This is a genomic window from Pseudomonas sp. KH_021 (assembly GCF_057838865.1).
On record NZ_CM174477.1, the window covers coordinates 4788530 to 4901013 of the forward strand.

Sequence of the window (112484 nt, forward strand, 5' to 3'; positions counted from 1 at the left end):
CAATGCGCGCAAGGACTTTCTGCAGTTTTTCGCCGGCTGGACGAACTGGCTGGCTGTCGGGTTGATCGTGTTCACTCATCTGGGCACCTCCCGGTGTGTCAATTCAGGCCCAAGGCCTGGGGGTATAGATAGCTTTTTGGGCGCCTGAGCGCCGAAAGGGTCGCAAATATACGCTCATGGCGAGCGATGCGCACCCAAGACTAGTTGAAAAGACAGGCCATGATGCCGCAGGCCGACCGACAGTGCTCAATCAGAGCGTTCTTGGCGCTGCGGCTCATCTTCCGGGCCCTCTTCGGTCGTGACGGGTGCCGGCTCGATCAGGTCGTCGAAATCGGTTTTCAGACCCTGCTCCATCGTATCCAGCTCTACCAGCAAACTACGGAAGCTGGTTTCATCACGCACCGGTGCTGGCTCATCTGTCTCGGCACTGGCGTCAGCCAAGGCTTGCAAGTGCGCCGGGACAGGAGCGTCATCCATGTCCTCATCCATTCGAGGCGCGGGTTCCAACTCGCGCACTTCGGCCAGCGGCGGGAGGCTGTCCAGGCTTTTGAGGTTGAAATGGTCCAGAAAAGCCTTGGTGGTCGCGAACATCGCCGGGCGGCCCGGTACTTCCCGATGGCCGACGACCCGAATCCACTCGCGCTCCAGAAGGGTCTTGGTGATGTTGCTGTTGACCGCCACGCCACGCACGTCTTCGATTTCACCGCGCGTGATGGGTTGGCGGTAGGCAATCAACGCAAGGGTTTCTAGCAGCGCACGGGAGTAGCGCTGGGGACGTTCCTCCCATAGCCGGCCAACCCAGGGGGCGAACTTTTCTCGAATCTGCAGGCGATAACCCGAGGCCACTTCCACCAGTTCAAAAGAGCGGCTGTCGCAAGACTTGCGCAGCAGATCGAGCGCCTTCTTGAACACCAACGGCTCAGGCCGTTCAGCTTCCTCAAACAATTCGTACAGCCGTTCCAGCGATTGCGGTTTACCAGAAGCCAGCAAAAAAGCCTCAAGCAAGGAGGCAAGCTCCCGCGGTTCATTCAAATTCATCGTTTATTCAGCCCGTGCCCGCACATGGATCGCCGCAAAAGGCTCATTTTGCACCAGCTCGACCAAGGATTCCTTGACCAGCTCAAGAATCGCCATAAAGGTGACCACCACTCCCAGCTTGCCTTCCTCCGCGGTGAACAGCTCCACGAATGGCACAAATCCCCCGCCCTTGAGGCGCTCGAGCACATCACTCATGCGCTCGCGGGTCGATAAGGTCTCGCGGGTGACCTGATGGCTTTCAAACATGTCGTTACGGCGCAAGACTTCCGACATGGACAGCAGCACCTCTTCCAGGTACACATCCGGCAACAATTTGCGTGCCCTAGCCTGGGGCGCTTCCAGGCGCGGGACATAAATGTCACGCCCCACCCGCTTCAAGCCATCGATACCCTCAGCGGCCACCTTGAAGCGCTCGTACTCCTGCAGGCGGCGGATCAATTCGGCGCGCGGGTCGTCTTCTTCGGCCTCAACCTCGGCAGATCGTGGCAGCAGCATGCGCGACTTGATCTCGGCCAGCATCGCGGCCATCACCAGGTATTCCGCCGCCAGCTCCAGGCGCACGGTTTTCATCAGTTCGACATAGCCCATGTACTGGCGGGTAATTTCCGCCACCGGGATATCGAGGATGTTGATGTTCTGTTTGCGAATCAGGTACAGCAGCAGGTCAAGCGGCCCCTCGAAAGCTTCCAAAAAGACTTCCAGTGCATCGGGAGGTATATAGAGATCGACCGGCATTTCGTTGAGCGCCTGGCCGTAGACCAGGGCAAAGGGCAGTTCTTGCTGGGCGCCTGCCTGGGCGTCGCTGACAACCTCGCTCACGCTTCAACCAGAAAGGGCGCCGGATCGCCGCACCCCACGCGCACCACTTCTGGCTCGCCATCGGCCAGGTTGATGACGGTAGAGGCTTCGACGCCGCCAAAGCCACCGTCGATGATCAGGTCGACCTGATGTTCGAGCAATTGGCGCATCTCGTAGGGATCGGTCATGGGCATGCTTTCGCCCGGCATGATCAGGCTCACGCTCATCAGCGGCTCCCCCAGTTGCTCCATCAGCGCCGAGGTAATCGGATGATCCGGCAAACGCAGGCCAATGGTCCGGCGCTTGTCGTGCAGCAACAGTCGCGGCACCTCGCGGGTGGCGTTGAGAATGAACGTGTAGGGCCCCGGCGTATGAGCCTTGAGAGTGCGGAAGGTGCCTGTATCGATCTTGGCGTACACCCCCAGTTGCGACAGATCGCAGCAGATCAGGGTGAAGTTATGTTTGTCGTCCAGCTGACGCAAGCGCCGCACCCGCTCAATCGCTTTTTTGTCGCCGATTTGGCAACCCATTGCGTAGGACGAGTCTGTTGGGAAGATCACCACACCACCGCTGCGGATAATTTCCACCGCCTGTTTGATCAGGCGTGCCTGTGGGTTTTCCGGATGAATCTGGAAAAATTGACTCACATTCTCTACCTGTTCAGACGGCGGCAATAGGTTGTGCATAGTTGAATCGACCCCACAAGGTTGGCAGATCCTCCGGTAGGGGCCGATAGATACCGATCTCCGACCAGGTGCCAGGGGCGTGAAAATCACTGCCGGCGCTGGCTAGCAGGCCGAACTCGCGGGTCAGGATGGACAAGGTGCCCACCTGCTCGGCCGGCTGCATGCCGTTGACCACTTCCAGCGCCTGACCGCCTGCTTGAATATAGTCGGCTATCAATTTTCGGCGCTTGCTGCGGGTGAAATCATAGTGCATTGGGTGGGCAAGGCTGACCCAGGCACGCGCTTCACGCAGGGTGCCCACGGTCTCTTCAAGGCTCGGCCAATGCTGCTTGACGTCGCCGAGCTTGCCGGCCCCCAACCACTTGCGAAAGGCCTCGGCGCGGTCTTTGACGTAGCCTTGCTGCACCAGGAAGTCGGCAAAGTGCGGCCGCGCTGGGGCATTTTCGCTGTCGCCCAGAGTCTGCTGGATGGCGCGAGCGCCTTCGAAGGCCCCCGGCATGCCCTTGAGTGCCAGCCGTCGGTCAATTTCTTCGGCGCGCAGCCAGCGGCCCTTGTGCAACTGTTCAAGCGCTGCGACCAACGGGGGCGCATCGAGGGCAAAACCATACCCCAGCACATGGATGGTGGCACCGCCCCAGGTACAGGACATTTCTACCCCGCTGATCCACTGCATACCCAGCTCAAGCGCGGCCGTGCGGGCCTCCACTTGGCCTTCAAGGGTGTCGTGATCAGTCAGAGCCATCGCCCGCACGCCGTTCTCAAAAGCACGGGCAACCACCAACGCGGGTGCCAGGGCGCCATCGGAGGCCGTGCTGTGGCAGTGCAAATCAACATTCATGGGCGGGTCTTTCGCAGTCTTTGATGTTTGTTATTATGCCGGGACATCCTGCTTCTGGCTGCCACTGTGAAACAATTCATCGATTTCATCCCGCTGCTCCTGTTTTTCATCGTTTACAAAATCGAACCTCGCCTCGTCGAAGTGGCCGGTCACGAGCTGACCGTGGGGGGTATTTTCAGTGCCACGGCGGTGCTGATCGCCGCCTCCATCGTGGTCTATGGCGCGCTGTTCATTCACCAGCGCAAGCTGGAAAAAAGCCAATGGCTGACGCTGGTCGCCTGTTTGGTGTTCGGCAGCCTGACGCTGGCGTTCCACAGCGAAACTTTCCTGAAATGGAAAGCACCGGTGGTCAACTGGCTGTTCGCCCTGGCCTTCATGGGCAGCCACTTCATTGGTGATCGTGTACTGATCAAGCGGATCATGGGCCATGCCCTGACCCTGCCGGACGCCATCTGGGCCAAACTGAACATCGCCTGGATCGGGTTTTTCCTGTTCTGCGGCGCTGCCAACCTGTTCGTCGCCTTCACCTTCCAGAGCATCTGGGTGGACTTCAAGGTGTTTGGCAGCCTGGGCATGACCGTTCTGTTCCTGGTTGCCCAGGGCATCTACCTGTCCCGCCACCTTCATGACAGCGACACCTCTACTCCAAAAATCGAGGACTAACATGCTCTACGCCATTATCGCCACCGACGTTGCCAACTCTCTGGAGGCACGTCTGGCCGCACGCCCTGCCCATCTGGAGCGTCTGCAACAACTGAAGGCCGAAGGCCGCATCGTGTTGGCTGGCCCACACCCGGCCGTTGACAGCAACGACCCAGGCGCTGCCGGTTTCAGCGGCAGCCTGATCGTGGCCGAGTTCGAGTCCCTGACCGCCGCCAAGGCCTGGGCCGATGCCGACCCCTACATCGCCGCGGGCGTTTATGCCGACGTTAAGGTCAAGCCGTTCAAGCAAGTCCTGCCGTAACGCCCTCGGGGGCAGGTGAAGCCTGCCCCCGACTCAATATTCCTATACTGCTGCCGACACCCTGCACACTACCCGATCGAATTCAGGAGTTGCGATGCGTCAAGGTTCGTTGTGCCTGCTGTTCTCCCTGGCCCTGCTGGCGCCCTGCGCGTCTGCCCAGGAAACCACTCCCACCACTGCCGAGTTTGTACAAAGGATCAAGGACAGCGATGGCCAGCGCGAAGCCCTGAACCAGCAATTACAGGTTGCCAATACCGAAGCGAGTCGACTTCGCCAGGAAAACCAGCGACTCAAGCAGCAGATCAAGCATCTGCAGGCCAACGTCACCGCCCCCCTGCTCAGCGAGCAACAAGAATGGTTCGTGTTGGGGGGAGCAGTGGCGCTGTTTGCCGCGCTATGCGGTATCTTTGCCAGTGGCGGCCACCGCAGGCGTCGACAATGGTTGAATTGAGCGAAAGATGAGCGAGCTGTTACTGATAGATGATGACCAGGAGCTTTGCGAGCTGCTGGGCAGTTGGCTGGGCCAGGAAGGTTTCCAGGTGCGCGCCTGCCACAATGGCCAGAGCGCCCGCAAGGCCTTGGCCGACCAGGCCCCTGATGCCGTGGTGCTGGATGTGATGCTGCCCGACGGCAGTGGTCTTGAACTGCTCAAGCAATTGCGCAGCGAGCACCCGGACCTGCCGGTACTGATGCTGTCGGCACGCGGAGAGCCACTGGACCGTATCCTGGGCCTGGAACTGGGCGCTGATGATTACCTGGCCAAGCCTTGCGATCCGCGCGAGTTGACTGCCCGCCTGCGCGCGGTGCTGCGCCGTAGCCACCCGGCCACCCCGACCAGCCAGCTGGAAATTGGCGACCTGTGTTTCAGCCCGGCTCGAGGCGTTGCCAGCATCGACGGTCACGACCTGAGCCTGACCATTTCCGAAAGCCGCCTGCTCGAAGCGCTGCTGCGCCAACCCGGCGAGCCGCTGGACAAGCAGGAACTGGCGCAGATCGCACTGGGCCGCAAGCTGACCTTGTACGATCGCAGCCTGGACATGCACGTCAGCAACCTGCGCAAAAAAATCGGCCCACACCCGGACGGTCGCCCGCGCATCGTTGCCCTGCGTAGCCGTGGTTACTACTACAGCCTCTGATCCAGGCATGTGTCAGCACGTGCGCCTCGCACCTTTACCCAAGCTTTACGCTTGGCTGACCGCCGCTGACCTTGATCTCCCTAAACTGAGCTCATCCGGTAAATGACCGGGAACGAGACAAGGAGATACACCATGCGCAAGACCCTCATCGCTTTGATGTTCGCCGCCGCCCTGCCAACCGTTGCCATGGCCATGCCCGAAGGCGGGCATCACATGATGGGTGGCGCGGAGCACGGCCGTCACCACTCCCCCTATAGCCAACTGGACCTGACCCAGGACCAGCGCCAGCAGATCGGCAAGCTGATGGGTGAGCAAAAGAAAGAGCGCCGCGACATCACCGAGCGCTACCTGAACAAGCTGCCAGCAGCCGATCAGAAAGCCATGAAAGACGAGATCAAGGCCAAGCAAGACAAGACCCAGGCCGACATCCGCAGCCTGCTCAAGCCCGATCAGCAAAAGCAATTCGACGAAATGAAGAAAAAACAGGATGAGCGTCGTGCCGAATGGGCCGAGTTCAAGGCCTGGAAAGAAGCCAAAGGCAACAAGGCTCAGTAATCTCCCATCACAAGGCCCGACCCGCTGACACCAGCGGTGTCGGGCTTCGGCATTTCGAGGTGTTACCTTGCGTTCATTGTTCTGGCGCATTCTTGCCAGCTTCTGGCTGGCCATCGCCCTGGTCGCGGGATTGTCGATTCTGCTGGGCCATATGCTCAATCAGGACGCTTGGATACTGAGCCGCCACCCTGGGCTCAACACCTTGGCTGGGAAATGGTCCGAGCTCTACGAAAATAACGGACCGGACAGAGCGCAAGCGTTTCTCGAACAGCGTAAACGGCGCTATCACATCGACGTACAGGTCCTTAACGACAGTGGTGAAGCGCTGGTACCCGGCACCTTTACCCGCCGCGCTGCCGCGTTTGAACAGCGCCGCCACAACGATGATCGTCAATTACCGTGGCGCCGCCTGACGGTTGAATACACAAGCCCTGGCACCGGCGACACGTACCTGCTGATTTACCGCATCCCACACCCGGAACTGGACGCCTGGCACCGTGACAGCCTGCTGTGGCCACTCAGCGCCCTGGGCATTGCCTTGGTAGTGCTGACCCTGTTCAGCCTGTTTGTCACCTTGTCCATTACCCGGCCACTGAACAGGCTGCGCAGCGCAGTACACGATCTTGGGCAAACCACGTACCAACAGAACAGCCTGGCCCAACTGGCCGGCCGTCGTGATGAGTTCGGGGTATTGGCCAATGACTTCAACCGAATGGGCGCTCGGCTGCAGAGCCTGATTGGCAGCCAGCGCCAACTGTTGCGCGACGTTTCCCATGAACTGCGCTCACCCCTGGCACGGCTGCGCATTGCCCTGGCCCTGGCAGAAAGAGCGGAACCTGCGCAGCGAGAAAAGCTCTGGCCGCGACTGGCTCGCGAGTGCGACAGGCTCGAAGACTTGATCAGTGAGATCCTGGCCCTGGCGCGTCTGGACGCTGAACACACCAGTGCCGAACGCATCGACGTCAATGACTTGCTTTCAAATGTGCAAAAAGATGCGCAGCTCAGCGCCCCCGATCAGCCGATCAACATCCAGGCACCGGCAGGCTTGAGTTTTGAGGGTTGGCCGACCATGGTCGAACGGGCACTGGACAACCTGTTGCGCAACGCCTTGCGCTTTAGTCCGCCAGGCAAGCCGATTGAAATTACGGCCCAGCCTATGGACGACCGCTTGTTGTTGAGTGTGCGAGACCATGGCCCTGGTGTTGCCAATGAACACTTGACGCAACTGGGCGAGCCGTTTTTCCGAGCACCGGGGCAAACTGCCGCTGGGCATGGCCTGGGGCTGGCCATTGCACGCCGTGCGGCGCAGCGTCACGGCGGTGACCTGCACCTGAGCAATCACCCCGAAGGCGGGTTTGTGGCCTGCCTGGACCTGCCCTGGGCGCCCGTCACCACCGCGTAAAAACTTTTAGGACCATCTCGGTGTGTCAGGAATGGCTTCTCGCGACGGTTCGGCGCTCCGACAAGCTCAGCTCCTACCTGATCAGCGGCATATGCGCCGGTAGGAGCAGAGCTTGCTCGCGATGAGCGCGCCACGGTGTCCGTTATTCACCCACAGGATGCGTCCAGGCGCTGACAAACGGCGCCACGTCCACCACCGGCGTGGCCCGCAGTTCTTTTTGCGGCGTGCCCAGGTACAGGAAGGCAATCACTTCCTCACCCTCGGCCAACCCCAGCCCCTTGGCCACATGGTCGGCGTAGGCCAAGTCGCCGGTTCGCCATACGGCGCCGATGCCTTGGGCATGGGCCGCGAGCAAGATACCGTGCGCGGCACAGCCGGCAGCCAACAATTGCTCGGATTTCGGTACCTTGAAGTGGTCCTGCAATCGCGCCACGACCACAATGACCAAAGGCGCACGCAACGGCATGCCACGTGCCTTTTCCAAGGCAGCCTCGGTGATGTCACCCCCCTTGAGCGTCACGGCTTCGGCCAGCAACTCACCCAACTCATCGCGCGCCACACCTTCGACAGTAATGAAGCGCCAAGGCTTGAGCCCACCATGGTCAGGGGCCCGAACAGCGGCCTGGAAAAGTATTTCACGTTGTTCCGGCGTGGGTGCAGGTTCCACCAGGCGCGGCACGGAAACACGGTTGAGCAAAGCGTCGAGCGCCTCCATCGGCTACTCCTCGTTAGGGAATGTGCGGCTATTCTAGCGTTTACATGCCCAGGCCCATAGGTAGAATGGCGCCCTTCCTCATTCGTGTCAGAGCTGACTACATGGCGTTGCCGACTCTTCGCATCATCGGTTTCATTATCGGCATCTTCCTGATCACCCTGGCGATCAGCATGGTCGTCCCGATGGCGACCCTGGTCATTTTCGACCGCACCGGCGACATGCCCTCGTTTCTCTGGGCCAGCCTGATCACCTTTATCGCGGGCCTGGCGCTGGTGATACCGGGGCGCCCGGAGCACGTCCACCTGCGCCCACGTGACATGTACCTGCTCACGGTCAGCAGTTGGGTGGTGGTATGCATTTTCGCGGCGCTGCCGTTTTTGCTCACCCAGCACATCAGCTATACCGACGCCTTCTTTGAAAGCATGTCCGGCATCACCGCCACCGGCTCCACCGTGCTCAGCGGCCTGGACAGCATGTCACCGGGCATTCTCATGTGGCGTTCATTGCTGCACTGGCTGGGCGGCATCGGCTTTATCGGCATGGCGGTAGCGATTCTGCCGCTGCTGCGCATCGGTGGCATGCGCCTGTTCCAGACCGAGTCCTCGGACCGCTCCGAAAAGGTCATGCCGCGCTCGCACATGGTGGCCAAGTACATCGTACTGGTCTACGTCGGCATCACAACATTGGGCGGATTGGCCTTCTGGCTGGCAGGTATGAGCCCCTTCGATGCGATCAACCATGCCATGTCGGCAATTTCCACCGGTGGGTTTTCCACATCCGATCAATCACTGGCCAAGTGGACCCAACCGGCGGTGCATTGGGTCGCAGTGCTGGTGATGATCACGGGCAGCCTGCCCTTCACCCTGTATGTGGCGACCCTGCGTGGCAATCGCCGGGCATTGATCAAGGACCAGCAGGTCCAGGGCCTGCTCGGCATGCTGTTGGTCACTTGGCTGGTGCTCGGCACTTGGTACTGGGCCACTACCAACCTGCATTGGCTCGACGCCCTGCGTCATGTTGCCCTGAACGTCACCTCGGTGGTCACCACCACAGGTTTTGCCTTGGGCGACTACAGCCTGTGGGGCAACTTTTCGTTGATGCTGTTTTTCTACCTGGCATTTATCGGCGGCTGCTCGGGATCTACAGCCGGCGGCATCAAGATCTTCCGCTTCCAGGTAGCGTATATCCTGCTCAAGGCCAGCCTTAACCAGTTGATTCACCCACGCGCGGTGATCAAGCAAAAATACAATGGTCACCGCCTCGATGAAGACATCGTAAGGTCGATCCTGACTTTCTCATTTTTCTTTGCCATCACCATCTGCGTTATCGCCCTGGCCCTGTCGCTGCTGGGCGTAGACTGGATGACTGCCCTGACCGGCGCGGCCAGCACCGTATCTGGCGTAGGCCCTGGGCTTGGCGAAACCATCGGCCCGGCCGGCAACTTCGCGACCCTGCCGGACGCTGCCAAATGGATCCTGTCCCTGGGCATGCTGTTGGGACGTCTGGAAATCATTACGGTGTTTGTGCTTTGCATGCCTGCATTCTGGCGTCACTGACTTCAGCGGCAGCGCCAGCGACGACATCGGCGTGCACACCTGCCAATGCGCGTTGCATCCGGTATTCATTCGGTGTGCTGTCGAACCAGCGGCGAAACGCCCGAAAGAAATTGCTCGGGTCAGCGAAACCCGCCTTTTGACGGCTGATCAGGCGGCCTGCCCGGCCGCCTGTTGCTTGATCGCTTGGTCATGAGCCTGGGCATCGGCCAGCCGATAAAGCTCGATGTTGCCATCCCAATGCTCGATCAGTGCGGTGCAAGACTCCACCCAATCGCCGCAATTCAAATATTCCACTTCGCCCACCCGGCGAATCTCGGCATGGTGGATATGCCCGCACACCACCCCATCGAAACCTCGCTTGGTGCATTCGTGGGCGATGGCCTTCTCGAAGTCACTGATAAAACTCACGGCCGTCTTGACCTTGTGCTTCAAGTAAGCCGACAACGACCAATAGCCATAGCCATAGCGCGCACGCCAGTGATTGAGCCAGCGATTGAGGGTCAGGGTAAATTCGTAGGCAGAATCGCCCAGAAAGGCCAGCCAGCGGTGATAGCGAGTGATGACGTCGAATTGGTCGCCATGCACGACCAACAACCGGCGGCCATCGGCGGTCAGGTGTTCGGCCTCATCGACCAGTTGGATATTGCCCAGCACCAACTGCGAGTAGCGACGCAGGAATTCATCATGGTTACCGGTGACATAAATCACTTCGGTGCCGCGTTTGCTCATGGTCAGCAAGCGACGAATCACATGGGTATGGGCCTGGGGCCAATACATGCCACCGCGCAGCTTCCAGCCATCAATAATATCGCCGACCAGATAGATGCGATCGGCGTGGTAGTTCTTGAGAAAGCGCGCCAGGTGCTCCGCCTGGCAATCGCGGGTGCCCAGGTGCACATCCGAAATCCACAGCGTGCGAACCCTTTGCTTGCGGCTCGGTTTAACGAGTTGGGCACTGGTCATGAGCAGCTCCTGCGCTTGGCTTTAGCCGAGCTTGCCCGCTCGCAATGAAGCACTTGTGACAACCTCAAGTCATCGCCATGACACGCACGCAGGCAACGATTTGCCGTGGCTTCAGGAGCGATCGTTGTGCCCCAGGTTTCGCTCCGGGTCGATCTGGTCACGCACTCGCTGCTTGAGCACCTTCGCTTCAGGAAAACCCCCGTCGGCCTTGCGCTCCCAGATCTGCACGCCGTTGCAGGTAATACGGAAGTTGCCGCCGGTGGCCGGCTCCAGCGCCACCCGCGCCAGGTCATCGCTGAACGTACTCAACAGCTCCTGTGCCAGCCAGGCAGCGCGCAGCAGCCACTGGCACTGCGTGCAATAGGTAATAACAATTTCCGGTTTACTGACGCTCATGACGGGCCGACTCCTCACGGGTTACTCAGAAAGAGCACTTATACTACCGGCCTTTAGCGCTTGCCCCCGAGAGTCATGATGACCCGCCTGCTCCTAGCCCTCCTTTTTGTCTTTGTACCCGCTATCCTGCAGGCCGCCGAGCCCCCTCGACCCAAGGTCGGCCTGGTGCTGTCGGGCGGTGCCGCACGGGGTCTGGCGCATATTGGCGTGCTCAAGGCGCTGGAAGAGCAAGGAATCAGGATCGATGCCGTTGCCGGCACCAGCATGGGGGCCGTCATCGGCGGCCTGTATGCCTCCGGCTACAAGGTCGACGAACTGGAAAAGCTGGCGCTGGCCATCGATTGGAAACAGGCCCTGTCCGACTCGCCGCCACGCAAGGACATCCCCTTCCGGCGTAAACAGGACGACTACGATTTTCTGGTCAAGCAGCGCTTGAGTTTTCGCGACGATGGCAGCCTGGGTTTGCCACTGGGTGTGATTCAGGGGCAGAACCTGGCATTGCTGCTGGAAAGTTTGCTGGCCAATACCAGCGACACCCGCGATTTTGACAAACTGCCGATCCCCTTCCGTGCAGTCGCTACCGATATCGCCAGCGGCGAAAAAGTGGTGTTCAGCCGTGGGCATTTGCCTCAGGTGATTCGTGCCAGCATGTCGATCCCGGCGGTATTTGCGCCGGTCGAACTGGACGGTCGGCTATTGGTGGATGGCGGCATGGTCGACAACATCCCACTGGATGTGGCGCGAGAAATGGGCGTTGATGTGGCGATCGTCGTCGATATCGGAACGCCGCTACAAACTCGAAAACAGCTGGCCACAGTTGTCGATGTGCTCAACCAGTCGATCACCTTGATGACACGGCGCAATTCCGAAGAGCAACTGGCCGCCCTGCACGACAACGACATCCTGATCCAGCCGCCGCTGGCAAGCTTTGGTGTGACCGATTTTGGCCGTGCCCAAGAGATGATCGATGCCGGCTATCGTGCTGCCCACATGCTTGATAGCCGCCTAGCGGCCCTGCGCCCTAAAGAAAAAATCGACGACGACCTGATCGCAGCGCGTTCGCCCAGCCAACGTACCCCGGTGATCACCGCGATCAAGGTGGAAAACGACTCGAAAGTCAGTGATGACGTGATCCGCTACTACATCCGCCAACACCTCGGCGAGCCACTGGACGTGGGCCGTCTGCAGACCGACATGGGGACACTCTATGGCCTGGACTACTTTGAGCGGGTGCAATACCGGGTCATCCACAAAGGCCAGGACAATACCCTGGTCATCAACGCTCGCGGCAGGCGCAGCGGTACTGATTACCTGCGCCTGGGGCTCAACCTGTCCGATGATTTGCGCGGTGACAGCGCGTTCAACCTCGGTGCCAGTTACCGGGTCAATGGCATCAACAGGCTCGGGGCCGAATGGCTGACCCGCGTGCAGATCGGTGACAAACAGGAGCTCTACAGCGAGTTCTATCAACCCCTGGATGCTGGCTCACGCTTTTTTGTCGCCCCCTACCTCAATGCACGATCACAAAACGTCGAAGCCACGCTGGATAACGACCCCGTGGCCGAATATCGCCTGGAGCGCTACGGTTTTGGCCTGAACCTGGGGCGGCAGATAGTCAATAATGGCGAGATTCGCTTCGGCATCGGTCAAGCCTGGGGACGGGCCGACGTGCGTATCGGCGATGCGGATCTACCAAGCCTGAGCTTCTCGGAGGGCTTCCTGGAGGCCAAATATTCCTTCGACACGCTGGATAACGTCTACTTTCCCCATGACGGCGAAGACATCGGTCTTACCATGCGCCTATATGAACCGGGCCTGGGCTCGGACCAGCGCTATCGCCAGTGGGAATTCAAACTCGACAAGGTGTTGAGCCACGGGCCCAACACCCTTGTGCTGGGCGGGCTCTATAACCGAACGCTGGATGATGCCGAGGTGGTCACCTCAAGCTTCCTGCTGGGCGGCGCGCGACAGCTGTCTGGCTTTCGGCAGGACTCGGTCAGCGGTCAGAACATCAGCCTGATGCGTGCCGTCTACTATCGCCGCCTGACCCCACGCTCCTACTTGCCCCTGGACTTCCCGTTGTACGGTGGTGGATCACTGGAACGTGGTCGGGCGTGGAACAACGACAATGAGTTCGACAGCGGCTATATCAATGCTGTCAGTATTTTCCTGGGCTTTGATACACCCTTGGGCCCGCTGAATTTTTCCTACGGAATCAACGATGCCAATGAGCGAGCCGTTTACTTGAACCTTGGCCAAACCTTCTAGAGCCTGGCCCGCAGAAACTGCGCAGCTTCACGGCTGGCTTCATCGCCTTCGCGCAGTACTTGTTCGATCAAGTCCTTGGCACTTTCCAAGTCCCCTTCAGCAATAGCTTGCCGAGCCTGCTCCAGATACTCGGCACTGACGCTTGGATCTTCTTCGTCCGCAAACTCCATCGTGAGGGTCGGGAGCGTGTCATCGGCGTAATCACTGAGAAACTGCTCGTCCGCAAGCTCCAGGACCTGCGGGAACTCTTTGGGATTCGAGGTGAAGGATGGCTCGACCTCATTGTCAGTCTGGACAGATTGCGGGGGATTTTGGGCTGGCGTATCGAAAGGGTTGATCAAGTCCCAATCGGCTTCCATGGAAAGCTGGTTGAGGTTGAGCTGGAAGTCTTCGGCTGGCTTGCTCTCGGGCGTTGGCTCCGATTCGACCGGCGTCTGTATCAAGGCTGCCGGTGCAGTGACCAACAGCGGGCTCAACTTGGCGAATCGGGCGCGGATTTCCTGCAGTTTCTGTGCACTGAACCCCTGATCGAGCAAGGCCGCCTCTTGCTGATCATATCCCTCGATATCGCCTTGATCGCCCAGAATCTCAAGCATCTTGACCCGCAGATCAGTGCGCTCCGGCTCCTTCTCCACGCCTTCACGCAGGATAATCAACGCCTCATTGAAACGACGATAGGCAAGATAGATGCTGGCGGCATCCATTGGATCACTGCTGGCGGCCACCTCCCGGCGTGTTTCGCCAAGAACCAACTCGTTGGCCATTGGAGCCACCAGAGGGGCTTGCGGCGCCACGGGGTTGTCATCGACAGCAGGCTCGATGGGCTCGGGCCGCTCGCGGGTACGATGACGCTGCACGTGCCAGGCCACCGTCAACAAGGCCAGCAGCAATAGCACCGCCCCCCATTGCCACCAGGCGAACCCTTCATCGGCCTGTTCGGCCACCGGCTCTATTGCAGGCTGCACAGCGGTCTGGACGGCTACGGCTGGCACTTGAGGCACTGAAGCCTGCGTAGCCTGGGCCGCCTTCAGCTCAGTCAGTTCAGTTTGCAGCGAAGAGATTTGCTTGACCTTATCGGCAACGTCGGCTTCCAAGTCATTGATTCGGGCCTGTGCCTGATCCAGCGAGGCCTGCAACTGCTGGTTAGCCAGAGTGCTGCTTGCCAGTTGTTCGGCCGATGCTTGCAGTGCGGTGGCATGCGCCGCGTTGGCAGGTTTTACAGATTGTTGCGCTGGCGCTGAGCTTGCGGAGGCAATGGATGACTCGGGAAGGGTCGCGACCGAAGTCGGCTCCGGCGGCAATATCACCAAGCCGGGTGGGTCCAGCAGTACGGTGTATTCACGCAGTTGCTGGCCATTGGCACGATTAAGCTGCACCAGAAAGCTCAGGTAGGGCTCAGTGACGGCTTTTTTCGAGGTGACATGAACGACCGGATGATTGCCGCGCATCACGGTGGTGAACCGCAGATCGTTGAAAAAGAACAGGCGATCGATGCCCGCACGGCTGAACTCTTCTGCGCTGGCAAGACTTGCGTTGAGCTCGTCGGCATTCAGTCCGACCGTATCGACCACCTCGATGTCGGCACTCAAAGGCTGGTTGAGGTAGGAATGAAGGGTGATATCCCCCAGCCCCAAGGCGCTGGCCAGGCCTGGATGCACCCCTGCAAACAGGGTGAAAAGGATGACCATCCCTTTCGCCCTACGCTTGCCCCGCGCCACTGCGTGCGTCCCTTTAGGCATCTACTTTCCTTACCCTTGGAGCCTGGAGACTCTTAACTACACATCCATCAATGGCGATGACTGCTTCAGGATTTCTCAAGATTAGCCAAGATTCGCGCATGGACACGCATGCACACACGCAACTCTTCTTCGTTAACGCCAACAAACAACTCGCTACGCAATGCATTGGCAATGGTCTCGATTTGCTCGATCAGCGGCTTGGCCGGTGGGCAGAGCTGGACTTTCTTGGCCCGACGGTCTTCGACCACCGCGATTCGGCGCACCAGCCCTTGGGACTCCAGGCTGTCGAGCAAGCGCGCCAAGGTAGGACCTTCGACGCCTACATTTTGCGCCAGCTCCCTCTGGGTCGGCGCTTCTTCGAATCGCGCCAAGTGCAATAGCACCAGCCAGCGCGCCTGGGACAATCCCATCCCTGCCAGGCGGCGGTCCAGCTCGGCACGCCAGCCTCGGGACATCTGGGCAATCTGCATCCCGAAACGGTGTTGATCGGTCAACGGCATAAAAGACTCATCATCATAAAAGGTCGTTACTAATTGTTAGGCAGCTAATCATGGCCCTTGGGTGGAAGCAAGGTTCCATGCGGCTGGATATTGTTCGACAATCGACCAGAATGATTACAAGAGATTAATCAGATTTCGAACTCCGACTGCAACGCGGCCCGAACGCAGTACAAAACGCCTTCGGGCACACGACCTGCAAACTGCTCGGCAATCGCCGAAACCGGGGGAAGCTCGCCTTCTCCATCGAGAAATGCGTCCTGGACTTCACCCAGCAAGTCTTCGGGCAAGTCCAGTGCCTGCTCCAGCGATAGTTCCTGCCGGCCAATGGCCTCGGCCAGCAGGCTGTAGACGTTTTTCTCGCTGCATTGCAACTGGCCAGCGATCTGCAGCGGCGTCATGCCAGCACGGGCCAGGCTGATCAATTCGTGACGCAGGTCGGCCACGACCTTCGGGGCCTCGCCTTCACCGCCCAGCACTTCCAGAAAGGCCTTGCCATAGCGCTCAAGCTTACGCGCGCCAACGCCGCTGACACGCCCCATCTCGGCCATGGAGGTGGGCTGGCTGCGCAGCATTTCCAGCAAGGTGGAATCGGGGAAGATCACGTACGGCGGTACGGCGTGCTCTTCTGCCAGCTTGCGGCGCAAGGCCCGCAGGGCTTCCCACTGCTCGCGCTCCTCGCCACGTACCAATTGGCTGGCCGGGCTTGCACCGCTGCTCTTGGTACTGGTTTGCGGTTTGAGATCGCGGCGCAACTCCAGGGTGACCTCGCCCCGGAGCAGAGACCGGCAGGTATCACTCAGGCGCAGCCCGCCGTAGCCTTCAAGGTCGATATCGACCAGGCCGCGGGCGACCAATTGGCGAAACAGTGAACGCCACTCGCCTTCGCTGCGGCTTTTGCCGACACCAAACACCGCCAGACGCTCATGGCCAAAGCTCTTGACCTTGTCGTTTGACTTGCCCAGCAACACATCCACCAGGTGGCCGACACCGTACCGTTGCCCGGTGCGGTAAATAGCCGACAGCGCCTGGCGAGCCGACTCGGTGGCATCCCAGGTTTGCACGCCATCGACACAGTTATCGCAATGGCCGCAGGGCTGGGGCATGTCTTCGTCGAAATAGGCCAGCAGGGTCTGGCGCCGGCAGCGGGTTTCTTCACAGAGTGCAAGCATGGCATCGAGCTTGTGATGCTCCAGGCGCTTGTGGCGCTCGTCGCCTTCGGAGTTCTGCAGCATCTGCTTGAGCATCACCATATCTTGCAGGCCGTAAGCCATCCAGGCATCGGCTGGCAAGCCATCACGACCGGCCCGACCAGTTTCCTGATAGTAGGCTTCCAGTGACTTGGGCAAATCCAGGTGAGCGACGAAGCGCACGTTGGGCTTGTCGATGCCCATGCCGAAAGCGATGGTCGCCACCATGATCAGGCCTTCTTCGTTGAGAAAGCGTTTCTGGTTACCAGCCCGGGTATCAGAGGCCAGGCCTGCATGGTAGGGCAACGCAGGGAACCCCTGCTCACACAGGAACGCGGCCACTTCGTCGACTTTTTTGCGCGACAGGCAATAAACGATGCCGGCGTCACTGCGCCGCTGGGCCAGGAACGCCAGCAATTGCTTACGTGGCTGCTCCTTGGGCACGATGCGGTAGAAGATGTTCGGCCGGTCGAAGCTCGATAGAAAACGCTCGGCGTTCTGCAGGTGCAGGCGCTCGACGATTTCTTCACGGGTACGCTTGTCGGCGGTCGCGGTCAGGGCAATACGCGGAACATTGGGAAACTGCTCGGCAAGCTGGCCCAGTTGCAGGTATTCGGGACGGAAGTCGTGGCCCCACTGGGAAACGCAGTGGGCTTCGTCGATGGCAAACAAGGCAATATCAAGGGTGCTCAGAAAATCCAGCATCCGCGGCTGCACCAAGCGCTCAGGTGCCAGATAGAGCATTTTGACTTCGCCACGGCGCAGGCGACCCGCCAGCTCGCGCTGCTGTTCGGCGCTCAGGGTGGAGTTCAGCGAGGCGGCGGCCACGCCCAACTCGTCCAGGGTCGCCACCTGGTCGTCCATCAGCGCGATCAGCGGTGAAACCACGACGGTCAGGCCTTCACGCAACAGCCCCGGCACCTGGAAGCACAAGGATTTGCCACCACCGGTGGGCATCAGCACCAGAGCATCGCCGCCATTGGCCACGCGTTCGATGATTGCACCCTGGCGACCACGGAAACTGTCGTAGCCGAAGATGTCTTTCAGAACGCGTTGAGCCTGTTCGAGCATAAAAACTCCAAAAATCGCTGAACCATCCGTGCCACAGGCTGGATGAAAATCTCGCCCGCTTCACGCCATATTGCGTAAGCGGTTTTTACCGAACTCACCGCCGCTGGGCGGTTTCGGTAACAAAAAGGCGGCATTATACCCGAGCGATCCACCGCGCAGGGCCTTGACGACGGAGCGTCGACAAATGCGTTACTTTGCCGGCCGGGTGGCGCATACCCCTCAACAAGGCCTAGAATTCACTATCGATTCTTCCCAAGGTAGCCCCGTAATGTCCTTCGCTGAGCAATTAAACCGCCTGCAAGCCTTTCTTGACGCCGATGAGCTGCACGAAGAGGCGCTGGACTACGTTGCCGCACACGGCTACTTGACCGCGCTGTCGATCAGCTCGGAAGAGGTACCGGAGCGCGAGTGGATCGACGCCCTGTTTGCCGAAGAGCCTCACTATACCGACGACGCCCAGCGCGCCGAGATCGAAGCCACGCTGGTTCATCTGAAAAAAGAAATCACCCGGCAACTGGCCAGCGACGAAGAATTCGAGCTGCCATGCGACCTGGACCTGGGCGACGAGCCGGATGATTCCGACCTGCGCGGCTGGTGCATTGGGTTCATGGAAGGGGTCTTCCTGCGGGAAGCGGCCTGGTTCGAAAACGATGAAGAGGAAGTCAGCGAGATGCTGCTGCCGATCATGGTCGGTTCCGGTCTGTTCGACGAAGAGCCCGAATTTTCGGATATCGCCGCTGATGCCAACCTGATGGACGACATGATCGTACAGATCCCAGAAGCACTGACTGCGCTGTTTCTGCTGTGCCATGCACCGGAAGAAAAGCCGGCCATCCTGAAACCTCGCCACCACTGAGGCAATGCCGGTGGCGTCACCTCCCGGCCTGCGGTCTGGCCCGCTGCGCTACACCCTGTTGGCCATTGGCTGGTTGAGTGTGGTGCTGGGGGTCATCGGGATTTTTTTGCCGGTCTTGCCGACCACACCGTTTCTGTTGCTGGCAGCGGCGTGCTTTGCCCGCAGTTCACCGCGCTTTTATCAATGGCTGGTCGGTCATCCGAGGCTCGGGCCCTGGATAACCGGGTATCTGAACGGTGAAGGTATCCCCCTCAAGGGCAAGGTGTACGCCATTGTGCTGATGTGGCTGGGGATCGGGTTTTCCTGTTACCTGGTGCCACTGCCATGGGCGCGAGGGTTTATGTTGACCAGCGCGGTGCTGGTGACGGTGTACATCGTACGGCAGAAAACCTTGCGCCAACTTGACTGAATGCCCTCCTGTAACAACCGTTACGGCCGCAGATCTTGATCTTGATCTTCAAACCCATGAAGTCCAAACACCGCGGATGTCCCTTCAGGAGGCCGAGTGGAGCGCCTGCGCAGTGGGGTAAGGGCCATGGATGGCCCGCAAGCGCCGATGGGCCAGGGACGGCCCGTCGGCGCGGCCCCACGGAGCAGGTGCGGAGGGAGGGAACCCGGAGCGCAGCGTAGGGCCGGATGCGGGGACCAGGGGTTTTGCCTACTTTTGCCCCAACAAAAGTAGGACGCCGTAAAGGCGGAAAGGTGACTAAGCGTCACCCTCGAAAACGGATAAGCGCCCGATTCGAGAACCTAAGTTTTGGTTCGACTAATACCGAACATATCCAGATTACATGCAGACGCGAACTCACCGTTCCGCCCTTACGGCCAGCCCTTTCAAGGTCTTCGTTTAAACTCTCTCCCATCTACGGTCCAGGATGACGAAACGATGTGGGAAGAAGTCTTAGCGCGGTTTGAAAAAAAAGCACCGGCCAGCGTCATGGCCAAGTTGGCGTTGGAGCAGGCCATCCCGGCCGAGTGGGTCGATCAGGTGTTCGAAAACCATCGCCAACGCCAGTACCCGCGTGAGCTTTTGTTTTCGACCATCGTTGAGCTGATGTCCCTTGTTTCATTGGGTTTACGACCTTCACTGCATGCCGCTGCACGTCAGATGGAGGACCTTCCGGTTACCTTGGCAGCGCTCTATGACAAGGTCAGCCGCACAGAACCCGCGTTGCTGCGGGCCCTGGTCACCGGCAGCGCAGAGCGGTTGACCCCGACCATAGAAGCGTTGGGCTGTTCAGCCATTTTGCCCGGCTGGCAACTGCGTATCGTCGACGGCAACCACCTGCCTTCTACCGAAAAACGTCTGGGGGCTTTGCGGCGTGAACGAGGCGCCGCGCGGCCTGGTTTTTCGGTCGTGGTCTATGACCCCGACCTGGATCAGGTCGTTGACCTTCAGCCCTGCGAAGATGCCTACGCCAGTGAACGCGTCAGCGTACTGCCGTTGCTGGCGAGTGCGAGGGCGGGACAGCTGTGGATGGCCGATCGGCTCTATTGCACGCTCCCCGTCATGGAAGCCTGCGAGGAGTCGGGCGCCTCGTTCATTATTCGTCAGCAGAGTCACCATCCACGCCTGATCCAGGAAAACGACTGGCAAGAACCCGTGTCTGTCGAGGCTGGAACGGTGCGTGAACAAACCATCGAATTGAAAGGCGGACGCTGCTGGCGGCGAATTGAACTGAGCTTGCGAACGCCCACTGAGTCGGGTGACTCCACGCTCTTATTCTGGAGCAATTTGCCCGACAGCATCAGTGCTCAGCAGATCGCTGATTTGTACCGTCGTCGCTGGAGTATCGAAGGGATGTTCCAACGCCTGGAATCGGTGCTGGACAGTGAAATCGCAAGCCTGGGCAACCCCCGAGCGGCCTTGCTCGGTTTTGCCTCGGCGATCTTGGCCTACAACGTTTTGTCGGTCCTTAAGCGCAGTGTTGAACAGGCCCATCGCCAGACGCAGCCCGAGGGCTGGGAAGCTTCGATCTTCCACCTGGCGGTGCAGGTGCGCAGCAGTTATGAGGGGATGCAGATCGCGTTGCCCTCGGATTACCTATCACTCCAAACGACCTCAGAAACTCTGGCGGAGCGTCTGTTGGCGCTGGCCAGGAATATCCAGCCCCGACAGGTCGCTAAAAGCAAACGCGGCCCCAAAGTAGATAAACCCAAGGAATGGCTCGAGGGCAAAGCTGCGCGTGCTCATGTATCGACGGACCGGGTGCTCAAGGCCAAAAAAGATGAAAGACCTTGAAAGGGCTGGCCCTTACGGCGGGTCACTTTTTTTGGCGAAAAAGTAACCAAAACGCCGCGTCCCCGCATACGGCCCTACGCTACGCTCCGGGTTCCCTCGCTCCCGCACTTGCTACGTGGGGACCGCGCCGACGGGCCGTCCCTGGCCCTACGGCGCTCTCGGGCCATCCATGGCCCTCGCCCCACTACGCAAGCGCTCCGCTCGGCCTCCTGAAGGGACGATCCGCGGTGTCTGCACCCTTTGTGCATAAAGATCAAAAGCCAAGAGCGTCAAAGCACAAGCAGGGAGGCTTAGCTGATCGGCATTCCGGCAAGGTCGGCTATCTACAGGTGATTACGAATGAAGGTCTCTTGGCCCATCGCCGCGATCTGCCCTTCGATCAGCGCCTCGAAGGGTTTGAGCAGCGGGGTGAAATCAGACTGCGGTTCGAGCACTTCAAGCGACTGCACAATGGCTTCAAGCGTCGACAATGCCCCAGGCCCCGGCGCCTTGCGCAACCGATAGCGCGTGGGCGCAGCTGCTGCCAGCGTCACCCGAGGCAAGGCCGCCAAAGCAGGATTCAGGTGCAGCAATTTGCGCGCCTTGCGCCAGGTGCCATCCGGCACCACCAGTAACAAAGGCAAGTCACTGGCCTCATAGGCCGTCAAAGGCTGGGCATCGTCGGCGGGAAACAACAGGCACGCCCGGTATCCGGGTTGTTGCAGCAGCTCAGGCAAATCCTCGAATACCTCGCCCACCCGCAATTGGGCGTTACGCAAACCCAAGGCTGCGAAGCGTGCCGTGTTGAGGGCATGACCGACTTCGCTCGGGTGCTGCAGCAACAGGACCCGCGTGCGGCTGTCGAGCAGCGGGATCAGTGGACAGAGGCAATGGGCTTGGGGGCGCAGGCAGCGGCTGCACTGGATTCTGGACATCGGGGTCTCCTGGAAGCGCGCAGTGTGCCACAAGAGCTCAGACAGTATTGAGCTGCGCCTTGAGTAAATCACGGAAGGTTTGAAGCAAGGGTTCGCGGCTGCGCCCCCTGCGCACAATCATCGAAAAAGGCGCCTGATAGCCGAAAGTCGCCGGCGATAGCACGCGCAGATCACCCTTGTCGACCCACGGCTGAGCATAGTGTTCAGGCAAATAACCGATATAGGCACCGGACAACACCAGAATCAGTTGGGCCTCCATGCTTTCCACCGTGGCGGCACTGTGCTTGAAACCATGACGCGCCAGTTCCGCCTGACTCCAGTAACCGCGCCCGACCATGCGCTGCTGGGTGATGACCTGCTCGGGGATGCGCCGCTCAAGGAACAGCGGGTGGCGGCTACTGCAGTACAGCCAGTGCTGCTCGCGGTAAAGCGGCTGGTAGAGCAAGCCGCTCATGCGCGTTGAAAACGCGCCAATGGCCAGGTCCAGGCGATTGTCCTGCACCCCCAGCTGCAACTCATAAGGGCTTGAGACCGACAAATGCAAATGTACGGCCGGGTGTTCCTGGCTATAGGCACCAATGGCCTCGGCCAACGGCAAGGCTTTGTCGCTGACTGTCGAGTCGATCACCCCTAGGTTCAACGTGCCCCGTAACTCCCCCTTGAGCGCAGCGGCGTATTGCTCAAAGCCTTCCATCTCACCCAGCAAACGCAGGGTTTCCTGATGAAACAATTCGCCCTTGCTGGTCAGGCTGAAACCGCCACGGCCGCGATGGCACAGCACAATCCCCAGCGCCGCTTCGAGCTGACTCATGTAGGTGCTGATGGCTGAAGTCGACAGATTGAGCTCTTGCTGGGCGTTGGCGAACCCTTGGTGGCGTACCACGCTGACAAAGATGCGCAGCAGTTTCAGATCGGGCAAGGCGTTGGCCATGGGTATCTCATCAAGCAAGAAGCGAATGGCGAACAGTCTAACCAGCGGGTTGGCATTAGTTTAGAAAAATCTGAACTAAGTTTTTGCCTGTAGCGATTCTTTCCAATCACTACCTTTTGCAGACTGCGCCGCAATAAGCCTGTTTCGACACAGCCGTGGCGCTGCCCGGCCAAATGCGAACAGGTTCGAACAACTAAAACAAACGATGAGGCCCCACCCGTGGACAAGACTCTTCACCAACCACTGGGCGGCAACGAAATGCCGCGTTTCGGCGGCATCGCCACCATGCTTCGCCTTCCCCATTTGCAGTCCGCCAAAGGCCTGGATGCCGCTTTTGTCGGCATTCCGCTGGATATCGGCACGTCACTGCGCTCAGGCACCCGCTTCGGTCCGCGTCAGATCCGCGCCGAATCGGTGATGATTCGCCCCTACAACATGGCCACCGGTGCTGCCCCGTTCGATTCGCTGTCGGTGGCCGACATCGGTGACGTGGCGATCAACACCTTCAACCTGCTCGACGCCGTGCGCATCATCGAAGAAGCCTACGACGAAATCCTCGAACACGACGTCGTCCCCATGACTATGGGTGGCGACCACACCATCACCCTGCCGATCCTGCGCTCGATCCACAAGAAACACGGCAAGGTTGGCCTGGTGCACATCGATGCCCACGCTGACGTCAACGATCACATGTTCGGCGAGAAAATCGCCCATGGCACCACCTTCCGCCGCGCCGTGGAAGAAGGCCTGCTCGACTGCGACCGCGTGGTCCAGATCGGCTTGCGCGCCCAGGGCTACACCGCCGAAGACTTCAACTGGAGCCGCAAGCAGGGCTTCCGTGTGGTCCAGGCTGAAGAGTGCTGGCACAAATCGCTTGAGCCGTTGATGGCTGAAGTTCGCGAAAAAGTCGGCGGCGGGCCGGTGTACCTGAGCTTCGACATCGATGGCATCGACCCGGCTTGGGCGCCGGGCACCGGCACCCCGGAAATCGGCGGCCTGACCACCATTCAGGCGATGGAGATCATCCGTGGCTGCCAGGGCCTGGATCTGATCGGCTGTGATCTGGTAGAAGTCTCGCCGCCTTACGACACCTCGGGTAATACCTCGCTGCTGGGCGCCAACCTTTTGTACGAAATGCTCTGCGTACTGCCGGGCGTCGCGCACCGATAAGCCTCCGTACAACGACTGCAAAACCAGGCCTTCACCCACCGTTTGAACTTTGACCTGACGAATGACCCCGGTTCTGGCTTGCGAGGCCGGGGGCACGATCTCACCATAAAAAAGATAATTGGAGACACCACCATGGCCTTAGATATTTTTGTCGTCATGATCTATGCCGCCGGCATGCTGATACTCGGCTGGTATGGCATGCGCCGTGCAAAAACCCACGAAGACTACTTGGTGGCTGGCCGCAACCTGGGCCCGAGCCTGTATATGGGCACCATGGCTGCAACCGTTCTGGGCGGTGCATCGACCGTCGGCACTGTGCGCTTGGGCTATGTCCACGGGATCTCCGGCTTCTGGCTCTGTGCAGCCCTGGGCCTGGGCATCGTCGCGCTGAACCTGTTTTTGGCAAAGCCTTTGCTCAAGCTGAAAATCTTCACCGTCACCCAGGTGCTTGAACAGCGCTACAACCCCATGGCCCGTCAGGCCAGTGCGGTGATCATGCTGGCTTACGCCTTGATGATCGGCGTGACCTCGACCCTGGCCATCGGCACCGTGCTGCAGGTTCTGTTCGGCCTGCCGTTCTGGATCTCGATCCTGCTCGGCGGTGGCGTGGTAGTGGTGTATTCGACCATCGGTGGCATGTGGTCGCTGACCCTGACCGATATCGTGCAGTTTGTCATCAAGACCGTCGGCCTGATGTTCATCCTGCTGCCGATCTGCCTGTACCGTGTGGGCGGCTGGGACGAACTGGTGGGCAAGCTGCCAGCCAGCAGCTTCAGCTTCACCACCATCGGCTGGGACACGATCATCACCTACTTCCTGATCTACTTCTTCGGGATTCTGATCGGCCAGGATATCTGGCAGCGGGTGTTCACTGCTCGTGATGAAAAAGTAGCCAAAATCGCCGGCACCACCGCGGGTATCTACTGCATCGTCTACGGCCTGGCCTGCGCCCTGATCGGCATGGCGGCTCATGTACTGCTGCCGGACCTGGACAACGTCAACAATGCCTTCGCGGCCATCGTCAAGGCTACCCTGCCTGATGGTATTCGTGGCTTGGTGATTGCTGCTGCCCTGGCGGCCATGATGTCCACTGCCAGTGCCGGCCTGCTGGCTGCTTCCACCGTTCTGACCGAAGACCTGCTGCCGAAACTGCGTGGCGGCAAACAATCGAGCCTGGCGATCAATCGCCTGTTCACCCTGTTGACCGGTATCGTGGTATTGGGCATTGCCCTGGTGGTCACCGACGTGATCAGCGCCCTGACCCTGGCCTACAACCTGCTGGTGGGTGGCATGCTGGTGCCGCTGATCGGTGCCATCTTCTGGAAGCGCGCCACCACCTCCGCGGCCATCGTCAGCATGGCGCTGGGCTTTATCACGGCCCTGGTGTTCATGGCCAAAGACGGCCTGGATGCCAACACCCCGATCTACTACAGCCTGATCGCCGCCCTGGTCAGCTTCGTGGTCGTAAGCCTGGTATCCCCTCGCCCAGTGAGCACCGTCAAACTGGCGTAACCCACCCTGCTGGCTGCGACGCGGTTTGGCTGGTACACCGCGTCGCCTGCATCGCGAGCAAGCTCAGCTCCTACCCCGAATCGTGGCGTCCGCCCGGTAGGAGCACGGCTTGCCGGCGATGGCTGCGACGCAGTTCGGCCGGTACACCGCGTCGCCTGCATCGCGAGCAAGCTCAGCTCCTACCCCGAATCGTGGCGTCCGCCCGGTAGGAGCACGGCTTGCCGGCGATGGCCGCGACGCGGTTCGGCCGGTACACCGCGGTGCCTGCATCGCGAGCAAGCTCAGCTCCTACCCCGAATCGTGGCGTCCGCCCGGTAGGAGCACGGCTTGCCGGCGATGGCCGCGACGCGAATTGGCCGGTACACCGCGTCGCCTGTATCGCGAGCAAGCTCAGCTCCTACCCCGAATCGTGGCGTCCCCCCGGTAGGAGCACGGCTTGCCGGCGATGGCTGCGACGCGAATTGGCCGGTACACCGCGTCGCCTGCATCGCGAGCAAGCTCAGCTCCTACCCCGAATCGTGGCGTCCGCCCGGTAGGAGCACGGCTTGCCGGCGATGGCCGCGACGCGGTTCGGCCGGTACACCGCGGTGCCTGCATCGCGAGCAAGCTCAGCTCCTACACCGAATCGTGGCGTCCGCCCGGTAGGAGCACGGCTTGCCGGCGATGGCCGCGACGCAGTTCGGCCGGTACACCGCGGTGCCTGCATCGCGAGCAAGCTCAGCTCCTACCCCGAATCGTGGCGTCCCCCCGGTAGGAGCACGGCTTGCCGGCGATGGCCGCGACGCGGTTCGGCCGGTACACCGCGTCGCCTGCATCGCGAGCAAGCTCAGCTCCTACACCGAATCGTGGCGTCCGCCCGGTAGGAGCACGGCTTGCCGGCGATGGCCGCAACGCAGTTCGGCCGGCACACCGTCGGCTCTACATTATTGGGTACAGGGAATTTTGATCGGGAGGGTTACAGTGATGCGTTCAGCTCATCGATCAAGGCTTCGCGGTGCTTGAGCGCCGACACCGAAGCCTCGCCAAGCTTTGCCGCCACCGCACTCAACAAACCCTGTGCCAGTAACATGAAGGCGCACATGCTGTTGCTGAAAAACAGGCTGTGATTAGGCACATAAAAGCTGTGCAACGCGATCTTGGCCAAGGGCGAACTGGCCGAGTCGGTCAGGGCGATCACCTGGATACCGTGGCGCGCAGCAACCTCGGCCGTGGCCAGTACGCTGGGGGTGTAGGGAAAACAGCTGGAAACCACCAGCACATCGCCCGCATCCAATTGCGCCAAGGCATCGGCCACGCCCTGACGGCTGGAGTCCAGTGCAGACACATCGGGGCGCAGCATACCAAGCCCATACGACATGAACAGCGCCAGTGAGTTGAATTGGCGCATGCCGTGGATGCGTACTCTGCGAGCGCCGGCCAGCAGGTCTACCGCCTGGACAAACACCTGGGGCTCGACCTGTTCGATCATGCTGGCGATATTGGCGCTTTCCTGGCGCCCCAGGCGGGTAAGCTGGTTAAGGCTGTCGGTATCGCCCGCATTGACCACCAAGCGCGAGGCCTGGTCGCTGTAGAAGTGCGTGCCCTCGCTGATCTCTCGGCGAAAGACATCCTGCAGTCGGCTGAAACCACCATAGCCCAGGCGCTGGGCCAGGCGCGAGAGGGTCGAGGCATTGACGCCCAATTGCTGGGCCAACTCACTGATCGACGACACGGCGGTGCGCTGCGGCGCCTCCAGCAGCGCCATCAACACCCGCCGCGAACTGCTGCCCAAGGCAATGTCCACCTCCCGCCGCTCAATGGCTTCAAGCAGATGCTTGAGGCCAATCACGGTGTCGGGCAGTGTGGCGTGGGCTTTGGGCGGCATAGGGTCATCCTGGTTATTGGGAAATCGTCACGACACCTTGGACATCCGCTACGTCGATCTCCTGGCGCTCATGAACTTGCCATTCTACCGTGCCTTGGCCGATCAAGAAGAGCGCTGTCGCCACTGTGTTTTCATCGTCGGGATCGTCTGGTGCACAACGATAGACCGGTAGGTCGCCACCCGAAACGTCACGCAGGATACTCAAGGCCGAGCGCGGGTCGAGTCCATCGCCCAAGGTTTTCAGACGTTGATCCACGCACTGCTGCCGGGCACCTGAACTTGCCGTGATGCGCTGCCCCACCGATTTCAGGGTGGGCGCCACCAAGTGGTTCGAGTGGCCAGCAGGTTGCTCGACCTCCACCACACTACTGCCCTGTGCACTGGCCTCGACACTCACCACGCGAGTCGTGCCCGCCTGCCCGAAGGCATGGTGGAAAGCACCGCCGCGGCCCTTGCGGGTGACGACGGCAATGGCTTGATCAATGGTTTGCGCGTCGAGACTGGCACGCCCCAGTATTTGCCGGGGAATACCAGCGGGAATCTGCGCCGGGCGAATATTGTTAACAGTCGCCACCAACCCACACTCGTTAACGGCAAAGGTATGGCCGGGAATCGAGCCTGGGTAGACAAAGCTGGTAAACGCCAGTCCCTCATCGGGTTGAGCCTCAAGAATCGCACAGTGCCCACGCAGTTGGGGGAAGCCATCCTCGTTGTGGGCAATCAGCGTACCGCCCGGCGTTGCACCGAACACCGTGGTACAGCCGTCGACACTTATGCTGTGCACATAGTCGCCACGACAGTTCCACATAAAGACTTCATCGACCGGCAATTGCAGCCCGGCCGCCAGCCCTTCGATTTCCTGCCAGTAGCGCGCAAATTCGTCTTGCACCGCCTGACGCATGTAGCGTGCAGCCGGGGTATTGGCCTGTGACGCCAGAAACTGCCACAACGGCAGCACTCGCAGATGCTCGTGCACCGCGGCACGACCGAAGACACCCAGGCCATAGCCGATATCCTGGGCACTGCCGGCCAGGCGAAGATTGGACAAGCTCATGCCACCCCCTTCAGGAAACGTGTTGGAGAAATTCGCGTAACCGCGCACTCGGCGGGTTGGCAATCAACTCGGCCGGCGGGCCGTCTTCGGCGATCCGACCCTTGTCGATGAAAATAAGACGGCTGGCGACCTTGCGAGCGAAGTCCACTTCGTGGGTGACGATGACCATGGTCATGCCTTCTTCTGCCAACGCCTTCATCACGGTCAGCACCTCATGGCGCAGCTCTGGGTCCAGCGCAGACGTGGGCTCATCGAACAGCATCATCTTCGGTTTGACGGCCAATGCGCGGGCAATGGCAACCCGTTGTTGCTGGCCACCAGACAGCTCGGACGGGTAATGATTGGCACGCTCGGCCAGGCCGACCTTGGCGAGTAGCTCCTGGGCCAGCTTTTCAGCATCCGCGCGACTGCTGCCGCGCACACGCACTGGACCGAAGGCGACGTTTTCCAGCGCTGTCATCTGCGGGAACAAGTGGAATTGCTGGAACACCATGCCCGCTTCCTGGCGGATCAATCGCTCATCGACCTTAGGGTCGTTGACCTTCAGGCCATCGACGATCAAATCACCGCTGGTGATCTCCTCAAGCTTGTTGATGCAACGCAGCAACGTCGACTTGCCCGAGCCGGACGGGCCGATAATCACCACCACTTCGCCGCTGGCGATGCTCAGGTCAATGTTGTGCAACACCTGGGTGGAACCGAAGTGCTTGTCGACATTCTTGAATTCGATCATAGGATTTTCAACCTCGACTCCATGCGGCGCAGGACGTAGCTCAACACCAGCGTGATGATCAGGTAGATGACTGCCACTGCCGACCAGATTTCCATCGCCCGGAAATTGCCAGCGATCACTTCCTGGCCCTGGCGCGTGAGCTCGGCCACGCCAATGACGATAAACAGCGAAGTGTCCTTGATGCTGACGATCCACTGGTTGCCCAGGGCCGGAATCATCCGCCGGAAGGCCAGTGGCGCGATCACATAGCGCAAGGTGTCACGCCTGGACAGCCCCAGGGCCAGCCCCGCCTCACGAAAGCCCCGGTTGATCGACAAGACTGCGCCACGCGTGATCTCGGCAATATAGGCACCCGAGTTGAGCATGATGGTGACGACGGCAGCACTGAAAGGATCAATACGCACCGGCAGCATCATGGGCAAGGCGAAATAGATGAACATCACCTGCACCATGATCGGTGTGCCGCGGATCAATTCAATGAAAACCAAAGCCAGTCGGCTGCTGATGGCACCACCGTACGCGCGGGCAAACCCCGCGAGCACGCCGATGATGACGCCGCCAAACAACCCCAGGATCGAGATCCACAGGGTCAGGCGGGCGCCTTCGAGCAACACTGGCAGCGCGTCCCAAATGGCGCTCCATTGGAAGTGCATGCATGCATTCTCTTGTTGAGTGAAAGACAGGATTTACTGCGGATCGGTCCCGAACCACTTGCGATAAATCTCGGCATAAGTGCCGTTGTCACGCAGGGTCTTGAGGGCCTTGTTGACCGGCTCGCGCAACTCGCTGCCCTTGGGGAAGCCGATGCCGTATTGCTGCGCCATCATCTGCGTGCCCACGGCTTTGACCTGGCCTTCGCCAGCGGTCTTGATGTAATAGAGCACGTTGGGGGTGTCATGCATGGCCGCATCGACCCGGCCGGTGCGCAGTTCCAGGTAGGCGTTGTCGATGTTGGGGAACTGGCGCAGGTCCTGGGCCTTGAGGTTGGCCTTGGCATAGTCCGCCGCAGAGGTACCGCTCTTCACCGCCAGGGTCTTGCCAGCGATATCAGCAGGCTCCTTGATGCTGTCGTTGTCGCTCTTGACCATCAGCAAAAAACCGCTGTCGTAGTAGCCGTCAGAGAAATCGATGGCCTGCTTGCGCTCTTCCTTGATGGTGATCCCCGCCAAGGCAAGGTCAACGTTTCGGGTTTGCAGGGCAGGAATGATGCCGTTGAAGTCCATGGGCTTGAGCTGGTAAGTCACGCCCATTTCCTTGGCGATGGCTGCCCACAGATCAATATCGAAACCGACGTACTCGCTGCCTTGCTTGAATTCGAATGGCACGAACGCGGTATCGGTCGCTACCAGCAGCTCCTTGTTTGCGGCAAAAGCGCCCGATGCGGTCACCAGGGCCAGGGTAGCCAGTGAGACCTTCAGGAATTTCTTCATGGGTGTTCCCTCTTCAGAGTGAAAGCTCCAGCAGATCGCGGAGCCACTGGGTTAGCGGCAGTCAATGGTTTAACCAGCCCACAGGGGGCGGTTGTTTGTTGTTTTTGTTGTGTTTGGCCCGGCTAGCCACCTGAAGTGGAGGCGCACGAAACGAATGCTGTTTGGCAAAACATACATGCAAAAAATATAAATGCAATATTAATTTGCCCTTGCGATTTCTGGATGAGTACGGCGATTACGCCTGTTTATCGGTGTTTGGCCGAGATAACAGGCGCTGAACCGAGATAAAATGCGCAAAGCTCATGCAAAAACTCATTGCAAAGCAAAATTATGCACATATTATTTGCAAATCAACCCTGGAGGGGATCATGAGCCACGTCTTTCACCGCAGCCTTACTCACCACTACCCCACTGCCGTCAAAGGCGAAGGCCCGTACCTCATTGATGCCCAGGGCCGTCGCTACCTAGATGCCAGCGGCGGCGCTGCCGTTTCGTGCCTGGGCCATAGCGACCCGGATGTGATCGCGGCCATTCGCCATCAGGTCGGGCAATTGGCATATGCCCATACCTCATTCTTCACCACCGAGGTCATGGAAGAGCTCGCAGACTTTCTCGTGGCTCGGGCACCCGCCGGCATTGATTCGGTGTATTTCGTTTCGGGGGGCTCCGAGGCGATCGAGGCCGCCTTGAAACTGGCGCGCCAATACTTCATCGAAATCGGCCAGCCGCAGCGCAAACACTTGATCGCCAGGCGCCAGAGCTATCACGGCAACACCCTCGGCGCACTGGCTACGGGTGGCAACGCCTGGCGTCGTCGCCAGTTCGAGCCCTTGCTGATCGATGTCAGCCATGTCAGCCCCTGCTATGCCTACCGTGAACAACAGCCAGGAGAAAGCCTTGAAGCCATGGGCCAGCGCCTGGCAGATGAACTGGACGCGCAGATCCAGCAGTTGGGCGCCGAAAACGTGATGGCGTTCGTGGCTGAGCCGGTGGTGGGTGCAACCCTGGGCGCCGTCACAGCGGTGCCGGGGTACTTCAAACGCATCCGCGAAGTGTGCGACCGCCACGGCGTACTGCTGATCCTTGATGAAGTGATGTGCGGCATGGGCCGTACTGGCAGTCTGTTCGCCGCCGAGCAGGAAGGCATCAGCGCTGACTTGATCACCATTGCCAAGGGCCTCGGTGCCGGTTACCAACCCATCGGCGCGACTCTGGTCAGCAAAAAGATCCGCGACACCCTCTTGCAGGGGTCCGGCTTCTTCCAGCATGGTCACACCTACATTGGCCACGCCACCGCTTGCGCCGCGGCCCTTGCCGTGCAGAAAGCCATCGAATCACGCGGCTTGCTGGCTCGCGTCAATAGCTTGGGCGCGGGGTTACAGGCTCGCCTGATCGATGCGCTGGGTGCGCACCCACACGTCGGTGATATTCGCGGTCGTGGCCTGTTTCAGGGTATCGAGCTGGTGGCGGATCGGAACAGCAAAAAGCCGTTCGACCCCGCGCTGAAACTGCACGTAAAACTGAAGAAGGCCGCCATGGAAGCGGGCCTGATGTGTTACCCGATGGGCGGTACGGTGGATGGACAGAATGGCGACCATATTTTGCTCGCACCACCCTTTATCCTCGATGACAGCCATCTGGACGAGATCACTGAAAAACTGACGAGCGCGTTGACCAGCACGCTCAAGACTCTTTAAGGAACAGCGCCCCCATGGCTATTGAATCGCGACTGAGCACTCTGTCAGAAACCGACATGGACGATGCCCAGCGAACGGTACTCAAGGACATTCTCAATGGGCCGCGTGGCAATCTGGATGGGCCATTCCTGGCCTGGATTCACAGCCCGCAACTGGCCGATCACGCTCAGCGCCTGGGCGCCTTCTGCCGCTATGGAACGCAATTGGAGTTACGCCTGACGGAACTGGCCATCCTGTTCACAGCCTCTTGGTGGCAGTCTCAGGCCGAATGGCAGATCCATGAGCCGATTGCACGTCAGGCAGGGGTTTCGGATGCAGTCATCGAGGCGCTGCGCCAACAGGCGAGCCCTGAGTTTGAACGCGAAGATGAGCGATTGATCTATCGACTGGGAGAGTCGCTGTATCGCCAGCGACGAGTCGATGATGAACTGTATCAGCAAGCCGTTCAGGCTTTTGGCGAGCCTGCGGTGGTGGAGTTGGTAGGCGTGTTCGGCTACTACGCGCTGGTGGCGATGACCCTCAACGTGTTTGCCGTGCGCCGCGATACTGATGTGCCACTGCCGTTCGCTGAACCTTGAGCGGTTCAACCTGAACGGCAGACTGACCTTCGATGGGCCGTAGCCACTACGGCCCATCCGGGTTGCGGGTTTTAACGACCGTTCTGACGCCGGCGTCGTTCTTCTTCGGTGGGGATCGGCACCGGTTGCAGTGGTGGAGGAATCAGGCCCAAGGCAACTGCCAAGTCATGTAGCCAGTTGTACAGTGTGTTTTTCATAACGCCCCCTCTCGGGTCATCCTGAGCCACGGTTGTTCTTCTCCGTCGCTTCCTTTTGATCATAGTCCCAACTGCCAAAATACGCATGCCTGAAAATGCGGCGATAGGTCGCAGCTTCCTGGTCGATCGGACCAACGGCAAACCCCGTCTATCGCTGCCCCAGCAAGGCGCGCAGGCGTCGACGCAACCATTGTTCGGCACTTACCAGAGTAATACCCAGCAACACTAATATTGCACCACCAATAAAGTTGATGCTTACAGGTTCGCCCAATAACACCACGCCGAAGGTGACGCCAAACATGGGCGTGATAAAGGAAAACACGGCAAGGTTCGAGGCCAGGTATTTGCGCAGTAGCCAAAACCAGGTCAGATAGCTGAAAAACGACACCACCAATCCCTGGAACAACACACTACTCACCGAAATCGCTGTCAGTTTCACATGAGTGACCTGACCCGTGAGCACAGCGATGATCAGCAGGCCCACAAACCCCACCATCAGCTGATAGAACAACGTTTGGGTCGCGGGCGCCTCGGACAATCGCGTGGTGCGCACCACCACTGTGGTCGCACCCCATGCCGCCCCCGCCAGCACGCCGAGCGCATCGCCCAGCAGCATCCGGCCATTGATCTCCCCCGCCGACAGGCCACCGGCAAAGGCGAACGCCGTGCCGCTGAACGCCAGCAAAATGCCCAGCCACTGCATGGGCCGCAAGCGCTCGCTGGGCAACATGAAATGCAGCCCCAAGGCGGTAAATACCGGCGCGGTGTAGAGAAACACCGACATGTGGGCTGCAGTGCTCAGCTGCAAGCCTTCAGCAATAAACAGGAACTCCAGTGCAAACAGCGAACCGGCCAACAGCCCCGCGCGCCAGGTTTTGCTCATGTTTTCCCAACCGCCGCGAAAACACATCAGCAGCCCCACCAGCAGGGCGGAAATCCCAGATCGGACCGCCGCCTGCATCACCGGCGCGATGTCAGCCGCCGCCCACTTGATCATCACTTGTTGCAGGCCCCAGATCAGGCACAGGCCAATCATGACTTTCAGGGCAAATCCATCAGCATTGCGGCGCTCAATCATTGGCGCCCACTCGCAGTTTCAGACACATGGCAGTTTCTCGGAAAAACGTAATAAAAAGCCCAAGGCATGCCTTGGGCGAAGAGTCATGGACTGAGATTATCAACCAAACGATCAGAATTGCCGGCATGAAAAAAACGACAGAATCGCTTTCAAGCAAAAAGCCAGGGCAGCGGGCAGTGTTCAGCGGATGAACTTTTACGCAAGGCTGACTCTCAACCCCTTATCTGTGTCGATACGCTTGAGGACAAACAATGAGAACCCTGTTGAGTATCACCGCCGCCGCCACCCTGATGCTGGCCTTGCCAGCCTGGGCTTGCACCCTTGAAGAGGCCACGGAAAAGCGCGAACAACTGGCCAAGGAAGTGAGCAAGCTCACCGAGCAGAACCCGCAAAAGGCCAAGGAAATTAACGACGAGCTCAGGGGGATGAAGCTGGATACAGCCAGCAAGGACCTGCCTGACAAATGTCAGTTGATCGACAAGCGGCTACAAGAATTGGATACCGCGGCCAAAAAGGCCGACACCTGACCGGTAATTACATGGACTCGCCCCAACCGAGGCGTCTATGCGCCACGGTGGCATCTATAAAGAAGCCAACGACAGCGAGGGCGAGCCCATGAAAAAGCATACGACCAACAATCACTCTTTGTCTTCAGCCGACCTAGCAACCTGTTCGACCGTCTCGGTAGATCTTGCCAAGAGGGTCTTCCAGGTGGCCGGGGAAAACGCCCTGGGCCAAGTGGTGTACGAGGACCGAATCAAATCGCGCGAAGCCTTCCAGGCGTTTCTTCGCCAACTGCCCATGAGCGTCATGGTGCTGATGGAAACAGGCCCAGGCGCTCAGGCATGGGCGCGGTTGCTGCAGGCCCAAGGCAACCCGGTGCGGATCCTGCCTGCGCAGCATGTGGCCGATCATCGCAGCGGGCCGAAGAATGATCGCAACGATGCACATGCGATCTTGCGGGCGGGTCGAGATAGTCGGATTGTCTCAGTGCCGGTCAAAAGTGCCGCGGCGCTGGCCATGCAGGCACTGCATCGCGCCCGCCAGGGCTATGTGCGGCGGCGCACGGCCATGGGTAATCAGATGCGTGGCTTGCTGCTCGAGCATGGCGTGGCCTTGGCGCAAGGTGAGGCGGCGATCAGCCGGGTGGTGCCGCGGATACTCGAGGATGCCACCCAGCCGCTGCCGGATCTGCTGCGCGAGCTGATTGCTGAGCTGCTCGGCGAATGGAGCCAGTTGGGCGAGCGCGTCAGCGTGTTGACCGGCCGACTGGAAACGGCCGCACAGCAGGATGAGACGGCGAAAAGGTTGATGACGGTGCGTGGCATCGGTCCGATCATCGCCACCGCGCTGCTGGCCAAGCAGGTCGAGCCTGAGCGCTTCGCCAACGCACGCCAGTTTGCCGCCTACTTTGGTTTGGTGCCCACTCAGCACAGCAGCGGACAGAAAATCCGGCTGGGCAAGATGAGCAAGCAGGGCGACGCCTACCTACGCAGCCTGGCGATCCAGGGCGCGCATGCGGTCTTGAGACAGGTGCGGCCTGATTCGGAACAACCCGATGACCGGCGCTTGCTGCGCTGGCTGTGTCGCTTGGGTCGCAAGGAAACGGCCGTCCGATTGGCCAACCGTACCCTACGCATCGTCTGGGTATTACTGAAAACCGAGCAGACCTATCGTCGCCACATGGGCAATGTCCAGGAGGCGACGATGAGTCACTGATCCACAGAGTTCTGCCACCGGGGCGTTAAAGCGCTCCAACCCTTGCTAAAGAACATTGACCCCAGGTCAGACCGTCGCGGATTGATGCCTGTGCTCCTACTGGCCCTTGAGGCCTTAACGTAATTGGCATACCGCGAGCTTATTGAATGTTGGCCAGAAGCCGATCAGGCTTCCTCGAGTAGGCCTTATACATAGATGCAGCCGGGTAGCAGTGTTCAAAAGCGGGTTGATAGTGGGGGCGAGTCCATACATAGGAGCAAGGCTTGCCTGCGATGCCTTCACTGCGATGTTCTCGGTATGCCTCAATGGCCTCATCGCGAGCAAGCTCTGCTCCTACAACGGTGTAACCGGTTACTCCGCCGCTGGCTTGCGGCGCTTGAGCGGTGCCAGGCCATCCTGGCTGACCAGCGCCGGGGCTTTTGGACGGTTCGGTGCCGGCTTGCGCTGCTTAGGCGCAGCCTTGGCGCCAGCGGCCTTCTTGTCGACCTTTTTCTTCTTCGCGCCTACTGCCTTGCCCGAAGCCTTGACCTTTTTCGGCCCGCCGTAAGTGCCTTTGACTTCCTTGATGACACGACGCTCGAACTGCTGCTTGAGGTAGCGCTCGATGCTCGACATCAAGTTGAAATCGCCATGACAGATCAAGGAGATCGCCAGGCCCTGGTTACCGGCACGACCGGTACGGCCAACGCGGTGCACGTATTCGTCGCCGCTGCGCGGCATGTCGAAGTTGATGACCATATCCAGGCCATCAACGTCGAGGCCACGGGCCGCCACGTCGGTGGCGACCAGAATCTTCACACCACCCTGCTTCAAGCGGTCGATCGCCAGTTTGCGGTCTTTCTGGTCTTTTTCACCGTGCAGCACGAACGCCTTGTATTCCTGGGCAACCAGTCGGCCGTAGATCCGGTCAGCCATGGCACGGGTATTGGTGAAAATAATGGCCTTCTGGTAGGTCTCGTTGGCCAGCAGCCAGTTGAGCACCTGCTCCTTGTGCACATTGTGATCGGTCATGATGACCTGCTGGCGGGTGTTCTCGCTCAGGTCGCTGACGTTGTTGACCAACAGGTGCTCCGGCGACTTCAGCACTTTTCCGATCATGTCGCGCAGGCTGGCGCCACCGGTGGTGGCCGAGAACAGCAAGGTCTGCTCACGATTACCGCATTCGTCGCACAGGCGCTGGACATCCTCGGAGAAACCCATGTCGAGCATGCGGTCGGCTTCGTCGAGCACCAGGACTTCGACTTCCTTGAGGTCCAGGTTGCCAGCGTTCAGCTGTTCGAGCAGGCGACCAGGAGTACCGATCAGGATATCCGGGACCTTGCGCAGCATGGCGGCCTGGACCTTGAAGTCTTCGCCGCCGGTGATCAGGCCGGACTTGATGAAGGTGAATTGAGAGAAACGCTCAACTTCCTTCAAGGTTTGCTGGGCCAGTTCACGGGTTGGCAGCAGGATCACCGCGCGAATGCTGACCCGAACCTTGGCTGGGCCGATCAGGCGATTGAGGATCGGCAGTACGAAGGCGGCCGTCTTGCCGCTGCCGGTCTGTGCCGTCACGCGCAGGTCACGCCCTTGCAGGGCCAATGGGATGGCCGCTACCTGCACCGGTGTAGGCTCGACAAATTTCAGCTCGGCCACGGCTTTGAGCAGGCGTTCGTGCAGGGCGAATTGGGAAAACACGGGTGTTACCTCGGCGAAGTGCGTAAATTCAACTGCATAGCGTAACGGTTTGTGATGCATTAGCCGAATTTCTTTACGACTTTCTCGTCGCACGGTCGACGCCAGTGCGGTAAAACACGCCTAAACCTTAAGCCCGATCGCCATTGCAATCATCAATGGGCTCTACTGTTCACCCTCCACGCTCAGGAAATCTGCTTTACGCATGGATATTCAATCGCTCTGGCAACGCGCCCTGGATCTTTTCGGCACACTCGATAAACACCCCGCCTTACAGGCAAGCCTCGCCGTGATCGTGCTGCTGGTGGTTGCCCTGGTGTTGGGCCGGGTCGTCCGTTTTCTGGTGCTCCACGCCGTCAAGTTACTGTCACGCCAGCCCGCCTTGCACTGGCTCAATGACTTTTTGCACAACAAGGTGTTTCATCGCCTGGCACAAATGACGCCTTCGTTGGTGGTGCAGTTTGGACTGGCCCTGGTGCCGGAGCTGGGTGCCTCCAGCAAGCTTTTTCTCGGTAACGTGGCACTCTCCTTCACCATCCTGTTCCAGCTGCTGGCCCTGAGCGCCCTGCTCAATGCCTTGCTGGACATCTACGCGCGCACCGAACACGCCCGCACCCGCTCGATCAAGGGCTATGTGCAAATGGCCAAGATGATCCTGTATGTGTTTGGCGCCATTATCATCGTCGCCACGCTGATCGACCGTTCGCCCCTGCTGCTGCTTTCAGGCCTGGGCGCCATGTCGGCGGTCATCTTGTTGGTGTACAAGGACACCCTGCTGTCATTCGTCGCCAGCGTTCAGTTGACCAGCAACGATATGCTACGGGTGGGCGACTGGATCGAGATGCCGCAAGTCGGGGCTGACGGCGATGTCGTGGATATCACGCTGCATACGGTGAAGGTACAAAACTTCGACAAGACGATCGTTTCCATTCCGACCTGGCGGCTGATGTCCGAATCTTTCAGGAACTGGCGTGGCATGCGCCAGTCCGGTGGGCGCCGAATCAAGCGCAGTCTGTTCATCGACGCCAGCAGCATCCGCTTCATCACCGACCAGGAAGAACAGCAACTCAGCCAGGTGCGCCTGCTGACCGACTACATGGCCCGCAAGCAGGCCGAACTGCACGCCTGGAACGAAGCCCAGGGCAATGTTGCACGGATGGCGGCCAACCGGCGCCGGATGACCAACATAGGCACCTTGCGCGCCTACGCGCTGGCTTATATCAAAAGCCACCCGGAGATCCAGCCGAACATGTCCCTGATGGTCCGCCAGCTGCAGCCCACCGCCCAGGGCGTACCGCTGGAGATCTACTGCTTCACCCGCACGACGGTCTGGGTCGAGTACGAGCGCATACAAGGCGATATTTTCGACTACCTATTGGCAGTTTTGCCGGAGTTCGGTCTCAACCTCTACCAGCAGCCCAGCGGCAACGACCTGCGCGCAGGCCTGCTACCGGGTCTGGTTCAGCAGCAGCGTACGGCGGTTGCCGAGCTGACTGACCCATAACGAGAACAGAATCACGCCCCCACCGATAAACAACCTGCCCAACGGCTCGTGCTGATTCCAGATCAACAGGTTGATCAACAGCCCGACCGGTACATGCAGGTTGTTGATCACTGCCAGCGTGCCCGCACTGACCAGGCAGGCGCCCTTATTGAGCCAGTACATGGCCAGGGCGGTGGAGCACAGGCCAAGGAAGGCTAGCACCCACCATTGCACCGGCCCATCGGGCAGGCGGGTGATATTGCCGAAGGCCAGCCAGGCCGGCAGCGCCACCAACAAGGCACCGACGAAGAAATAGCCGAAGTGCCGATAGCCCGGCTCGTTGCTGGGGTGGCGAGCGATCAGGTGCTTGTACAGCACCTGGCCCGCGGCATAAGTGAAGTTCGCCAATTGCAGCAGCAAAAAGCCCATGAAGAAGCCCGGGCTGATGCTGTCCATGCGAATCACCGCCGCCCCGGCCACGGCCACCACGGCCGCCACCAGCGCCCAGACGTTGAAACGTCGGTTCAGCGCATCCTCGATCAAGGTCACATGGACCGGTGTGAGGATGGTGAACAGCAGCACCTCTGGCACCGTCAATACCCGAAAGCTCAGGTACAGGCACACGTAGGTCACGCCGAACTGCAACGCGCCAATCACCAGCATGCCGCGACGCAGCGGCGCTGGCACCTGCCGCCAGCGGGTCAACGGCAGAAACACCAGCGCCGCCAGCAATATACGCACCAGCACGGCGAAATAGCTGTCGACGTGCCCGGCCAGGTACTCGCCGATCAGGCTGAAGGAAAACGCTTGGATCAATGTAACGATAAGTAGGTAGCCCATGATTGCCTCGTGCCAGATGGCGGCGACCTTAGCCGGTTGGCTTTCGCCGGGCAATCAGGATCTCTGTAGGAGCAAGGCTTGCCTGCGATAAATCCACCACGGTCCACCCGATACACCGCGGTGCGTTCATCGCGGCTAAAGGCTAGGCGCCCCCGCCGCTCCTACCAAGAACGGGGCACAACAAAAAGCCCGATCAACCGTTGGGTTGATCGGGCAGGAAGATCTATTCAGCGACTCACGCCACTTCGGCAAGCCGGGCAATTGCCTGGTTCAAGCCCTTGTCATGGAAGTCACCGCCCAGGTTCAGCCCTTCGGCGTGAATGAAAGTCACCTCATGGATGCCGATAAAGCCCATGACCTGGCGCAGGTAGGGTTCCTGGTGATCGGCGGCGCTGCCGGCATAGATGCCGCCACGGGCGGTCAGGACGTAGGCGCGCTTGCCGCTCAGCAGGCCTTGAGGGCCGGTCTCGGTGTACTTGAAGGTGACACCGGCGCGCAGCACATGGTCCAGCCAGGCCTTGAGCGTGCTCGGGATAGCAAAGTTGTACATCGGCGCCGCCATCACCAGCACATCGGCGGCCAGTACTTCGTCGGTCAATTCGTTGGAGCGAGCCAGGGCTTCAAGCTCCAGGGGGCTGCGTTGCTCTTGCGGCTTCATCCAGCCACCGAGCAAGTTGGCGTCCAGGTGCGGCACCGGGTTGATGGCCAGGTCACGCACAGTGATCTCATCGTCCGGGTGGGCAGCCTGCCACTGGCTGATGAACTGTTGGGTCAACTTGCGCGATACCGAGTCTTGCTGGCGGGCGCTGCTTTCGATAATCAGAACACGGGACATGGAAGCCTCCATCGGCAATCTGGGGTGCGTTTCGATGGAGTGAAGATTAAAGATCGACAGATCGATAAAAAAGCGGAAAAATTCGCTCCTACCTATCTATTAAGTTGATTTGTAGACCCCGTGCTCTACCCTAGGCAGAAGCCGTCATGGGCAGCAACGCCAGCCACACAGCACAACTTTTTTTCATTCGGCAGTCTCCATGGGGAACCGCCAGCTTAGGACAAGAGGAGCGGATGATGAAAGCGCCCCGGGTGACCCTGGATCAATGGCGGACCTTGCAGGCGGTGGTCGACCACGGTGGTTTCGCCCAGGCAGCCGAAGCGCTGCACCGCTCGCAGTCGTCGGTCAGCTATACCGTGGCTCGTATGCAAGACCAGCTTGGTGTGCCACTGCTGCGTATCGATGGGCGCAAGGCGGTACTGACCGATGCCGGTGGCGTGCTGTTGCGCCGCTCCCGGCAACTGGTCAAGCAGGCCAGCCAACTGGAAGATCTGGCTCACCACATGGAGCAAGGCTGGGAAGCCGAGGTCCGCCTGGTGGTCGATGCCGCCTACCCCAATGCACGGCTGGTCCGCGCCCTGAGTGCCTTCATGCCGCAAAGCCGCGGCTGCCGAGTGCGCTTGCGTGAGGAGGTGTTGTCCGGGGTCGAAGAGGTATTGCTTGAAGGCGTCGCGGACCTGGCCATCTGCGGTTTCAACATCTCCGGCTACCTGGGCACGGAGCTGAGCAGCGTCGAATTCGTTGCGGTGGCCCACCCCGAACATCCCCTGCATCGGCTGCAGCGCGACATCAGCTTCCAGGACCTGGAAGGCCATATGCAGGTCGTGATCCGCGACTCTGGCCGCCAGCAACCTCGCGACGTTGGCTGGCTGGGCGCCGAACAGCGCTGGACCGTCGGCAGCCTGGCCACCGCGGCCACCTTTGTCAGCAGCGGCCTGGGCTTTGCCTGGCTGCCACGGCACTTGATCGTACGGGAATTGCAAGAAGGTAGTCTCAAGCAGCTACCCTTGGATCAGGGCGCCAGCCGACACCCAACCTTCTACCTGTACTCGAACAAGGACAAGCCGCTGGGGCCTGCCACCCAAATATTGATTGATCTGTTACGCAACTTCGACACGGCGCCACTGGACGCACCTTTCGCGGCGCCGCCTGCGCTCTAAACCGGAAAAGGAAGTCATCGTGCCTTATTTTGAACATGACGGTTGTTCACTGCACTACGAGGAATACGGCCAGGGAGAGCCGCTGATCCTGCTCCACGGCCTGGGCTCCAGCGTCCAGGACTGGGAGTATCAGGTGCCGGCGCTGGCCAGGCATTACCGGGTCATCCTGCTGGACATACGCGGCCATGGCCGCTCCGACAAGCCTCGCGAGCGCTATAGCATCAGAGGCTTCAGCGCTGACCTGGTGGCCTTGATCGAACACTTGCAGCTGGGCAAGGTGCATCTGGTCGGGCTGTCCATGGGCGGGATGATCAGCTTCCAGACGGCCGTCGACCAGCCTGAACTCTTGCGCAGCCTGTGCATTGTCAACAGCGCCCCAGAGGTCAAGCTGCGCACGCCCAAGGACTATTGGTTTTGGCTCAAGCGCTGGAGCCTCGCACGTTTCCTGAGCCTGGAAACCGTCGGCAAGGCCTTGGGCAAACTGCTCTTTCCCAAACCCGAACAAGCCAACCTGCGCCAGAAAATCGCCGAGCGCTGGGCACGCAATGACAAGCGGGCCTATCTGGCGAGCTTTGATGCCATTATCAATTGGGGCGTCCAGGAACGCATCGGGCGGATCGCCTGTCCCACCCTGGTGGTGACGGCAGACCGCGACTACACCCCCGTTTCGCTCAAGCAAGCCTATGTCGAGCAGATTCCAGGGGCACGGCTGGCGGTGATCGAGGATTCCCGGCACGCTACGCCACTGGATCAACCGAATCTATTCAATCAGACCCTGCTGCAATTTCTGGCTGCAGTCCCCTCTACCCCCAAGGACCACTGACCCTATGCTGAAAAAAATCGCCCTCGCCGCCTGCTCCGTGCTGTTTGCCAGCAGCCTGGTGGCCGCCCAACCGGCTGCTGCAAAAAACCCGCATGTCATGCTGGATACCGATTTCGGAAAAATCGAAGTCGAGCTGTACGCGGACAAAGCACCGGTCAGCACCCAGAATTTTCTGGCGTATGTGGACAAAGGCTTCTACTCGGGCACCATTTTTCATCGTGTGATTCCAGGCTTCATGGTCCAGGGCGGTGGTTTTACCCGCGACATGGCCCAGAAACCGACCGATGCGCCGATCAAGAACGAAGCTGACAACGGCCTGCACAACGTGCGCGGCACCCTGGCCATGGCCCGCACTTCGGCCAAGGACTCAGCCACCAGCCAGTTCTTTATCAACCATGCGGACAACGCCTTCCTTGATCACGGCAGTCGCGATTTCGGCTACGCAGTTTTCGGAAAAGTCGTTAGTGGTATGGACGTAGTCGATCAGATCGCCGGCGTGCAAACTACCACTTCGCGCGGAATGCAGAACGTGCCGGCCGACCCGGTCATGATCACGTCCGCCAAACGCCTGGACTGAACACTGTCACGCAAGACTGTCATGCACGGATGCATGACCGGCCAGGACCGTCTGCCCAGTGAAGGAGTACACCATGCTGTACCGCCGTTTCGAGCAACTGATCGATATCTTCCGTGATGCTCCCACGGCGGCCCCTCCGGGCACGGTCCTGCCCTTCTACTTGTATTACCTGCGCCAGGTCTGGCCAAGCTTCGCTGCCTTGCTGGTGGTCGGCCTGATCGGCGCCTTGATCGAAGTCGCCCTGTTCAGCTACCTGAGCCGCATTATCGACCTGACCCAAGGCACGCCCAATGCCAATTTTTTCAGCGAACACAGCGGCGAGCTGATCTGGATGCTGGTAGTGGCCCTGCTGCTGCGGCCAGTCTTCGTCGGCCTGCATGATTTGCTGGTGCACCAGACCATCAGCCCCGGCATGACCAGCATGATTCGCTGGCAAAACCACAGTTATGTGCTCAAGCAGAGCCTGAATTTCTTCCAGAACGACTTTGCCGGGCGAATTGCCCAGCGCATCATGCAAACCGGCAACTCGCTGCGCGACTCCGCCGTACAGGCCGTGGATGCGCTGTGGCATGTGCTGATCTATGCCATCAGCTCACTGGTGCTGTTTGCCGAGGCCGACTGGCGCCTGATGATCCCGCTGCTGAGCTGGATCGCCTGTTACATCGGCGCGCTCTATTACTTTGTACCCAGGGTCAAGGAGCGTTCGGTGATCTCCTCCGATGCCCGCTCCAAGCTGATGGGACGCATTGTCGACGGCTACACCAATATCGCCACCCTCAAACTGTTCGCCCATACCCGATCCGAGCAGGAATACGCCCGCGAAGCCATCAGCGAACAGACCGAAAAAACCCAACTGGCCGCACGTGTGGTCACCAGCATGGACGTGGTCATTACCAGCCTCAACGGCTTGCTGATCGTCGCCACCACAGGCCTGGCCCTGTGGCTGTGGACTCAGTCGCTGATCACCGTGGGCGCCATTGCCCTGGCGACCGGGCTGGTGATCCGCATCGTCAACATGTCGGGCTGGATCATGTGGGTGGTCAACGGCATCTTCGAGAACATCGGCATGGTCCAGGATGGCCTGCAAACCATCGCCCAGCCGGTCAGCGTCATCGATCAGCCCAATGCGCCACCCCTGAAGGTCAGCCGTGGCGCGGTGCGTTTTGACAACGTCGACTTTCACTATGGCAAGGTCAACCGGATCATCAGCAACCTGACCCTGGATGTGCGCCCTGGCGAAAAGATCGGTCTGATCGGCCCCTCTGGCGCGGGCAAGTCCACCTTGGTCAACCTGCTGTTGCGCCTCTATGACCTTGAAGGCGGGCGGATCCTCATCGACGACCAGGACGTTGCCCATGTCAGCCAGGAGAGCTTGCGAGCGCAGATCGGCATGATCACCCAGGACACCTCGCTGCTGCACCGTTCCATCCGCGAAAACCTGCTCTACGGCCGCCCAGGCGCCACTGATGAAGAACTCTGGGAAGCCGTGGCCAAGGCTCGCGCCGACGAATTTATCCGCCAACTCACAGACTCCGAAGGGCGCAGCGGCTTCGACGCGTTGGTCGGGGAACGCGGCGTCAAACTCTCTGGTGGCCAGCGCCAGCGCATCGCCATTGCCCGGGTGCTGCTCAAGAACGCGCCGATCCTGATCATGGACGAAGCGACTTCAGCACTGGACTCCGAAGTGGAAGTGGCCATTCAGGAAAGCCTGGATACCCTGATGAAAGGCAAGACCGTCATCGCCATCGCCCACCGGCTGTCGACCATCGCCCGGATGGATCGCCTGGTGGTGCTGGAAAACGGCCGTATCGCCGAAAGTGGCAGCCACAGCGAACTGTTGGCCCACCAGGGGCTGTATGCGCGCTTGTGGCATCACCAGACAGGTGGGTTCGTGGGGATTGATTGATATGAGCTGCAATGCAGCCCCAAACCTAGGCTTGTTTGTAGGGCAACGCCATTCGTGCTTCCTGCGCATAAGCCATGACCCCACGCCGCTCCTGCTCCAGAAACTCGCGCACCGCGGCCTCAAGCCCAGGATGGAGCAGGTAATGCCAGGAATGGGTGATCTGCGGCTCGAAACCGCGAATCAACTTGTGCTCCCCCTGCGCCCCCGCATCGAAGCGCTGGAGCCCATGGGCAATCGCATAATCCATGCCCTGGTAAAAACAGGTCTCGAAGTGCAACCGATCGAATTCTGCCAGGCACCCCCAGTAGCGCCCGTAAAAACTGCCGCCGCCTATCAAACTAAAAGCCATCGCCACTGGCCGAGACGCCTGTAGCGCAAACACCACCCGGATCGATTCAGGCATGCGCTCGGCCAACAGACTGAAAAATTCGCGAGTGAGATAAGGCGCCTGCCGTCGCACGGCGTAGGTGTTGGCATAGCAGGCGTAGACAAAGTCCCACTGTGCCTCCAACAACTGGTGCCCTTCATACCACTGGAACTCGATGCCATGCCCGGACACTTGCTCGCGCTCCTTGCGCATCTGCTTGCGCTTGCGCGAACTTAACGTGTCGAGAAAATCCTGGAAATCCCGGTAACCCCGGTTATGCCAGTGATACTGGCAACCGATTCGCTCGAGCCAGCCGTGCTGCGTGGCGATCAAGGCATCCAGATCCGGCTCGGTAAAATTGATGTGCGCGCTGGAAAGCTGCTCGATCTCGATATAGCCCGGTACGCTCTGCAACAACGCCATCCCATCCTCGGCACGCCCGGCCAACAGCCGGGCACCGGCAACCGGGCTGAAAGGGACGGCACATAACAGCTTTGGATAGTAAGCAATCCCCGCACGACGACAGGCATTGGCCCAGCCATGGTCAAAGACATACTCGCCATAGGAATGCCATTTACGGTAACCGGGCAAGGCTGCCAGCAACTGGCCGTTCTCAACGTGCAGCAAGTGTTCAGGCCGCCACCCTGACTGCGCGCCCAGGCTGGCACTGTCTTCCAGGGCCGACAGAAAGCCATGGCGCAAAAACGGTTGCCCGCTCGGCACCAGCGCGTCCCATTGCTCGGCGCTGATCTGGGAAAGGCTGTGCACGACTTGTAGCGACATGGTGATCCCGATGCATATGTCTGTAGGAGCAGACCTTGCCGGAGTGCCGGACCATCGCGATGGCGTCGCTGCGGTCTTTCCTGAAACCGCAGCGACGCCTTCGCGACCAAGGTCTGCTCCTACACACAGTAATGAGTGTGCCGGACAAAAAAAAGCCCCGCGCCAGGCGGGGCTTAAACAATCAACGGATGGGGAGCATTGCTGATTTAGAACACGTACTGTCCACGCACTACAAAACCGTCGCCATCATCGTCGCCAACGGCGTTGGTGGCGTTGTCAGTCTTGGCCTTGACGTAGGCACCGGTGACCTTGATGCTTTCGTTGGCGTACCAGTTCACACCGACGTTGTGGACCTTGGCTTCCACGTCACCAATGTTGGCGAAGGCGCGGTTATCGTCTTCCACGCTCAGGTTGTCGTAGCGATAGAACAGTTCCCACGCACCGATCTGCTTGTTCGAAGGCTTGATGGCGTCAAACTTGCCCAGTTTGTAGCCTCGTGCTTCACCGGTGAGGGTGTAGGCGACTTGGCCGTAGTAACCGGAAGCGTCGATGTCCTGGAAGGCAGCAGCGTCAGCTTCGACCTTGCGCTTGATGTACTCGCCTTGCACCGAGAACGGGCCGTAGGCGAAGGCCGCTTCTGCGCCGTAAGCCTTGTCTGTGTCGTAAGCACCCGATGGGGTGTTGTTGGCGCCGCCCAGCAACAGGCGGTTGCCGTTGGTGCCGGCATCCTGGCCACCGTCGGTGCTGACGCCACGCATGCCCAGGCGGCTGCGGATACGACCGTCGAAAGCGGTGTCGGAAAGATCACGCTGGGCGTAGTTCAAGCCAAAGTGCAGCACATTGCCCGTTTCGTGCATCGGGGCGAAGACAGCGCGCAGGTTGAACTGCTTGGTACTGTCGCCGTCGTCCGCCTGGTTGGTGGCGTCCTTGGCAAAGAAGCCTGCCGAACCGTACAGCGAGTCACCGACAGTGCCCGAAGCCTGGGCGCCCAGGCCACCGTTGTGCCCGTTGACCCAGTCAACCAGGTCGTAGGCAGCGGTACGCTCAGGTGCTGTTACCCACTTGGAGCTGGTGGCTTTTTCCAGGCCGAAGTCGGGGTCGAAACGACCGAACTTCAGGGACACTGGCTTGAAGCCGTTGTAGGACAGAGAAGCTTCGTCGAAGTAACCGTCTTCGGCACGGTTGTCGCCACCGGAGTTGTGGGACAGATCGTAGGCAACTTGGTAGGCCCAGTCGGTGAACATCACACCGCCCAGTTCCAGGTAGGCACGGCGGAAGTAGCCAGCGTCAGCGGTGTCGCCGTTGTTGGTGTAGAAACCATCGAAGCGGCTGTAGTCCGCCTGCACGCGACCACCCAGCTTGAAGCTGAATTCCTTGTCGGCAGTGGCGACTTCCAAGCCGCCCTTGGTCTTGACCACGATATCAGCGCCGTCAGTAGTCACGGTACCCGCGAAAGCCTGGGCGGTCACGGCGAGGGCCAAGGCGCTGGCCGCGAAACCGGCGAAGTGCTTACGGATCATCGAAGAGTTCCCCTGTAATAGTCTTGAAAAACACGCGGTTAGAGCCGCTTGTGTTGGGAGGGAATCTTGGCGGGGGGTTATTGCAGACACATGGCTGATATATAAAGGTTTTGTTACAAGGGAACTTTTTTACTTCGAACGGGAATAAGCGCAGAAGCCCCGTTGCAGAGCCCCTGCGCACTCGATAATCCCGTCAATCAAAACACCTTCACCTCTTGTCTTGACGCTTGCGCTCATCCGCCAAACGTTGGGCCAGGGCCTCGACATCGACCGACGGCGTGTCCGGCAGTTTTTTAAGGGTTGCCTGCATCAGGCGCATCTGCCGGATAAAGCGCCGGCAATTGGGGCAGAACATCAAATGATGGCGAACCAAAAGCCGCTCTCGAAAGCTCAATTGCCCATCCAGATAGTCGCTGGAGCGCGCGACTTGTTCCTTGCAGGTCAGCATTGGCCTGTTTCCTCGAAATGTTCCAGGGTCGCGAAGACCTTAAGCCGCGCTCTATGCAACAGCACACGCACATTGGAGAGCGAAATCTCGAGAAGATTACAGATGTGCTCCAACTCCAGGCCCTGGCGTTCACGCAAGATCAATACACTGCTTTGCAGCTCATTGAGGCTCAGCAAGGTGTGCTCCAGGCAGTCGCGCAGTTCATCCTCGCAGAGCAAGGCTTCAGGCGTATCTTGGTGCCAGGCGAAGGGTGCGAGCAGCCAGTGACCTTCACCGGTAAAACGTTCATCGCCAATCGTCCCGTGAGGGGATGGAATGTCGTCGAGCAATACTTCCCGTCGGTTCTGCTTGTAACGACTCTTGGCGGCGTTGGCAGTGATGGTCAACAGCCAGGTCTTGAGACTGGAGCGCCCCTCAAAGCCCGACAAATTGCGTACCACCGCCAACCAGGCATCCTGCACCGCCTCATCGGCATGACGGGTGCCGACAATGGCATAGGCCACCGCCCGCATGGCGCTCTGATAGGTTGTGACCAATTCCTTGAAGGCTTTCTGCTCGCCTGCCAGCAAGCGTTCAAGCAACAGCGAATCGTCTGCAGCTGCCATCCCTACCTCGTGATAATTCCGATCGAAGCGCAATTAGACCCTGCAAGAACGTCACTTTCCACCTGCTGGGCGGATGGATTTGTACAGAATTGTCTCTGCGTTACCAAAGACAATTCTGGACCACAGCAAGAATTTTCAGAACCCAACGTGAGATCAGCGCTTGCGCAGAATCACGCTGCCAATGGAGTAGCCGGCACCGAAAGAGCTGAGCACACCGAGCGAGCCCTTGGGCAGATCGTCCTGGTGTTTGTGCAGGGCGATCACCGAGCCTGCCGAGCTGGTGTTGGCGTAGGTGTCGAGAATCACCGGCGCTTCTTCGGGGGTGGCGTCACGGCCCAGCAACCTTTTGGCGATCAAGTGATTCATGCTCAAGTTGGCCTGATGCAGCCAGAAGCGCTTCACATCGCCCACATTGAGGCTGTTCTCCTCGAGGTGCTTGCCAATCAGCTCGGCCACCATCGGGCAGACTTCACGGAAAACCTTGCGGCCTTCCTGGACGAACAGTTTGTCGCCTGCACCCTCACCTTCTTCTGCCGCCCGGTTGAGGAAGCCAAAATTATTGCGGATGTTGTTGGAGAACTGGGTCAACAGCTTGGTGCTGACAATGTCGAACTGATGCTGTGAGATCGCCAGGTCCGCACGCTCGACGATCACCGCAGTGGCCGCGTCGCCGAAGATGAAGTGGCTGTCGCGGTCTCTAAAGTTCAGGTGGCCGGTGCAGATTTCCGGGTTGACGATCAGGATGGCGCGAGCCTGGCCCAGTTGCACGCTGTTGGCCGCGGTCTGGATGCCGAAGGTTGCCGACGAGCAGGCGACGTTCATGTCAAAACCAAAGCCCTGGATCCCCAGTTTCTGCTGCACTTCGATGGCGATCGCCGGATACGGGCGCTGCAGGTTGGAGCAGGCGACGATCACCCCGTCAATATCCGCAGCCGTTTTGCCGGCGCGCTGCAGGGCCTGCTCGGCAGCAGCCACGGCCATCTGACAGAGAATCGAGGGCTCGTCGTTGGAACGCTCGGGCAGCCGCGGCTTCATGCGCCGAGGGTCGAGAATACCGTCCTTGTCCATGACAAACCGGCTCTTGATGCCCGAGGCTTTCTCGATAAACGCGGCGCTGGATTCAGACAATGCTTCGATTTCGCCTCGACCGATAGCGTCGACGTTGTCGGCATTGAACTGCTGTACATACTGATTGAAGGATTCCACCAGCTCTTCGTTGGAAATGCTGTTGGCCGGGGTGTACAGGCCGGTGCCGCTGATGACGACGTTGTGCACGGTCGTTCCTCTGTTCGGGGCCGTCGCTTCACGTTACGGCCTGATCGATAAGTACCCCAGCGGCCACGCTGTCGGCAAGTTGTGGCACTGTAGTACCGGTTAATTAACGCCGAAGTGTGCCATATCCCTGGCGTTTTGGCGCCTAGGCTTCAACCTGGCTCCATTGCTTGCTCAGCCGCTTGTCCGAGATCGGCACGCGGGTCCCCAACTGCTGGGCGAACAGCGATACCCGGTACTCTTCAATCAACCAGCGATACAACTCAAGCTGGGGATCGCGCTTGCCTTCCTGGGCATGCTTGCCGGCACGCGCCTGGTACTGGGCCCAAAGGTTGACAAGCTCAAGGCTCCAGACTCGATCCCTCTGCACCTGCGAGGGCAATTTCTCCAGGCGCAGTTCCACGGCCTTGAGAAAGCGTGGCAGCTCCTTGAGCCAGACCGCCGGCGTCTCGCGCACAAAGCCCGGATACACCAGATGGCTGAGTTGCTGCTTTATATCGTTCAAGGCCACGGCCTGAGCCAGGTCGATCTTGCCCTTGAAGCGCTTTTGCAAGCCGTGCCAGAGCTTGAGGATCTCCAACGTCAAGCGAGCCAGGCGTTCGGCATGCTCAACCCAGCCGCCACGCTTGCGCTCGGCCAGCGACAACAGGCCTGCGCCGTCACGCGGCAAGGTTTCTTCACCGTCGAGGATGCAGCTGTCCAGGCTCGCCAACAGTATGTCTTCGACCAGCGCGTCGACCCGCCCCAACTCTCTATACAACAATCCCAGGTCGGTCAGGCCCGGCAACTTGCCGCGCAAGAATTTGGCCGGTTCCGCCAGTTGCTGCAGCAATAGACGCTGCAAGGCGCGGCGATGCTGATACTCGGCTTCGGCCAGGGTCGAAAAACGCCCTTCCTTGACCGTGGCCTGCTCCTCGACCAGCGCCGGGTAAACCGTCATCGACAGCCCGGCAATCTTTTGCTGGGTTTTCTCGGCGACCGCCGCGAACACCTTGGCCTCCACCGGTTTCAGGCTGGCGGCCGACTGCGGCACGGCCAGGGCTGCCTGGCTGGCCTCGGCAAAGCGCGCCGTCAGCGCTGCCAGGTCGCGCCCTTCGCCAAGAAACTTGCCATCGGCATCGACCACCTCAAGGTTCATCTTCAAATGGTTGTCCAGTTGCTCGGCCGCATCGATCCAGGCCTCGTCACTGACCCGTGCCCCGGTCATGCGCAACAGTTCGCGCCCCAGCGCCTGGGGCAGCGAGCCTTCACCGAAAGTGATGCGCTGCAATGCGGCCTTGACGAAGTCCGGCACGGGCACGAAGTTCTTGCGGATCGCCTTGGGCAGGTTGCGCACCAGGGCAATGCACTTGGCTTCGAGCAAACCGGGCACCAGCCATTCCAGGCGCTCGCCCGGCAAGGCCGGCAGCAGCGGCGCCGGCACGCGCACGGTGACACCGTCGCGGACATGGTTGGGTTCGAAGTGATAACTGAGCACCAGCGTCAGATCGCCCAAGCGCAGCTGGTCAGGATAGTGCGCCGCTGTGACTTCGCTGGCTTCGCGGGCCAACACGTCTTCTTCACGCATGATCAGCAACTGCGGGTCTTTCTGGCTGTTGACCCGGTACCAGCTGTCGAAGGTGGCGGTCTGGTGAATCTCGGCGGGCAGCCGAGCTTCATAGAAGGCAAACAGGGTTTCTTCGTCGGCGAGGATATCCCGGCGGCGGGCCTTGGCTTCCAGTTCGTCAAGCTGCTCCAGCAAGCGAGTATTGGCGGTCAGGCACTTGGCCCGCGACTGGATTTCACCGCGTACCAGCGCCTCGCGGATAAACAGCTCGCGAGACAAGACGGGCTCGATCGGGCCGAAATGCACCGGCCGACGACCCACCACAATCAAGCCATACAACGTGACCTGCTCAAAAGCCACGACCTGGCCGCGCTTCTTCTCCCAGTGCGGTTCAAAGTGGTTTTTCTTGATCAGGTGCCCGGCCAGTGGCTCGATCCAGTCCGGCTCGATCTTGGCCACCATGCGTGCATAGAGCTTGGTGGTTTCCACAAGCTCCGCGGTCATCAGCCATTGCGGGCGTTTCCTGCCAAGGCCTGATGAGGGATGAATCCAAAAGCGCCGTTGACGAGCGCCCAGGTAGTCGCCGTCTTCGGTCTTCTGGCCGATCTGGCTGAGCAGGCCGGACAGGATCGCCTTGTGCAGTTTCGGGTAGTCGGCCGGGTCTTTGTTGACGCTCAGTTGCAGCTCACGGCAGATCAGCCCGAGCTGGCGATGGGCATCACGCCATTCACGCAAACGCAGGTAATTGAGGAAATTCTTGCGACACCAATTGCGCAATGGGCTGGCGGTCAGGGCCTGGCGCTGTTCTTCAAAACCGCGCCACAGATTCACCAAGGCGGCGAAGTCCGAATCCACGTCCTTCCACTGGGCGTGGGCCTGGTCAGCGGCTTGCTGACGCTCGGGCGGACGCTCTCGCACATCTTGTACCGACAGCGCACTGGCGACGATCAGCACCTCCTGAAGGCTGCCCAGCTTGGCGCCTTCAAGCAGCATGCGGCCCAGGCGTGGGTCTACCGGCAAACGTGCCAGCTGCCGGCCCAGCGGGGGCAGCTGGTTGTCGCGGCTGACAGCCGAAAGCTCCTGCAACAGGTTGAAACCGTCGCTGATGGCCTTGCCATCGGGCGGCTCGATAAACGGGAAGGCGTCAATGGCACCCAGGCGCAGGTGCAGCATCTGCAAGATGACCGCTGCAAGGTTGGTGCGCAGGATCTCGGGGTCGGTAAAGGCTGGCCGGCCGTTGAAATCCTCTTCGCTGTACAAACGAATGCAGATGCCCGGCTCGACTCGCCCACAGCGGCCTTTACGCTGGTTGGCGCTGGCCTGGGAGACGGCCTCGATCGGCAGGCGCTGGACCTTGGCACGATAGCTGTAGCGGCTGATGCGCGCGGTACCGCTGTCGATCACATAACGAATGCCCGGCACGGTCAGCGAGGTTTCCGCCACGTTGGTGGCCAGCACCACGCGTCGACCCGGGTGGGACTGGAAGATCTTCTGTTGCTCGGCCGGCGACAAGCGAGCGTACAGCGGCAGAATCTCGGTGTGCTTGAGCTGGGCCTTGCGCAGCATTTCAGCCGCGTCACGAATCTCCCGTTCACCGGGCAGGAACACCAGCACATCCCCGGGTCGCTTACCTTCGCTGCGTTCGAACGAAGCGATTTCGTCCAGGGTGGCAAGGATCGCCTGATCGACGGTGAGGTCGTCTTCGACCCGGTTGCCCTCCTCGTCCTGCTCGGCGGTCAGCGGCCGATACCAGGTGTCGACCGGGTAGGTGCGGCCAGAGACTTCAATGATCGGCGCCTTGTCGAAGTGCTCGGAAAATCGCTCAAGGTCGATGGTGGCCGAGGTGATAATCACCTTGAGGTCGGGACGACGCGGCAAGAGGGTCTTGAGGTAACCCAACAAAAAATCAATGTTCAGGCTACGTTCGTGCGCTTCGTCGACAATGATGGTGTCGTAGCGCTCAAGAAAACGGTCATGCTGGGTTTCGGCCAGCAGAATACCGTCGGTCATCAATTTGACCAGGGTATTGGCATCGCTCTGGTCTTCGAAACGCACCTGATAGCCGACCAGTGCACCGAGCGGTGTGCCCAACTCTTCAGCCACTCGAGTAGCGACGCTGCGCGCTGCGATACGCCGAGGCTGGGTGTGGGCAATCAGGCCATGCTGGCCACGGCCCAGTTCAAGGCAAATCTTCGGCAACTGGGTCGTTTTGCCCGAACCGGTTTCGCCGGCGATGATCACCACCTGGTTTTCATCGATCAGCTTCTTGATCTCGTCGCGCTTGGCGGCGATCGGCAGGTTGTCGTCGTAGTGCACGCTCGGAATGCTGCCGCGCCGCGCCGTGACCCGGGCAAAGGAGGCCTGGATTTTGTCGACCCACTGGGCAAGCTTCGCCTCATCGGGTTTCTTGCGCAGCTCATGCAATTGCCGGCGCAGGCGATGGCGGTCGGCGATCATCGCCTGGTCGAGATTTTTCAGCAGTTGGTCGATAGCGGCGGCTTGGTCGGTCATCAGGTACGCAAACGTCTTCAGAAATGAGGCAGCGGCGATTGTCGCAGATTTGCCCCACCTGACACGACTGTAGGAGCAGACCTTGCCGCGATGGGCTGCGAAGCGGCCCTTGCGATGTTGAAAGCGACTCAATCCGCAGGTCTGCATTGCAATGCCACTGGCCTCTGGGGCCGCTGCGCAGCCCATCGCGGCCGGGTCCGCTCCTACGGCAGATCGTGCGAGGTGCTGACAAGCCCTGAGGCAACCCGCCATTCGTAGGAGCGGACCTGGCCGCGATGGGCGCACGCGGTTTGCCTGATGCCCCGCGGTGTTGCCATCGCGACCAAGGTCTGCTCCTACAGATACATCATCCGACATATCCGCAATGCGATCAGGCGATCTTCTTGAGCCCCAGCTTCTTCATCTCTTCATCACGCAGTTCTCGACGCAGAATCTTGCCCACGTTGGTGGTTGGCAAGGCATCGCGGAACTCAATGAAGCGCGGCACTTTGTAGGCGGTGACATTGGCGCGCATGTGCTCCATGACCTGCTCCTTGGTCAGCGTCACACCGGGCTTGGCGACGATAAACAACTTGATCGCCTCGCCGGACTTCTCGTCCGGTACGCCGATGGCGGCGCATTGCAGCACCCCTGGCAGGCTGGCCAGCACGTCTTCAAGCTCGTTGGGGTAAACATTGAAACCGGAGATCAGGATCATGTCCTTCTTGCGGTCCACGATGCGCATGTAGCCATCGGGTTGAATCACCGCCACGTCGCCGGTTTTCAGCCAACCTTCGGCATCGAGGATCTCGGCCGTGGCTTCCGGGCGCTGCCAGTAGCCTTTCATCACCTGTGGGCCCTTGACGCACAGCTCGCCCACTTCGCCCAGCGCCAGCTCATTGCCCGCATCGTCGACAACCCGGCACAGGGTGGAAGGCACCGGAATGCCAATGGTGCCAATCTGAATATTCTGGATCGGGTTGACCGACGCCACCGGGCTGGTCTCGGTCATGCCATAGCCTTCGCAGATCGGGCAGCCAGTAACGGTTTTCCAGCGTTCAGCGGCAGACAGCTGCAAGGCCATGCCGCCAGACAGGGTCATTTTCAGCGCCGAGAAGTCCAGCTTGCGAAACGCTTCGTTATTGCACAGCGCCACAAACAGGGTATTGAGGCCAACAAAGCCGCTGAACTTCCATTTCGACAGTTCCTTGACCATCGCTGGCAGATCACGCGGGTTGCTGATGAGGATATTGTGGTTGCCGATGAGCATCATCGCCATGCAATGAAAGGTGAAAGCATAGATGTGGTACAGCGGCAGCGGGGTGATCAGGATTTCGCAACCTTCGTTGAGGTTGGAGCCCATCAGTGCCTTGCACTGCAGCATATTGGCGACCAGATTGCGATGGCTGAGCATTGCGCCCTTGGCCACGCCGGTGGTGCCGCCGGTGTATTGCAGGACGGCAACATCATCGCTGGACGGGTTGGCATCCTGGACTGGCTGGCCGTGGCCTTTGCTCAGTACGTCATTGAACTTGACGGCCTTGGGCAAGTGATAGGCCGGGACCATCTTTTTCACGTACTTGATGACATTGTTGACCAGCAAGCGCTTGACCGGCGGCAGCAAGTCGCCGACTTCGGTCACGATCACATGCTTGACGGCAGTCTTGGGCACGACTTTTTCAGCCAGGTGCGCCATGTTCGCCAGGCACACCAGCGCCTTGGCACCGGAGTCGTTGAACTGGTGTTCCATCTCCCGTGCGGTGTAAAGCGGGTTGGTATTGACCACGATCAGGCCGGCGCGAATCGCGCCAAAAACGGCTACCGGGTATTGCAAGACATTAGGCAGTTGCACGGCGATACGATCGCCGGGTACCAGGTCGGTATGCTGCTGCAGCCAGGCGGCAAAGGCACCGGACAGCTCATAGAGCTCGCCATAGGTGATCGTTTTGCCCAGGTTGCTAAACGCCGGTTTATTCGCGAAGCGTTGGCAAGACTGCTTCAATACCGCCTGAACATTCGGATACTCATCGGGATTGATGTGTGCAGCCACCCCGGCTGGGTACTTATCCTGCCAAAAATTTTCGACCATGGAAGCCCACTCCTCCAGCACCGCGAATTCAACACCGCATTCGATGCGATTGTTATTGATATGGTGTCGCAGTTCGTTGCGAACTGAAACAGTCAAAAGCGGGGCGAGAGTAGCAGCTTTGCCGGAGGGCTACTAGACCTGGATGCGTAGGAAAAGTCACCAAAATGACTTATTGAAACCATATGGTCACATTTAGAGTCATAGGACTAAACTCCGCGAAACCGCTCTATTTCACGGTTTGATTAACGACTGTAGGAGCGCGGCTTGCCGGCGATGGCCACACCGCGGTGCCAAACAAACCGCGGCGCGTTCATCGCGACGGTTCGGCGCCCCGACAAGCTCTGCTCCTACACCGGGTCAGGCGATATCGCGAAGCTCACGCCGCAGGATTTTGCCCACCGGGGTCATGGGCAGGGACTCTCGCAAGACGATCTGCTTGGGCATTTTGTAACCGGTGAAGTTTTCCTTGCAGTAGGCCTTGAGCTCTTCAAGGGTCACCCCCTCGGCCCTGGGCACGACAAAGAGTTTGACCGCCTCGCCGGAGCGCTCGTCGGGGATGCCGATGACCGCGCAGTTGGCGACTTTCGGGTGGGCCATCACCACGTCTTCGATTTCGTTGGGGTACACATTGAAACCCGAGACGATGATCATGTCTTTCTTGCGATCGACGATTCGTACAAAACCATCAGGATCGATCACCGCGATATCACCGGTTTTCAACCACCCTTCTGCGTCCAGGGCTTCGGCCGTCGCCTCGGGGTGCTGCCAGTAGCCCTTCATGACTTGCGGCCCCTTCACGCACAGTTCACCCCGCTCGCCCAAGGGCATTTCGTTGCCCGCGTCATCCGTGACTTTGAGTGCAGTGCCCGGTACTGGAATACCCACCGTGCCCAGCCGAGCCTGGGCGCCGTAGGGGTTGGTGCAGACGACCGGAGAAGTTTCGGTCAGGCCGTAGCCTTCAACGATGCGACAACCCGTCAACTGCTCCCAGCGCTCAGCCGTGGCCTTGACCAGCGCGGTTCCGCCAGAATTGGTGACTTTAAGGCTGGAGAAATCCAGGCTCTTGAAGTCGGGGTGGTTCATCAAGGCCACGAACAGGGTGTTGAGCCCCAGCAGCGCCGAGAACCGCCACTTTTTCAGTTCCTTGATAAAACCGCCGATATCCCGCGGGTTAGTGATCAGCACGTTGTGGTTGCCGGTCACCATCATGCACATGCAGTTCGCCGTGAAGGCATAGATGTGGTACAGCGGCAGCGGCGCGATCATCACCTCCTGGCCTTCCTTGATAATCTTCACGCCATCGTCGCCCAACTGGGAGAAGCAGGCATTGACCTGCTGCATGTTCGCCACCAGGTTGCCGTGGGTCAGCATGGCGCCCTTGGCAAGGCCAGTGGTGCCACCGGTGTATTGCAACACCGCGACATCCTCCAGGCCGATCTTGACCGGATTCAACCCTTGGCCACTCCCCTGGCGCAGAGCCTTCTTGAAGGAAATCGCCTGCGGCAAGTGATAGGCCGGCACCATCTTCTTGACCTTGGCGACCACTGTATTGACCAGCCACCCCTTGGCCGCAGGCAGCATGTCGCCCATCTTCACTTCGATCAGGTGTTCGATTTTCGTGTCGGGCAGGACTTCCTGCACCAGCTTGCCGAACATGTTCAGGTACACCAGCGCACGTGCTCCGGAATCCTTGAACTGGTGACGCATTTCCCGGGCGGTGTACAGCGGGTTGGTATTGACCACGATCAGCCCGGCACGCAGGGCGCCAAACACGGCGATGGGGTATTGCAGGACGTTGGGCATCTGCACCGCAATGCGATCGCCCGGTTTAAGGGTGGTGTGCTGCTGCAGCCAGGCTGCAAAGGCTGCGGAATAACGTTCAAGCTCGGCGTAAGACAGGGTCCGCCCCAGATTGGAGAAGGCCGGACGATCAGCGAACTTCTTGCAAGAGCGCTCAAACACCTCGACCACCGACAAGTAGGCATCCAGGTCTACATGCGATGGCACGCCCGTGGGGCGCTTGTCATTCCAGAATTCAGGTTGCATTTGTTGTTGTCCTCTTACCTGAGCCACTGCAGGCCGTATCGCTGCGTGCGCATACGGAGCTTTGGGGACGTTAGCAGTTCTTGGGGACACGGCAAACATGCCAACCACCGCCATTAACATTGTGAATCTTATTAATGCTCTGCCCGGCATTGACGCGATGGGCTATAAACTCTCCTGACCCCGTTCACGTGCAAGGAAACGCTGATGAACCACAATGCGTTCTGGCTGCCGGCCAGCAACCATTGCAGCCTGTATGTCTACCAGTGGCTGCCTGATGGCCCACCCAAGGCTGTAGTGCTGCTGGTTCACGGCATGGCCGAACACGCGGCACGCTATACCCGCCTGGGTGAAGCCTTGGCGAGCGCCGGTTATGCCTTATATGCCCATGACCAGCGGGGCCATGGACGCACCGCCGAGCTGGGCACGCTTGGCCGATATGCCTTGCACAATGGCTGGTGCACCGTGGTGGACGATATCGGTGTGCTGAGCCAGCACATTGGTCAACAGCACAGCGGCGCGCCGCTATTTCTGTTAGGCCACAGCATGGGCAGCTATATCGCCCAAGGGTATTTGCTGCACCACAGCGCCAGCCTGCAGGGGGCGATACTGAGCGGCTCCAATTATCAACCCGTGGCGCTGTACCGCAGCGCAGCCGTCATCGCCCGCCTGGAACGCTGGCGTCAAGGCCCGGACGGGCGTAGTGCGCTGATCGAGTGGCTATCGTTTGGCAGTTTCAACAAGCCATTCAAGCCTAATCGCACCCCATTCGACTGGCTCAGTCGAGATCCCGACGAAGTCGACAGGTACGCCAACGACCCGCTTTGTGGCTTTCGCTGCACCAATCAACTGTGGCTGGATTTGCTCGGCGGCTTGCAGCAAATCAGTAAACAGGCGAATCTTTCGCAGATTGACCCGAACCTGCCGATCCTGGTGATAGGTGGGGAATGTGATCCGGTCAGTGATGGCAAGCGTCTGAAAGATCTGGCCGCTGTCTTGCGTCAAGCTGGCAACCGCCATGTGCAGTTGCAGCTTTACCCGCAGGCACGCCACGAATTGCTCAACGAAACCAATCGCGAGCAGGTGACCGCTGACCTGATTGCCTGGCTCGACCAGGCGCTGGCACAAGCGCGCCCTGCCCGTACCGAGTGATAACCCAAAGGATTTTCCCGTCTATGACCCAGGTCACCAACACGCCTTACGAAGCCCTTGAAGTCGGCCAGACCGCCAGCTACAGCAAGACCGTGGAAGAGCGTGATATCCAGCTGTTCGCCGCCATGTCCGGTGACCACAACCCGGTCCACCTGGACGCGGAATTCGCCGCTGCGACCATGTTCAAGGAGCGAATCGCCCACGGCATGTTCAGCGGTGCGCTGATCAGCGCCGCGGTTGCCTGCGAGCTGCCTGGCCCAGGCACCATTTATATCGGCCAGCAGATGAGCTTTCAGAAGCCGGTAAAAATCGGTGACACCCTGACCGTGCGCCTGGAGATCCTGGAAAAGCTGCCAAAATTCCGTGTGCGCATCGCCACCCGCGTCTTCAACCAGCGCGAAGAACTGGTGGTCGATGGCGAAGCCGAGATCCTCGCTCCGCGCAAAGAGCAGACCGTTACCTTGCCTACCCTGCCGGCGATTACCATCGGCTGAGGTGACTACAACGCGCTCAGGCGTCGCTCGATAAAGCGGCGCTCTGGCTCCTGTCGCGTCAGGCTCAAGGCTGTCTGATAGGCTTCGCGTGCCTCCATCACGCGGCCCAGCTGGCGAAGGAGTTCGGCCCTGGCCGAATGCGCCAAATGGTAGTCAAGCAACTCGCCACGCCCAAAGATGGCTTCAATGCCCGTCAACCCCTCCGCTGGGCCATCACGACGGGCAAGCGCCGCGGCACGGTTGAGCTCGACCACGGGCGACGGTGCCAACTGCATCAGCACGTCAAACAAACCGACGATCTCTTCCCAGTCTGTTTCTTCGGCGCAGGTTGCCTGGGCATGCACGGCCGCAATGGCCGCCTGGAGGCTGTAGGCGCCAAAGCGGCGGCTGAGCAGCGCCTGACGCACCAACCCGTCGCCCTCTTCTATCAGCGTCTTGTCCCACTGCGAACGGTCTTGCTCATCAAGCAGCACTAATTCGCCGTCCGCCGAGGTGCGCGCCGCCGTTCGCGAGGCGTGCAACAGCATCAGCGCCAATAACCCCATCACTTCCGGGTCCGGGAGCAACGCCAACAGTAAACGCCCCAGGCGAATGGCTTCATCGGTCAGTTCAGTGCGCGTCAGGCGACTGCCGGCCGAAGCCGAGTAGCCTTCGTTGAACACCAGGTAAATTACCCTTAATACGCTTTCCAGACGCTGCGGCAACTCTGCCAGGGAGGGCACTTGATAGGGAATGTGGGCTTCACGAATCTTGGTCTTGGCCCGCACGATACGCTGGGCGATAGCCCCTGGGCTGGTCAGGTAGGCACGGGCGATTTCTTCGGTGGTCAGATCGCAAACTTCACGCAAGGTCAGCGGTATCTGGGCATCGGCGGCTATCGCCGGGTGACAACAGGTGAATATCAGCCGCAGGCGGTCGTCTTCCACGTCTTCATCACGAGGGTCCTGAGCCTGCAGTGCCTCCAGCTCTTGCGCCATTCGCCCCATTGATGCCTCGAATCGTGCCCGCCGACGCAAGCCATCGATGGCCTTGAATCGCCCTGTCGAAACCAGCCAGGCTCGAGGATTATCCGGGATGCCTTCCTGCTGCCAGCGCTCAAGGGCAACAAAAAATGCCTGGTGCAGCGCTTCTTCAGCCAGGTCGAAATCCCCCAACAGGCGGATCAGCGTCGCCAGGATTCGTCGAGACTCCTGACGGTAGACCACCTCGATGTGCGCTCGAACCTCGATTTCGCCAATCATCAGTCTGGCATTCTGCGGGTGACCAGCTCGACCAGCCGGTCGAGGCTTTCGCCCCAGCCACGGTGAAAGCCCATCTCTTCATGAGCCATGCGGTCAGCTGCATTCCAGTGCAGCGCCCGGGCGGTGTAAAGGGTGCGGTCATGAAGCTCTTCGAAGGTGATGATGGCCGTCATGAAGGCTTTGCCCGAAGGTACCCAGCCGGGCCCGAAGGCATCGGTAAAGACGATGCGCTGCGGGGTGACGATTTCCAGAAACACCCCCTGGCTTGGGAACTCACTGCCATCGGGCCCACGCATGACAGTGCGAAACAGGCCACCGACCCACAATTGCATTTCGCACACTGGGGTGCTCATACCGTGCGGCCCCCACCACTGCGCCAGCCACTGCGGATCGGTCCAGGCACGAAAGACCTTGGCGCGCGGCGCATCGATCAGGCGGCTGAGGGACAGCTCATGCTCGGCCACCTGATAGCCATCACCCAGCCCATTCATCTTATTGTTCTCCTGCAGTTCAGGGCTGCAGCTCACGGACCGGCCGTACCTCCACACTGCCGACCCTGGCTGCCGGAATACCACCCGCGATCTGCAGGGCTTCGTTGAGGTCTCTGGCGTCGACCAGGTAGAAACCGGCCAGTTGTTCCTTGGTTTCGGCAAAGGGTCCGTCTGTAATGCTCAGGTTGCCCTTGCGCATTCGCACCGTGGTCGCGGTATCGACCGGTGCCAGCGCTTGGGCAGCGAGCATTCGCCCACTGCTCTGAACGCGCTCGGCATAGGATAGGCATTCGGCGTCCTGCGGCGCCTCCGGGGCGTCATGCAGAAGCCGTTCGTCGCAATACACCAGGCACAGGTATTTCATGCTGCTGTCCCTCACCTATCCATCAACTATGGCTAATGAATGCGCTTTTGGCGAAAGCGCATTGGCACTTTTCAGCGCAGGGCGTGTGAATGACCGTGCCCTGTCTGAATGGTCGATTGAGCGATGGGTAAATCGACAAGCAATATCGCAGTACCCCCAAAAATCCAAAGCCGAACCCCCAAGGCTAACAACGCCGATCCTGCAGGCCATGGCACGTTGCAAAAAATGTGGGAGCCGGCTTTAGCCGGCGATGCGCCGCGCGGGCGGCGCTCGATTTACGCAACAACGCAAAACCCAAGGCAAGCGCCTGGAAGCCTTGATACGGCCTGCCAACAAATCGCATGAGCTCCACAAGGTGCCTGCCTTGGTTTTCTTTTGCTCTTGAGATCGAGCGCCGCCCGCGCGGCGCATCGCCGGCTAAAGCCGGCTCCCACATTTTTTGCAACGTGCCATGGCCTGTGGGATCGGCGTTGTTAGCCTTGGGGGTTCGGCTTTTGATTTTTGTGGGCTCGGTGGGGATTGCGTGATTGCGCGTTGCTGGCAACTCCAATCTCACAGGCCATGGCACGTTGCAAAAAATGTGGGAGCCGGCTTTAGCCGGCGATGCGCCGCGCGGGCGGCGCTCGATTTACGCAACAGCGCAAAACCCAAGGCAAGCGCCTGGAAGCCTTGACACGGCCTTCCTCCCTTCATTCACAGGATGAACCGCAGAGTGCCTGGCAACAGATTGCATGAGCACCCACAAGGTGCCTGCCTTGGTTTTTCCTTTGTTTTTGAGATCGCTGCAACTCAGTGAATCAAAGCCCCCACATTGGATTTTTTCGCCTTTTTGTCCGCACGTTTTTCAACGGCGGTCTTGACGGCTTTTTTCTTGGCGGATTTTTTAGCGTTTAGACCTTTCATGATGGGCCCTCCTGCAGAGGCGGCACCGAGCGGCACCGCATTGCCTGAGTATAGACGCCGTTCACTCCTGCTTGGCTTTTCTGATACGCAGCGCCGTGGCGCCGATCACCAGCACCGCCAGGGGCGCCAGGTACAACCCGGCATCACGCGGGGTGAGGTCAACGCCGAGGCTGTGCAGCCCCCCGTATAGCAATTTGAACAAACTCAGCAGGTAGTAGGTGATGGCGATGATCGACAAACCTTCGACCGCCTTTTGAATCTTGATCTGGGTGGTGGCTCGAGCATTGAGGCTGTGCAGGATTTCGCAATTCTGCTCTTCGACTTCCACCTGGATCCGCGCTTGCAGCAACTCCCCCAGATTGGCCACGCTGTCACTCAAGCGCTCAAGGCGCTGATGGGTCGCTGAGCAATAACGTACCGTCGGCTTGAAACGCCGCTCGATAAACACCCCAAGGCGCTGGCAATCGCCCAAGTGGCTTTCGCGCAACTCGCCGATACGCTCGAACACCAACTGAGCGTAGGCCTCGGCGGCGCTGAAACGCTGGCGCGATTGAGCGGTGCTGCGCACGATGCGCGCCGACAGCGCGGAAATATCACCGAGCAAGCGCCGCGCCGTGGCGCTGCTGGCATCGGCCGTCTGCTCCGAAAGCTTGGCCCACTCTTCATCGAACGCCTTGAGCTGCTGGCTGACTTTCTTGGCCACCGGCAACGCCAGCGACGCCATCATCCGATACGTCTCGATCTCCAGAAGCCTGCGCACCATGCGGCCGAGGCGATAGTCGTTAAGCGAATCGTTGATCAACAGCAAGCGATTGACCCCCTCACCGCTCAAGCGAAAATCACTCCAGACCACCGCGTCGCCACTGCCGATCTTAGATCCGGCCGGGTCCTTGAAGCCGTAGGCCGCCGTTTGCCCGAGCCAGTCTTGCTGAGCCTCGACCAGCACTTGGGTAGCGTTGATGATCAGGTGTTCATGGTCACTGACCAGCGTCATCAGTGACGCCGGGAATGCCGGCCAAAGTTCGCCACCGGCGCTGCGTGGTACCACCAGCGTCAACGAGAGGAATTCGGTGTGGCGCTCCCATTTCAAGTCGCAGCCTTCAAGCTTGAGCAAGCCCTGGGTCTGTTGGCCAAGGCTATGACCCAAAGTCCCCGGATACAGTCGAGCCAGCACATGGTCCAGCGCACTGGCCTGGTCCTGCAGCGCTAGATGAAACACATGTGCCGGCGCACTGAAGTACACCGACGGTCGCGAATGAAGCTCGTTGTGCAGCTCGAATCTCAAAGGATGCATGGCTTACTGCTCATCGTCGCGGGGAGGATATAGCAGTGACGCCAGCTCAACGGGGGCAGTCACCGGCTTTAGGCGAGGAAGTCCTGCCGCCTTGTTGCAGGCCCCGCCGATGCGCAGAGTAGAGCTGTCTCGCCAATCCAGGCGGTCAAACCACGGCCAGGGAGGCCCCATGAACGATCCTAGAAAAACCTCATTTATCGCATCGCTGTACAGCACCACGCCTGGCCTTGAAGGCAGGATAGCCATGACTCAGAGCCACGCCGAAATCGATTTGGCAGAAAGCGGTTGGCTACGGATCTGGGAGGATCACGCCAGATTGCGGCCGATCCATTTTCGATTCGACTACCTTGAAGCCAGGGATAACCGAATCCACTACAACATCACCTGTGCAACGGATGTTGCTGGGTACCTGGGATGCAAGCTTGGCATCAGCAATGGCGGATATATGGGCTTCTACGGCAAGAATGAAATCACGTTTTTCTGGAAGGTCGAGACGATTGGCGACTGGGGTGGCGGCCAGACGCTCGACTTCTACCTTCGCGACCATGAAGGCCACCGCGTCAAGAATCGCAAGGAGTACCCTAACAACCCCCGCACTGACGACTTCTTGAATGTATCCAAGGGCGTAACCGTCGCCTTCCAAGCCCGAAACATTAGACCGCTGTGATCCAGTCGCAGGGGCAGTGCCATGAGGCTGCCCCGGCGATCACTACTACCAAAGCGCGAGGGTGTAATCGACGTTGACCCGCAGCTCATTGTCGTCACGATGGCTGGCGCCAGGCGTGAAGTCATTGCGATACCAGGCGTTGCGAACCCGCACCGCCACGCCCTTGAACGAGCCGTCCTGCACGGTGTAAGACACTTCGACATCCTTCTCGCTTTCGTTCAGGCCGCTGCCACCGAACTTGTCCAGTTCGATATTGCTGCCATCCACATAGCGCAGCATACCCTTGAGCCCCGGAATACCCACGCCGGCAAAATCGTAGTCGTAGCGTACTTGCCAACTGCGCTCGTGGGGGTTGATGAACTCGCTGCTCAGGGTCCCTTCGGTAATCACCAACGGCTCGGTGCCAAACAGATACGGCATCGCCGTGTCGCCATCCAGGCGCATGTAGCCTGCCCCAAGACTATGGGCACCGATTACATAGGTGAGCATCAACGCGGTGTTGCGGTTGTCTACGGGGCCTGCCTTGGCCGCGCCGTCTTCACCGGTAACAAACAGGCGAAAATCGCTTTTCAGCCGCCCCGGCCCCACCTTGCGCTCATCCACGAATCCGAAGAAATCCTTGCGGTACATCTGGTCAAGCTCGGCGTGGTAATACTTGAGCGTGAGCTGGGGCGACCAGGCATAGTCGCCGCCCAGAAAGAGGAAACGGTCCGACTCGGCTGCACCGTTGAAACGGCCATTGGGGCTGGCCACGGTCATTTTCTGGTAGTCGGTGGAGTCACGCAGGTTGATCCGGTCCAGCCAACCGGCATGCAGGGTCAGGTTGTCCAGATCCTTGGAGCGCAGGTAACTGCCACGAAAGGTCTGCGGCAACAGCCGCGTGGGGCTGGCAAAGGCAATCGGCAGGAAGGTGCTGATGGTGCCCACCTGCAGCTCGCTTTTGGAAACCTTCATTTTCGCCGTCAAGCCCAGCTCGGAGTATTCATCGGCAGGGTCGCGAGTGGTTCGATCAAAGGGCAGCAAGCCGGTACCTGCCCGCGCCTTGGAGGAATCCAGCTTGATACCCAGCAAGCCCTGGGCATCCAGGCCAAAGCCCACCGGCCCTTCAGTGAAGCCAGAACGAACATTGAGAATAAAGCCCTGGGCCCATTCCCGGGCGGCGGCTTGCGGGGTCGCATTCACGTAGTTGCGGTCAAAGTAGTAGTTGCGCATGACCAGGTTGGCCGTGCTGTCCTCGACGAAGCCACCTGCCCAAGCACTGGAAGCAAGGGCGAGCGATACCGACACACCCAGGGCGAGCAAAGAAGAAGTCTGCATGATGAGTTCACATTTTTTGTTGTTGTGGTGATTCCTGCCACTGACGTGGCAGGAGGGCTACTGCAGGTTGGGCTGATCAGTCATCCAGGACCGTAGGCTTGCGGGAAAGAAAGAACATCGCCGCCGCCGCGATGACGATGCCCGGTGCACAGGCCACCATCACGCCGACGGTGCCACCGCCCAAGGCCAGCATTTTCCCGGCGACCAGCGGACCGGTCATGGCGCCCAAGCGCCCGACAGCCACCGCACTGCCGACGCCTGTGGCTCGGACCTGGGTGAGATAAAACAAGGGGGCCAGGGCATACAGCACCCCTTGCCCACCCGTGGCGAACAGGCCTGCAACAAAGCCTGCCAGTAGCATGGTCTGCAGTTGGCTAGCCAACCCCAGGGCCGTCAACGAAGCGAGAATCCCAAGATAAATGATTGCCGCCATTGCCCAGGCTGGCAGGCGGTCCATCAGGGCACCCAGCACCAGGGTGCCCACCGCTGCGCCAATCTGCAGGGAGAACATCACCCAACTGGCCTCGCGGCCACTGTAACCCTGACCGACCAGCAAGCTGGGCAGCCAGTTGATCAGGATATAAACCACCATCAAGGTGAAGAAGTAGCTGACCCACAGCAGCAGCGTTGGCTTGCCGGCGCCGTTACGGAACAGACCCTGCCACAACCCCACCGACTCAAGTGGCTGCCCGGCACCTAGTGCTTCACGCTGGCGGAAAACCTGTGACTCCGGCAGGTAGCGCCACAACAGTGGCAAGATCATCAAGGGCACCACGCCACCGACGTAGAACACCACCTGCCAGCCACCGGAAAATCCGAGAATGCCAATGGTCGCCGCCATCGCCGCGCCCAGTGGCACGCCGCAATACATCATGCTGACCGCCGTACCGCGAAGGCGTGGCCCTGCCACTTCACTGGTCAGCGCGATCAGGTTCGGCAAAGCGCCTCCCAAGCCAATCCCGGTCAGGAAGCGTGCGCCGAGCAGGCTACTGAAATCCCAGGCCAGTGCAGTCCCCAGCGAGAACAGCCCGAACAGCGCAACCGAAGCCATCAGCACGCACTTGCGACCGATCCGGTCGGAGAGCCAGCCACCGACGAAGGCGCCGGGCAACAGCCCGAGAATCCCGGCACTGAACACCCAGCCCATCTGCAACTTGTCGAGCCCGAAAGCGGCAGCCATGCCTTGCGCGGCGATACCGGCAGCCTGTAGGTCCAGGCCCTCCATCAACGCCACGAGAAAACACAGGCCGATAGTGCAGGCCAGCTTTTTATCAATGCTTGCAGTCATGTTGCCACCCTGTTTTTTTGTTGTAAGGGGGATGTAGATGCCTTTTTGCAAGGGGTAGGAGTCGGCTTTAGCCGCGATGAACGCACCGCGGTTTGCCTGATGCACCGCGGTGCGTTCATCGCAGCCAAGGCTGGCTCCTACCCTAAACGGTGTTTGAGCAGGTCCAGGGCCACGTCGACGATCATGTCTTCCTGGCCACCCACCATCCGGCGCTTGCCCAGCTCGACGAGGATGTCGAGGGTCTTGAGGCCGTACTTGGCCGCGGCGATTTCGGCATGGCGCAGGAAGCTTGAGTAGACCCCGGCATAGCCCAGGCCCAGGGTTTCGCGGTCGACTCGCACCGGCCGGTCCTGCAATGGGCGAACGATGTCGTCGGCCGCGTCCATCAAGGTGTAGAGCTCGGTGCCGTGGTTCCAGCCCATGCGCTCGGCGGCTGCGATAAAGACTTCCAGTGGCGCATTGCCGGCGCCGGCGCCCATGCCAGCCAGGCTGGCGTCGATGCGATCACAACCTTCTTCCACGGCGGCGATGGAGTTGGCCACGCCCAGGCTCAGGTTGTGGTGGGCGTGCATGCCGGTCTGGGTCTCGGGCTTGAGCACGGCCTTGAAGGCGCGCATGCGGTCGCGGATGTCCTGCATGTTCATGGCGCCACCGGAGTCGGCCATGTAGATGCAGGTGGCGCCGTAGCTCTCCATCAACTTCGCCTGCTCGGCCAGTGTCTCGGCCGGGACCATGTGGCTCATCATCAAAAAGCCAACGGTGTCCATGCCCAGCTCGCGGGCGTATTCGATGTGCTGCCTGGACACGTCCGCTTCGGTGCAGTGGGTGGCCACGCGCACCACACGGGCGCCAGCGTTGTAGGCCGCCTTGAGGTCGTGGACCGTGCCGATGCCGGGCAGCAGCAAGGTGGCGATCTTGGCATGGCTGATCACATCAGCCACCGCCTCGATGTACTCAAGGTCGGTGTGCTTGCCAAAGCCGTAGTTGAAGCTTGAACCCTGCAGGCCGTCGCCGTGGGCGACTTCGATGGAATCGACGCGGGCCTTGTCCAGGGCGCGGGCAATGTCCTGCACGTTCTGGATCGAGTACTGATGACGGACGGCATGGCTGCCATCGCGCAGGGTTACGTCCGAGATATAGAGTTTTTTGCCGGGATTATTAAAGGTCATGTCGGTCTCCTCAGGCGTTCTGCAGCGACTGGGCCATACGCTCGGCAGTGGCCAGCGCGGCGGAGGTCATGATGTCGAGGTTGCCGGCATAAGCTGGCAAGTAGTGGGCGGCGCCTTCGACTTCGAGGAAGATCGAAGTCTTCAGGCCGCTGAACTGGCCGTGGCCAGGGATGGTCAGCGGCGCGTCTTCGGGGATCACGTCGAACTGCACCTGCTGCTTCAGACGATAACCTGGCACGTAGGCCTGCACGGCGGCGGCCATTTCTTCAACCGAGGCGGCAATGCGGCTCTGGTCAGCGGCTTCGGACAGCACGAACACCGTGTCGCGCATCATCAGCGGCGGCTCGGCCGGGTTCATGACGATGATCGCCTTGCCCTTGGCGGCGCCACCGATCACTTCAATGGCCTTGCTGGTGGTTTCGGTGAACTCGTCGATGTTGGCACGGGTGCCGGGGCCGGCCGACTTGCTGGCGATAGAAGCGACGATTTCGGCGTAGTGAACCTTGGCCACCCGCGAGACGGCCGCGACCATCGGGATGGTGGCCTGGCCACCGCAGGTGACCATATTGACGTTGAGCTGGTGCAGGTTCTGCTCCAGGTTGACCACCGGCACGCAGTACGGGCCGATGGCCGCAGGCGTCAGGTCGATCAGGCGGATACCGGGTTTGATCGAACGCAAAAAAGCATCGTTCTTGACGTGGGCGCCGGCGCTGGTGGCATCGAAGACAAAATCGATGTCAGCGAACTCAGGCAGACGGGTCAGGCCTTGCACGCCTTCGTGGGTCGTGGCCACGCCCATCCGTGCGGCGCGCGCCAAGCCATCGGAGGCCGGGTCGATACCCACCATCACCGACATTTCCAGGTGCTGCGCATTGCGCAAAATCTTGATCATCAGGTCGGTGCCGATGTTGCCGGAACCGATGATGGCGACTTTTAGTTTCTTCATTGGGGCTGTCTCTTGTGCAGGCACGTCACCGATCACTCGGCACTGAATTCCACCGCGACCTGGCCGAGGCCTTCGATCACAGCCTCGAAACGATCACCGCCGGCCACGGCCGCCATTGGCCCCAGCGCACCGGTCAATACGATGTCACCGGCCTTGAGCGGCTCGCCCAGGCGGGCCATGGTGCGCGCCAACCAAACCGCCGCGTTGAGCGGGTGGCCCAGGCACTCGGCACCGCTGCCGCTGGAGACTTCCTCGCCATTGCGAGTCATGCGCATGCGCGCTTCACGCAGGTCCAGGCCTTCGATACGGCGGGCCGGGCCACCGAGCACATAGCAACCACTGGAAGCGTTGTCTGCCACGGTGTCGACAAAGCGGATATTCCAGCCCTGCACACGGCTGCCGACGATTTCCAGGGCCGGTACTACCCAGCCCGTGGCTGCCAGCACATCGGCGAAACTGGTGTCGGCCAGCGGCAGATCCTTGTCCAGGATCAGGGCGATTTCGGCCTCGATTTTCGGCTGCATCACGCGGCTGAACGGCACCACTTCGTTGTCGCCGTAGCACATGTCGGCAAACAGAGTGCCGAAGTCTGGCTGGTCAACGCCCAGTTGGGCCTGCACCTTAGGGTTGGTCAGGCCGATCTTGCGACCGACCACGCGGCGGCCATCAGCCACGCCGTGTGCCACGTTGAGCCGGGCGATGGCATAGGCCAGTTCGCCGTTGTCGGTGCCAATGCGCTCTCGCACAGGTTCGATGGCTTCGCCGCTGGCCTCTGCCTGGCGCAATGCACTGGCCAGTTGTTCGAGTGTTTGTTGAGTCATGTTCATGTGCACCTCGATCAGTGGCTCAAAAAGTCCAGGACCATACGGTTGAACTTGTCGGCGTGCTCCCACTGGGCCCAGTGGCCGCAGCGGTTGAACACATGCAATTCGGAATTGGGGAGGCCAGCGATCAGGCGCAGGCCAGTGTCCATCGGCACGAAGCGGTCGTTGCGGCCCCAGATCACCAGGGTCTGGGCAACGATCTCGCCCAGGCGTGGGCCAAAGTCAGGGAATTGCTTGGGGTTGGCGGCCAGGCTGGCCACGAAGTTTTCCAGGTGGTCGCGGCGCTTGAGCATGTTGTCCAGGCGGGTCTGGAACAGGGCGTCGGTCAGGTCGCTGGTGTCGTAGACGAAGACGTTCATCATCTTCTTCAGGTTTTCAATGGTCGGTTCGCGGTACAGGCCTTGCAGCAACTTGATGCCTTCGGTTGGCATCGGCACGAACGGGCTGGCACCGCCAGTGCCGCCGCCCATCAAGACCAGTTTGCCGACCCGATCAGGGTGGCTCAGGGCAAAGGCCACGGCGCTGTGTCCGCCCATGGAGTTGCCGAGGATATGCACCCGATCGATGTCCAGGTGATCGACCAGGCCCTTGAGCACACGGGCGTTGAGGTCTGAGCGCGAACTGTCGCAGAGGATTGAGTCGCTTTTGCTCCAGCCCGGGCAGTCCATCAGGATGACCCGGTAGCCGGCGTCGGTAAGCGGTTCAATGTTGCGGTTGAAGTTGGCCCAGCCGCTGGCGCCAGGGCCGGAGCCATGAAGCATGACAACAGTTTCGCCGCCTTTTTCACCACAGTCGTTGTAGTGAATGTTGAGGGTGCGCTCACCCTCCTGGATTTGAGCAAATTGACTGGTGGCAGCTTCGGTATATTGGGTCATGGGATCTCTCCAGAAAGTGTTCAGGAATACGCCGGTGCATGGGCACAAAGGGCGCCGAAGCCGGCGATCCACTCAGGGATCGGACGGTAATAGGAATGACTGGCCTCGCACGGGCCAAAGGCCGACAGCGCTGCAAAGGCCGCGACCCAGGTTTTCACTTCGTGAGTGGATTTTCCGGCCAGGGCCGACAAGGCTTCGTTACTCAGGCCATCGAGTTCGCTCAGGCGCCCTTGAGCCAGGCAATCGAGAAAACTGCGGTCCCACTCAGGGTTCAACGGATGCAGCGAGTGCTGGTCCTCGACGAAGTGCCGGGCAGCCGCGATCACACGCTGTTGGCGGGCATCTCGCTCATTGGCCGGTAAGTTGCGACCACTGCCCATCAGGCGATCAGCCATGCGCGCGTCGACCTGGGCCAGCTCCGGCACGGGCGGCTGATGCGACAACCCGCCAGAGCCCAGAATCAGCACGCGCTTGCCCAGGCCCTGGGCAAACCGGCCGATGGCCTCACCGAGCAGCCGTGCTCGCTCAAAGCTGGGCAAAGGTACAGCCACCGCATTGATAAACACCGGAATCACCGGGCAGCTGTCCAGACCGCCCAACAACAGTTCCAGCGGCTGGGCAAATCCGTGATCGACCTGCATGCGGTAGGACACCGCGGCATCGACGCCGGCCTCCAGCACGGCCGTGGCGCAGGCTTCAGCCAGCACCTTGGGAACGTTGAGCGGACCTGCCGCGGTGCCGAAGTCACCGATGGCCTCGGCCGCCATGCCGATGCAGAACGAGGGCATCACGTCGTAGAAAAAGCCGTTGTAGTGATCCGGCGCAAACAGGATCACCAGCTCCGGTGCGAAGGCTTCGATTCGAGCACGCGCCTGGGCAATCACCTGATCGACCTCGGCCAGCACTTCAGGTGCCGGGTCTACGTGGCCGACCAGAGGCGTGTGCGACAGGCATTGCAGCAAAGCTGTCATCTCAGGCCACCTTGCTGACGCAGGGGGTGTCGGCCACCAGTGCGGTCGCCGAGAGTGCCAGGGACAACTCGTCGCACACGTGGCCAACCGTCTGTGGGATCGCCAGGCCAGCCAGGAATCGGTCCGGGCGAACCAGGGCGATGGACGCCGGGTAGCGGCCGAACCACTCTTTCAGGCGGCCGGTGCTGTCGCCAATGCGGATAACGCCCGGGCCAACCTCACGCTCGCCGCTCAACTGCACGCAGGGCAGGACTTGAATGAAACGGGTTCCCAGGCGCGTCCAGAAAGCGATCTGCTCGGCGCTCAGGCCCCAGGTCGGATTGCTGCCCCAGGCGATGATGGCGAAATTGCTGCCGATCACTTCGTCGAGCAGCACCTGCTCGCCCGCTTCGGTCTGCACCTTGGGCTGGATAAACATGCGCCCGACCGGTGATTCGCGTACCTCTGGGCCGGCCTTGACCAGTGCTCCGGTGGCGTATTGCGGCATCGGCTTGAAGCGCATTTCCAGGAAGTAGCGCTTGACCGGAGGCAAATAATTGAGCAGCCAGGACACACCGTCACGCAGCGCGCCCTGCCAGCGCTTGGGCGGCGCCAACACGTGGCCTGCGAGCACCGACAGGTCAATCATCGCCTTGGCATGGTCGCGCCGCTCTTGCTCGTAGGTGTCCAGCAGCGGTGGCTTGGCCAGGCCCTTGACCACCAACGCCAGCTTCCACGCCAGGTTGCAGGCATCGCGCATGCCGCTGTTGTAACCCTGGCCTTGCCAGACCGGCATGATGTGCGCGGCGTCGCCGGCCAGCAGCACCCGGCCGTCACGGAAGCGCCCGGCCAGACGCGCATTGTGGGTGTAGACCCGGCTACGGATCAGCTCGACCCGATCCGGGTCGGGCAACACCTTGGACAACAGCTTGCGCATGTTTTCCGGCCGGCTCAATTCGGCTTCGGTTTCGCCCGGCATCACCATGAATTCGAAACGGCGTACCCCGTGCGGCAGCGCGGCCGACACATACGGACGAACCGGGTCGCAGCACAGGTAGACGTTGGGGGTGCTCAACGGATCATTGGCGATATCGACCACGATCCACTGGTTGGGCGCGGTCTTGCCCTCGAAGGAGATGCCTAGTGTGCGACGGACCAGACTGTTGCCACCGTCGCAGCCCACCAGGTAATCAGCACGCACTCGCTCAGTACTGCCCGAGGCGGTCTGCAGTTTCAGCGTCACGCCTTCGGCGTCCTGGCTGAACTCCATCAGTTCACGGGAAAACAAGCTACTCACGTTGTCAAAACGCTCCAGCCCCTGAAACAGCACGGCATCCACCAGCGGCTGAATGAAGGCGTTGCGACGCGACCAGCCAAATTCATCGGTCATTGGCTGGATGTCGGCAAAGCAACGACCCTTGGGCGTTAGGAAGCGCATGGCGTGCCAGGGCGTGGTGTGGGGCAGTACTTTGTCCACCAGGCCGAAGGACTGCACCGTGCGCAAGGATTCATCGTCGATGCCGATGGCCCGTGGGTAGTCGATCAGCTTGTCGAGCTTCTCGATCACCAATACATCGATACCCATCTGGCCCAGGTAGTTGGCGATGGCCAGGCCAACGGGGCCGCTACCCAGGATGGCGACCTGGGCGTGGTAGTCGATCTGAGAGGCATTTTCGGGGCGAATGACGTTCGTGGTTTTCATTGTTCTCACCGCTTGAAACCGTGTTGCAACAGCCGGCAGGCCGAATTCGGACAAGCCGGGGCCGATCCCTGGATGCCGGGGCATCGGGACTAGAAGGTGCTGTTTGCGAAAAAGGGCTTAGCTGGATCGGCGCGATGCCGAAAGAGGGTCAGGGCCGCGAGGGGCGACTGCGTTGAGCGCAGTGAAGGTGTAGGCTTGGCTCATCATCATTCTCCCGTTCGAGGGGTATTTGTCGTTGTCGGGGCTAGTATAGGAACGGCCCGCGCTGACTCACAACGAAAAACCAGCGTCATGTGCACCAGATGCACATCCTTGTTTTATAAGGATTTTTTAGTACTTATGGCCTCTCAAAACGATACCGAATACAAAACCGTGCGCGGCCTGACGCGCGGTCTTGCGCTGCTCAACACCCTCAATCGACTGGACGGCGGCGCGACCACTGCACGCCTGGCGGAGCTCAGCGGGCTGCATCGCACCACCGTGCGCCGGCTGCTGGAAACCTTGCAAGATGAGGGCTATGTGCGCCGCAGCGAATCGGACGACAGCTATCGCCTGTGCCTGAAGGTGCGCGAGTTGAGCGAAGGGTTTCGGGACGAACAATGGATCTCGGCGCTGGCGGCACCGATGCTGGCTGATTTACTTCAAGAAGTGGTCTGGCCGACCGACTTGTCCACCCTGGATGTGGACGCCATGGTTGTGCGTGAAACCACGCACCGATTCAGTCGGTTGTCGTTTCACCGCTCTATTGTCGGGCGCCGATTACCGCTGCTGCTGACGGCCACGGGCCTGGCTTACCTGGCTTTTTGCCCGGACGCGGAGCGCGAAGGCATCATCGAATTGCTGGCCAGCCGTGACGATGAAGAAGGCCGCTTGGCCCGCGACCCGGAAAAACTCGACAACCTGCTGCGCAAGACACGTCATCGCGGCTACGGCGAGAACTACATGGGCTGGAACAAGGAAGAGCGGATTGCCTCGATTGCCGTGCCGATCCACGGCCGTCAACGCCTGCTCGGTTGCATCAACATTGTGTATGTGGCCAAGGCCATGACCATCGAGCAGGCGGTTACGCGCTTTCTGCCCGCGCTGCAACGCACTGCCCGACGGATTGAAACAGCCGTGTTTGAGCCCGAGCCAATGATCGATTCATAAAGCAACCGGCGTCGGTGCCAGGATAAATTCCTGATAACCGGAATGGATCACGTACCAGGCGAAATAACAGAAGATCGCCGCCGATGCCATATAGGCGTACTTCAGCAGCCGCTCTCCCAAAAGCTTGCCGCCATGGCTTGCGGTAACGCACAGGGCGATTGTCCAGACCAGCCCTGCGCAGAAAAAACCCGCCAGAAATACTCCGGCCTGCAGGACACTGCCGCTGCCCGATCGGGAAATCAGGGTACCGCCCACCGCGGCAAACCAGAGGATTGCGCTGGGCGATGACATCGCCAGGAAAATCCCCCGCCCGAATGCCTTGGCCGACGACCCTTCAATTGCCTGGGTGGCCACCGCCAACTCCCCGCCCGCGCTGAACGCGGCCTGCAGCATCTTGGCGGCGAAGTACACCAACAGCACCGACCCACCGATCCACAGCCCCCATCGAACCGCCTCGAACTGCAACAGCACGGTCATACCGGCAAGGGCCAGGACCGCGTAGACCAAGTCGCCCACACAGGTCCCCAGGCCCAGCCAGAAGCCTTGCAGATAACCGCGCTGCATGGCGAGGGTGATCATGGCGATATTGGCAATGCCGATATCCAGGCACAGCGACAAACTCAACAAAAAGCCATTGGAAAAAGGCATCACAACGTCCAACGCAGATGGGGTAGGAACAGAGCTTGCTCGTGATAAAGGCAACGCGGTCTATTTGAATGACCGCGTCGTCTTTATCACGAGCAAGCTCTGTTCCTACAGGATTTCATTCATCAATGTTTCGATCAATTGCCCAGCCGGCATGGCCCGCGCCAGTGGAGCGCCCTGCCCGGCCCATTGCACGGCAAAATCGTCGTTGCCCTGGGCCGATGCCAGCGCCAACAGCGCTTTGGTGGCCGAATACGGCAAGGGGTAGTCAGGCATCGCGGGCGCCGAAGGGTTGCCGATGTCAGTGAACAAACGGTTGACCATTCCGCGTGCCGGACGACCTGAAATCGCAGCAGTGATGGCGGTGCGCTCGGTACGGTCGGTCTTGAACGCCTCACGATACGCCGCATTGGCCGATGACTCCGGGCACAGAATAAACGCGGTGCCCAGTTGCGCCGCCTGCGCGCCCAAGGCCTGCACGGCACGAATGCCTTGCCCGTCCATAATCCCGCCGGCAGCGATCAGCGGTAGTCGAATCTGCGCAGCCAGCGTGCGTACCAAGGCAAATACACCGATACCCGCGTCACCGTTTTGCGGGTCGAATACCCCTCGGTGCCCCCCGGCTTCAACGCCTTGGGCAACGATAGCATCCAAGCCTGCCGTTTCGATCCGGCGAGCTTCGGCAAGCGTGGTCGCACAGCCCAGCAGGCGAATGCCCACCGCCTTCAGCCGGTCAATAAACGCCTGGGAAGGCAGACCGAAATGAAAGCTGACCACCGCAGGACGCATTTGAAGCAGCATCTCAAGCATCGGCGTGTTGTCGATGAAGGTGAAGTAGCTGGAGGCCAGCGTTTCAGGCGGCGCTGCAGCAAACTCCGCAAACAGCGGCGTCAGGTGCTCCAGCCACTGCTGCTCACACGCAGGCTTGCGCTGCTCGGGTTGGTGGCAGAACAAATTGACGTTAAAGGGCTGGGTCGTGAGGGCGCGCGTCTGCTCGATCAGTGCCCGCGCCTGGTCGGGCGTGCTCGCACTCAAACCGATCGAACCCAGCCCACCAGCGTTGGAAACCGCCGCTGCCAATGCTGGCGTGGACACGCCGAGCATGGGGGCCTGAATGATGGGGTGGACAATGCCAAGCCGTTCGGTGATACGCATGGTGCAAGCCTCTTCGCCGGGTGGTCGGTTGAATTACCATCCCGGCGCGGCTTTGCGCAAGGGCAAACTGTAGCCGCTGCCGATAGGCTGCGATCGCCCGCAAAGCGGGCGCCCCTGACGGGCCGCATCGCAGCCTTCGGCAGCGGCTACAGTACGCCAGACTTCTTCGCCACATGGGTGGATATCGCATCCATCAGCGGTGGCGACAGGCAATCATAGGGCTCAAGCCCCAGCGCCTTGAGCCGACTGCGGACATCGCCCATCTTGGCCGGATCCACCCCCGACTCGATGATCGAGGAGACGAAGGCTGCAAATTGCGGGGCCGACCAGCCTTTCTCCGCTGAGAGCTCGGTATGGATGAAATCGTAGCCATACAGCGGGTGTTCGGTGTTCTCGATGCGCCCATACAGATGCACGCCACACTCGCGACAGGCATGGCGCTGGATGGTGGCCTTGGGGTCGACCACGTGCAGTTTTTCGCCATGTTCGGCCACCTGCAGTTTGTCCCTGGGCACCACGGCCACCAGAGAAAACAGCGCACCCTTGGGCTTCCAGCACTTGGTGCAGCCACAGGCATGATTAAAAGACGCCTGCGCATCAATTCGCAGCCGCACCGGGTCCTTGCTGCAATGGCATCGCAGGCTGCCACCGGTGAAATCATCACGACCGGGAGTAATGCCATTATCGATCGATGGATGCAGCGAAACGGTTGTGCTCATGGTTCACCTCCTGGGATACGGGGCTGGATAGCGACGGCACCGGCCGTCATTTGCACACCCCCGCCCCGAGGATTAAGGTGAGCAGACAACGCGCTTTTGAATCCCACTTAAGGATAGTGGCTGCCATCGAATCGGGCCGTGCCAATGGTCCGCAAAGGAGCACAGTGCCATGAGCGTGCAACTCAATCACACCATTGTCTGGTGTACAGATAAACGCAAGTCAGCCAGCTTTCTCTGCCAGATCCTTGGGCTGCCGCCCGCCAAGCCGTTCGGCCCGATGCTGGTGGTGCAACTGGCCAACCAGGTCTCGCTGGATTACTACGAGAACGATCAGGTCAGCCAGCAACACTATGCCTTTCTGCTGGATGAAGACGAGTTCGATCACGTCTTTGCCCGCCTCAAAGGGCGCGACCTGCCGTACTGGGGCGACCCCGGCAAGCAGAAACCGGGGGAAATCTACCAGCTCAATGGCGGGCGCGGCCTGTATTTCGATGACCCCGATGGGCACCTGCTAGAAGTCATGACCCAGCCCTACAGCGCCTGAAACCTCAGCCCAGCAGCAGCCGGGCATAGGCCTCGCGGTCCATGTTAGCCCCGCTGAGGATCACCCCGACCTTGCGCCCCTGCTGGCGCTCGCGTTCCTGAATCAATGCTGCCAGCCCCGCTGCACCCGCCCCCTCAGCCATGTTGTGGGTGTCCTCGTGGAATATCCGAATGGCCTGGGCGATCTCGGCATCGCTGACCCGCACTATGCGCGCCGCCCCTTGCTGAACGATCTCAAAGGCCTCGGGCGACGGCATGCGACAGGCAATTCCATCGGCAAAGGTCGCGGCACTTTCGGTGGTGACGATCCGTCCCTGCTCGAAGCTCTGGGCATAGGCATCGGCTTCGGTCGACACCACGCCGACGATCTCGGTGTCCAGGCCCAAGAGGTCTCGCGTGCGGATCAAGCCGCAGATACCCGAGCCCATGCCAATCGGTACATAGACCGTGTCGAGCCCCTGCACGGCTTCGAGCAGCTCCAAAGCATAGGTGGCAACGCCGCGAATCAGGTCTGGATGAAAGGCCGGCACCGCCTCATAACCCTGCAGTTGAGCCTGGCGTGCGGCCTCCTGGCGCGCCTCATCGAAGTCCCGTCCATGCTCGATCAGTTGAGCACCCATGGCGCGCATCGCCGCATTCTTTTCCACGGAGTTGCCTTCAGGCACGACGATGATCAACGGCAAACCCACACTGCGCGCCGCCAGGGCCAGGCTTTGCCCATGGTTGCCGCGAGTGGCGGTGACCAGCCCGCGAACGCCAGGGTTGCGTTGCATCAGCGCCTGGACATAGAGCACGCCACCACGGACCTTGAAAGCACCGGTCGGGGCGTGGTTTTCGTGCTTGACCCAGACCTCGCAGCCCAGCCGCTCGGCCAGGCGCGGCCAGGCGTACTGGGCCGTGGCAGCAATAATAGGGCGTATTTGCTGGGTCGCTTCGCGCAGGGAGTTCAGGTCGAACATGGGACACCGTCTTGCCAGGGAGTTGACCTGATCTTAGGAGCCACGCATTGTATGGGTAAAACCTTATATTGCATGGGCAACAATAAAATGTGGACGCCGGTACTGATCGATTCGCAGCAACCGCGCTACCTCGCCCTGGTGGACGCCATCGCCCGCGCCATCGAATCCGGCGAGTTGAAGGTGGGTGAACGCTTGCCACCGCAGCGGCGGTTGGCCTGGAACCTGGGCCTGAACCCCAGTACCACCATGCAAGCGTATCGCGAGGCGGCACGTCGGCATCTGGTCTCCGGTGAAGTGGGTCGTGGCACTTACGTGTTGGCCGGCAGTAAAGAGGCCACGCTGTTCCGTCTCAAGCACCCCGGCGATCGTCCCAACCTGATTGACCTGTCCACCAATGTGCCGGTCATCGACGACGCCAATACCGATATGACCACCAGCCTTGCCGCACTGGTGCAATCGGGCACCGGGCATCTGCAACACTATTTGTCGGCCCAGGACCTTCTACTTGCCCGCGCACGGGGTGCCGCTTGGCTTTCAACCCGCGGTTTGAATCTGCCCCCTCATCACCTGTTGCTCTGCGCCGGGGCTCAGCAAGGGCTGTTCAGCGCCCTGCTGTCACTGTGCCAACCGGGAGAGCCAGTGCTGGTGGAAGCCTTCACCGCCCCTGGCATCAAGGCTGCCTGCCGACAATTGCGCCTGCCTTTACACGGGGTGGCCATGGACCGCCATGGCATTGTTGCCGAGGACCTGGAGCGCATGGCCCGGGCGACCGGCGCGAAGGTCGTGGTGTTGACGCCCACCCTGCAAAACCCCACCGGGGCCTGCATGAGCGAGCACCGACAGATGGAGGTGGCTGAAGTGGTACGCCAGCATGATTTGCGGGTGATCGAGGACGATGTCTACGGCGCGCTGGCTTCGACGCCCCCGTTGTCGCGTCTGCTTGGCCGGCACGGGTTGCTGGTCACCAGCCTGTCGAAGACCGTTGCACCGGGCTTGCGGATTGGCTGGATGGCGGGCGAGCCGCAAATGCTCGAACGTATTGACCCCCATGCCCAGGCCACTCACTGGGATGTGTCGCCGCTGAGCCTGCACATCGCCAGCCAATGGATCGACGACGGCACGGCCCAGCGCCGGCTGGCCTGGCAAATCGCAGAGATCGAACTGCGCTGGCGGCTGGCCAAAAAAATCCTCGGCCCGGCCTTGGATGACACTGGAGTACCTTCGCCTCACGTGTGGGTCAACTGTGCCACATCGGCCGCCATCGCCACCCAGAGGTGCCGGGAAGCGGAAGTGGAAGTCGTGCCAGCAGAGGTGTTTGCGGTGAAGTCTGGCGAGACCCAGGCGATACGGGTCAGTTTGTCGGCGGCGCCAAACCTTGCAGAACTCAAGGTGGCGCTGGAGCGGATTGCGCAGGTGGTGCGGTGCTGATCGGGCTTGCTCTAATACCTGTAGGAGCCAGCCTTGGCTGCGATGGCATCACCGCAATACCTTAGACAGACCGCGCCGCCTTCATCGCGGTGGTCCGGCATTCCGGTAAACCCTGCTCCTACAGCCATCAACCGTTGGAGCAGCCACTGCCCATCACACGGTATTCCATAGTGTGACGCTGGCCTTGGCTGTCTTCGTAGACCATGCGTGCCGGAACCACTTCACAGACATTGGGGGTCGAGGAAATACTGATCACTTTGGCAACGTCTGGGTTTTGCGAGTAGTCGTATTTTTCGACCTGCGTCGATGGATTACCACCCGCCAGAGCAACAGTGGAAAAACCGATCAGGGCGAGTATCAAGAAACTTTTCATATGGATTGGCCTTTAAAGCAATCGCATCAAGATTGACTTCATTTGCCGAGTGGGGCGGGAAGAAGTTGTCGAGCCATACTGGCCGGACACGAAATACCTTATCCCTGGACGCTATTCTCTTCAGGGACAGTAATAGGGTACAACTTTCTATATTTGGTTAAAGTATCAACACTGACATTCACTGTTACCAATAACGCAACAATATCCCCGCTCCCACCTCAGGACCTTGCCCCCGTGCCACTGCACTTCAGCCTCCTTGACGACCTGCAGTACCCACTGCTGAACAAATTCTACAAAGACCAGGGCTCTTCCATGCGAGCCGTCAAGGGCGCGCAACTGTGGGTGGCTCGCGCGCCGGACATTATCGGCGGGCTGTGCTTGAAAGACGTGCAAGGGGGTTACTGGCTGACGGGCTTGTGGGTCGACCCGGACTGGCGCCAGCAGTCGGTGGCCAGCGCTTTGATCGAGCATGCAGTGCAGTCCTGTCAAACGCCGGTCTGGCTGTTCTGCCATCCCGACCTGTGCGGGTTCTACCAGCGTCTTGGCTTTGCGCAGGCGGGGGATACGATGCCCGCCGTGCTGTTCGAAAAGCTGGTGCGCTATCAGCGCAACAAGGTGCTGATCGCTCTGGAGCGCGTCAGTCGTCCTGCTTTGGATCAAGCCCGGGAAATAATACTTCGGTAAAACCGAACCGGCTGAAATCGGTGATCCGCGAAGGGTACAAGCGGCCGATCAGGTGATCGCACTCATGCTGCACCACCCGGGCATGAAACCCTTCGGCGACCCGTTGAATCGGATTGCCCTTGGGGTCGAAGCCTTCATAGCGAATGCGGGCAAATCGCTCCACCACGCCGCGCAAGCCAGGCACCGACAGGCAACCTTCCCAGCCCTCTTCAAGCTGTGGGCCCAACGGGGTGATCAACGGGTTGAGCAATACGGTTTGTGGCACCGCCTCGGCCTGCGGATAGCGCTCGCTGCGCTCGAAACCAAAGATAACCAGTTGCAGGTCCACGCCAAGTTGCGGCGCTGCCAGGCCCACACCGCCGACGTGCTCCATGGTCTGGAACATGTCGGCAATCAGCTGCTCAAGCTCGGCACTGCCGAACATCGAGGCCGGCACCTCAGGGGCGACCCGCAGCAAACGTTCGTCGCCCATTTTCAGAATTTCACGAATCATGCTTTTCCCTGCTCGGTAATTCGGCATCGGAGGGGATCGAATGATCGCGCCCAAGGCCCGAAACATGATGTTTCTCATGATCGCCGCGGTGTTCGCCGGCAACCTTTTCGCCCGGGTCTTTGCCTTCAGTGGACATATGCTCGATCACTGCGTTCATTTCCGCGCCCAGCAACAATACAGCGGCGGAAATATAAAAATACAGCAACAAGACAATGATGGCGCCGATACTACCGTACATGGCGTTGTAGTCGGCAAAGGTCTTCACGTAATAGCCAAAGCCCAGTGAAGCCAGAATCCAGACCACCACGGCCAAGACTGAACCTGGAGTAATGAAGCGAAATTCCTGTTTGACGTCAGGCATCACGTAATAGATCAATGCCACCGCCACCATCAGCAGAATCACGATAAAAGGCCAGCGCACCACCGTCCAGAGCGTGACGATGATGTCTTCCATACCGATCTGCGACGCCACCCAACTCATCACCTGCGGACCCAGGACCATCAATGCCGCCGCCACCAGCAGCATGCCGGCAATGCCAATGGTGTAGAAAATCGACAACGGAAAGCGCTTCCACACCGGCCGCCCCTCAACCACGTCATAAGCGGCGTTCATCGCACTCATCATCAACCGCACGCCGGCAGACGCTGTCCACAGCGCAATCACGATACCCACCGACAGCAACCCGCCCTTGGACTGTTGCAATTGGTCGATCACAGGGTTCACCTGCTCCAGCGCCTGGGGGGGCAACACCAGTTCCGACTGCAGGCGCAGCCAGGAGAAAAAGTCCGGCAGGTGCAGAAAGCCGATCAAGGCAATCAGAAACAGCAAGAAAGGGAACAGCGAGAACAGCATCTGGTAGGCCAGTGCCGAGGCATAGGTCGACATCTCGTCTTCCATGAACTCGTGCACTGTTCTGTACAGCACCCGCCCCAGCGGCAGTCCACGCAAGTCAGGAAAAATCATAGCGTCTCCTTTCGCCGCTAACCAAAGGTGCCCAGTCGCACCGCAAGCGCAGGTTTTACAACAAAGTAGCCGAATTGACGACCGCACAATGCCTTTTCGGCCTGCCGGACAACCTGCTGGGCTTCCCTTGAGCTCTTGGCCGACACCTTCCCCTGTAGGAGCAGAGCTTGCTCGCGATGAACGCACCGCGGTCTGTCTGCTGTATTGCGGTGAGGCCATCGCGAGCAAGCTCTGCTCCTACATTGGTTGCAACGTGCCATGGCCTGTGAGATTGGCGTTGCCAGCCACGCGCAATCGCGCAATCCCCACCGAACCCACAAAAATCAAAAGCCGAACCACCAAGGCTAACAACGCCGATCTCACAGAAAATGGCACGTTGCAACCAATGTAGGAGCCGGCTTCAGCCGCGATGCGCCGCGCGGGCGGCGCTCGATTTACGCAACAGCACAAAACCCAAGGCAAGCGCCTGGAAGCCTTGATGCGGCCTTCCTCCCTTCATTCTCAGGGTGAACCGCAGAGTGCCTGGCAACAGATCGCATGAGCCCCACTAGGTGCCCGCCTTGGTTGTTCCTTTGTTCTTGAGATCGAGCGCCGCCCGCGCGGCGCATCGCGGCTAAAGCCCGCTCCTACATTGGTTGCAACGTGCCATGGCCTGTGAGATTGGCGTTGCCAGCCACGCGCAATCGCGCAATCCCCACCGAACCCACAAAAATCAAAAGCCGAACCACCAAGGCTAACAACGCCGATCTGACAGAAAATGGCACGTTGCAACCAATGTAGGAGCCGGCTTTAGCCGCGATGCGCCGCGCGGGCGGCGCTCGATTTGGGCAACAGCGCAAAACCCAAGGCAAGCGCCTGGAAGCCTTGATACGGCCTTCCTCCCTTCATTCTCAGGGTGAACCGCAGAGTGCCTGGCAACAGATCGCATGAGCCCCACTAGGTGCCTGCCTTGGTTTTTCCTTTGTTTTTGAGATCGAGCGCCGCCCGCGCGGCGCATCGCGACCAAGGTCTGCTCCTACATTTGTTGCAACGTGCCATGGCCTGTGAGATTGGCATTGCCAGCCACGCGCAATCCCCACCGAACCCACAAAAATCAAAAGCCGAACCACCAAGGCTAACAACGCCAACCCCACAGGCCATGGCAGTGAGATTGGCGTTGCCAGCCACGCGCAATCCCCACCGAACCCACAAAAATCAAAAGCCGAACCACCAAGGCTAACAACGCCGATCCCACAGAAAATGGCACGTTGCAACCAATGTAGGAGCAGACCTTGGTCGCGATGCGCCGCGCGGGCGGCGCTCGATTTGGGCAACAGCGCAAAACCCAATGCAAGCGCCTGGAAGCCTTGATACGGCCTTCCTCCCTTCATTCTCAGGGTGAACCGCAGAGTGCCTGGCAACAGATCGCATGAGCCCCACGAGGTGCCCGCCTTGGTTGTTCCTTTGTTCTTGAGATCGAGCGCCGCCCGCGCGGCGCATCGCCGGCTAAAGCCGGCTCCCACATTGGTTGCAACGTGCCATGGCCTGTGAGAGTGGAGTTGTCAGCCACGCGCAATCGCGCAATCCCCACCGAACCCACAAAAATCAAAAGCCGAACCACCAAGGCTAACAACCCCTACCCCACAGGCCATGGCACGTTGCAAAAAATGTGGGAGCCGGCTTCAGCCGGCGATGCGCCGCGCGGGCGGCGCTCGATTTGGGCAACAGCGCAAAACCCAAGGCAAGCAGAGGCCCAACTGATCACCATCAGGGCAAGCCCGCTCACACATAAGCGATTCTGGCTAAAACTTCAGCTTTATGTTTGCCCCGCCAACCACCAAAATAGCCGCCATCTTTGACGCTGTGCCGAAGATTCACATCGGTAGGAACCCTATGAAACTCGACAAACCCCAGGCCATCGCGCGCCGTAACAAAGAACTCGGCGGCGCTGTGCTGGGTGTGAACAACTGCCAATTCGACCTGCTGGACGCCAAGCGCAATATCTGGTGGTTCGATATCCCGGTCTCGCGTATCCAGGTCGGCCAGTACGAATGGATTCACCTGTTGCTGAGCAACCCGGCAACTGACCAGCTGCTGCACCTGAAGGTGACCACCGCCTTTTTGCGGGAAAATATTGAAGGGCTGACGGTGCGTAACGCCGGCAAGCGCAAATCGACCATCAGCCTGGAACTGAGCGCCGATCGCGACGCCTGGCTCAAGGACGTGCGCCCGACCGGTGCCAGCCTGTCGTTCGCTCAGTTCCTGCAGGCCTGATTCAGGCCAGTTCGATGCGGTCGGCGTGGATGATCAGCTTGCCATCCTTGTAGAGCGCGCCGATCGCTTTCTTGAAGTTGCCCTTGCTGACCCCGAACAGGTCGCTGATCACTTGCGGATCGCTCTTGTCGCTGACCGCCAGCACGCCGTTGTTGGCCTTGAGCTTGTCGATGATCTTGTCGTGCAGGCTGCCAACAGCGGCCTGGCCGATGGGCTGCAGGCTCAGGGCAATCTTGCCGTCGCTGCGCAGCTCCTTGATATAGCCCTTCTCTTGCTTGCCCGAACGCAGGAACTTGAACACTTCGTTCTTGTGGATCAGGCCCCAATGTTTGTTATTGATGATCGCCTTGAAGCCCATGGGCGTCTCTTCGGCCACCAGCAAGTCGACCTCTTCACCGACCTTGTAGTGGGCTGGCACCTTGTCCAGGTAGCGATCCAGTCGCGCCGTGGCGGTGATGCGACGGGTGCGCTTGTCGATATAGGCATGCACCACGCAGTACTCGCCGGCCTTCATCTGGCGCTTTTCTTCGGAGTACGGCAGCAGCAGGTCCTTGGGCAGGCCCCAATCCAGGAAGATGCCGATGCTGTTGATCTCGATGACCTTGAGGCTGGCGAACTCACCGACCTGCAGCTTGGGCTTTTCGGTGGTGGCGATCAGTTTGTCTTCGCTGTCCAGGTAGATGAACACATTCAGCCAGTCCTCGACCTCGGTGGGCGTGTCCTTGGGAATGTAGCGATTGGGCAGCAAAATCTCGCCGTCCGCACCGCCATCCAGGTACAGACCGAAGTCCGTGTGTTTCACCACTTGCAAACTGTTGTAACGCCCAACTAAAGCCATGTCCGAAATCCTCAAAGCGAGGCCGGCATTCTACACCCGAACCGTCCCGGCCGCCCGGTTGCCGAGCCAAGGCCTGCGGCGTATCGAGAAAGATTCTTTGCAAGCGACGAACGGTAGCGAGCCCAGGCGCATCACCGGTATTCTTGGATAGCTCTGGATCAAGGCTTTGCGCCTTGCTCTCGTTCATCGAAGCTGGATGGATTCATGCTCAAACACCACTGGTTGCTGATCGTCGGACTGTTGTTCCACCCGCCCGCCCCTGCACAACTGTTGCAGCGCGAGCTGGGCAACTACGACCTCTCGCTCGGCACCACGCCTTCGCGCAGCATGGCCCAGGGGCTGATCAAGCCCACCGCGGTAGGCTCTTTCCATGGCGGCCTGGACCTGGCCCACGACAGCGGCTGGTACGTCGGCCAATGGGCGCCCAGCATGGGCCTGAGCCCCTCCTCCACGCTGGAAATTGACTCCTACGTAGGCTTCAAGCAGCCGTTCGACAGCACCCTGGGCTATGAAGTGGGCATGATCCACTACAGCTACCCGGACCTGCGTGATGCCGACAGCCAGGCGGTGTATGCGGGTTTGAACCTGTTGGGCAACCGTTTCGGTGCAGCCTTCAGTGATGACAGCAGCCGGCGCACCAGCACCCTGTTCACTGATCTTGGCGGCCTCTCGCTGCTGAATCTGGACTTAAGCATGACGGTCACCCACCACCAACTCGGCACGCCGTTCTCCATCGGCAATGGCGAAGAAGTTCGCGCCTTCAACGACTGGACATTTCAAATATCCAGGCCATGGATGGGCATCGACTTGAACCTGATCTACAGCGGTTCGTCCCTGAATGCCGAAGGCTGCCAGGCCTGGGTGGGCCAAGACCCGCAGTGCAGCGGCATGCTCACCCTCAAGGCTGAACGCGCGTTTTTCTGATGCGTTTATCCGCGCAGGAACCCCGGCGCCCAGGCTTGTTCTATAAAGACAAGCAAGCCTCTGAAAGGACTCGCTCATGTGCGCCCGCCTTTACGCCTACCTGCGTCTGTTGCTGATCGCCACCCTGCTGGGGCTGATGCTACTGTCCTGTACGCGCGTCGATCTAGCCTATCGCAACCTCGACCGCTTGATCCCCTGGTCGCTCAGCGATTACCTGGCCATGAACAGCGAACAAAAAGACTGGCTCAACGAGCGTCTCAAGGCCCACCTGAGCTGGCATTGCCGCACGCAGTTGCCAGGCTATCTCAGTTGGCTCGACCAAGTGCGCACCATGGTGACGAACAATCAAGTCACCGATCAACAATTGCAGGCGCGCACCGCCGAAGCCAAACAGGCCATCGCCCGAGTGGCCGAAACGATTACGCCCTCGGCGGTTGAGTTGCTGCGCGGGCTGGATGACCAACAAGTGGCTGAAATGCGTCAGGCGTTCACCGACGATGTGCGCAAGCGCCAGGAGAAGTTTCTAAAGACACCCTTGGATAATCAGATCAAGAATCGCGCCAGCCGCATGGAAAAACGCCTGACCCCTTGGTTGGGTGAATTGAACAGTGCCCAGCAGCAGCGCATCCTGGCCTGGTCACAGTCGCTGGGCGAGCAGAACCGTCAGTCAATCGACAACCGCGCCCATTGGCAGGCGCAATTCACCCGCGCGCTGGAGCAACGCCAGAGCCCGGAATTCCCCCGCCGAATGGTCATACTGCTGCGCGACCGCGAAAGCCTCTGGACCCCGCAATACCGTATGGCCTACAACCGCACCGAGGCGGCTACGCGCAGCCTGCTGGTAGACCTGATGCAGGAAAGCACACCATCACAACGCCAACTGCTGGAGCAGAAACTGGCCGATGTTCGCCAGGATGTCAGTGAGCTGAAATGCCTCAAAACCATCAGCCAATCCTAAGCGGCGTCACTCCTCCCGAGCCTTGCGCCGATACGGAAACACATCGATGACCTTCCCTGCACGTATCGCCGCCTGCAGGCCTTTCCAGTAGTCAGCGTCGTAGAGTTCACCGTGCAACTGGTTGAACAGCTTGCGCTGGCCACTGTCGGCAAACAGAAACGGTGGAAACTCTTCAGGAAATACATCCAGCGGGCCAATCGAATACCAGGGCTCGCTGGCCATCTCATCCTCGGGGTAGCGCGGCGGCGGGATCTTGCGAAAGTTGGCTTCGGTCAGGTAACAAATCTCGTCGTAGTCATAGAACACCACCCGACCGTGACGGGTGACACCAAAGTTTTTCAGCAGCATGTCACCGGGGAAAATATTCGCCGCTGCCAGTTGCTTGATCGCCAGGCCATAGTCCTGCAGCGCCTCGCGCACCTGATCGTCGCTGGCGTTTTCCAGGTACAGGTTCAACGGGGTCATGCGCCGTTCGGTCCAGCAGTGGCGAATCAAGACGGTATCGCCTTCCAATTCCACCGTCGACGACGCGACTTCCAGCAACTCGGCCAAACACTCGGGTTCGAACTTGGCCAACGGGAAGCGGAAATCCGAAAACTCCTGGGTATCAGCCATGCGCCCCACCCGGTCAACGCTTTTGACCAGCCGGTATTTTTCGATGACCGTGAACCGGTCGACGTTCTTGGACGGCGAGAAGCGGTCCTTGATGATCTTGAATACCGTATTGAAGCCCGGCAGCGTAAACACGCTCATCACCATGCCGCGCACCCCTGGCGCCATGATGAAACGGTCATCGGTGTTGGCCAGGTGGTTGATCAAAGCCCGGTAGAACTCCGATTTGCCGTGCTTGTAGAAGCCTATCGATGTGTAGAGCTCGGCAATGTGCTTGCCCGGCAGAATGCGCTTGAGAAAGCCCACGAATTCGGCCGGCACCGCAATCTGGACCATGAAATAGGAACGGGTGAACGAAAAAATGATCGAGACATCCGCCTCGTCGGTGATCAACGCATCGATCTGGATACCCTGGCCTTCACGGTGCAGCAGTGGAATCACCAGCGGCCACTGCTCTTCCCGGGTAAAGATCCGCCCCACCAGATAGGCGCCCTTGTTGCGGTAGAGCACTGATGAAAACAATTCGACCTGCAACTCAGGATCCTTGCACACCCAATCGGGCAGGTTCTCCCGCAGTTCGCCCTCCAGTCGACGCAGATCCCCGTCCAGATCGGCATAGGCCGCATCGAAGCAATAGTCGGCGAAAATCGCCTTGAGCATCCTCGCCAAGGCACCCTCAGGCTTATACAGACGCGTTTGCGCGACACGCTCATGAGCGCGAAGGGACGGTCGTGTGGTGTGAATGAACATGCAGCCATCACTGATCAGGTCATGGCTGAACAGCGCGCAGAAGATCGAGTTGTACCAGGTTTCGGACAGTTCATCGTCCAGCCGCGGGTCGATCAGGGTGATATAGGCGCTTTTGACCAAGGGCCACAGCGTTACATCCAATAGCACCTGGGGTTCGAATGCATCGCGCAACCAACCGCTGACCTGATTGACCTTTTCCTCATACAAATTGATTCGCGCTGCAGAAGCGTGCTGAGCCTCTTGCCACTGAGCACGCTCGAACCGTTCCCGAGCGCCATCGGTGATCTGGCGAAAATACTCACGGTAATCGTCAAAGCCCTCGAGGATGGTACGGGCGATATCGGCGGCGGGCCATTGCTGGGGCATGGTGAGACCTCTGCGGGCTTTCGAGAGGCTTGAGCTTAGCCAGTCGCGTGAAACACGAACACCCCTAAATAACTACCACCGAGTGATCCTGCCAATCGCGTTTCCTGCAGGCCTTAGCCACAGGAGTCAACCATGAACCACCACGATGCCCCTTCCCCGCACGCACTAGCCCTCATCGATCGTTACCGTGCGCTATATCCGCGTGCCAGCGAGCAGCAAGCGCTGACTGCTGTCCATGGCTGGAACAACCCCGAACACGCACTGAGCGTGCTTGAAGAAGCGTTGATACGACTGCGCAACGAACTCAATGCCTGGGACGCACCAGGCCCAATGGCCCGTGAACGCATCATCGACGCCTGGCGCAGAATCTCAACGCGTGAACTCTCCGATGGGCAGACCTTGGTGACTCTGGACTTCGATGACCAGATGCTGACGTCACAAAGCCTGGCGAATTTTCCAGCCCTGACGGTCTCGCTGGCCCATGTCCAGGAGCTGTCGTTGATCAGTAACCCATTGGCCGACATACCGGATGCCTTCATCCGGCACTTCCCCGACCTTCGTCGGTTCATTGCCCAGGATTGTGAGCTGAGTACGATTCCCGCCAACCTGAACCCGAACCTGTTCCTGCTCGATCTCTCGGACAATCGGATTGTCTGGAACGACACCGCCCAGGCGACGTTACAAACCTATTCGCAGCTGACTGCCCTGGTATTGTCAAACAACTCATTGCAGGTGGCGCCTGACCTCACTGCCCTCCCCTTGCTGGGAGGGGTCGATCTTTCCAACAATGACTTGACCTCTCTGCCCAGAGGCCTCCCTTTGCTGTCGCGCGCGGAAGTGATTGACCTGTCGTCCAACCAACTGACCACTCTCCCCGTGGGATTCATGGTCCCGCCTGCGGTGGGCCAGGCGCTGAACCTTGAAGACAACCCGTTCACTCCCGCCACCCTGACCCGGATCGACCATTACTACACCACCCATGGAATCGATCTGATGGTGGCGCAACAGGAATATCGCCACTTGCTCGACCCCGCCAGCGATAGCCAACGCCAATGTTGGCTTCAGTTGTGCTCAACCATGCCACTGACCTTTATCCGTGCCCAACGCTATATCATCGAGACCATCGATTACCGAATCGCGCCACAAACGACACTGCGGCGATTCTGGCATTTGCTGGAGTGGCTCAATCAGGATCCAGCCTTGCGCGAACGCGCCATCGAGCGCGCTCATCAATCAGTGTTGTTACTGGAGCCTGCCGCCGAGATCGCCCGTGCCCTGGCCGCGCCCACTGCGCGCTTGCAAACCGAACAACTGCTCGAGGTTGCCGTTAACCGCGTCCGTTGCAGCGTTATCACCGATGCGCTGTTCGCGCTGATCCCCGCTTTGAATGACGACGTTTTCGAGCCCCTTTACCAATGGACATTGCGCGCGGTGGCGACAGAGCAGGTCATTCCTTTGCCGCAGGCACCCAGGGATGAGGAGCTAGTGTTTCTCGATGCGGCCGTCAACGAACTGCCCTTGCTGAGCAGCCAATGGATGGAAGCCCTTCACACTCGATTGGAAAACCTCAACCCAGCTACGAGCAGTGGCTTGGACGCCCTGTTGGCGCGTGATGAAAATGATCGGTATGAACATGCTTTCTGGATCGAGCGCTTAGAGCAGCGCTACTCAGAACGCTTTGCTCAATCGCGGGTGCTCCTGGACCAGGAACTGGAAAATGCGCAACGCAACCTTCCCGAAGGCGAACTGATCGTTCGGGCCGAGCAATTGCGAGACCTGTTCGAACAGCAGACCGACGAGCTGCTGAGGACGCTTAGCCGAAACATTTGGGCAGGAACCATCGAGTATTGGTAAGGCTGTCTAACCCTTGAATCGATAAAACAGGTTCGGCTCGCTCAGCACATACACATTCCCCACCTCATCCATCGCCACCCCTTCGGCCTGCGGCACATCAGCTTTAAGCCCATGGCGGCCGGCGCGAAGGGTCAGGGTACTGACCGGACGGCCTTGGGTGTCGAGTTCGATCAGCACCTTGGACTCGTCCGACAGCGCCAGCAAATGCTGGGACGCAACGTCATACCAGAGGCTGGAAAGGTCAGTCAGGAACAAACCCTCATCGCGCGAAGAATCGCTGGCGACGTCCAGGCCCGAGGCTTCGGTGCGCGCTGCAAAAAAACCGCTGATTTCCAAGATACGGACGGGATCTTTTTCCTTGGACACGAACAGGCGCTGATGCACCGGATCATAGGCCAGGCCTTCGAAGCCCTTGTTTTCGGTGTCCTGCTCACCCAGGATCACCTGGCGAGCGTTGACGGGGTCGGCACTATCGATGGCTTTGGTATCAGGCCCTACATGGATTTCAGTCAGGCGCCTGCGCCGCTCTTCTACCACCACGTAGGTGCCGGGGCGGATGTACTCGATGGCTTCCGGGTCTTCGAAACCGATCATCGGAATACTGCGCAACAACTGGCCGTCCAGAGACAGCTCGACGAACTGAGGATTCTGGTTGGTCAAACTGACCAGGGTGCGGCGCTCACGGTCAAACGACAGCGCCGACAGATTTTCGAAACCGGTCAACGGCAAAGCCTGGATATCGGCCTTGTAACGCGCCAGTTTCACCCCTGCGACAGGGGTGTGCTCAACTCGCTCACGTTGCACCCAGTCAAACCAGATGCGCTCATACACACGCTGTTGCTGAGCATTGACGGCCATCACCAGCGCAGCGATCCCCATGCACCACCAAAGCCCCTTGAGAGAAAGCGCCCGCTTCATATTGTTTGCTCGATTGCGAAGATCAACGAGCAGCGTAACGAGCCAAGAGTGATTTTTAATGACGCGGGCTGCTGGGCTTCGGATTCAACCGCAAGAAAGCGCAAGAATCCATTCAGCGCCATGCCGTAAACTCACGCCCTGCCCCAAGGATCTGGAGTCCATCGTGAGCCCCACCTCGCTGTTTCGTCTGTTATTGCTTGCCGCTGTCTGGGGCGCGAGCTTTTTGTTCATGCGTATTATTGCGCCCGAAATCGGCACGATACCGACCGCCTTCTTTCGCGTGTCCATCGCCGCGCTCGGGTTGCTGGTGACTCTGGCGCTGATGCGGATCGACTGGAATTTTCGCGGCAAGTTCGGCGCCTGCCTGCTGCTGGGAATGATCAATTCGGGCATTCCGGCAACGATGTATTCGGTCGCAGCCCAGGTGTTGCCGGCCGGCTATTCGGCGATCTTCAATGCCACCACGCCCTTGATGGGCGTATTGATAGGCGCCTTGATGTTTCGTGAGCCCATGACGCTCACCAAGTTGAGTGGCATATTCCTGGGCTTGCTGGGTGTCGCGGTGCTCAGTGGCGCGGGGCCGGTGGCGTTTGATGCGCAGTTGATCGGCGGTGCGCTGGCGTGTCTTGCCGCCACCGCCTGTTATGGCCTGGCGGGTTTTCTGGCACGACGCTGGCTGGATCACCAAGGCGGCCTGGACAGCCGATTATCAGCGCTGGGCAGCATGCTCGGTGCCACACTCCTGCTGGTGCCGCTGTTCGGCTACAGCGCCCTCACCCATCCACCTGCCAGCTGGGGTGGCTGGAAAGTCTGGGCTTCCCTGTTGGGGCTTGGGCTGGTGTGTACCGCGTTTGCGTACATCCTGTACTTTCGCCTGCTCAGCGAAATCGGCCCGATCAAGGCCTCCACCGTGACCTTCATGATTCCGATCTTCGGGGTGCTCTGGGGCGCCTGGCTGCTCGACGAGCCGCTGTCGATGGGCCACCTGTATGGCGGCGTGCTGATCGCCCTGGCGCTGTGGCTGGTGCTCAAGCCAGCAGCGGTAGCCACCCCCGTTGCCCGGTAGGAGCCGGGTTTACCCGCGAGAGGCCATGCCTGATACACCGCGGTGGCTTCATCGCTGGCAAGCCATGCTCCTACCAACGCGTGCCACCGCCGACCAGTTGCAGGAGCCGAGCTTGCTCGCGAGAGGCCATGCCTGATACACCGCGGTGGCTTCATCGCTGGCAAGCCATGCTCCTGCCAACGCGTGCCACCGCCGACCAGTTGCAGGAGCCGAGCTTGCTCGCGAGAGGCCATGCCTGATACACCGCGTCGTCTGCATCGCGGGTGAACCCGGCTCCTACATCTCAGCCGAACAACCAGCGACCGAGCACGTACAGGACCAGCACCGCCAGCACGGGGCGCAGAATGCGATACAGCTTGGGGTTGGCGCGCTTGAACTGCTTGACCTGGCCGCTGATGCTGTTGCTGAAGTTCTTGCTCCAGGCATAGGCCTGGTTGATACCGCCAACGCGCTCGTCGTCCAGGTTTTGCGGCGCCGTGGCGCGCCCGAGAAAGGCACTGACACGGCGGTTGACGTGGGTCATGAAGCTGCTGTTCAACGGCCGTTCGATGTCGCAGAACAAGATGACGCGGGTGTGTTCGGTTTCGTTCTTGACCCAGTGCACATAGGTTTCGTCGAACATCACGTCTTCACCATCGCGCCAGGCGTAGACCTGGCCGTCGACGTAGATGCGGCAATCGTCAGAGTTGGGCGTGGAGAGCCCCAAGTGGTAGCGCAGGGAACCGGCAAAGGGATCGCGGTGCGGGTTCAGGTGGCTGCCACCGGGCAGCAACGCAAACATGGCGCCCTTGACGTTGGGAATACGGCTGACCAGCTCGACGGTCCTGGGGCACAACAGGTTGGCCGATGGAAGGGGTTTGTCGTACCACTTAAGGTAAAAGCGCTTCCAGCCTTTCTTGAAGAACGATCCGAAACCGGCGTCGTTGTTCTTCTCTGCCGCACGAATATAGCCTTCGTCAAACAGGTGCATGGCCTCTTCGCGAATGACTTCCCAATTGTCCTTGAGCACGTCCAGCTCGGGGAATTTGCTGCGATCCAGATAGGGTTTGGAGGGCACGCCCGAGAACAGGTACATCAAAGCGTTGTAAGGCGCAAACAAGGCGGAATGGTTGACAAACTGGCGCAGCAGCGGCAAACGCGCCTTGCCGCGCAGATGCACATAAAGGGTACTACCCAAAAACACCAGTAATACCGAAGCCTTGGCGACAAACGAAAAGGTCATGCACCGACATCCTTGGCTGAGCAATTGGCCATGATAAACCGATCCCGCCTAGGTAAAAACCGCTGGGATCCAACATTGTGTGTTGATCATTGTGCAACAAACAGCCGCGGGCGATATTGCCGCAGGTCATGTGGGGGTGCCCACACAACCTGCGGGCAGCCCTTACTGCTGGTTTTCCTGCTCGGTGAACAAATCACTGAAGAGCATGCTCGACAGGTACCGCTCACCCGAATCCGGCAGGATGACCACGATGGTTTTGCCCTGCATCTCGGGTTTCTCAGCCAGGCGCACAGCCACGGCCATGGCCGCACCGCAGGAAATGCCAGAGAGGATGCCCTCTTCCTGCATCAGGCGCAGGGCCATGGCCTTGGACTCTTCGTCACTCACTTGCTCGACCAGGTCGACCATCGACAGGTCCAGGTTCTTCGGCACGAAACCTGCGCCAATGCCCTGGATCTTGTGCGGGCTGGGCTTGAGTTCTTCACCTGCCAGGGTCTGAGTGATCACCGGCGAGCTGATCGGCTCGACAGCCACCGACAGGATCGGCTTGCCCCGAGTGTTCTTGATGTACCGCGACACACCCGTGATGGTGCCGCCAGTACCGACGCCCGCCACCAACACATCGACTGCGCCATCGGTGTCGTTCCAGATTTCCGGGCCGGTGGTTTTCTCATGGATGGCCGGGTTGGCCGGGTTATCGAACTGCTGGGGCATGAAGTATTTGTCGATGTCGCTGGCAACGATCTCGGCTGCTTTCTCGATCGCGCCTTTCATGCCCTTGGCAGGCTCGGTCAGTACCAACTCAGCCCCCAGGGCCTTGAGGACCTTACGGCGTTCGATGCTCATGGAAGAGGGCATGGTCAGCATCAATTTGTAGCCACGAGCGGCAGCCACGAAGGCAAGGCCGATGCCGGTGTTACCAGAAGTGGGTTCGACGATGGTCATGCCTGGCTTGAGCCGGCCGGTGCTTTCAGCGTCCCAGATCATATTCGCGCCAATGCGGCATTTGACCGAGTAGCCAGGGTTGCGTCCTTCAATCTTGGCCAACACGGTCACGCCACGGGGGGCGATACGGTTGATCTGCACCAGCGGCGTGTTGCCGATGGAATGCGCGTTATCAGCGAAAATGCGGCTCATGACTGGGTCCTTTACTCACTGTCTGAAAACCTCAAGGGTAAGCCTGCGCCCCCGGCCAGTCCACTTTCGTCGAACGCTTGCGGCGCCTGAGAGTCAACAATTTATAGACCGTTTCGGACCCAGCCCATGAAACGACGTTACCGTTGGCCATTATTCAGCCTGACGGGTCTTGTGGCCCTGTTGTTGCTCATTCACCTGACCCTGCCGTGGGCGGTGCGCAACTACCTCAACGACCGTTTGGCCAACATGGGTGACTACCGTGGCCAGATCGCCGATATCGACCTGGCCTGGTGGCGCGGTGCCTACCAGATCAACGGTTTGAAGATCGTCAAGGTGGACGGCAAGGTGCCGGTCCCCTTCCTCGATGCCCCGCTGATGGACCTCTCCGTCAGTTGGCATTCGCTCTGGTACGACCACGCCGTGGTGGCCGAAGTAACGTTTTTGCGACCTGAACTCAACTTCGTCGATGGTGGCAGCAAGAAGGCATCCCAGACCGGTGAAGGCACTGACTGGCGAGATCAGTTAGACAAACTGTTGCCCATCACCCTCAACGAAGTACGCATCGACGATGGCATCATCACCTTTCGCAACTTCACCTCCAAACCGCCCGTCAATCTCAAGGCCACCCAGGTGAATGCCAGCCTCTTCAACCTCACCAACGTCGAAGACCTCAAGGGCCGGCGCGACGCACGCTTCGAGGGCAAGGCCCTGCTGCTTGGGCATGCACCGCTGGAAACCACGGCCACTTTCGACCCGTTCAGCAAGTTCGAGGATTTCGAATTTCGCCTGCGCACCACCGGCATTGAACTCCGAAGGCTCAATGACTTTGCCGCAGCCTATGGCAAATTCGATTTCAATTCCGGCAGCGGTGACGTGGTGATCGAAGCTGACGCCCGCGAGGGCCAGCTCAGCGGCTATATCAAGCCGCTGCTGCACAATGTGGACGTGTTCAACTGGCAACAGGATGTGGAAAACAAGAACAAGGGGTTTTTCCGCTCGATCTGGGAAGCGCTGGTGGGTAGCACCGAAACCGTGTTGAAGAACCAGCGTAAAAACCAGTTTGCCACCCGGGTGGAGCTTCGCGGCAGCGTTCATCAACGTGATATCAGCGCCTTCGAGGCCTTTTTGCAGATTTTGCGCAATGGCTTCATCCAGGCCTTCAACGCGCGCTACGAACAGCCCCCGCCCAAGTCCGGCTAAGTCAAGAGGTGACGCCCTATTCAGAGGCTGAATGGGCCGTCTGCGTTTCCAGCCGACCGGGGCCCGCGTTATAGTCGCGCATCACATTTTTCGCCCGCACCCTGTGCGCGGCGCCATGATCGAGGATTGGGCAGATGAAGTTCGAAGGTACCAGCGCATACGTCGCCACAGACGACCTCAAGCTTGCGGTCAACGCCGCCATCACTCTGCAGCGGCCGCTGCTGGTCAAGGGCGAACCTGGCACCGGCAAAACCATGCTGGCCGAGCAACTGGCAGCCGCTGCGGGCGCCCGCCTGATTACCTGGCACATCAAGTCGACCACCAAGGCCCACCAGGGCCTCTATGAATACGATGCGGTCAGCCGCCTGCGTGACTCGCAGCTGGGCGTGGACAAGGTCCACGATGTGCGCAACTACCTGAAAAAAGGCAAATTGTGGGAGGCGTTCGAAGCCGATGAGCGGGTGATCCTGCTGATCGATGAAATCGACAAGGCCGACATCGAATTCCCCAACGACCTGCTGCAAGAACTCGACAAGATGGAGTTCTACGTCTACGAGACCGATGAAACCATCAAGGCCAAGCACCGGCCGATCATCATCATTACCTCCAACAACGAAAAAGAGCTGCCGGACGCCTTCCTGCGCCGCTGCTTCTTCCACTACATCGCCTTCCCCGACCGCACCACCATGCAGCGCATCGTCGATGTGCATTACCCCAACATCAAGAAAGACCTGGTCAACGAAGCGCTCGAGGTGTTCTTCGATGTGCGCAAGGTGCCGGGCCTGAAGAAAAAACCTTCCACCTCAGAACTGGTCGACTGGCTCAAACTGCTGATGGCCGACAATATCGGTGAAGCCGTACTGCGCGAGCGCGACCCGACCAAGGCCATCCCTCCGCTGGCCGGCGCGCTGGTGAAAAACGAGCAGGACGTGCAATTGCTCGAGCGCCTGGCGTTCATGAGCCGTCGCACCAATCGCTGATCAACCCCTTTACCCGGAGGGACGACGGCTATGCTGCTCAACCTGTTCAATGAAATGCGCGCCGCCAAGGTGCCGGTGTCGGTGCGCGAGCTGCTCGATCTGATTAACGCCCTCAAGCAGGGCGTGACCTTTGCCGACATGGACGAGTTCTATTACTTGTCGCGCGCGATTCTGGTGAAGGACGAACGCCATTTCGACAAGTTCGACCGGGCGTTCTCGGCCTATTTCAATGGCCTGGAAAAACTCGATGACTTACTTCAGGCGCTGATCCCCGAAGATTGGCTGCGCAAGGAGTTCGAGCGCTCGCTCAGCGACGAGGAACGCGCCCAGATCCAATCCCTGGGTGGGCTGGACAAGCTGATCGAGGCATTCAAGAAGCGCCTGGAAGAACAGAAGGAACGCCATGCCGGTGGCAACAAGTGGATCGGCACCGGTGGCACCAGCCCCTTCGGTTCGGGCGGTTACAACCCCGAGGGTATTCGCGTTGGCGATGCTGGCAAGCGCCAGGGCAAGGCGGTCAAAGTCTGGGACCAGCGCGAGTACAAGAACCTCGACGACCAGGTGGAACTGGGCACCCGCAACATCAAGGTGGCCTTGCGCAGGCTGCGCAAGTTCGCACGCCAAGGTGCCGCGGACGAATTGGATATCGACGGCACCATCGACCACACCGCTCGTGACGCAGGCCTTCTGAACATTCAGATGCGCCCGGAGCGGCGCAACAGCGTGAAACTGCTGTTGCTGTTCGACATCGGCGGCTCGATGGATGCCCATGTGAAGATCTGCGAGGAACTGTTCTCGGCCTGCAAGACCGAGTTCAAGCACCTGGAGTACTTCTACTTCCACAACTTCGTCTACGAGTCCGTCTGGAAGAACAACCTGCGCCGCAGCGCCGAACGCACCTCGACCCTGGACCTGCTGCACAAGTACGGCGCTGACTACAAAGTGGTGTTTGTCGGTGACGCGGCCATGGCGCCCTACGAAATCACCCAGCCGGGGGGCAGTGTCGAGCACTGGAACGAAGAAGCCGGGTACGTCTGGATGCAGCGTTTGATGGAGAAGTACAAGAAACTTATCTGGATCAACCCCTACCCCAAGGACACCTGGCACTACACCGCCTCGACCAACATTGTGCGAGAGCTGGTCGAGAATCGGATGTACCCCCTGACCTTGAGTGGGCTGGAAGAAGGGATGAAGTTTTTGTCGTAGCCGCTGCCGCTAGGCTGCGATCGACCGCACCGCGGGCGCGGGATCTCAGATCCGCATTGGCGCCCCTGGCGGGCCGCATCGCAGCCTTCGGCAGCGGCTACAGGGTTGAGGGTTGAGGGTTGAGGGTTGAGCTTACAGAAACCTTTGCAGATACCGCCGATGCTGCTCATGGGCCATGTCCTGCAGCACCGGCACCAGCCTCACCACCGCCCCTGGCAAACACTGCGCCAGCCGCGCCAGCGCCAAGGGTGTCAAGGCCCCCAGACGCGGATACCCGCCAATGGTCTGCCGGTCATTGAGCAACACGATAGGCTGCCCATCCGGCGGCACTTGGACCGCGCCCAGGGGAATGCCTTCGGAGATCATCGGCTTGCCCTGATAAACCAGGACCGGCCCCAACAGGCGCATGCCCATGCGGTCGGCGCGGGTGTCCAGGGTCCAGTCACGGTTGAAGGCATCAAACAGGCTCTGGCCACTGAACTCGCCATGCTGCGCCCCCAGCACCAGATCCAGCGACACGCTACCCGTGAAGTCCGGTATGCACTCGCGTGGCATCGAACGGCGGGTGCCACCCTGCCCGGCAATGCTCAACCGCTCGCCCTTGGCCAACGCCGAGCCGAACCCATCAAGCCCCCCCAACTGCTCACGCGACACACTGGCACAACTGCCCAGCACTTGCGGGGCCACGAAGCCGCCCGGCGCGGCGAGATAGGCACGGGCCCCTACTTGGGCATGGGAAAATCGCAAGCACTGGCCCGCCTTGAGTTCAACCACCTGCCAGGGCAACACGGGCTGCCCATCGACTCGTGCGCCCATGTCCGCACCCGCCAACGCCACGTGGCAATCCCCCTCGGCCAGCACGGCGAAGCCGCCCAAGGTGATTTCCACCACAGGGGCATCCAGCGAGTTGCCCAGCAACCAGTTGGCCCAGGACATCGATACCCAGTCCAGCGCCCCGCCCTGCGTCACGCCCAAGTGCCGGACACCGAATCTCCCTGCATCCTGCAGCAGGCACAACGGGTTGCTTGCCTCGATCAATAACTGACTCATGCCAGAGACTCCAAGGGCGTATCGTCACCGCCAAGCCGAATGAAAGCGGCATGATCCACCGCCACGAAACGCACCCGATCGCCCGGCTGCAACAAGCTGTAGCCTTCTCGCTCACGGTCGAACAAGCGGCTCGGTGTACGCCCGATCAGGTTCCAGCCACCGGGCGACACGGCTGGGTAGGCGGCGGTCTGACGCTCCGCAATGCCCACACTGCCGGCCGCTACGCGCTTGCGCGGGGTGTCCAGCCGAGGGGCTGCCAGGCATTCGTCCACCAGCCCCATAAAGGCAAAACCGGGGGCAAAACCCAAGGCAAACACCTGATACTCGCGGCCGCTGTGCTGCTCGATCACCTGTTCGACAGTACTGTCGATGCGCTTGGCCAGCAACGCCAGCTCCGGGCCGACACAGGCGTCATACCAGACTGGAATCTCGTGGGTACGCCCACTGCTACTGGCATCCGGCTCAAGCTTTTCCAGTGCTGTGATAATGCAGGCACGTGCTTGGCTGGGCGACATGTGCATCAGGTCGTAATGCACCATCAGGGTGGTGTATGACGGCACCAGATCGATCAGGCGCTGACCAAAAACTGCGTGCAGGCGCTGGGTGGCAGCCAGCATCCAAGGCATATTGGCTTCATCTATCTGGTCGAACAGACGCACCATCAAACAATCGATACCCACGACTTCGATACGTGGCTTCATGACGCCAACCTGTCCAATGCTTCGCGAATCCGCATGACGGCCGCCACAGAACTGGCGTTGTCACCATGGACACACAGGGTGTCGGCCGCCAAGCGCAGCTCGCTGCCATCGTTGGCGGTCAGCGGCTGGCCGCTGGCCAACGCCAAGGCCTGGGCGATCACCTGTTCGGGGTCATGATGCACGGCCCCTGGCAACTGGCGCGACACCAGGCGCCCGGCTGGATCATAGGCCCGGTCGGCAAAGGCCTCGAACCAGAGGGTCAATCCCATCTCATCGCCCATGGCCTGGGCGGCGCTGTTGTCCCGGGTGGCCATCAGCATCAGCGGCAGTTGCTTGTCATAGGTCGCGACCGCCTGCATCACCGCCCGCAGGATCTTGGGGTCGGCCATCATGTCGTTGTACAGCGCGCCATGAGGCTTGACGTAACTGACCCGCCCGCCCTTGGCGCGGCAGATGCCGTCCAGGGCACCGATTTGATAATGCAGAAGGTCCTGGATTTCCTGGGCCGAGCACGCCATCGAGCGGCGACCGAAACCGACCAGGTCGGGATAGGCCGGATGAGCGCCAATCGTCACGCCATGCTTGAGCGCCAGTGCCACGGTCCTGCCCATGGTGCTGGGGTCACCGGCGTGGAAGCCGCAAGCGATGTTGGCGCAGTCGATGAACGGCATCACTTCGGCATCCAGGCCCATGGTCCAGTTGCCAAAGCTTTCGCCGATGTCGCAGTTCAATAGCAGCCGGTTCATCACCGCGACTCCTGGTGTGTTCTGGAAATGTTCCGGGGTGCGCGCCATGGTCTCAATTCGCATCCAATTGCTTGCCTTTGGTTTCCGGCAGGCTCAGCGCCGCCAGGATCACAACCCCGTAGGACACCGCTGCAAAGGCGCCAATGCCCAGGCCCGGCACGCTCACTGGCTGCGATCTGTTCCAAGGTTCCCGACTTATTCATGGGACTGTACGCCTCTACTTATTGGTATTGTTTGACCAAGGACGGAGAACGTCTTGGCCTGGACTCATTTTTGGGCGGCATGCCGCAAGCGTCCAACGAATAAACCCGGGTGTCTGGCATAAGAAAAATTTGATTACCCGCACTGAGCAGAAGAATCATGAACCTCAAATTCCTCGAATCCTTTGTCTGGGTCGCCCGTCTGAAGAGTTTTCGGCTGACCGCCGAAAAGCTATTCACGACCCAGGCGTCCATCTCCAGCCGCATTGCAGTGCTGGAAGGTGAACTGGGGGTCAAGCTGTTCCTGCGCGATTCGCGAGGGGTCAGCCTGACGCCAGAAGGCGTCAAGGTGCTGGACTATGCCGAGCGCATGCTGGACACCGCCAAGGCGCTCAAGCAGTCGCTCGATGGTGATCGACAAAAGATCGGGCGGATTCGCCTGGGGGTGATGGATAGCGTCATCCACACCTGGCTCAGCCCGCTGGTGTCGGAGCTGATGGAGCAGTACCCGCAGGTGGAAATCGAACTCATCGCCGATACCTCGCTGAACCTCTGTGATCAGCTGCAAAAAGGCTTTCTTGACCTGATTTTGCAAACCGACCTGATCCACCAGGCTTCGATCCGCAGCCAGTCGCTGGCCAGTTACCCCATGGGCTGGATCGTCGCCAGCAACTCCATCTACAACCGCGACTACGCCTCGGTGGCGGAACTGGCCAGGGAGCGGATCGTGACCTTCTCGAAGAACTCGCGCCCCCACCAGGATGTCTTGAGCCTGCTGCAAGCTCATGGCGTGGAGGCACCTCGATTGAACTGCGTGAATTCGGTCTCGGCCATCACTCGGCTGTTGAGCGACGGTTTTGGCATCGGTGCCTTGCCACCCGTGTTGGTCAGCGAAGAACTGGCACGCGGGGAATTGACACTGCTGCCCCTGACGCCGCGACCGTCGGGCGTGGAAGTGGTGGTGGCGTGGCAGGTGGGGGTGCAGTGGTGTGATGAGGTGGTGGCGCTGTGTCGCTCGGTGTTGGCCGCTTACGCCGCCAAATCCGGGCCCGAGCGTGTGGTGTTGGCGATGCCGGTCAGTTAAGTACGGGTTCACCCTGAGAATGAAGGGAGGGAGGCCTGTATCAAGGCTTCCAGGCGCTTGCCTTGGGTTTTGCGCTGTTGCCAAAATCGAGCGCCGCCCGCGCGGCGCATTCGCCGGCTGAAGCCGGCTCCCACATTGGTTGCAACGTGCCATGGCCTGTGGGGTTGGGGTTGTTAGCCTGGGTGGTTCGGCTTTAGGTCTTTGTGGTTTCGGGGGGGCGCGTGTGGCTGACAACTCCAATCTCACAGGCCATGGCACGTTGCAACCAATGTGGGAGCCGGCTTTAGCCGGCGATGCGCCGCGCGGGCGGCGCGCGATCTCAAGAGCAAAGAAAAAACCAAGGCGGACACCTCGTGCGGCTCATGCAATCTGTTGACAGGCACCCTACGGGTTCCCCCTGAGAATGATGCCTTCCGTATCAATCCGTCCGGGCGTCACGACGACGCCCCGGCAACAGCAGGCCAATCAGCACCACAACGCTCTCCACCACCCAGGCAAACACCAGCGCAAAGCCCAATCCCCAGGCAATGGCCGAAGGCGCCAGTAGAATCTGGTAGCTGTATCCGTTGAGGGTTTCATCGCGCAGTTGCGGATCAGGGGTGGCCAGCACGTGCCAGGCGCGTAGATACCAAGGCCCCTGCAAGGCCTGCCATTCACGCTCCAGTGCCTGGAAACGGCCCAGCAGGCTGGCAATGCTCTCGGCATCGCTGCGAAAAACCGGGTCGTCGCTGGCCCGGTAATGCGCCACCAATTTCTGCAGATCTCCGTCGAAGAAGCGCCTGGCCGTCTCGTTGAAGCCTTTGAGCCCTTCAAGCGCCTCGTTGCGGTGCGCTTCGACGCGCTGGCTGTAGTCGTTGATCACGCCGGGCACTTGCACGCCGACCAACAACCCCAAGGTGAACAGTACCAATCGCAGGTAGCTTCGCAGCATGTCCTGGCTCCCTAGTCTGCCCTGCCCTCGCTGATGAGTTCGCCCCGGCGCCAAAGGCCCCACTGCCCGGGTTCATAGCGATGCCAGGTCTCGTTTTCGGTCAAAGGCTCGGTGGCGATGACGGTGACCACATCATCCGGCGTGGTTTCTGCCTGGAAATCGACGATCACATCGACATCCTTCAAGCGTGCCGGCCCAAACGGTGCGCGCCGGGTGATATGGGCCAGTTTGGTCGAACAGAAGCAGAACAGCCAGTCGCCATCACTGAGCAAACCGTTGAACACGCCCTTGTGCCGGTATTGGCTACAGGCCGCAACCAGTTGCGGCAACAACGTTTCGACCTCAACCGGCTCAGGAAATGCCGTGCGGATGCGATTGAGCAGATCACAGAAGGCCGCTTCGCTGTCGGTGTCGCCGACCGGGCGGTAGAACGTCGCCTGCGGGTCGAAATCTGCCAGCTGGCCGTTATGGGCGAAACACCAGTTTCGGCCCCACAGCTCGCGCACAAAGGGATGGGTGTTGGAGAGGCAGACCTTGCCGACGTTGGCCTGGCGAATATGGCCGATCACCACTTCGCTCTTGATCGGATAGCGCTGCACCAGTTGGGCAACCTCCGATTCGCTGCTGGCGGCCGGATCCTGGAACAGACGCAAGCCCCGCCCTTCATAAAAACCGATGCCCCAGCCATCACGATGCGGGCCGGTACGCCCGCCACGCTGCATCAGCCCGGTAAAGCTGAAGACGATATCGGTGGGCACATTGGCGCTCATGCCGAGCAATTCACACATGGCGGTACTCGCTAAAAGGCAAGGCTTACAGGCGCGGTTCGACCCGGGCGCGGCCCACTGGGGAGGGTGCCGCAGGCGGAGTGCGCCCGTAGCGGTCGTCACCATTGGCAGAAAAAGGCTCATCGGGCATGGGCGGCTCATCGACCGGGGCAGCCGTGTGTGCACGGCGCTGCAATGCCCAACGCACCACCACGTACAGCAGATAAAGCCCAAAGGCGATCATGGCGTACATGGCAAGGTCGGCAATCGCTCGCCAGGCGTTATTGCCGACCTTGAACATCAAGTCCAGGGCGGTGATGGCAATGGCAGGGGCGAACTTTTCCTTGACCGGGTCAATGATGGTTGGCGTCAGTAGCAGTACGGCCATCAACACACGCAGTGGCTCACGCAACCAACGCCACATCCAGCGGGTCAAGCGCAGCCATACCAACAGGCAGCCCAAGGCGGCAAAGGCATAAAGGCCCCAGGCGAGCAGATAATCGTTCTCGGTCATGGCTTCCATGGCAGGTAGGCAAACAGGCGCTTATGATAACGACTTTTGAGCGACTCGGCGCGCCCAACCTCCAGGCACCGCCGAACGCTCACCCCTGCCAAGTTCAAGAGAGCCGCGCATGCCCGCATTCCCTATCGCCCCAATCGCCCGCCAGGCCCAAGGCACCGACCCTTACGCCTGGCTACAGGAGCGCGACAGCGTTGAGGTACTCGACTATCTCAAGGCTGAAAACGCCTACCAGGAAGCGCAATTGGCCGACCAGGCCGAGCTGCGCGAACAACTGTTTGAAGAAATCAAAGGCCGTATCCGCGAAACCGATCTGTCGCTGCCTTCGCCCTGGGGCCCCTTCCTGTATTACACCCGCACCACGGCCGGTGACGAATATGCTCGTCACTATCGCTGCCCACGTCCAAGCGACGGCAGCCTGCGGGTGGAGGAAAGCCAGGAGCAAATGCTACTCGACCCTAACGAGTTGGCGGCCGGCGGCTTTCTCTCGCTGGGCACCTTCAATATCAGCCCCGATCACCAGCGCCTGGCCTACAGCCTGGACACCAGCGGCGATGAAATCTATCGCCTGTACGTCAAGGAGCTGCAAAGCGGTGCAATCACCGAGCTGCCGTTCGACGATTGCGACGGCAGCATGACCTGGGCCAACGACAGCCAGACCCTGTTCTTTACCGAACTGGACGAAACCCACCGCCCGCACATGCTGTATCGCCACGTGCTGGGTAGCGCCACGGCCGAGAAAATCTTCGAGGAATCCGATGGGCGCTTTTTCCTGCACTGCTACCGTTCAAGTTCGGAACGCCAGTTGGTGCTGCTGCTCAATAGCAAGACCACCAGCGAAGCCTGGGTACTGGATGCCGACTACCCACAGCAACCGTTCATGTGCCTGGCGCCTCGGCTCGAAGGCCATGAGTACTACCCCGATCACGGCCAGCTCGACGGAAACTGGAGCTGGTTTATCCGCACCAACCAGGACGGCATCAACTTCGCGCTGTACACCGCCACAGATCAGGGCGTCCCCACGCGCGCCCAGTGGCAGCCGCTGATCGGCCACCGTGACGCCATCATGCTCGAAGGGGTAAGCCTGAATGCTGGCGGCCTGACCCTGAGCCTGCGCGAAGGCGGCTTGCCGATCATCGAGGTACATCCACGCGGGGGTTCGGTTTATCAGGTGGAACTGCCTGATGCGGTCTACAGCCTGCATGTCCAGGACTCGCTGGAGTTTGAAAGCGCCACCATTCGCCTGCGCTACGAATCGCTCAATCGCCCTGCCCAGGTACGCCAGCTGACGTTGGTCGACGGTGCCCAGGTGGTGCTCAAGGAAACCCCGGTACTCGGCCCGTTTGCCGCCGAGGATTATGTCAGCCAGCGCCTATGGGCGACCGCCGCGGACGGCACGCAGGTGCCGATCAGCCTAGTGCAGCGTCGCCAGGACCTGGGCCAGGCGGTGCCGTTGTACCTGTATGGCTATGGCGCCTACGGTGAGAGCCTGGACCCCTGGTTTTCTCATGCCCGCTTGAGCCTGCTCGAACGGGGTGTGGCCTTTGCCATCGCCCATGTACGCGGCGGCGGCGAGCTGGGCGAGGCCTGGTACCGGGCAGGCAAGAAAGAGCACAAGACTAATACCTTTACCGACTTTATTGCCTGTGCCGAACACCTGATCGCTGCAGGCTTTACCCGCTCCGATCAGTTGGTGATCAGCGGTGGCAGCGCGGGCGGCCTGTTGATAGGTGCGGTGCTCAATCAGCGCCCTGAGCTATTTGCTGCCGCCATTGCTGAAGTGCCATTCGTCGATGTGCTCAACACCATGCTCGACCCGGAGCTGCCGTTGACCGTCACCGAATACGACGAATGGGGCAATCCGCAAGAGCCGGAGGTCTTTGATCGAATCAAAGGCTATGCGCCCTATGAAAACGTGAGCGCCCAGGCCTACCCGGCCATGCTGGTGATCGCCGGCTACAACGACAGTCGCGTGCAATATTGGGAAGCGGCCAAGTGGGTGGCCAAGCTGCGCACGCTCAAGACCGACAGCAACCTCTTGCTGCTCAAGACTGAACTGGGCGCGGGCCACGGCGGCATGAGCGGTCGCTACCAAGGGCTGCGCGATGTCGCGCTGGAGTACGGTTTTGTGTTCAAGGCCTTGGGGTTGGCTTGACCTTCTGGCCTGCGTCTTCGCTCGACCGTTCGTCGTCCGGTATCAGGCCGGGTAGCGGCTGATCCTTGGGCGGCGGCCCAGGCACTTTGATCGGTGGCAACAACGGTGCATTGCCGCCGATGATGCCGCCAGCCCTGGGCACACTCGGGATCCCCACCTGCGGATAGGGTGTCGGCGTTGCCGTACCGGGCGACCCCGGCGGTGCAATGGTGACGGGCCGAGGCTGCAGATCCTCGGCGCCAACCCCGCAACTGACCCACAGACTCGCCATTGCTCCGGCCGCTATCAGCCACACGAGTGCACGCATCATCAAAGCCTCTCTCGCCAGAGACACCTGGCACTGCTTAGGCTACTCCAAAGCCTGAAAGTTGCCTGCCCGAAACTTAGGCGAACGCGCTAGACTTGATTCAAACCCGTGAAAAAGCCTTCAAGGTGAGACCATGAGCACCGCAACACCTCCTTCCAACACTTCCAAGCTCGACCGCATCCTGGCCGATGCCCAGCGCGACCGCGAAATGGGCTACCGCGACAAAGCCCTGAAAATGTACCCGCATGTCTGTGGCCGTTGCGCCCGGGAGTTTTCCGGCAAGCGCTTGAGCGAACTGACCGTTCATCACCGTGACCACAACCACGACAACAATCCCCAGGATGGCTCCAATTGGGAGTTGTTGTGCCTGTACTGCCACGATAACGAGCACTCACGTTATACCGACCAGCAGTATTTTTCCGACGGCTCGCTGGGCACGCCCAAGACGGCCAAGGTCACGCACAACCCCTTTGCCGCCCTGGCCGACCTGATGAAGAAAGACTGAATGCAACGCAGCGACACCGTATAATCGCGCTTTTTCTCAAGGGCCCAGGCTTGTGGCGAATAAACGGTATAGCTGCATCGGTCTGTTCAACCCCAAATCAGCGGAAAACGTCGGCTCGGTGATGCGCGCCGCCGGTTGTTATGGCGTGAACTCGGTGTTCTACACCGGCAAGCGCTATGAACGCGCGCGCGATTTCGTCACCGACACCAAGCGGGTGCATTACGACATCCCGCTGATCGGTATCGACGATTTGCAAAAAATCATTCCGCTGGGCTGCACGCCGGTCGCGGTGGAGTTGGTCGAGGGCGCTCGCTCTTTACCTGAATACACCCACCCCGACCGTGCCATCTATATCTTCGGCCCGGAAGACGGCACGCTGGATCAGGACGTGCGCGACTGGTGCGAAGAAACCATCTATATCCCGACCACCGGCTGCATGAACCTGGCCGCCACGGTCAACGTGGTGCTTTACGATCGCATGGCCAAGGGCCTGAATACCCGCTCGGGGCCAAAATTCAAGTGACAAATGCCCAGCCCGATGGAACAGCATCGGCGCCGAGCAGTCAGTTGAATATCACCCTCGCCGCATTGCCTAGGAGATTGAACATGCGCGACCGCGACCCCGTGGAGCTGATCGAGCCCACCCCTTTGCAGAGCAAGACCGAGCACAATGTACACGGCTGGGAGCGCGCCTCTTCAGTGGCAGGCGGCGTGATCATGGTCGGCAAAGGCCTGCGCCGGGGTGGCCTGTTCGGGCTGGTGCAAATCGCCATTGGAGGCGTAGCCCTGGCACGGGGCCTGACCGGCCATAGCGCCACCAAGAGCTTGCTTGAGAAAAGCCGTCGCGATTTCGATGCCGCGCGCGTTCGTATCGAACGGGCCGGGGAAGAACTGGGCATGCTCAAATCCAGCGCCAGGGCAGCAGCCGGGTCAGCGACGGTGACGGGTAGAGACTCTTTGGAGAACCCGTAATTACATGGACTCGCCCCAACCGAGGCGTCTATGCGCCACGGTGGCATCTATAAAGAAGCCAACGACAGCGAGGGCGAGCCCATGAAAAAGCATACGACCAACAATCACTCTTTGTCTTCAGCCGACCTAGCAACCTGTTCGACCGTCTCGGTAGATCTTGCCAAGAGGGTCTTCCAGGTGGCCGGGGAAAACGCCCTGGGCCAAGTGGTGTACGAGGACCGAATCAAATCGCGCGAAGCCTTCCAGGCGTTTCTTCGCCAACTGCCCATGAGCGTCATGGTGCTGATGGAAACAGGCCCAGGCGCTCAGGCATGGGCGCGGTTGCTGCAGGCCCAAGGCAACCCGGTGCGGATCCTGCCTGCGCAGCATGTGGCCGATCATCGCAGCGGGCCGAAGAATGATCGCAACGATGCACATGCGATCTTGCGGGCGGGTCGAGATAGTCGGATTGTCTCAGTGCCGGTCAAAAGTGCCGCGGCGCTGGCCATGCAGGCACTGCATCGCGCCCGCCAGGGCTATGTGCGGCGGCGCACGGCCATGGGTAATCAGATGCGTGGCTTGCTGCTCGAGCATGGCGTGGCCTTGGCGCAAGGTGAGGCGGCGATCAGCCGGGTGGTGCCGCGGATACTCGAGGATGCCACCCAGCCGCTGCCGGATCTGCTGCGCGAGCTGATTGCTGAGCTGCTCGGCGAATGGAGCCAGTTGGGCGAGCGCGTCAGCGTGTTGACCGGCCGACTGGAAACGGCCGCACAGCAGGATGAGACGGCGAAAAGGTTGATGACGGTGCGTGGCATCGGTCCGATCATCGCCACCGCGCTGCTGGCCAAGCAGGTCGAGCCTGAGCGCTTCGCCAACGCACGCCAGTTTGCCGCCTACTTTGGTTTGGTGCCCACTCAGCACAGCAGCGGACAGAAAATCCGGCTGGGCAAGATGAGCAAGCAGGGCGACGCCTACCTACGCAGCCTGGCGATCCAGGGCGCGCATGCGGTCTTGAGACAGGTGCGGCCTGATTCGGAACAACCCGATGACCGGCGCTTGCTGCGCTGGCTGTGTCGCTTGGGTCGCAAGGAAACGGCCGTCCGATTGGCCAACCGTACCCTACGCATCGTCTGGGTATTACTGAAAACCGAGCAGACCTATCGTCGCCACATGGGCAATGTCCAGGAGGCGACGATGAGTCACTGATCCACAGAGTTCTGCCACCGGGGCGTTAAAGCGCTCCAACCCTTGCTAAAGAACATTGACCCCAGGTCAGACCGTCGCGGATTGATGCCTGTGCTCCTACTGGCCCTTGAGGCCTTAACGTAATTGGCATACCGCGAGCTTATTGAATGTTGGCCAGAAGCCGATCAGGCTTCCTCGAGTAGGCCTTATACATAGATGCAGCCGGGTAGCAGTGTTCAAAAGCGGGTTGATAGTGGGGGCGAGTCCATACATAGGAGCATGGCTTGCCGGCGATAAAGCCACCGCGGTGTGTCAGGCATGGCCTCTCGCGGGCAAGCCCGGCTCCTACGTCACCCGGCGGACTCAACCAGCACGAAATATCAGGTAGTCCTCCCAATCGTCTTCAGGCACCGCTTCTTCGCTGAGCATACGCCCCGATTGGGAAATGCGCTTTTTATGGACTTGCTTGCGGTCACCGCTGACCAGATGGTGCCAGCGTGGCAAATCCTTGCCCTCGCTGACCAGCCGGTAGCCACAGGTCGGCGGCAACCACTTGAACTGGTCGGCCTTGCCCGGTGTGAGCTGAATGCAATCGGGGACCTTTTCCATTCGGTTCGGGTAATCGCTGCACTGGCAGGTTTTCAGGTCCAACAGTTTGCAAGCGATGCGGGTGTAATAGACGCTGTTGTCGTCTTCATCCTCAAGCTTTTGCAGGCAGCACAGGCCACACCCGTCGCACAGCGACTCCCACTCAGTGGGATTGAGTTGCTCAAGGGTCTTGCTCAGCCAGAAGGATTCGCCGGTGCCGGCCATGGTGGAGGAGTCCTGAATGAATGATGACGCTGCGATCGCGGTGCCTGGAAAAGGCCGCCAGTCTAGTGCCCAAGCGGGCTTGGGCCAAGCGTTGGCGACTGTCGGTAGGCATGACGCGCTCGACTGCGTTTCAATAGCCGCGGCTGAAGTTCACTTCACCGCGCATCGAACCGCCCTGCTGGTAGGCCTGAAGGTTTTCCACGAACAGCTTGACCATCGCGGCCGGTGAGGTGGGGGCCGAGCTATGCCCGGTCAGCAGCAGGCCCCAGGCCGTCCAGAAGGGATGCTGTTGCGGCAAAGGTTCCTGGCGGCAGACATCAATCACCGCGCCAGCCAGGTGCCCCAGCGTCAATGCTTCGACCAGATCGGCGTCCACCACTGCCACCCCGCGCCCGGCATTGATGAACACCGCATCGGGGTTGAACCGGGCAAACAGCGCCGCATCATACAGATCGCGGGTCGGAGCGGTGTCCGGCAACAGGTTGATCACGTAATCGACCTCCCCGACCCATTTGCCCAAGGTATCAATGCCATTCACTTCAATGAACGGCGCCTGCTCGCGAGCCTGGCTGGCAATGCCATAGACCTTGACCCCGAATGGCTGCAGGAACTCGGCCACACACTGGCCAATTTCACCGGTGCCAACGATCAGCACCCGACGCCCGGCAAGCCCAGGGCCGGTGCGGTTGTCCCACTTGCGCTCGACCTGGCTGACCAATCGCGCCAAGACTTCGCGCTCGTGGCCGAGCATATAGGTGAGGACGTATTCGGCCATGACCTGGCCAAAGATGCCGACCGCACGCGTCAGCCGATAGTCACGCTGCAGCCCTTCGGCCAATAACGGGGTGATGCCTGCCCAGGTCGACTGCAGCCATTGCGGTTGATGCCCCTGGCGCAGCAACGTGGCCAACAGGTCCGGCTGACCCAGCCATACCGGGCAGTCGCTGGCCAGTTGCGAAAGCACCGCCGAATCGCCACTGGTCAACACGTCTATTTGCGGTGCAACCTCGGCCAGCAGGCTGGCGTATAGGGCGTAATCCTGTTCTGCGATCAAAACACGCATGCTGTGTAAAACCTTTCCCAAAAACCAAGGCCGCGGCCAGCCGCGGAACGCTCCGCTGCCAGCCACGGCCTGAAATACCTTTCGATGACGTTTGCGCCCGGCCTCAGACCGGATCGTTGCGACGCAACAGCTCTTCGGGCAAATGCTCGATGTACTCGTCCTCGGCCGGTGGCATTTGCAGGTGA

108 protein-coding genes and 2 pseudogenes (2 of these 110 running past the window's edge) are annotated in these 112484 nt (G+C 60.1%); 43 read left to right on the forward strand and 67 right to left on the reverse strand.

Annotation, left to right across the window (positions count from 1 at the left end; all coding sequences use genetic code 11):
• The 5 genes from rluB to AC3IX4_RS22075 all read right to left on the reverse strand — a co-directional run.
• On the reverse strand, positions 1-79 hold the 5' end (the start) of the coding sequence (gene rluB / locus AC3IX4_RS22055) for a 23S rRNA pseudouridine(2605) synthase RluB (protein ID WP_489257484.1). The gene continues 1052 nt to the left of window position 1, outside the view; only the first 79 of its 1131 coding nucleotides appear in the window; its start codon is at positions 77-79; its stop codon lies off the left edge, out of view.
• 167 nt (positions 80-246) lie between these two features.
• Entirely contained in the window at positions 247-1038 is a 792-nt protein-coding gene (gene scpB / locus AC3IX4_RS22060) for an SMC-Scp complex subunit ScpB (RefSeq protein WP_489257485.1), read from the reverse strand.
• Positions 1039-1041: 3 nt separating this feature from the next.
• On the reverse strand, positions 1042-1857 hold the full coding sequence (locus tag AC3IX4_RS22065; protein WP_489257486.1) for a segregation and condensation protein A: 816 nt from the start codon (positions 1855-1857) through the stop codon (positions 1042-1044).
• Positions 1854-2483, reverse strand: coding sequence for an L-threonylcarbamoyladenylate synthase (locus tag AC3IX4_RS22070; RefSeq protein ID WP_489257487.1), 630 nt, complete (start codon positions 2481-2483; stop codon positions 1854-1856). The genes AC3IX4_RS22065 and AC3IX4_RS22070 overlap by 4 nt, the downstream gene beginning before the upstream one ends.
• A 13-nt stretch (positions 2484-2496) precedes the next feature.
• Complete coding sequence (locus tag AC3IX4_RS22075) at positions 2497-3360, reverse strand: PHP domain-containing protein (protein WP_489257488.1); 864 nt, start codon at positions 3358-3360, stop codon at positions 2497-2499.
• 66 nt (positions 3361-3426) lie between these two features.
• Between AC3IX4_RS22075 and AC3IX4_RS22080 the strand changes: the two genes are divergently transcribed.
• From AC3IX4_RS22080 to AC3IX4_RS22105, 6 genes are all read left to right on the forward strand, one after another.
• Positions 3427-4023 (forward strand): septation protein A, encoded by a 597-nt coding sequence (locus tag AC3IX4_RS22080; RefSeq protein ID WP_489257489.1) that lies wholly within the window; start codon positions 3427-3429, stop codon positions 4021-4023.
• A gap of 1 nt (position 4024) precedes the next feature.
• Positions 4025-4324: a YciI family protein gene (locus AC3IX4_RS22085; protein ID WP_489257490.1), complete on the forward strand. Its 300-nt coding sequence runs from the start codon at positions 4025-4027 to the stop codon at positions 4322-4324.
• A gap of 94 nt (positions 4325-4418) precedes the next feature.
• Positions 4419-4775 (forward strand): SH3 domain-containing protein, encoded by a 357-nt coding sequence (locus tag AC3IX4_RS22090; RefSeq protein WP_489257491.1) that lies wholly within the window; start codon positions 4419-4421, stop codon positions 4773-4775.
• A gap of 7 nt (positions 4776-4782) precedes the next feature.
• Positions 4783-5460: a response regulator transcription factor gene (locus AC3IX4_RS22095; RefSeq protein ID WP_489257492.1), complete on the forward strand. Its 678-nt coding sequence runs from the start codon at positions 4783-4785 to the stop codon at positions 5458-5460.
• A gap of 132 nt (positions 5461-5592) precedes the next feature.
• Positions 5593-6015: a Spy/CpxP family protein refolding chaperone gene (locus tag AC3IX4_RS22100; RefSeq protein WP_489257493.1), complete on the forward strand. Its 423-nt coding sequence runs from the start codon at positions 5593-5595 to the stop codon at positions 6013-6015.
• A gap of 67 nt (positions 6016-6082) precedes the next feature.
• Complete coding sequence (locus tag AC3IX4_RS22105; protein WP_489257494.1) at positions 6083-7417, forward strand: sensor histidine kinase; 1335 nt, start codon at positions 6083-6085, stop codon at positions 7415-7417.
• A gap of 142 nt (positions 7418-7559) precedes the next feature.
• Here the strand turns inward: AC3IX4_RS22105 and AC3IX4_RS22110 are convergent, their stop codons facing one another.
• Positions 7560-8132 (reverse strand): nitroreductase family protein, encoded by a 573-nt coding sequence (locus AC3IX4_RS22110; protein ID WP_489257495.1) that lies wholly within the window; start codon positions 8130-8132, stop codon positions 7560-7562.
• A gap of 101 nt (positions 8133-8233) precedes the next feature.
• On the opposite strand from AC3IX4_RS22110, the gene AC3IX4_RS22115 reads away from it, so the two are divergent.
• Positions 8234-9688 carry a TrkH family potassium uptake protein gene (locus AC3IX4_RS22115; protein ID WP_489257496.1) on the forward strand — a complete coding sequence of 485 codons (1455 nt, stop codon included), beginning with the start codon at positions 8234-8236 and terminating at the stop codon, positions 9686-9688.
• Here AC3IX4_RS22115 and AC3IX4_RS22120 read toward each other — a convergent pair.
• The 3 genes and pseudogenes from AC3IX4_RS22120 to AC3IX4_RS22130 form a co-directional block, all read right to left on the reverse strand.
• A pseudogene (locus AC3IX4_RS22120) lies at positions 9645-9818 on the reverse strand (hypothetical protein); the annotation flags it as partial. The gene AC3IX4_RS22115 and the pseudogene AC3IX4_RS22120 sit on opposite strands and share 44 nt — an antisense overlap.
• A 17-nt stretch (positions 9819-9835) precedes the next feature.
• Positions 9836-10651: a UDP-2,3-diacylglucosamine diphosphatase gene (locus tag AC3IX4_RS22125; RefSeq protein WP_489257497.1), complete on the reverse strand. Its 816-nt coding sequence runs from the start codon at positions 10649-10651 to the stop codon at positions 9836-9838.
• A gap of 111 nt (positions 10652-10762) precedes the next feature.
• Positions 10763-11047, reverse strand: coding sequence for an Rdx family protein (locus AC3IX4_RS22130; RefSeq protein WP_489257498.1), 285 nt, complete (start codon positions 11045-11047; stop codon positions 10763-10765).
• Positions 11048-11125: 78 nt separating this feature from the next.
• Between AC3IX4_RS22130 and AC3IX4_RS22135 the strand changes: the two genes are divergently transcribed.
• The gene (locus AC3IX4_RS22135) at positions 11126-13315 is read left to right on the forward strand and encodes a patatin-like phospholipase family protein (RefSeq protein WP_489257499.1); all 2190 of its coding nucleotides are present in this window, start codon (positions 11126-11128) and stop codon (positions 13313-13315) included.
• On the opposite strand, the gene AC3IX4_RS22140 is transcribed toward AC3IX4_RS22135, so the two are convergent.
• The 3 genes from AC3IX4_RS22140 to recQ form a co-directional block, all read right to left on the reverse strand.
• A complete protein-coding gene (locus tag AC3IX4_RS22140; protein ID WP_489257500.1) occupies positions 13312-15054 on the reverse strand; it encodes a FimV/HubP-related protein in 1743 nt (580 codons plus the stop codon). The two genes, AC3IX4_RS22135 and AC3IX4_RS22140, sit on opposite strands and share 4 nt — an antisense overlap.
• Positions 15055-15119: 65 nt before the next feature.
• Positions 15120-15554: a MarR family transcriptional regulator gene (locus tag AC3IX4_RS22145; protein WP_489257501.1), complete on the reverse strand. Its 435-nt coding sequence runs from the start codon at positions 15552-15554 to the stop codon at positions 15120-15122.
• Positions 15555-15682: 128 nt separating this feature from the next.
• Positions 15683-17812 (reverse strand): DNA helicase RecQ, encoded by a 2130-nt coding sequence (gene recQ, locus AC3IX4_RS22150; RefSeq protein ID WP_489257502.1) that lies wholly within the window; start codon positions 17810-17812, stop codon positions 15683-15685.
• 268 nt (positions 17813-18080) lie between these two features.
• On the opposite strand from recQ, the gene AC3IX4_RS22155 reads away from it, so the two are divergent.
• The 3 genes from AC3IX4_RS22155 (at position 18081) to AC3IX4_RS22165 (ending at position 20910) form a co-directional block, all read left to right on the forward strand.
• Positions 18081-18668 (forward strand): UPF0149 family protein, encoded by a 588-nt coding sequence (locus AC3IX4_RS22155; protein ID WP_489257503.1) that lies wholly within the window; start codon positions 18081-18083, stop codon positions 18666-18668.
• A 4-nt stretch (positions 18669-18672) separates the two neighbouring features.
• Entirely contained in the window at positions 18673-19077 is a 405-nt protein-coding gene (locus AC3IX4_RS22160; protein ID WP_489257504.1) for a YbaN family protein, read from the forward strand.
• Positions 19078-19605: 528 nt separating this feature from the next.
• Positions 19606-20910 carry an IS4 family transposase gene (locus AC3IX4_RS22165; RefSeq protein WP_489261189.1) on the forward strand — a complete coding sequence of 435 codons (1305 nt, stop codon included), beginning with the start codon at positions 19606-19608 and terminating at the stop codon, positions 20908-20910.
• 323 nt (positions 20911-21233) lie between these two features.
• Here the strand turns inward: AC3IX4_RS22165 and AC3IX4_RS22170 are convergent, their stop codons facing one another.
• Positions 21234-21824, reverse strand: a complete 591-nt coding sequence (locus AC3IX4_RS22170) for a tRNA-uridine aminocarboxypropyltransferase (RefSeq protein WP_489257505.1) — start codon at positions 21822-21824, stop codon at positions 21234-21236.
• Positions 21825-21861: 37 nt separating this feature from the next.
• Complete coding sequence (locus AC3IX4_RS22175) at positions 21862-22755, reverse strand: LysR family transcriptional regulator (protein WP_489257506.1); 894 nt, start codon at positions 22753-22755, stop codon at positions 21862-21864.
• A gap of 219 nt (positions 22756-22974) precedes the next feature.
• Between AC3IX4_RS22175 and speB the strand changes: the two genes are divergently transcribed.
• A complete protein-coding gene (gene speB, locus AC3IX4_RS22180) occupies positions 22975-23925 on the forward strand; it encodes an agmatinase (protein WP_489257507.1) in 951 nt (316 codons plus the stop codon).
• A gap of 132 nt (positions 23926-24057) precedes the next feature.
• The gene (locus AC3IX4_RS22185; RefSeq protein WP_489257508.1) at positions 24058-25437 is read left to right on the forward strand and encodes a sodium:solute symporter family protein; all 1380 of its coding nucleotides are present in this window, start codon (positions 24058-24060) and stop codon (positions 25435-25437) included.
• Positions 25438-26392: 955 nt separating this feature from the next.
• Here AC3IX4_RS22185 and AC3IX4_RS22190 read toward each other — a convergent pair.
• From AC3IX4_RS22190 to glnH, 5 genes are read right to left on the reverse strand one after another with little or no spacing between them, the layout of a single operon-like run.
• On the reverse strand, positions 26393-27301 hold the full coding sequence (locus AC3IX4_RS22190) for a MurR/RpiR family transcriptional regulator (protein WP_489257509.1): 909 nt from the start codon (positions 27299-27301) through the stop codon (positions 26393-26395).
• A 13-nt stretch (positions 27302-27314) separates the two neighbouring features.
• Entirely contained in the window at positions 27315-28355 is a 1041-nt protein-coding gene (locus AC3IX4_RS22195) for a C45 family autoproteolytic acyltransferase/hydrolase (RefSeq protein WP_489257510.1), read from the reverse strand.
• Positions 28356-28365: 10 nt separating this feature from the next.
• The gene (glnQ, locus tag AC3IX4_RS22200) at positions 28366-29088 is read right to left on the reverse strand and encodes a glutamine ABC transporter ATP-binding protein GlnQ (RefSeq protein WP_489257511.1); all 723 of its coding nucleotides are present in this window, start codon (positions 29086-29088) and stop codon (positions 28366-28368) included.
• Positions 29085-29741, reverse strand: a complete 657-nt coding sequence (glnP, locus tag AC3IX4_RS22205) for a glutamine ABC transporter permease GlnP (protein WP_489257512.1) — start codon at positions 29739-29741, stop codon at positions 29085-29087. Before glnP ends, glnQ begins: the two co-directional genes overlap by 4 nt.
• A gap of 33 nt (positions 29742-29774) precedes the next feature.
• Positions 29775-30518, reverse strand: a complete 744-nt coding sequence (gene glnH, locus AC3IX4_RS22210) for a glutamine ABC transporter substrate-binding protein GlnH (RefSeq protein WP_489257513.1) — start codon at positions 30516-30518, stop codon at positions 29775-29777.
• Between the two features lie 368 nt (positions 30519-30886).
• Here glnH and AC3IX4_RS22215 point away from each other — a divergent pair, with 368 nt between their 5' ends.
• Positions 30887-32215, forward strand: a complete 1329-nt coding sequence (locus AC3IX4_RS22215; RefSeq protein WP_489257514.1) for an aspartate aminotransferase family protein — start codon at positions 30887-30889, stop codon at positions 32213-32215.
• A gap of 14 nt (positions 32216-32229) precedes the next feature.
• Complete coding sequence (locus AC3IX4_RS22220; RefSeq protein WP_489257515.1) at positions 32230-32793, forward strand: carboxymuconolactone decarboxylase family protein; 564 nt, start codon at positions 32230-32232, stop codon at positions 32791-32793.
• A 71-nt stretch (positions 32794-32864) separates the two neighbouring features.
• On the opposite strand, the gene AC3IX4_RS22225 is transcribed toward AC3IX4_RS22220, so the two are convergent.
• The gene (locus AC3IX4_RS22225; RefSeq protein WP_489257516.1) at positions 32865-32990 is read right to left on the reverse strand and encodes a PA1414 family protein; all 126 of its coding nucleotides are present in this window, start codon (positions 32988-32990) and stop codon (positions 32865-32867) included.
• Positions 32991-33138: 148 nt separating this feature from the next.
• A complete protein-coding gene (locus AC3IX4_RS22230) occupies positions 33139-34068 on the reverse strand; it encodes a DMT family transporter (RefSeq protein ID WP_489257517.1) in 930 nt (309 codons plus the stop codon).
• 251 nt (positions 34069-34319) lie between these two features.
• Here AC3IX4_RS22230 and AC3IX4_RS22235 point away from each other — a divergent pair, with 251 nt between their 5' ends.
• Both AC3IX4_RS22235 and AC3IX4_RS22240 read left to right on the forward strand, forming a co-directional pair.
• Complete coding sequence (locus AC3IX4_RS22235) at positions 34320-34595, forward strand: ribosome-recycling factor (protein ID WP_489257518.1); 276 nt, start codon at positions 34320-34322, stop codon at positions 34593-34595.
• Between the two features lie 88 nt (positions 34596-34683).
• A complete protein-coding gene (locus AC3IX4_RS22240) occupies positions 34684-35787 on the forward strand; it encodes an IS110 family RNA-guided transposase (protein WP_489261185.1) in 1104 nt (367 codons plus the stop codon).
• A 351-nt stretch (positions 35788-36138) separates the two neighbouring features.
• Here AC3IX4_RS22240 and AC3IX4_RS22245 read toward each other — a convergent pair whose 3' ends face one another.
• Positions 36139-37464, reverse strand: coding sequence for a DEAD/DEAH box helicase (locus tag AC3IX4_RS22245; RefSeq protein ID WP_489257519.1), 1326 nt, complete (start codon positions 37462-37464; stop codon positions 36139-36141).
• A gap of 202 nt (positions 37465-37666) precedes the next feature.
• Between AC3IX4_RS22245 and AC3IX4_RS22250 the strand changes: the two genes are divergently transcribed.
• A complete protein-coding gene (locus AC3IX4_RS22250; RefSeq protein WP_489257520.1) occupies positions 37667-38965 on the forward strand; it encodes a mechanosensitive ion channel family protein in 1299 nt (432 codons plus the stop codon).
• Here AC3IX4_RS22250 and AC3IX4_RS22255 read toward each other — a convergent pair.
• On the reverse strand, positions 38909-39784 hold the full coding sequence (locus AC3IX4_RS22255; protein WP_489257521.1) for an EamA family transporter: 876 nt from the start codon (positions 39782-39784) through the stop codon (positions 38909-38911). The genes AC3IX4_RS22250 and AC3IX4_RS22255 overlap by 57 nt on opposite strands.
• A gap of 235 nt (positions 39785-40019) precedes the next feature.
• On the reverse strand, positions 40020-40619 hold the full coding sequence (locus tag AC3IX4_RS22260; RefSeq protein ID WP_489257522.1) for an FMN-dependent NADH-azoreductase: 600 nt from the start codon (positions 40617-40619) through the stop codon (positions 40020-40022).
• Positions 40620-40855: 236 nt separating this feature from the next.
• On the opposite strand from AC3IX4_RS22260, the gene AC3IX4_RS22265 reads away from it, so the two are divergent.
• The 4 genes from AC3IX4_RS22265 to AC3IX4_RS22280 all read left to right on the forward strand — a co-directional run bounded on the left by AC3IX4_RS22265 (position 40856) and on the right by AC3IX4_RS22280 (position 45085).
• Complete coding sequence (locus tag AC3IX4_RS22265) at positions 40856-41779, forward strand: PA3225 family LysR-type transcriptional regulator (RefSeq protein ID WP_489261340.1); 924 nt, start codon at positions 40856-40858, stop codon at positions 41777-41779.
• Between the two features lie 19 nt (positions 41780-41798).
• On the forward strand, positions 41799-42602 hold the full coding sequence (locus AC3IX4_RS22270) for an alpha/beta fold hydrolase (RefSeq protein ID WP_489257523.1): 804 nt from the start codon (positions 41799-41801) through the stop codon (positions 42600-42602).
• Positions 42603-42606: 4 nt separating this feature from the next.
• Positions 42607-43179 (forward strand): peptidylprolyl isomerase, encoded by a 573-nt coding sequence (locus AC3IX4_RS22275; protein WP_489257524.1) that lies wholly within the window; start codon positions 42607-42609, stop codon positions 43177-43179.
• Positions 43180-43252: 73 nt separating this feature from the next.
• The gene (locus tag AC3IX4_RS22280) at positions 43253-45085 is read left to right on the forward strand and encodes an ABC transporter ATP-binding protein (RefSeq protein WP_489257525.1); all 1833 of its coding nucleotides are present in this window, start codon (positions 43253-43255) and stop codon (positions 45083-45085) included.
• A 25-nt stretch (positions 45086-45110) separates the two neighbouring features.
• Here AC3IX4_RS22280 and AC3IX4_RS22285 read toward each other — a convergent pair whose 3' ends face one another.
• From AC3IX4_RS22285 to fadD2, 8 genes are all read right to left on the reverse strand, one after another.
• Entirely contained in the window at positions 45111-46235 is a 1125-nt protein-coding gene (locus AC3IX4_RS22285; RefSeq protein WP_489257526.1) for a GNAT family N-acetyltransferase, read from the reverse strand.
• A gap of 206 nt (positions 46236-46441) precedes the next feature.
• On the reverse strand, positions 46442-47755 hold the full coding sequence (locus AC3IX4_RS22290; protein ID WP_489257527.1) for an OprO/OprP family phosphate-selective porin: 1314 nt from the start codon (positions 47753-47755) through the stop codon (positions 46442-46444).
• A gap of 208 nt (positions 47756-47963) precedes the next feature.
• Positions 47964-48203, reverse strand: coding sequence for an anti-sigma factor family protein (locus AC3IX4_RS22295; RefSeq protein ID WP_489257528.1), 240 nt, complete (start codon positions 48201-48203; stop codon positions 47964-47966).
• Complete coding sequence (locus tag AC3IX4_RS22300; protein ID WP_489257529.1) at positions 48197-48808, reverse strand: RNA polymerase sigma factor; 612 nt, start codon at positions 48806-48808, stop codon at positions 48197-48199. The genes AC3IX4_RS22295 and AC3IX4_RS22300 overlap by 7 nt, the downstream gene beginning before the upstream one ends.
• A gap of 153 nt (positions 48809-48961) precedes the next feature.
• On the reverse strand, positions 48962-50083 hold the full coding sequence (locus tag AC3IX4_RS22305; RefSeq protein ID WP_489257530.1) for a beta-ketoacyl-ACP synthase III: 1122 nt from the start codon (positions 50081-50083) through the stop codon (positions 48962-48964).
• A gap of 142 nt (positions 50084-50225) precedes the next feature.
• Entirely contained in the window at positions 50226-54137 is a 3912-nt protein-coding gene (gene hrpA / locus AC3IX4_RS22310) for an ATP-dependent RNA helicase HrpA (protein WP_489257531.1), read from the reverse strand.
• Between the two features lie 370 nt (positions 54138-54507).
• A complete protein-coding gene (fadD1, locus tag AC3IX4_RS22315) occupies positions 54508-56205 on the reverse strand; it encodes a long-chain-fatty-acid--CoA ligase FadD1 (protein ID WP_489257532.1) in 1698 nt (565 codons plus the stop codon).
• A gap of 357 nt (positions 56206-56562) precedes the next feature.
• Positions 56563-58251, reverse strand: a complete 1689-nt coding sequence (gene fadD2 / locus AC3IX4_RS22320) for a long-chain-fatty-acid--CoA ligase FadD2 (protein WP_489257533.1) — start codon at positions 58249-58251, stop codon at positions 56563-56565.
• Between the two features lie 204 nt (positions 58252-58455).
• Between fadD2 and AC3IX4_RS22325 the strand changes: the two genes are divergently transcribed.
• Both AC3IX4_RS22325 and AC3IX4_RS22330 read left to right on the forward strand, forming a co-directional pair.
• The gene (locus AC3IX4_RS22325; RefSeq protein WP_489257534.1) at positions 58456-59400 is read left to right on the forward strand and encodes an alpha/beta hydrolase; all 945 of its coding nucleotides are present in this window, start codon (positions 58456-58458) and stop codon (positions 59398-59400) included.
• Between the two features lie 23 nt (positions 59401-59423).
• A complete protein-coding gene (locus tag AC3IX4_RS22330; RefSeq protein ID WP_489257535.1) occupies positions 59424-59894 on the forward strand; it encodes a MaoC family dehydratase in 471 nt (156 codons plus the stop codon).
• A gap of 5 nt (positions 59895-59899) precedes the next feature.
• Here AC3IX4_RS22330 and AC3IX4_RS22335 read toward each other — a convergent pair whose 3' ends face one another.
• The 4 genes from AC3IX4_RS22335 to AC3IX4_RS22350 all read right to left on the reverse strand — a co-directional run bounded on the left by AC3IX4_RS22335 (position 59900) and on the right by AC3IX4_RS22350 (position 64187).
• Entirely contained in the window at positions 59900-61135 is a 1236-nt protein-coding gene (locus tag AC3IX4_RS22335; protein ID WP_489257536.1) for an RNA polymerase sigma factor, read from the reverse strand.
• Positions 61135-61626, reverse strand: a complete 492-nt coding sequence (locus tag AC3IX4_RS22340; RefSeq protein ID WP_489257537.1) for an SRPBCC family protein — start codon at positions 61624-61626, stop codon at positions 61135-61137. Before AC3IX4_RS22340 ends, AC3IX4_RS22335 begins: the two co-directional genes overlap by 1 nt.
• A gap of 19 nt (positions 61627-61645) precedes the next feature.
• The gene (locus AC3IX4_RS22345) at positions 61646-61990 is read right to left on the reverse strand and encodes a YciI family protein (protein ID WP_489257538.1); all 345 of its coding nucleotides are present in this window, start codon (positions 61988-61990) and stop codon (positions 61646-61648) included.
• 964 nt (positions 61991-62954) lie between these two features.
• Positions 62955-64187 carry a DUF3422 domain-containing protein gene (locus AC3IX4_RS22350; RefSeq protein WP_489257539.1) on the reverse strand — a complete coding sequence of 411 codons (1233 nt, stop codon included), beginning with the start codon at positions 64185-64187 and terminating at the stop codon, positions 62955-62957.
• A 169-nt stretch (positions 64188-64356) separates the two neighbouring features.
• Between AC3IX4_RS22350 and AC3IX4_RS22355 the strand changes: the two genes are divergently transcribed.
• Positions 64357-64854 (forward strand): hypothetical protein, encoded by a 498-nt coding sequence (locus AC3IX4_RS22355; protein ID WP_489257540.1) that lies wholly within the window; start codon positions 64357-64359, stop codon positions 64852-64854.
• Positions 64855-64899: 45 nt separating this feature from the next.
• On the opposite strand, the gene AC3IX4_RS22360 is transcribed toward AC3IX4_RS22355, so the two are convergent.
• The 8 genes from AC3IX4_RS22360 to AC3IX4_RS22395 all read right to left on the reverse strand — a co-directional run bounded on the left by AC3IX4_RS22360 (position 64900) and on the right by AC3IX4_RS22395 (position 73925).
• Positions 64900-66171 carry an OprD family porin gene (locus AC3IX4_RS22360; protein ID WP_489257541.1) on the reverse strand — a complete coding sequence of 424 codons (1272 nt, stop codon included), beginning with the start codon at positions 66169-66171 and terminating at the stop codon, positions 64900-64902.
• Positions 66172-66247: 76 nt separating this feature from the next.
• On the reverse strand, positions 66248-67459 hold the full coding sequence (mhpT, locus tag AC3IX4_RS22365) for a 3-(3-hydroxy-phenyl)propionate transporter MhpT (protein WP_489257542.1): 1212 nt from the start codon (positions 67457-67459) through the stop codon (positions 66248-66250).
• Between the two features lie 137 nt (positions 67460-67596).
• Positions 67597-68628, reverse strand: coding sequence for a 4-hydroxy-2-oxovalerate aldolase (dmpG, locus tag AC3IX4_RS22370; protein ID WP_489257543.1), 1032 nt, complete (start codon positions 68626-68628; stop codon positions 67597-67599).
• A 10-nt stretch (positions 68629-68638) separates the two neighbouring features.
• A complete protein-coding gene (locus AC3IX4_RS22375) occupies positions 68639-69574 on the reverse strand; it encodes an acetaldehyde dehydrogenase (acetylating) (protein ID WP_489257544.1) in 936 nt (311 codons plus the stop codon).
• Between the two features lie 32 nt (positions 69575-69606).
• The gene (mhpD, locus tag AC3IX4_RS22380; protein WP_489257545.1) at positions 69607-70401 is read right to left on the reverse strand and encodes a 2-keto-4-pentenoate hydratase; all 795 of its coding nucleotides are present in this window, start codon (positions 70399-70401) and stop codon (positions 69607-69609) included.
• Between the two features lie 11 nt (positions 70402-70412).
• Positions 70413-71273: an alpha/beta fold hydrolase gene (locus tag AC3IX4_RS22385; RefSeq protein WP_489257546.1), complete on the reverse strand. Its 861-nt coding sequence runs from the start codon at positions 71271-71273 to the stop codon at positions 70413-70415.
• A 20-nt stretch (positions 71274-71293) separates the two neighbouring features.
• A complete protein-coding gene (gene mhpB / locus AC3IX4_RS22390) occupies positions 71294-72244 on the reverse strand; it encodes a 3-carboxyethylcatechol 2,3-dioxygenase (RefSeq protein ID WP_489257547.1) in 951 nt (316 codons plus the stop codon).
• Between the two features lies 1 nt (position 72245).
• Positions 72246-73925 (reverse strand): bifunctional 3-(3-hydroxy-phenyl)propionate/3-hydroxycinnamic acid hydroxylase, encoded by a 1680-nt coding sequence (locus tag AC3IX4_RS22395; protein WP_489257548.1) that lies wholly within the window; start codon positions 73923-73925, stop codon positions 72246-72248.
• 339 nt (positions 73926-74264) lie between these two features.
• Between AC3IX4_RS22395 and AC3IX4_RS22400 the strand changes: the two genes are divergently transcribed.
• Entirely contained in the window at positions 74265-75074 is an 810-nt protein-coding gene (locus tag AC3IX4_RS22400) for a DNA-binding transcriptional regulator (protein ID WP_489257549.1), read from the forward strand.
• Here the strand turns inward: AC3IX4_RS22400 and AC3IX4_RS22405 are convergent.
• From AC3IX4_RS22405 to gfa, 3 genes are all read right to left on the reverse strand, one after another.
• Positions 75069-75722: a LysE family translocator gene (locus AC3IX4_RS22405; protein WP_489257550.1), complete on the reverse strand. Its 654-nt coding sequence runs from the start codon at positions 75720-75722 to the stop codon at positions 75069-75071. The genes AC3IX4_RS22400 and AC3IX4_RS22405 overlap by 6 nt on opposite strands.
• A gap of 105 nt (positions 75723-75827) precedes the next feature.
• Positions 75828-76874 (reverse strand): NAD(P)H-dependent flavin oxidoreductase, encoded by a 1047-nt coding sequence (locus tag AC3IX4_RS22410; protein WP_489257551.1) that lies wholly within the window; start codon positions 76872-76874, stop codon positions 75828-75830.
• Positions 76875-77020: 146 nt separating this feature from the next.
• On the reverse strand, positions 77021-77593 hold the full coding sequence (gfa, locus tag AC3IX4_RS22415) for an S-(hydroxymethyl)glutathione synthase (protein WP_489257552.1): 573 nt from the start codon (positions 77591-77593) through the stop codon (positions 77021-77023).
• Between the two features lie 169 nt (positions 77594-77762).
• Between gfa and AC3IX4_RS22420 the strand changes: the two genes are divergently transcribed.
• Complete coding sequence (locus tag AC3IX4_RS22420; RefSeq protein ID WP_489257553.1) at positions 77763-78137, forward strand: VOC family protein; 375 nt, start codon at positions 77763-77765, stop codon at positions 78135-78137.
• Positions 78138-78141: 4 nt separating this feature from the next.
• Here the strand turns inward: AC3IX4_RS22420 and AC3IX4_RS22425 are convergent, their stop codons facing one another.
• The gene (locus AC3IX4_RS22425) at positions 78142-79095 is read right to left on the reverse strand and encodes a threonine dehydratase (protein ID WP_489257554.1); all 954 of its coding nucleotides are present in this window, start codon (positions 79093-79095) and stop codon (positions 78142-78144) included.
• Positions 79096-79182: 87 nt separating this feature from the next.
• Between AC3IX4_RS22425 and AC3IX4_RS22430 the strand changes: the two genes are divergently transcribed.
• Positions 79183-80523 carry an aminotransferase-like domain-containing protein gene (locus AC3IX4_RS22430; protein ID WP_489261341.1) on the forward strand — a complete coding sequence of 447 codons (1341 nt, stop codon included), beginning with the start codon at positions 79183-79185 and terminating at the stop codon, positions 80521-80523.
• A gap of 127 nt (positions 80524-80650) precedes the next feature.
• On the opposite strand, the gene AC3IX4_RS22435 is transcribed toward AC3IX4_RS22430, so the two are convergent.
• Positions 80651-80896, reverse strand: a complete 246-nt coding sequence (locus tag AC3IX4_RS22435; protein ID WP_489257555.1) for a DUF2790 domain-containing protein — start codon at positions 80894-80896, stop codon at positions 80651-80653.
• Positions 80897-81130: 234 nt separating this feature from the next.
• On the opposite strand from AC3IX4_RS22435, the gene AC3IX4_RS22440 reads away from it, so the two are divergent.
• Complete coding sequence (locus AC3IX4_RS22440; RefSeq protein WP_489257556.1) at positions 81131-81580, forward strand: GNAT family N-acetyltransferase; 450 nt, start codon at positions 81131-81133, stop codon at positions 81578-81580.
• On the opposite strand, the gene def is transcribed toward AC3IX4_RS22440, so the two are convergent.
• Together def and AC3IX4_RS22450 are read right to left on the reverse strand one after the other, a co-directional pair.
• Positions 81534-82073 (reverse strand): peptide deformylase, encoded by a 540-nt coding sequence (def, locus tag AC3IX4_RS22445; RefSeq protein WP_489257557.1) that lies wholly within the window; start codon positions 82071-82073, stop codon positions 81534-81536. The two genes, AC3IX4_RS22440 and def, sit on opposite strands and share 47 nt — an antisense overlap.
• Entirely contained in the window at positions 82063-83037 is a 975-nt protein-coding gene (locus AC3IX4_RS22450; RefSeq protein WP_489257558.1) for a YihY/virulence factor BrkB family protein, read from the reverse strand. Before AC3IX4_RS22450 ends, def begins: the two co-directional genes overlap by 11 nt.
• 1872 nt (positions 83038-84909) lie before the next feature.
• On the opposite strand from AC3IX4_RS22450, the gene AC3IX4_RS22455 reads away from it, so the two are divergent.
• Positions 84910-85290, forward strand: coding sequence for a hypothetical protein (locus AC3IX4_RS22455; RefSeq protein ID WP_489257559.1), 381 nt, complete (start codon positions 84910-84912; stop codon positions 85288-85290).
• 1 nt (position 85291) lies between these two features.
• On the opposite strand, the gene AC3IX4_RS22460 is transcribed toward AC3IX4_RS22455, so the two are convergent.
• Complete coding sequence (locus AC3IX4_RS22460) at positions 85292-86128, reverse strand: CvfB family protein (protein WP_489257560.1); 837 nt, start codon at positions 86126-86128, stop codon at positions 85292-85294.
• A 204-nt stretch (positions 86129-86332) separates the two neighbouring features.
• On the opposite strand from AC3IX4_RS22460, the gene AC3IX4_RS22465 reads away from it, so the two are divergent.
• Both AC3IX4_RS22465 and AC3IX4_RS22470 read left to right on the forward strand, forming a co-directional pair.
• Positions 86333-87052 (forward strand): TorF family putative porin, encoded by a 720-nt coding sequence (locus AC3IX4_RS22465; protein WP_489257561.1) that lies wholly within the window; start codon positions 86333-86335, stop codon positions 87050-87052.
• A gap of 76 nt (positions 87053-87128) precedes the next feature.
• The gene (locus AC3IX4_RS22470) at positions 87129-88010 is read left to right on the forward strand and encodes a DUF6279 family lipoprotein (RefSeq protein ID WP_489257562.1); all 882 of its coding nucleotides are present in this window, start codon (positions 87129-87131) and stop codon (positions 88008-88010) included.
• Positions 88011-88016: 6 nt separating this feature from the next.
• Here AC3IX4_RS22470 and aceK read toward each other — a convergent pair whose 3' ends face one another.
• Positions 88017-89738 carry a bifunctional isocitrate dehydrogenase kinase/phosphatase gene (aceK, locus tag AC3IX4_RS22475; protein WP_489257563.1) on the reverse strand — a complete coding sequence of 574 codons (1722 nt, stop codon included), beginning with the start codon at positions 89736-89738 and terminating at the stop codon, positions 88017-88019.
• A 132-nt stretch (positions 89739-89870) separates the two neighbouring features.
• Here aceK and AC3IX4_RS22480 point away from each other — a divergent pair, with 132 nt between their 5' ends.
• Positions 89871-91592, forward strand: coding sequence for a leucine-rich repeat domain-containing protein (locus tag AC3IX4_RS22480; protein WP_489257564.1), 1722 nt, complete (start codon positions 89871-89873; stop codon positions 91590-91592).
• Between the two features lie 6 nt (positions 91593-91598).
• Here the strand turns inward: AC3IX4_RS22480 and AC3IX4_RS22485 are convergent, their stop codons facing one another.
• A complete protein-coding gene (locus AC3IX4_RS22485; protein WP_489257565.1) occupies positions 91599-92510 on the reverse strand; it encodes an SdiA-regulated domain-containing protein in 912 nt (303 codons plus the stop codon).
• A 163-nt stretch (positions 92511-92673) separates the two neighbouring features.
• Here AC3IX4_RS22485 and AC3IX4_RS22490 point away from each other — a divergent pair, with 163 nt between their 5' ends.
• The gene (locus AC3IX4_RS22490) at positions 92674-93576 is read left to right on the forward strand and encodes a DMT family transporter (RefSeq protein WP_489257566.1); all 903 of its coding nucleotides are present in this window, start codon (positions 92674-92676) and stop codon (positions 93574-93576) included.
• Between the two features lie 283 nt (positions 93577-93859).
• Here the strand turns inward: AC3IX4_RS22490 and AC3IX4_RS22495 are convergent, their stop codons facing one another.
• Together AC3IX4_RS22495 and cysK are read right to left on the reverse strand one after the other, a co-directional pair.
• A complete protein-coding gene (locus AC3IX4_RS22495) occupies positions 93860-94798 on the reverse strand; it encodes an aspartyl/asparaginyl beta-hydroxylase domain-containing protein (protein ID WP_489257567.1) in 939 nt (312 codons plus the stop codon).
• Positions 94799-94960: 162 nt separating this feature from the next.
• Positions 94961-95935, reverse strand: a complete 975-nt coding sequence (gene cysK / locus AC3IX4_RS22500; protein WP_489257568.1) for a cysteine synthase A — start codon at positions 95933-95935, stop codon at positions 94961-94963.
• Between the two features lie 126 nt (positions 95936-96061).
• Here cysK and AC3IX4_RS22505 point away from each other — a divergent pair, with 126 nt between their 5' ends.
• The 3 genes from AC3IX4_RS22505 to AC3IX4_RS22515 all read left to right on the forward strand — a co-directional run bounded on the left by AC3IX4_RS22505 (position 96062) and on the right by AC3IX4_RS22515 (position 99321).
• Entirely contained in the window at positions 96062-97135 is a 1074-nt protein-coding gene (locus tag AC3IX4_RS22505; RefSeq protein ID WP_489257569.1) for an AsmA family protein, read from the forward strand.
• 134 nt (positions 97136-97269) lie between these two features.
• Positions 97270-98115 carry an AAA family ATPase gene (locus tag AC3IX4_RS22510; protein ID WP_489257570.1) on the forward strand — a complete coding sequence of 282 codons (846 nt, stop codon included), beginning with the start codon at positions 97270-97272 and terminating at the stop codon, positions 98113-98115.
• A 30-nt stretch (positions 98116-98145) separates the two neighbouring features.
• A complete protein-coding gene (locus AC3IX4_RS22515; protein ID WP_489257571.1) occupies positions 98146-99321 on the forward strand; it encodes a vWA domain-containing protein in 1176 nt (391 codons plus the stop codon).
• Positions 99322-99453: 132 nt separating this feature from the next.
• On the opposite strand, the gene AC3IX4_RS22520 is transcribed toward AC3IX4_RS22515, so the two are convergent.
• The 4 genes and pseudogenes from AC3IX4_RS22520 to AC3IX4_RS22535 form a co-directional block, all read right to left on the reverse strand.
• Positions 99454-100371 (reverse strand): 5-oxoprolinase subunit C family protein, encoded by a 918-nt coding sequence (locus AC3IX4_RS22520; protein WP_489257572.1) that lies wholly within the window; start codon positions 100369-100371, stop codon positions 99454-99456.
• A complete protein-coding gene (gene pxpB / locus AC3IX4_RS22525) occupies positions 100368-101072 on the reverse strand; it encodes a 5-oxoprolinase subunit PxpB (RefSeq protein WP_489257573.1) in 705 nt (234 codons plus the stop codon). The genes AC3IX4_RS22520 and pxpB overlap by 4 nt, the downstream gene beginning before the upstream one ends.
• On the reverse strand, positions 101069-101818 hold the full coding sequence (locus tag AC3IX4_RS22530; protein ID WP_489257574.1) for a 5-oxoprolinase subunit PxpA: 750 nt from the start codon (positions 101816-101818) through the stop codon (positions 101069-101071). The genes pxpB and AC3IX4_RS22530 overlap by 4 nt, the downstream gene beginning before the upstream one ends.
• 52 nt (positions 101819-101870) lie before the next feature.
• Positions 101871-101972, reverse strand: a pseudogene (locus AC3IX4_RS22535) (hypothetical protein); the annotation flags it as partial.
• Between the two features lie 206 nt (positions 101973-102178).
• Here AC3IX4_RS22535 and AC3IX4_RS22540 point away from each other — a divergent pair.
• Positions 102179-103102: a LysR family transcriptional regulator gene (locus tag AC3IX4_RS22540; RefSeq protein WP_489257575.1), complete on the forward strand. Its 924-nt coding sequence runs from the start codon at positions 102179-102181 to the stop codon at positions 103100-103102.
• A 418-nt stretch (positions 103103-103520) separates the two neighbouring features.
• Here the strand turns inward: AC3IX4_RS22540 and AC3IX4_RS22545 are convergent, their stop codons facing one another.
• Genes AC3IX4_RS22545 through AC3IX4_RS22555 form a run of 3 tightly spaced genes read right to left on the reverse strand, consistent with a single transcriptional unit; the run spans position 103521 to position 105323 of the window.
• A complete protein-coding gene (locus tag AC3IX4_RS22545; protein ID WP_489257576.1) occupies positions 103521-104033 on the reverse strand; it encodes a DUF2937 family protein in 513 nt (170 codons plus the stop codon).
• Positions 104034-104044: 11 nt separating this feature from the next.
• On the reverse strand, positions 104045-104821 hold the full coding sequence (locus AC3IX4_RS22550) for a class II glutamine amidotransferase (protein WP_489257577.1): 777 nt from the start codon (positions 104819-104821) through the stop codon (positions 104045-104047).
• Positions 104822-104846: 25 nt separating this feature from the next.
• On the reverse strand, positions 104847-105323 hold the full coding sequence (locus AC3IX4_RS22555) for an MFS transporter (protein WP_489257578.1): 477 nt from the start codon (positions 105321-105323) through the stop codon (positions 104847-104849).
• A 109-nt stretch (positions 105324-105432) separates the two neighbouring features.
• Between AC3IX4_RS22555 and AC3IX4_RS22560 the strand changes: the two genes are divergently transcribed.
• Positions 105433-107475, forward strand: a complete 2043-nt coding sequence (locus AC3IX4_RS22560; RefSeq protein WP_489257579.1) for a S9 family peptidase — start codon at positions 105433-105435, stop codon at positions 107473-107475.
• Here AC3IX4_RS22560 and AC3IX4_RS22565 read toward each other — a convergent pair.
• Positions 107453-107785 (reverse strand): hypothetical protein, encoded by a 333-nt coding sequence (locus AC3IX4_RS22565; RefSeq protein ID WP_489257580.1) that lies wholly within the window; start codon positions 107783-107785, stop codon positions 107453-107455. The genes AC3IX4_RS22560 and AC3IX4_RS22565 overlap by 23 nt on opposite strands.
• Positions 107786-107915: 130 nt before the next feature.
• Between AC3IX4_RS22565 and AC3IX4_RS22570 the strand changes: the two genes are divergently transcribed.
• The 4 genes from AC3IX4_RS22570 to AC3IX4_RS22585 all read left to right on the forward strand — a co-directional run bounded on the left by AC3IX4_RS22570 (position 107916) and on the right by AC3IX4_RS22585 (position 110444).
• A complete protein-coding gene (locus AC3IX4_RS22570; RefSeq protein ID WP_489257581.1) occupies positions 107916-108287 on the forward strand; it encodes a YajD family HNH nuclease in 372 nt (123 codons plus the stop codon).
• Positions 108288-108339: 52 nt separating this feature from the next.
• Complete coding sequence (locus tag AC3IX4_RS22575; protein WP_489257582.1) at positions 108340-108810, forward strand: RNA methyltransferase; 471 nt, start codon at positions 108340-108342, stop codon at positions 108808-108810.
• A gap of 83 nt (positions 108811-108893) precedes the next feature.
• Positions 108894-109259, forward strand: coding sequence for a YgaP family membrane protein (locus AC3IX4_RS22580; protein ID WP_489257583.1), 366 nt, complete (start codon positions 108894-108896; stop codon positions 109257-109259).
• 81 nt (positions 109260-109340) lie between these two features.
• Positions 109341-110444, forward strand: coding sequence for an IS110 family RNA-guided transposase (locus AC3IX4_RS22585; protein WP_489261185.1), 1104 nt, complete (start codon positions 109341-109343; stop codon positions 110442-110444).
• A 342-nt stretch (positions 110445-110786) separates the two neighbouring features.
• Here the strand turns inward: AC3IX4_RS22585 and AC3IX4_RS22590 are convergent, their stop codons facing one another.
• The 3 genes from AC3IX4_RS22590 to AC3IX4_RS22600 all read right to left on the reverse strand — a co-directional run.
• Positions 110787-111236 (reverse strand): YcgN family cysteine cluster protein, encoded by a 450-nt coding sequence (locus tag AC3IX4_RS22590; RefSeq protein ID WP_489257584.1) that lies wholly within the window; start codon positions 111234-111236, stop codon positions 110787-110789.
• 130 nt (positions 111237-111366) lie between these two features.
• Entirely contained in the window at positions 111367-112299 is a 933-nt protein-coding gene (locus AC3IX4_RS22595; protein ID WP_489257585.1) for a D-2-hydroxyacid dehydrogenase, read from the reverse strand.
• A gap of 103 nt (positions 112300-112402) precedes the next feature.
• Positions 112403-112484 carry the 3' portion of a YcgL domain-containing protein gene (locus AC3IX4_RS22600; protein WP_489257586.1) on the reverse strand. The gene runs 212 nt beyond the window's last position, so only the last 82 of its 294 coding nucleotides appear in the window; its start codon lies off the right edge, out of view; the stop codon is at positions 112403-112405.

What these genes read in the sequence shown, in the direction of transcription:
- scpB (WP_489257485.1), bottom strand. Translation starts at nt 1,038, where the DNA reads ATGAATTTGAATGAACCGCGGGAGCTTGCCTCCTTGCTTGAGGCTTTT.
- AC3IX4_RS22075 (WP_489257488.1), bottom strand. Translation starts at nt 3,360, where the DNA reads ATGAATGTTGATTTGCACTGCCACAGCACGGCCTCCGATGGCGCCCTG.
- AC3IX4_RS22085 (WP_489257490.1), top strand. Translation starts at nt 4,025, where the DNA reads ATGCTCTACGCCATTATCGCCACCGACGTTGCCAACTCTCTGGAGGCA.
- AC3IX4_RS22090 (WP_489257491.1), top strand. Translation starts at nt 4,419, where the DNA reads ATGCGTCAAGGTTCGTTGTGCCTGCTGTTCTCCCTGGCCCTGCTGGCG.
- AC3IX4_RS22095 (WP_489257492.1), top strand. Translation starts at nt 4,783, where the DNA reads ATGAGCGAGCTGTTACTGATAGATGATGACCAGGAGCTTTGCGAGCTG.
- AC3IX4_RS22100 (WP_489257493.1), top strand. Translation starts at nt 5,593, where the DNA reads ATGCGCAAGACCCTCATCGCTTTGATGTTCGCCGCCGCCCTGCCAACC.
- AC3IX4_RS22110 (WP_489257495.1), bottom strand. Translation starts at nt 8,132, where the DNA reads ATGGAGGCGCTCGACGCTTTGCTCAACCGTGTTTCCGTGCCGCGCCTG.
- AC3IX4_RS22115 (WP_489257496.1), top strand. Translation starts at nt 8,234, where the DNA reads ATGGCGTTGCCGACTCTTCGCATCATCGGTTTCATTATCGGCATCTTC.
- AC3IX4_RS22125 (WP_489257497.1), bottom strand. Translation starts at nt 10,651, where the DNA reads ATGACCAGTGCCCAACTCGTTAAACCGAGCCGCAAGCAAAGGGTTCGC.
- AC3IX4_RS22130 (WP_489257498.1), bottom strand. Translation starts at nt 11,047, where the DNA reads ATGAGCGTCAGTAAACCGGAAATTGTTATTACCTATTGCACGCAGTGC.
- AC3IX4_RS22135 (WP_489257499.1), top strand. Translation starts at nt 11,126, where the DNA reads ATGACCCGCCTGCTCCTAGCCCTCCTTTTTGTCTTTGTACCCGCTATC.
- AC3IX4_RS22140 (WP_489257500.1), bottom strand. Translation starts at nt 15,054, where the DNA reads ATGCCTAAAGGGACGCACGCAGTGGCGCGGGGCAAGCGTAGGGCGAAA.
- AC3IX4_RS22145 (WP_489257501.1), bottom strand. Translation starts at nt 15,554, where the DNA reads ATGCCGTTGACCGATCAACACCGTTTCGGGATGCAGATTGCCCAGATG.
- recQ (WP_489257502.1), bottom strand. Translation starts at nt 17,812, where the DNA reads ATGCTCGAACAGGCTCAACGCGTTCTGAAAGACATCTTCGGCTACGAC.
- AC3IX4_RS22155 (WP_489257503.1), top strand. Translation starts at nt 18,081, where the DNA reads ATGTCCTTCGCTGAGCAATTAAACCGCCTGCAAGCCTTTCTTGACGCC.
- AC3IX4_RS22160 (WP_489257504.1), top strand. Translation starts at nt 18,673, where the DNA reads ATGCCGGTGGCGTCACCTCCCGGCCTGCGGTCTGGCCCGCTGCGCTAC.
- AC3IX4_RS22165 (WP_489261189.1), top strand. Translation starts at nt 19,606, where the DNA reads ATGGCCAAGTTGGCGTTGGAGCAGGCCATCCCGGCCGAGTGGGTCGAT.
- AC3IX4_RS22170 (WP_489257505.1), bottom strand. Translation starts at nt 21,824, where the DNA reads ATGTCCAGAATCCAGTGCAGCCGCTGCCTGCGCCCCCAAGCCCATTGC.
- AC3IX4_RS22175 (WP_489257506.1), bottom strand. Translation starts at nt 22,755, where the DNA reads ATGGCCAACGCCTTGCCCGATCTGAAACTGCTGCGCATCTTTGTCAGC.
- AC3IX4_RS22185 (WP_489257508.1), top strand. Translation starts at nt 24,058, where the DNA reads ATGGCCTTAGATATTTTTGTCGTCATGATCTATGCCGCCGGCATGCTG.
- AC3IX4_RS22190 (WP_489257509.1), bottom strand. Translation starts at nt 27,301, where the DNA reads ATGCCGCCCAAAGCCCACGCCACACTGCCCGACACCGTGATTGGCCTC.
- AC3IX4_RS22195 (WP_489257510.1), bottom strand. Translation starts at nt 28,355, where the DNA reads ATGAGCTTGTCCAATCTTCGCCTGGCCGGCAGTGCCCAGGATATCGGC.
- glnQ (WP_489257511.1), bottom strand. Translation starts at nt 29,088, where the DNA reads ATGATCGAATTCAAGAATGTCGACAAGCACTTCGGTTCCACCCAGGTG.
- glnP (WP_489257512.1), bottom strand. Translation starts at nt 29,741, where the DNA reads ATGCACTTCCAATGGAGCGCCATTTGGGACGCGCTGCCAGTGTTGCTC.
- glnH (WP_489257513.1), bottom strand. Translation starts at nt 30,518, where the DNA reads ATGAAGAAATTCCTGAAGGTCTCACTGGCTACCCTGGCCCTGGTGACC.
- AC3IX4_RS22215 (WP_489257514.1), top strand. Translation starts at nt 30,887, where the DNA reads ATGAGCCACGTCTTTCACCGCAGCCTTACTCACCACTACCCCACTGCC.
- AC3IX4_RS22220 (WP_489257515.1), top strand. Translation starts at nt 32,230, where the DNA reads ATGGCTATTGAATCGCGACTGAGCACTCTGTCAGAAACCGACATGGAC.
- AC3IX4_RS22225 (WP_489257516.1), bottom strand. Translation starts at nt 32,990, where the DNA reads ATGAAAAACACACTGTACAACTGGCTACATGACTTGGCAGTTGCCTTG.
- AC3IX4_RS22230 (WP_489257517.1), bottom strand. Translation starts at nt 34,068, where the DNA reads ATGATTGAGCGCCGCAATGCTGATGGATTTGCCCTGAAAGTCATGATT.
- AC3IX4_RS22235 (WP_489257518.1), top strand. Translation starts at nt 34,320, where the DNA reads ATGAGAACCCTGTTGAGTATCACCGCCGCCGCCACCCTGATGCTGGCC.
- AC3IX4_RS22240 (WP_489261185.1), top strand. Translation starts at nt 34,684, where the DNA reads ATGAAAAAGCATACGACCAACAATCACTCTTTGTCTTCAGCCGACCTA.
- AC3IX4_RS22250 (WP_489257520.1), top strand. Translation starts at nt 37,667, where the DNA reads ATGGATATTCAATCGCTCTGGCAACGCGCCCTGGATCTTTTCGGCACA.
- AC3IX4_RS22255 (WP_489257521.1), bottom strand. Translation starts at nt 39,784, where the DNA reads ATGGGCTACCTACTTATCGTTACATTGATCCAAGCGTTTTCCTTCAGC.
- AC3IX4_RS22260 (WP_489257522.1), bottom strand. Translation starts at nt 40,619, where the DNA reads ATGTCCCGTGTTCTGATTATCGAAAGCAGCGCCCGCCAGCAAGACTCG.
- AC3IX4_RS22265 (WP_489261340.1), top strand. Translation starts at nt 40,856, where the DNA reads ATGAAAGCGCCCCGGGTGACCCTGGATCAATGGCGGACCTTGCAGGCG.
- AC3IX4_RS22275 (WP_489257524.1), top strand. Translation starts at nt 42,607, where the DNA reads ATGCTGAAAAAAATCGCCCTCGCCGCCTGCTCCGTGCTGTTTGCCAGC.
- AC3IX4_RS22280 (WP_489257525.1), top strand. Translation starts at nt 43,253, where the DNA reads ATGCTGTACCGCCGTTTCGAGCAACTGATCGATATCTTCCGTGATGCT.
- AC3IX4_RS22285 (WP_489257526.1), bottom strand. Translation starts at nt 46,235, where the DNA reads ATGTCGCTACAAGTCGTGCACAGCCTTTCCCAGATCAGCGCCGAGCAA.
- AC3IX4_RS22290 (WP_489257527.1), bottom strand. Translation starts at nt 47,755, where the DNA reads ATGATCCGTAAGCACTTCGCCGGTTTCGCGGCCAGCGCCTTGGCCCTC.
- AC3IX4_RS22295 (WP_489257528.1), bottom strand. Translation starts at nt 48,203, where the DNA reads ATGCTGACCTGCAAGGAACAAGTCGCGCGCTCCAGCGACTATCTGGAT.
- AC3IX4_RS22300 (WP_489257529.1), bottom strand. Translation starts at nt 48,808, where the DNA reads ATGGCAGCTGCAGACGATTCGCTGTTGCTTGAACGCTTGCTGGCAGGC.
- hrpA (WP_489257531.1), bottom strand. Translation starts at nt 54,137, where the DNA reads ATGACCGACCAAGCCGCCGCTATCGACCAACTGCTGAAAAATCTCGAC.
- fadD1 (WP_489257532.1), bottom strand. Translation starts at nt 56,205, where the DNA reads ATGGTCGAAAATTTTTGGCAGGATAAGTACCCAGCCGGGGTGGCTGCA.
- fadD2 (WP_489257533.1), bottom strand. Translation starts at nt 58,251, where the DNA reads ATGCAACCTGAATTCTGGAATGACAAGCGCCCCACGGGCGTGCCATCG.
- AC3IX4_RS22325 (WP_489257534.1), top strand. Translation starts at nt 58,456, where the DNA reads ATGAACCACAATGCGTTCTGGCTGCCGGCCAGCAACCATTGCAGCCTG.
- AC3IX4_RS22330 (WP_489257535.1), top strand. Translation starts at nt 59,424, where the DNA reads ATGACCCAGGTCACCAACACGCCTTACGAAGCCCTTGAAGTCGGCCAG.
- AC3IX4_RS22335 (WP_489257536.1), bottom strand. Translation starts at nt 61,135, where the DNA reads ATGATTGGCGAAATCGAGGTTCGAGCGCACATCGAGGTGGTCTACCGT.
- AC3IX4_RS22340 (WP_489257537.1), bottom strand. Translation starts at nt 61,626, where the DNA reads ATGAATGGGCTGGGTGATGGCTATCAGGTGGCCGAGCATGAGCTGTCC.
- AC3IX4_RS22345 (WP_489257538.1), bottom strand. Translation starts at nt 61,990, where the DNA reads ATGAAATACCTGTGCCTGGTGTATTGCGACGAACGGCTTCTGCATGAC.
- AC3IX4_RS22350 (WP_489257539.1), bottom strand. Translation starts at nt 64,187, where the DNA reads ATGCATCCTTTGAGATTCGAGCTGCACAACGAGCTTCATTCGCGACCG.
- AC3IX4_RS22355 (WP_489257540.1), top strand. Translation starts at nt 64,357, where the DNA reads ATGAACGATCCTAGAAAAACCTCATTTATCGCATCGCTGTACAGCACC.
- AC3IX4_RS22360 (WP_489257541.1), bottom strand. Translation starts at nt 66,171, where the DNA reads ATGCAGACTTCTTCTTTGCTCGCCCTGGGTGTGTCGGTATCGCTCGCC.
- mhpT (WP_489257542.1), bottom strand. Translation starts at nt 67,459, where the DNA reads ATGACTGCAAGCATTGATAAAAAGCTGGCCTGCACTATCGGCCTGTGT.
- dmpG (WP_489257543.1), bottom strand. Translation starts at nt 68,628, where the DNA reads ATGACCTTTAATAATCCCGGCAAAAAACTCTATATCTCGGACGTAACC.
- AC3IX4_RS22375 (WP_489257544.1), bottom strand. Translation starts at nt 69,574, where the DNA reads ATGAAGAAACTAAAAGTCGCCATCATCGGTTCCGGCAACATCGGCACC.
- mhpD (WP_489257545.1), bottom strand. Translation starts at nt 70,401, where the DNA reads ATGAACATGACTCAACAAACACTCGAACAACTGGCCAGTGCATTGCGC.
- AC3IX4_RS22385 (WP_489257546.1), bottom strand. Translation starts at nt 71,273, where the DNA reads ATGACCCAATATACCGAAGCTGCCACCAGTCAATTTGCTCAAATCCAG.
- mhpB (WP_489257547.1), bottom strand. Translation starts at nt 72,244, where the DNA reads ATGACAGCTTTGCTGCAATGCCTGTCGCACACGCCTCTGGTCGGCCAC.
- AC3IX4_RS22395 (WP_489257548.1), bottom strand. Translation starts at nt 73,925, where the DNA reads ATGAAAACCACGAACGTCATTCGCCCCGAAAATGCCTCTCAGATCGAC.
- AC3IX4_RS22400 (WP_489257549.1), top strand. Translation starts at nt 74,265, where the DNA reads ATGGCCTCTCAAAACGATACCGAATACAAAACCGTGCGCGGCCTGACG.
- AC3IX4_RS22405 (WP_489257550.1), bottom strand. Translation starts at nt 75,722, where the DNA reads ATGCCTTTTTCCAATGGCTTTTTGTTGAGTTTGTCGCTGTGCCTGGAT.
- AC3IX4_RS22410 (WP_489257551.1), bottom strand. Translation starts at nt 76,874, where the DNA reads ATGCGTATCACCGAACGGCTTGGCATTGTCCACCCCATCATTCAGGCC.
- gfa (WP_489257552.1), bottom strand. Translation starts at nt 77,593, where the DNA reads ATGAGCACAACCGTTTCGCTGCATCCATCGATCGATAATGGCATTACT.
- AC3IX4_RS22420 (WP_489257553.1), top strand. Translation starts at nt 77,763, where the DNA reads ATGAGCGTGCAACTCAATCACACCATTGTCTGGTGTACAGATAAACGC.
- AC3IX4_RS22425 (WP_489257554.1), bottom strand. Translation starts at nt 79,095, where the DNA reads ATGTTCGACCTGAACTCCCTGCGCGAAGCGACCCAGCAAATACGCCCT.
- AC3IX4_RS22430 (WP_489261341.1), top strand. Translation starts at nt 79,183, where the DNA reads ATGTGGACGCCGGTACTGATCGATTCGCAGCAACCGCGCTACCTCGCC.
- AC3IX4_RS22435 (WP_489257555.1), bottom strand. Translation starts at nt 80,896, where the DNA reads ATGAAAAGTTTCTTGATACTCGCCCTGATCGGTTTTTCCACTGTTGCT.
- def (WP_489257557.1), bottom strand. Translation starts at nt 82,073, where the DNA reads ATGATTCGTGAAATTCTGAAAATGGGCGACGAACGTTTGCTGCGGGTC.
- AC3IX4_RS22450 (WP_489257558.1), bottom strand. Translation starts at nt 83,037, where the DNA reads ATGATTTTTCCTGACTTGCGTGGACTGCCGCTGGGGCGGGTGCTGTAC.
- AC3IX4_RS22455 (WP_489257559.1), top strand. Translation starts at nt 84,910, where the DNA reads ATGAAACTCGACAAACCCCAGGCCATCGCGCGCCGTAACAAAGAACTC.
- AC3IX4_RS22460 (WP_489257560.1), bottom strand. Translation starts at nt 86,128, where the DNA reads ATGGCTTTAGTTGGGCGTTACAACAGTTTGCAAGTGGTGAAACACACG.
- AC3IX4_RS22465 (WP_489257561.1), top strand. Translation starts at nt 86,333, where the DNA reads ATGCTCAAACACCACTGGTTGCTGATCGTCGGACTGTTGTTCCACCCG.
- AC3IX4_RS22470 (WP_489257562.1), top strand. Translation starts at nt 87,129, where the DNA reads ATGTGCGCCCGCCTTTACGCCTACCTGCGTCTGTTGCTGATCGCCACC.
- aceK (WP_489257563.1), bottom strand. Translation starts at nt 89,738, where the DNA reads ATGCCCCAGCAATGGCCCGCCGCCGATATCGCCCGTACCATCCTCGAG.
- AC3IX4_RS22480 (WP_489257564.1), top strand. Translation starts at nt 89,871, where the DNA reads ATGAACCACCACGATGCCCCTTCCCCGCACGCACTAGCCCTCATCGAT.
- AC3IX4_RS22485 (WP_489257565.1), bottom strand. Translation starts at nt 92,510, where the DNA reads ATGAAGCGGGCGCTTTCTCTCAAGGGGCTTTGGTGGTGCATGGGGATC.
- AC3IX4_RS22495 (WP_489257567.1), bottom strand. Translation starts at nt 94,798, where the DNA reads ATGACCTTTTCGTTTGTCGCCAAGGCTTCGGTATTACTGGTGTTTTTG.
- cysK (WP_489257568.1), bottom strand. Translation starts at nt 95,935, where the DNA reads ATGAGCCGCATTTTCGCTGATAACGCGCATTCCATCGGCAACACGCCG.
- AC3IX4_RS22505 (WP_489257569.1), top strand. Translation starts at nt 96,062, where the DNA reads ATGAAACGACGTTACCGTTGGCCATTATTCAGCCTGACGGGTCTTGTG.
- AC3IX4_RS22510 (WP_489257570.1), top strand. Translation starts at nt 97,270, where the DNA reads ATGAAGTTCGAAGGTACCAGCGCATACGTCGCCACAGACGACCTCAAG.
- AC3IX4_RS22515 (WP_489257571.1), top strand. Translation starts at nt 98,146, where the DNA reads ATGCTGCTCAACCTGTTCAATGAAATGCGCGCCGCCAAGGTGCCGGTG.
- AC3IX4_RS22520 (WP_489257572.1), bottom strand. Translation starts at nt 100,371, where the DNA reads ATGAGTCAGTTATTGATCGAGGCAAGCAACCCGTTGTGCCTGCTGCAG.
- pxpB (WP_489257573.1), bottom strand. Translation starts at nt 101,072, where the DNA reads ATGAAGCCACGTATCGAAGTCGTGGGTATCGATTGTTTGATGGTGCGT.
- AC3IX4_RS22530 (WP_489257574.1), bottom strand. Translation starts at nt 101,818, where the DNA reads ATGAACCGGCTGCTATTGAACTGCGACATCGGCGAAAGCTTTGGCAAC.
- AC3IX4_RS22540 (WP_489257575.1), top strand. Translation starts at nt 102,179, where the DNA reads ATGAACCTCAAATTCCTCGAATCCTTTGTCTGGGTCGCCCGTCTGAAG.
- AC3IX4_RS22545 (WP_489257576.1), bottom strand. Translation starts at nt 104,033, where the DNA reads ATGCTGCGAAGCTACCTGCGATTGGTACTGTTCACCTTGGGGTTGTTG.
- AC3IX4_RS22550 (WP_489257577.1), bottom strand. Translation starts at nt 104,821, where the DNA reads ATGTGTGAATTGCTCGGCATGAGCGCCAATGTGCCCACCGATATCGTC.
- AC3IX4_RS22555 (WP_489257578.1), bottom strand. Translation starts at nt 105,323, where the DNA reads ATGGAAGCCATGACCGAGAACGATTATCTGCTCGCCTGGGGCCTTTAT.
- AC3IX4_RS22560 (WP_489257579.1), top strand. Translation starts at nt 105,433, where the DNA reads ATGCCCGCATTCCCTATCGCCCCAATCGCCCGCCAGGCCCAAGGCACC.
- AC3IX4_RS22565 (WP_489257580.1), bottom strand. Translation starts at nt 107,785, where the DNA reads ATGATGCGTGCACTCGTGTGGCTGATAGCGGCCGGAGCAATGGCGAGT.
- AC3IX4_RS22570 (WP_489257581.1), top strand. Translation starts at nt 107,916, where the DNA reads ATGAGCACCGCAACACCTCCTTCCAACACTTCCAAGCTCGACCGCATC.
- AC3IX4_RS22580 (WP_489257583.1), top strand. Translation starts at nt 108,894, where the DNA reads ATGCGCGACCGCGACCCCGTGGAGCTGATCGAGCCCACCCCTTTGCAG.
- AC3IX4_RS22585 (WP_489261185.1), top strand. Translation starts at nt 109,341, where the DNA reads ATGAAAAAGCATACGACCAACAATCACTCTTTGTCTTCAGCCGACCTA.
- AC3IX4_RS22590 (WP_489257584.1), bottom strand. Translation starts at nt 111,236, where the DNA reads ATGGCCGGCACCGGCGAATCCTTCTGGCTGAGCAAGACCCTTGAGCAA.
- AC3IX4_RS22595 (WP_489257585.1), bottom strand. Translation starts at nt 112,299, where the DNA reads ATGCGTGTTTTGATCGCAGAACAGGATTACGCCCTATACGCCAGCCTG.